110 protein-coding genes and 1 pseudogene (1 of these 111 cut by a window edge) are annotated in these 111,724 nt (G+C 70.4%); 52 read left to right on the top strand and 59 right to left on the bottom strand.

Going from position 1 to position 111,724, the window contains the following annotated elements:
• Together BLV96_RS36125 and BLV96_RS36120 are read left to right on the top strand one after the other, a co-directional pair.
• Positions 1 to 88, top strand: the 3' portion of a protein-coding gene (locus BLV96_RS36125; RefSeq protein ID WP_091390043.1) for an acyl-CoA carboxylase subunit beta. The gene continues 1,550 nt to the left of window position 1, outside the view; 88 of the gene's 1,638 nt are visible here — the last part of the coding sequence; the start codon falls outside the window, past its left edge; the stop codon is at positions 86 to 88.
• On the top strand, positions 85 to 309 hold the full coding sequence (locus BLV96_RS36120; RefSeq protein WP_086673772.1) for an acyl-CoA carboxylase subunit epsilon: 225 nt from the start codon (positions 85 to 87) through the stop codon (positions 307 to 309). The genes BLV96_RS36125 and BLV96_RS36120 overlap by 4 nt, the downstream gene beginning before the upstream one ends.
• Here the strand turns inward: BLV96_RS36120 and BLV96_RS36115 are convergent.
• Positions 306 to 758 carry a MarR family winged helix-turn-helix transcriptional regulator gene (locus BLV96_RS36115; protein WP_086673774.1) on the bottom strand — a complete coding sequence of 151 codons (453 nt, stop codon included), beginning with the start codon at positions 756 to 758 and terminating at the stop codon, positions 306 to 308. The genes BLV96_RS36120 and BLV96_RS36115 overlap by 4 nt on opposite strands.
• A gap of 9 nt (positions 759 to 767) precedes the next feature.
• A complete protein-coding gene (locus BLV96_RS36110) occupies positions 768 to 1,661 on the bottom strand; it encodes an LLM class flavin-dependent oxidoreductase (protein ID WP_086673776.1) in 894 nt (297 codons plus the stop codon).
• Positions 1,662 to 2,075: 414 nt separating this feature from the next.
• Between BLV96_RS36110 and BLV96_RS36105 the strand changes: the two genes are divergently transcribed.
• The 3 genes from BLV96_RS36105 to BLV96_RS36095 all read left to right on the top strand — a co-directional run bounded on the left by BLV96_RS36105 (position 2,076) and on the right by BLV96_RS36095 (position 6,025).
• Positions 2,076 to 3,653 carry a TROVE domain-containing protein gene (locus BLV96_RS36105; protein WP_086673778.1) on the top strand — a complete coding sequence of 526 codons (1,578 nt, stop codon included), beginning with the start codon at positions 2,076 to 2,078 and terminating at the stop codon, positions 3,651 to 3,653.
• Between the two features lie 151 nt (positions 3,654 to 3,804).
• Positions 3,805 to 4,431, top strand: coding sequence for a PadR family transcriptional regulator (locus BLV96_RS36100; protein WP_086673780.1), 627 nt, complete (start codon positions 3,805 to 3,807; stop codon positions 4,429 to 4,431).
• The gene (locus BLV96_RS36095; protein WP_086673782.1) at positions 4,412 to 6,025 is read left to right on the top strand and encodes a DHA2 family efflux MFS transporter permease subunit; all 1,614 of its coding nucleotides are present in this window, start codon (positions 4,412 to 4,414) and stop codon (positions 6,023 to 6,025) included. Before BLV96_RS36100 ends, BLV96_RS36095 begins: the two co-directional genes overlap by 20 nt.
• Positions 6,026 to 6,087: 62 nt before the next feature.
• Here the strand turns inward: BLV96_RS36095 and BLV96_RS51330 are convergent, their stop codons facing one another.
• Positions 6,088 to 6,216, bottom strand: a complete 129-nt coding sequence (locus BLV96_RS51330; RefSeq protein ID WP_279627567.1) for a hypothetical protein — start codon at positions 6,214 to 6,216, stop codon at positions 6,088 to 6,090.
• Positions 6,217 to 6,331: 115 nt separating this feature from the next.
• Between BLV96_RS51330 and BLV96_RS36090 the strand changes: the two genes are divergently transcribed.
• Positions 6,332 to 6,961 (top strand): Maf family protein, encoded by a 630-nt coding sequence (locus BLV96_RS36090; protein WP_086673784.1) that lies wholly within the window; start codon positions 6,332 to 6,334, stop codon positions 6,959 to 6,961.
• Positions 6,962 to 7,060: 99 nt separating this feature from the next.
• A complete protein-coding gene (locus BLV96_RS36085; protein ID WP_167379847.1) occupies positions 7,061 to 8,413 on the top strand; it encodes a dicarboxylate/amino acid:cation symporter in 1,353 nt (450 codons plus the stop codon).
• A 63-nt stretch (positions 8,414 to 8,476) separates the two neighbouring features.
• Here the strand turns inward: BLV96_RS36085 and BLV96_RS36080 are convergent, their stop codons facing one another.
• Positions 8,477 to 9,202: a hypothetical protein gene (locus BLV96_RS36080; protein WP_086673788.1), complete on the bottom strand. Its 726-nt coding sequence runs from the start codon at positions 9,200 to 9,202 to the stop codon at positions 8,477 to 8,479.
• Between the two features lie 130 nt (positions 9,203 to 9,332).
• On the opposite strand from BLV96_RS36080, the gene BLV96_RS36075 reads away from it, so the two are divergent.
• From BLV96_RS36075 to BLV96_RS36045, 7 genes are all read left to right on the top strand, one after another.
• Positions 9,333 to 9,608: an SAV_915 family protein gene (locus tag BLV96_RS36075; RefSeq protein ID WP_086673790.1), complete on the top strand. Its 276-nt coding sequence runs from the start codon at positions 9,333 to 9,335 to the stop codon at positions 9,606 to 9,608.
• Positions 9,609 to 9,714: 106 nt separating this feature from the next.
• On the top strand, positions 9,715 to 11,508 hold the full coding sequence (locus tag BLV96_RS36070; RefSeq protein ID WP_086673792.1) for an acetyl/propionyl/methylcrotonyl-CoA carboxylase subunit alpha: 1,794 nt from the start codon (positions 9,715 to 9,717) through the stop codon (positions 11,506 to 11,508).
• Positions 11,509 to 11,566: 58 nt separating this feature from the next.
• Positions 11,567 to 12,109 carry a DUF1707 SHOCT-like domain-containing protein gene (locus tag BLV96_RS36065; RefSeq protein WP_086673794.1) on the top strand — a complete coding sequence of 181 codons (543 nt, stop codon included), beginning with the start codon at positions 11,567 to 11,569 and terminating at the stop codon, positions 12,107 to 12,109.
• Between the two features lie 6 nt (positions 12,110 to 12,115).
• Positions 12,116 to 12,505: a DUF1707 SHOCT-like domain-containing protein gene (locus BLV96_RS36060; RefSeq protein WP_086673796.1), complete on the top strand. Its 390-nt coding sequence runs from the start codon at positions 12,116 to 12,118 to the stop codon at positions 12,503 to 12,505.
• Between the two features lie 21 nt (positions 12,506 to 12,526).
• Positions 12,527 to 13,681, top strand: coding sequence for a sensor histidine kinase (locus tag BLV96_RS36055; protein ID WP_086673798.1), 1,155 nt, complete (start codon positions 12,527 to 12,529; stop codon positions 13,679 to 13,681).
• Positions 13,682 to 13,754: 73 nt separating this feature from the next.
• Positions 13,755 to 14,765 carry a hypothetical protein gene (locus BLV96_RS36050; RefSeq protein ID WP_086673800.1) on the top strand — a complete coding sequence of 337 codons (1,011 nt, stop codon included), beginning with the start codon at positions 13,755 to 13,757 and terminating at the stop codon, positions 14,763 to 14,765.
• Positions 14,766 to 14,824: 59 nt separating this feature from the next.
• On the top strand, positions 14,825 to 15,355 hold the full coding sequence (locus tag BLV96_RS36045; RefSeq protein ID WP_086673802.1) for a GNAT family N-acetyltransferase: 531 nt from the start codon (positions 14,825 to 14,827) through the stop codon (positions 15,353 to 15,355).
• Positions 15,356 to 15,367: 12 nt separating this feature from the next.
• Here the strand turns inward: BLV96_RS36045 and BLV96_RS36040 are convergent, their stop codons facing one another.
• Positions 15,368 to 17,101 carry a glycerol-3-phosphate dehydrogenase/oxidase gene (locus BLV96_RS36040; RefSeq protein ID WP_086673804.1) on the bottom strand — a complete coding sequence of 578 codons (1,734 nt, stop codon included), beginning with the start codon at positions 17,099 to 17,101 and terminating at the stop codon, positions 15,368 to 15,370.
• 236 nt (positions 17,102 to 17,337) lie between these two features.
• Between BLV96_RS36040 and BLV96_RS36035 the strand changes: the two genes are divergently transcribed.
• Together BLV96_RS36035 and glpK are read left to right on the top strand one after the other, a co-directional pair.
• Positions 17,338 to 18,087 carry an MIP/aquaporin family protein gene (locus tag BLV96_RS36035; protein WP_208608414.1) on the top strand — a complete coding sequence of 250 codons (750 nt, stop codon included), beginning with the start codon at positions 17,338 to 17,340 and terminating at the stop codon, positions 18,085 to 18,087.
• Between the two features lie 30 nt (positions 18,088 to 18,117).
• Positions 18,118 to 19,632 (top strand): glycerol kinase GlpK, encoded by a 1,515-nt coding sequence (glpK, locus tag BLV96_RS36030; RefSeq protein ID WP_086673805.1) that lies wholly within the window; start codon positions 18,118 to 18,120, stop codon positions 19,630 to 19,632.
• A gap of 87 nt (positions 19,633 to 19,719) precedes the next feature.
• Here glpK and BLV96_RS36025 read toward each other — a convergent pair whose 3' ends face one another.
• The 5 genes from BLV96_RS36025 to BLV96_RS36005 form a co-directional block, all read right to left on the bottom strand.
• Entirely contained in the window at positions 19,720 to 20,523 is an 804-nt protein-coding gene (locus tag BLV96_RS36025; protein ID WP_086673807.1) for a VOC family protein, read from the bottom strand.
• 89 nt (positions 20,524 to 20,612) lie between these two features.
• A complete protein-coding gene (locus BLV96_RS36020) occupies positions 20,613 to 21,251 on the bottom strand; it encodes a class F sortase (RefSeq protein WP_086673809.1) in 639 nt (212 codons plus the stop codon).
• Positions 21,252 to 21,336: 85 nt separating this feature from the next.
• Positions 21,337 to 21,915, bottom strand: a complete 579-nt coding sequence (locus BLV96_RS36015; RefSeq protein ID WP_086673811.1) for a hypothetical protein — start codon at positions 21,913 to 21,915, stop codon at positions 21,337 to 21,339.
• A gap of 222 nt (positions 21,916 to 22,137) precedes the next feature.
• On the bottom strand, positions 22,138 to 22,596 hold the full coding sequence (locus BLV96_RS36010; RefSeq protein ID WP_086673884.1) for a hypothetical protein: 459 nt from the start codon (positions 22,594 to 22,596) through the stop codon (positions 22,138 to 22,140).
• A gap of 73 nt (positions 22,597 to 22,669) precedes the next feature.
• Positions 22,670 to 24,070 (bottom strand): NAD(P)H-quinone dehydrogenase, encoded by a 1,401-nt coding sequence (locus BLV96_RS36005; protein WP_086673813.1) that lies wholly within the window; start codon positions 24,068 to 24,070, stop codon positions 22,670 to 22,672.
• A 127-nt stretch (positions 24,071 to 24,197) separates the two neighbouring features.
• Here BLV96_RS36005 and BLV96_RS36000 point away from each other — a divergent pair, with 127 nt between their 5' ends.
• Positions 24,198 to 24,650 carry a gamma-glutamylcyclotransferase gene (locus tag BLV96_RS36000; protein WP_208608413.1) on the top strand — a complete coding sequence of 151 codons (453 nt, stop codon included), beginning with the start codon at positions 24,198 to 24,200 and terminating at the stop codon, positions 24,648 to 24,650.
• A gap of 297 nt (positions 24,651 to 24,947) precedes the next feature.
• Here the strand turns inward: BLV96_RS36000 and BLV96_RS35995 are convergent, their stop codons facing one another.
• The 5 genes from BLV96_RS35995 to BLV96_RS35975 form a co-directional block, all read right to left on the bottom strand.
• Positions 24,948 to 26,249 (bottom strand): amidohydrolase, encoded by a 1,302-nt coding sequence (locus tag BLV96_RS35995; RefSeq protein WP_086673817.1) that lies wholly within the window; start codon positions 26,247 to 26,249, stop codon positions 24,948 to 24,950.
• Between the two features lie 197 nt (positions 26,250 to 26,446).
• Positions 26,447 to 26,749 (bottom strand): hypothetical protein, encoded by a 303-nt coding sequence (locus tag BLV96_RS35990; protein ID WP_086673819.1) that lies wholly within the window; start codon positions 26,747 to 26,749, stop codon positions 26,447 to 26,449.
• A 49-nt stretch (positions 26,750 to 26,798) separates the two neighbouring features.
• Positions 26,799 to 27,794 carry a methylmalonyl Co-A mutase-associated GTPase MeaB gene (gene meaB / locus BLV96_RS35985; RefSeq protein ID WP_086673821.1) on the bottom strand — a complete coding sequence of 332 codons (996 nt, stop codon included), beginning with the start codon at positions 27,792 to 27,794 and terminating at the stop codon, positions 26,799 to 26,801.
• A gap of 3 nt (positions 27,795 to 27,797) precedes the next feature.
• Positions 27,798 to 29,966 (bottom strand): methylmalonyl-CoA mutase, encoded by a 2,169-nt coding sequence (gene scpA / locus BLV96_RS35980; protein WP_086673823.1) that lies wholly within the window; start codon positions 29,964 to 29,966, stop codon positions 27,798 to 27,800.
• Positions 29,963 to 31,798 carry a methylmalonyl-CoA mutase family protein gene (locus BLV96_RS35975; protein ID WP_208608412.1) on the bottom strand — a complete coding sequence of 612 codons (1,836 nt, stop codon included), beginning with the start codon at positions 31,796 to 31,798 and terminating at the stop codon, positions 29,963 to 29,965. The genes scpA and BLV96_RS35975 overlap by 4 nt, the downstream gene beginning before the upstream one ends.
• Positions 31,799 to 31,921: 123 nt before the next feature.
• Here BLV96_RS35975 and BLV96_RS35970 point away from each other — a divergent pair, with 123 nt between their 5' ends.
• Positions 31,922 to 33,643 (top strand): serine/threonine-protein kinase, encoded by a 1,722-nt coding sequence (locus BLV96_RS35970; protein ID WP_086673888.1) that lies wholly within the window; start codon positions 31,922 to 31,924, stop codon positions 33,641 to 33,643.
• On the opposite strand, the gene BLV96_RS35965 is transcribed toward BLV96_RS35970, so the two are convergent.
• Positions 33,640 to 34,272 (bottom strand): MerR family transcriptional regulator, encoded by a 633-nt coding sequence (locus BLV96_RS35965; protein ID WP_086673890.1) that lies wholly within the window; start codon positions 34,270 to 34,272, stop codon positions 33,640 to 33,642. The genes BLV96_RS35970 and BLV96_RS35965 overlap by 4 nt on opposite strands.
• Before the next feature lie 113 nt (positions 34,273 to 34,385).
• Between BLV96_RS35965 and BLV96_RS35960 the strand changes: the two genes are divergently transcribed.
• From BLV96_RS35960 to BLV96_RS35905, 12 genes are all read left to right on the top strand, one after another.
• Positions 34,386 to 35,321, top strand: a complete 936-nt coding sequence (locus BLV96_RS35960) for a hypothetical protein (protein ID WP_086673825.1) — start codon at positions 34,386 to 34,388, stop codon at positions 35,319 to 35,321.
• On the top strand, positions 35,318 to 35,737 hold the full coding sequence (locus BLV96_RS35955; protein ID WP_086673892.1) for an ABA4-like family protein: 420 nt from the start codon (positions 35,318 to 35,320) through the stop codon (positions 35,735 to 35,737). The genes BLV96_RS35960 and BLV96_RS35955 overlap by 4 nt, the downstream gene beginning before the upstream one ends.
• Positions 35,734 to 36,513, top strand: a complete 780-nt coding sequence (locus BLV96_RS35950) for a purine-nucleoside phosphorylase (protein ID WP_086673827.1) — start codon at positions 35,734 to 35,736, stop codon at positions 36,511 to 36,513. Before BLV96_RS35955 ends, BLV96_RS35950 begins: the two co-directional genes overlap by 4 nt.
• 109 nt (positions 36,514 to 36,622) lie before the next feature.
• Positions 36,623 to 38,257 carry a phospho-sugar mutase gene (locus BLV96_RS35945; protein WP_086673829.1) on the top strand — a complete coding sequence of 545 codons (1,635 nt, stop codon included), beginning with the start codon at positions 36,623 to 36,625 and terminating at the stop codon, positions 38,255 to 38,257.
• On the top strand, positions 38,257 to 38,709 hold the full coding sequence (locus BLV96_RS35940) for a flavodoxin family protein (RefSeq protein ID WP_086673831.1): 453 nt from the start codon (positions 38,257 to 38,259) through the stop codon (positions 38,707 to 38,709). The genes BLV96_RS35945 and BLV96_RS35940 overlap by 1 nt, the downstream gene beginning before the upstream one ends.
• 298 nt (positions 38,710 to 39,007) lie before the next feature.
• Positions 39,008 to 39,412, top strand: a complete 405-nt coding sequence (locus BLV96_RS35935) for a helix-turn-helix domain-containing protein (protein ID WP_086673833.1) — start codon at positions 39,008 to 39,010, stop codon at positions 39,410 to 39,412.
• Complete coding sequence (locus BLV96_RS35930) at positions 39,409 to 39,930, top strand: hypothetical protein (protein WP_086673835.1); 522 nt, start codon at positions 39,409 to 39,411, stop codon at positions 39,928 to 39,930. The genes BLV96_RS35935 and BLV96_RS35930 overlap by 4 nt, the downstream gene beginning before the upstream one ends.
• Positions 39,927 to 41,048 carry an MAB_1171c family putative transporter gene (locus BLV96_RS35925; protein WP_086673837.1) on the top strand — a complete coding sequence of 374 codons (1,122 nt, stop codon included), beginning with the start codon at positions 39,927 to 39,929 and terminating at the stop codon, positions 41,046 to 41,048. Before BLV96_RS35930 ends, BLV96_RS35925 begins: the two co-directional genes overlap by 4 nt.
• Position 41,049: 1 nt before the next feature.
• Positions 41,050 to 42,213: an amidohydrolase family protein gene (locus BLV96_RS35920; protein WP_086673839.1), complete on the top strand. Its 1,164-nt coding sequence runs from the start codon at positions 41,050 to 41,052 to the stop codon at positions 42,211 to 42,213.
• Positions 42,214 to 42,300: 87 nt separating this feature from the next.
• Positions 42,301 to 42,684 (top strand): hypothetical protein, encoded by a 384-nt coding sequence (locus BLV96_RS35915; RefSeq protein ID WP_086673841.1) that lies wholly within the window; start codon positions 42,301 to 42,303, stop codon positions 42,682 to 42,684.
• A gap of 21 nt (positions 42,685 to 42,705) precedes the next feature.
• The gene (gene hisS, locus BLV96_RS35910; protein WP_086673843.1) at positions 42,706 to 43,995 is read left to right on the top strand and encodes a histidine--tRNA ligase; all 1,290 of its coding nucleotides are present in this window, start codon (positions 42,706 to 42,708) and stop codon (positions 43,993 to 43,995) included.
• A 33-nt stretch (positions 43,996 to 44,028) separates the two neighbouring features.
• Positions 44,029 to 45,276, top strand: a complete 1,248-nt coding sequence (locus BLV96_RS35905) for a HEAT repeat domain-containing protein (protein WP_244180730.1) — start codon at positions 44,029 to 44,031, stop codon at positions 45,274 to 45,276.
• Here the strand turns inward: BLV96_RS35905 and BLV96_RS35900 are convergent, their stop codons facing one another.
• The 8 genes from BLV96_RS35900 to BLV96_RS35865 all read right to left on the bottom strand — a co-directional run bounded on the left by BLV96_RS35900 (position 45,277) and on the right by BLV96_RS35865 (position 53,830).
• The gene (locus BLV96_RS35900) at positions 45,277 to 46,467 is read right to left on the bottom strand and encodes a sensor histidine kinase (protein ID WP_086673845.1); all 1,191 of its coding nucleotides are present in this window, start codon (positions 46,465 to 46,467) and stop codon (positions 45,277 to 45,279) included. It abuts the gene before it with no gap.
• The gene (locus BLV96_RS35895) at positions 46,464 to 47,111 is read right to left on the bottom strand and encodes a response regulator transcription factor (protein ID WP_086673847.1); all 648 of its coding nucleotides are present in this window, start codon (positions 47,109 to 47,111) and stop codon (positions 46,464 to 46,466) included. Before BLV96_RS35895 ends, BLV96_RS35900 begins: the two co-directional genes overlap by 4 nt.
• A gap of 64 nt (positions 47,112 to 47,175) precedes the next feature.
• A complete protein-coding gene (locus tag BLV96_RS35890; RefSeq protein ID WP_086673849.1) occupies positions 47,176 to 48,456 on the bottom strand; it encodes a cation:proton antiporter in 1,281 nt (426 codons plus the stop codon).
• Positions 48,453 to 49,718 carry a cytochrome P450 family protein gene (locus BLV96_RS35885; RefSeq protein WP_086673851.1) on the bottom strand — a complete coding sequence of 422 codons (1,266 nt, stop codon included), beginning with the start codon at positions 49,716 to 49,718 and terminating at the stop codon, positions 48,453 to 48,455. Before BLV96_RS35885 ends, BLV96_RS35890 begins: the two co-directional genes overlap by 4 nt.
• The gene (locus tag BLV96_RS35880) at positions 49,715 to 50,785 is read right to left on the bottom strand and encodes an alpha-hydroxy acid oxidase (protein WP_086673853.1); all 1,071 of its coding nucleotides are present in this window, start codon (positions 50,783 to 50,785) and stop codon (positions 49,715 to 49,717) included. Before BLV96_RS35880 ends, BLV96_RS35885 begins: the two co-directional genes overlap by 4 nt.
• A complete protein-coding gene (locus BLV96_RS35875) occupies positions 50,785 to 52,323 on the bottom strand; it encodes an NAD(P)-binding domain-containing protein (protein ID WP_086673855.1) in 1,539 nt (512 codons plus the stop codon). Before BLV96_RS35875 ends, BLV96_RS35880 begins: the two co-directional genes overlap by 1 nt.
• Before the next feature lie 131 nt (positions 52,324 to 52,454).
• Complete coding sequence (locus BLV96_RS35870; RefSeq protein WP_208608423.1) at positions 52,455 to 53,378, bottom strand: aldo/keto reductase; 924 nt, start codon at positions 53,376 to 53,378, stop codon at positions 52,455 to 52,457.
• Between the two features lie 50 nt (positions 53,379 to 53,428).
• Positions 53,429 to 53,830: a MerR family transcriptional regulator gene (locus BLV96_RS35865; RefSeq protein WP_086673859.1), complete on the bottom strand. Its 402-nt coding sequence runs from the start codon at positions 53,828 to 53,830 to the stop codon at positions 53,429 to 53,431.
• A gap of 84 nt (positions 53,831 to 53,914) precedes the next feature.
• Here BLV96_RS35865 and BLV96_RS35860 point away from each other — a divergent pair, with 84 nt between their 5' ends.
• A complete protein-coding gene (locus BLV96_RS35860) occupies positions 53,915 to 54,532 on the top strand; it encodes a TetR/AcrR family transcriptional regulator (protein WP_086673861.1) in 618 nt (205 codons plus the stop codon).
• Here the strand turns inward: BLV96_RS35860 and BLV96_RS35855 are convergent.
• Positions 54,505 to 55,761 carry a hypothetical protein gene (locus BLV96_RS35855; protein WP_086673863.1) on the bottom strand — a complete coding sequence of 419 codons (1,257 nt, stop codon included), beginning with the start codon at positions 55,759 to 55,761 and terminating at the stop codon, positions 54,505 to 54,507. The two genes, BLV96_RS35860 and BLV96_RS35855, sit on opposite strands and share 28 nt — an antisense overlap.
• Positions 55,758 to 56,327, bottom strand: coding sequence for an RNA polymerase sigma factor (locus BLV96_RS35850; RefSeq protein WP_086673865.1), 570 nt, complete (start codon positions 56,325 to 56,327; stop codon positions 55,758 to 55,760). The genes BLV96_RS35855 and BLV96_RS35850 overlap by 4 nt, the downstream gene beginning before the upstream one ends.
• A gap of 76 nt (positions 56,328 to 56,403) precedes the next feature.
• On the opposite strand from BLV96_RS35850, the gene BLV96_RS35845 reads away from it, so the two are divergent.
• On the top strand, positions 56,404 to 57,789 hold the full coding sequence (locus tag BLV96_RS35845) for a hypothetical protein (protein WP_244180728.1): 1,386 nt from the start codon (positions 56,404 to 56,406) through the stop codon (positions 57,787 to 57,789).
• On the opposite strand, the gene BLV96_RS35840 is transcribed toward BLV96_RS35845, so the two are convergent.
• Genes BLV96_RS35840 through BLV96_RS35830 form a run of 3 tightly spaced genes read right to left on the bottom strand, consistent with a single transcriptional unit; the run spans position 57,771 to position 59,764 of the window.
• Positions 57,771 to 58,709, bottom strand: a complete 939-nt coding sequence (locus tag BLV96_RS35840) for a pentapeptide repeat-containing protein (protein ID WP_244180727.1) — start codon at positions 58,707 to 58,709, stop codon at positions 57,771 to 57,773. The two genes, BLV96_RS35845 and BLV96_RS35840, sit on opposite strands and share 19 nt — an antisense overlap.
• Positions 58,710 to 58,712: 3 nt before the next feature.
• Positions 58,713 to 59,336 (bottom strand): uracil phosphoribosyltransferase, encoded by a 624-nt coding sequence (gene upp / locus BLV96_RS35835; protein WP_086673869.1) that lies wholly within the window; start codon positions 59,334 to 59,336, stop codon positions 58,713 to 58,715.
• 5 nt (positions 59,337 to 59,341) lie between these two features.
• Positions 59,342 to 59,764: a protein-tyrosine phosphatase family protein gene (locus BLV96_RS35830; protein ID WP_086673871.1), complete on the bottom strand. Its 423-nt coding sequence runs from the start codon at positions 59,762 to 59,764 to the stop codon at positions 59,342 to 59,344.
• An 85-nt stretch (positions 59,765 to 59,849) separates the two neighbouring features.
• Here BLV96_RS35830 and BLV96_RS35825 point away from each other — a divergent pair, with 85 nt between their 5' ends.
• The gene (locus tag BLV96_RS35825; protein ID WP_208608422.1) at positions 59,850 to 60,464 is read left to right on the top strand and encodes a DUF1707 SHOCT-like domain-containing protein; all 615 of its coding nucleotides are present in this window, start codon (positions 59,850 to 59,852) and stop codon (positions 60,462 to 60,464) included.
• Here BLV96_RS35825 and BLV96_RS35820 read toward each other — a convergent pair.
• A complete protein-coding gene (locus BLV96_RS35820) occupies positions 60,461 to 61,012 on the bottom strand; it encodes a Uma2 family endonuclease (RefSeq protein ID WP_086673898.1) in 552 nt (183 codons plus the stop codon). The two genes, BLV96_RS35825 and BLV96_RS35820, sit on opposite strands and share 4 nt — an antisense overlap.
• A gap of 201 nt (positions 61,013 to 61,213) precedes the next feature.
• On the opposite strand from BLV96_RS35820, the gene deoC reads away from it, so the two are divergent.
• Genes deoC through BLV96_RS35805 form a run of 3 tightly spaced genes read left to right on the top strand, consistent with a single transcriptional unit; the run spans position 61,214 to position 64,480 of the window.
• Entirely contained in the window at positions 61,214 to 62,188 is a 975-nt protein-coding gene (deoC, locus tag BLV96_RS35815; protein WP_086673875.1) for a deoxyribose-phosphate aldolase, read from the top strand.
• Positions 62,188 to 63,621, top strand: coding sequence for an aldehyde dehydrogenase family protein (locus BLV96_RS35810; RefSeq protein WP_086673878.1), 1,434 nt, complete (start codon positions 62,188 to 62,190; stop codon positions 63,619 to 63,621). The genes deoC and BLV96_RS35810 overlap by 1 nt, the downstream gene beginning before the upstream one ends.
• Positions 63,614 to 64,480, top strand: a complete 867-nt coding sequence (locus BLV96_RS35805; protein ID WP_086673880.1) for an aldehyde dehydrogenase family protein — start codon at positions 63,614 to 63,616, stop codon at positions 64,478 to 64,480. The genes BLV96_RS35810 and BLV96_RS35805 overlap by 8 nt, the downstream gene beginning before the upstream one ends.
• Positions 64,481 to 64,546: 66 nt before the next feature.
• Here BLV96_RS35805 and BLV96_RS35800 read toward each other — a convergent pair whose 3' ends face one another.
• Positions 64,547 to 65,236 carry a GH12 family glycosyl hydrolase domain-containing protein gene (locus BLV96_RS35800; RefSeq protein ID WP_244180725.1) on the bottom strand — a complete coding sequence of 230 codons (690 nt, stop codon included), beginning with the start codon at positions 65,234 to 65,236 and terminating at the stop codon, positions 64,547 to 64,549.
• A gap of 240 nt (positions 65,237 to 65,476) precedes the next feature.
• Complete coding sequence (locus tag BLV96_RS35795; RefSeq protein ID WP_091390040.1) at positions 65,477 to 66,127, bottom strand: TetR/AcrR family transcriptional regulator; 651 nt, start codon at positions 66,125 to 66,127, stop codon at positions 65,477 to 65,479.
• 178 nt (positions 66,128 to 66,305) lie between these two features.
• Here BLV96_RS35795 and BLV96_RS35790 point away from each other — a divergent pair, with 178 nt between their 5' ends.
• The 3 genes from BLV96_RS35790 to BLV96_RS35780 are packed head-to-tail and all read left to right on the top strand — an operon-like array spanning position 66,306 to position 68,978.
• Complete coding sequence (locus BLV96_RS35790) at positions 66,306 to 67,529, top strand: cytochrome P450 (protein ID WP_091390037.1); 1,224 nt, start codon at positions 66,306 to 66,308, stop codon at positions 67,527 to 67,529.
• Between the two features lie 10 nt (positions 67,530 to 67,539).
• A complete protein-coding gene (locus BLV96_RS35785; protein ID WP_091390034.1) occupies positions 67,540 to 68,739 on the top strand; it encodes a cytochrome P450 in 1,200 nt (399 codons plus the stop codon).
• Positions 68,740 to 68,783: 44 nt separating this feature from the next.
• A complete protein-coding gene (locus tag BLV96_RS35780) occupies positions 68,784 to 68,978 on the top strand; it encodes a ferredoxin (protein WP_091390032.1) in 195 nt (64 codons plus the stop codon).
• Between the two features lie 60 nt (positions 68,979 to 69,038).
• Here the strand turns inward: BLV96_RS35780 and BLV96_RS35775 are convergent, their stop codons facing one another.
• From BLV96_RS35775 to BLV96_RS35755, 5 genes are read right to left on the bottom strand one after another with little or no spacing between them, the layout of a single operon-like run.
• Positions 69,039 to 70,112, bottom strand: coding sequence for an ABC transporter ATP-binding protein (locus BLV96_RS35775; RefSeq protein ID WP_091390029.1), 1,074 nt, complete (start codon positions 70,110 to 70,112; stop codon positions 69,039 to 69,041).
• Between the two features lie 2 nt (positions 70,113 to 70,114).
• Positions 70,115 to 70,951, bottom strand: coding sequence for a carbohydrate ABC transporter permease (locus BLV96_RS35770; protein ID WP_091390026.1), 837 nt, complete (start codon positions 70,949 to 70,951; stop codon positions 70,115 to 70,117).
• Positions 70,948 to 71,880: a carbohydrate ABC transporter permease gene (locus BLV96_RS35765; protein WP_091390024.1), complete on the bottom strand. Its 933-nt coding sequence runs from the start codon at positions 71,878 to 71,880 to the stop codon at positions 70,948 to 70,950. Before BLV96_RS35765 ends, BLV96_RS35770 begins: the two co-directional genes overlap by 4 nt.
• On the bottom strand, positions 71,880 to 73,214 hold the full coding sequence (locus tag BLV96_RS35760; RefSeq protein WP_091390021.1) for an ABC transporter substrate-binding protein: 1,335 nt from the start codon (positions 73,212 to 73,214) through the stop codon (positions 71,880 to 71,882). Before BLV96_RS35760 ends, BLV96_RS35765 begins: the two co-directional genes overlap by 1 nt.
• The gene (locus tag BLV96_RS35755) at positions 73,207 to 74,211 is read right to left on the bottom strand and encodes a zinc-dependent alcohol dehydrogenase family protein (protein WP_091390020.1); all 1,005 of its coding nucleotides are present in this window, start codon (positions 74,209 to 74,211) and stop codon (positions 73,207 to 73,209) included. The genes BLV96_RS35760 and BLV96_RS35755 overlap by 8 nt, the downstream gene beginning before the upstream one ends.
• 128 nt (positions 74,212 to 74,339) lie before the next feature.
• Between BLV96_RS35755 and BLV96_RS35750 the strand changes: the two genes are divergently transcribed.
• Together BLV96_RS35750 and BLV96_RS35745 are read left to right on the top strand one after the other, a co-directional pair.
• On the top strand, positions 74,340 to 75,329 hold the full coding sequence (locus BLV96_RS35750; RefSeq protein WP_091390017.1) for a sugar-binding transcriptional regulator: 990 nt from the start codon (positions 74,340 to 74,342) through the stop codon (positions 75,327 to 75,329).
• A 260-nt stretch (positions 75,330 to 75,589) separates the two neighbouring features.
• Positions 75,590 to 76,240 (top strand): hypothetical protein, encoded by a 651-nt coding sequence (locus BLV96_RS35745; protein WP_244180723.1) that lies wholly within the window; start codon positions 75,590 to 75,592, stop codon positions 76,238 to 76,240.
• A gap of 141 nt (positions 76,241 to 76,381) precedes the next feature.
• Here BLV96_RS35745 and BLV96_RS50045 read toward each other — a convergent pair whose 3' ends face one another.
• Genes BLV96_RS50045 through BLV96_RS35730 form a run of 3 tightly spaced genes read right to left on the bottom strand, consistent with a single transcriptional unit; the run spans position 76,382 to position 80,202 of the window.
• Positions 76,382 to 76,537: a hypothetical protein gene (locus BLV96_RS50045; protein ID WP_167379845.1), complete on the bottom strand. Its 156-nt coding sequence runs from the start codon at positions 76,535 to 76,537 to the stop codon at positions 76,382 to 76,384.
• A gap of 51 nt (positions 76,538 to 76,588) precedes the next feature.
• On the bottom strand, positions 76,589 to 77,659 hold the full coding sequence (locus BLV96_RS35735; protein WP_091390014.1) for a C45 family autoproteolytic acyltransferase/hydrolase: 1,071 nt from the start codon (positions 77,657 to 77,659) through the stop codon (positions 76,589 to 76,591).
• 38 nt (positions 77,660 to 77,697) lie between these two features.
• Complete coding sequence (locus BLV96_RS35730; RefSeq protein WP_091390013.1) at positions 77,698 to 80,202, bottom strand: DEAD/DEAH box helicase; 2,505 nt, start codon at positions 80,200 to 80,202, stop codon at positions 77,698 to 77,700.
• A 147-nt stretch (positions 80,203 to 80,349) separates the two neighbouring features.
• Here BLV96_RS35730 and BLV96_RS35725 point away from each other — a divergent pair, with 147 nt between their 5' ends.
• Positions 80,350 to 81,609, top strand: coding sequence for a primosomal protein (locus BLV96_RS35725; protein WP_091390010.1), 1,260 nt, complete (start codon positions 80,350 to 80,352; stop codon positions 81,607 to 81,609).
• 329 nt (positions 81,610 to 81,938) lie between these two features.
• Here the strand turns inward: BLV96_RS35725 and BLV96_RS35720 are convergent, their stop codons facing one another.
• Both BLV96_RS35720 and BLV96_RS35715 read right to left on the bottom strand, forming a co-directional pair.
• Positions 81,939 to 83,150 (bottom strand): MFS transporter, encoded by a 1,212-nt coding sequence (locus BLV96_RS35720; RefSeq protein ID WP_091390008.1) that lies wholly within the window; start codon positions 83,148 to 83,150, stop codon positions 81,939 to 81,941.
• 90 nt (positions 83,151 to 83,240) lie between these two features.
• Positions 83,241 to 84,335 carry an adenosine deaminase gene (locus tag BLV96_RS35715; protein ID WP_086682530.1) on the bottom strand — a complete coding sequence of 365 codons (1,095 nt, stop codon included), beginning with the start codon at positions 84,333 to 84,335 and terminating at the stop codon, positions 83,241 to 83,243.
• Between the two features lie 213 nt (positions 84,336 to 84,548).
• On the opposite strand from BLV96_RS35715, the gene BLV96_RS35710 reads away from it, so the two are divergent.
• The gene (locus BLV96_RS35710; RefSeq protein ID WP_091390006.1) at positions 84,549 to 85,640 is read left to right on the top strand and encodes a PA containing protein; all 1,092 of its coding nucleotides are present in this window, start codon (positions 84,549 to 84,551) and stop codon (positions 85,638 to 85,640) included.
• 168 nt (positions 85,641 to 85,808) lie between these two features.
• Here BLV96_RS35710 and BLV96_RS35705 read toward each other — a convergent pair whose 3' ends face one another.
• From BLV96_RS35705 to BLV96_RS35675, 7 genes are all read right to left on the bottom strand, one after another.
• Positions 85,809 to 87,092, bottom strand: coding sequence for a thymidine phosphorylase (locus tag BLV96_RS35705; protein ID WP_086679669.1), 1,284 nt, complete (start codon positions 87,090 to 87,092; stop codon positions 85,809 to 85,811).
• On the bottom strand, positions 87,089 to 87,478 hold the full coding sequence (locus tag BLV96_RS35700; RefSeq protein WP_086679666.1) for a cytidine deaminase: 390 nt from the start codon (positions 87,476 to 87,478) through the stop codon (positions 87,089 to 87,091). Before BLV96_RS35700 ends, BLV96_RS35705 begins: the two co-directional genes overlap by 4 nt.
• Entirely contained in the window at positions 87,479 to 88,711 is a 1,233-nt protein-coding gene (locus BLV96_RS35695) for an ABC transporter permease (protein ID WP_086679675.1), read from the bottom strand. It lies immediately after the preceding gene.
• Between the two features lie 32 nt (positions 88,712 to 88,743).
• A complete protein-coding gene (locus BLV96_RS35690) occupies positions 88,744 to 89,835 on the bottom strand; it encodes an ABC transporter permease (protein ID WP_086679662.1) in 1,092 nt (363 codons plus the stop codon).
• Positions 89,832 to 91,403, bottom strand: coding sequence for an ABC transporter ATP-binding protein (locus BLV96_RS35685; protein ID WP_086679657.1), 1,572 nt, complete (start codon positions 91,401 to 91,403; stop codon positions 89,832 to 89,834). The genes BLV96_RS35690 and BLV96_RS35685 overlap by 4 nt, the downstream gene beginning before the upstream one ends.
• Before the next feature lie 78 nt (positions 91,404 to 91,481).
• Positions 91,482 to 92,627 (bottom strand): BMP family lipoprotein, encoded by a 1,146-nt coding sequence (locus tag BLV96_RS35680; protein ID WP_086679654.1) that lies wholly within the window; start codon positions 92,625 to 92,627, stop codon positions 91,482 to 91,484.
• Between the two features lie 319 nt (positions 92,628 to 92,946).
• On the bottom strand, positions 92,947 to 94,938 hold the full coding sequence (locus tag BLV96_RS35675) for an NPCBM/NEW2 domain-containing protein (RefSeq protein WP_086679651.1): 1,992 nt from the start codon (positions 94,936 to 94,938) through the stop codon (positions 92,947 to 92,949).
• Between the two features lie 393 nt (positions 94,939 to 95,331).
• On the opposite strand from BLV96_RS35675, the gene sdhC reads away from it, so the two are divergent.
• Genes sdhC through BLV96_RS35655 form a run of 4 tightly spaced genes read left to right on the top strand, consistent with a single transcriptional unit; the run spans position 95,332 to position 98,741 of the window.
• Complete coding sequence (gene sdhC, locus BLV96_RS35670) at positions 95,332 to 95,775, top strand: succinate dehydrogenase, cytochrome b556 subunit (protein ID WP_086679648.1); 444 nt, start codon at positions 95,332 to 95,334, stop codon at positions 95,773 to 95,775.
• Position 95,776: 1 nt separating this feature from the next.
• A complete protein-coding gene (locus tag BLV96_RS35665) occupies positions 95,777 to 96,190 on the top strand; it encodes a succinate dehydrogenase hydrophobic membrane anchor subunit (protein WP_086679645.1) in 414 nt (137 codons plus the stop codon).
• A gap of 20 nt (positions 96,191 to 96,210) precedes the next feature.
• On the top strand, positions 96,211 to 97,965 hold the full coding sequence (gene sdhA / locus BLV96_RS35660) for a succinate dehydrogenase flavoprotein subunit (protein WP_086679642.1): 1,755 nt from the start codon (positions 96,211 to 96,213) through the stop codon (positions 97,963 to 97,965).
• A complete protein-coding gene (locus BLV96_RS35655) occupies positions 97,965 to 98,741 on the top strand; it encodes a succinate dehydrogenase iron-sulfur subunit (RefSeq protein ID WP_086679639.1) in 777 nt (258 codons plus the stop codon). Before sdhA ends, BLV96_RS35655 begins: the two co-directional genes overlap by 1 nt.
• A gap of 424 nt (positions 98,742 to 99,165) precedes the next feature.
• On the opposite strand, the gene BLV96_RS35650 is transcribed toward BLV96_RS35655, so the two are convergent.
• Positions 99,166 to 100,563, bottom strand: coding sequence for a S8 family peptidase (locus tag BLV96_RS35650; RefSeq protein ID WP_167379844.1), 1,398 nt, complete (start codon positions 100,561 to 100,563; stop codon positions 99,166 to 99,168).
• A 63-nt stretch (positions 100,564 to 100,626) separates the two neighbouring features.
• A complete protein-coding gene (locus tag BLV96_RS35645) occupies positions 100,627 to 100,854 on the bottom strand; it encodes an SCO4848 family membrane protein (protein ID WP_086682774.1) in 228 nt (75 codons plus the stop codon).
• A 43-nt stretch (positions 100,855 to 100,897) separates the two neighbouring features.
• On the opposite strand from BLV96_RS35645, the gene BLV96_RS35640 reads away from it, so the two are divergent.
• The gene (locus tag BLV96_RS35640) at positions 100,898 to 102,142 is read left to right on the top strand and encodes a D-alanyl-D-alanine carboxypeptidase family protein (RefSeq protein WP_086682776.1); all 1,245 of its coding nucleotides are present in this window, start codon (positions 100,898 to 100,900) and stop codon (positions 102,140 to 102,142) included.
• Here BLV96_RS35640 and BLV96_RS35635 read toward each other — a convergent pair.
• From BLV96_RS35635 to yhjD, 3 genes are read right to left on the bottom strand one after another with little or no spacing between them, the layout of a single operon-like run.
• Positions 102,139 to 102,576, bottom strand: a complete 438-nt coding sequence (locus BLV96_RS35635) for a winged helix-turn-helix transcriptional regulator (RefSeq protein ID WP_086682779.1) — start codon at positions 102,574 to 102,576, stop codon at positions 102,139 to 102,141. The genes BLV96_RS35640 and BLV96_RS35635 overlap by 4 nt on opposite strands.
• Positions 102,573 to 103,679: an acyl-CoA dehydrogenase family protein gene (locus tag BLV96_RS35630; RefSeq protein WP_086682783.1), complete on the bottom strand. Its 1,107-nt coding sequence runs from the start codon at positions 103,677 to 103,679 to the stop codon at positions 102,573 to 102,575. The genes BLV96_RS35635 and BLV96_RS35630 overlap by 4 nt, the downstream gene beginning before the upstream one ends.
• Positions 103,680 to 103,735: 56 nt before the next feature.
• Positions 103,736 to 104,749 (bottom strand): inner membrane protein YhjD, encoded by a 1,014-nt coding sequence (gene yhjD / locus BLV96_RS35625; protein WP_086682786.1) that lies wholly within the window; start codon positions 104,747 to 104,749, stop codon positions 103,736 to 103,738.
• 345 nt (positions 104,750 to 105,094) lie between these two features.
• Between yhjD and BLV96_RS49380 the strand changes: the two are divergent.
• Positions 105,095 to 105,514: pseudogene (locus BLV96_RS49380) on the top strand (IS30 family transposase); the annotation flags it as partial.
• A 53-nt stretch (positions 105,515 to 105,567) separates the two neighbouring features.
• Here BLV96_RS49380 and BLV96_RS35615 read toward each other — a convergent pair.
• From BLV96_RS35615 to BLV96_RS35605, 3 genes are all read right to left on the bottom strand, one after another.
• Positions 105,568 to 106,071 carry an ATP-binding protein gene (locus tag BLV96_RS35615; protein WP_086682789.1) on the bottom strand — a complete coding sequence of 168 codons (504 nt, stop codon included), beginning with the start codon at positions 106,069 to 106,071 and terminating at the stop codon, positions 105,568 to 105,570.
• Positions 106,068 to 107,102: a tryptophan--tRNA ligase gene (trpS, locus tag BLV96_RS35610; RefSeq protein ID WP_086682792.1), complete on the bottom strand. Its 1,035-nt coding sequence runs from the start codon at positions 107,100 to 107,102 to the stop codon at positions 106,068 to 106,070. The genes BLV96_RS35615 and trpS overlap by 4 nt, the downstream gene beginning before the upstream one ends.
• A gap of 335 nt (positions 107,103 to 107,437) precedes the next feature.
• On the bottom strand, positions 107,438 to 107,788 hold the full coding sequence (locus BLV96_RS35605; protein ID WP_208608411.1) for a hypothetical protein: 351 nt from the start codon (positions 107,786 to 107,788) through the stop codon (positions 107,438 to 107,440).
• A 455-nt stretch (positions 107,789 to 108,243) separates the two neighbouring features.
• Here BLV96_RS35605 and BLV96_RS35600 point away from each other — a divergent pair, with 455 nt between their 5' ends.
• Positions 108,244 to 108,972 (top strand): chitinase, encoded by a 729-nt coding sequence (locus tag BLV96_RS35600; RefSeq protein WP_091390001.1) that lies wholly within the window; start codon positions 108,244 to 108,246, stop codon positions 108,970 to 108,972.
• Positions 108,973 to 109,027: 55 nt separating this feature from the next.
• Here the strand turns inward: BLV96_RS35600 and BLV96_RS35595 are convergent, their stop codons facing one another.
• Entirely contained in the window at positions 109,028 to 109,528 is a 501-nt protein-coding gene (locus BLV96_RS35595; RefSeq protein ID WP_091390096.1) for a MarR family winged helix-turn-helix transcriptional regulator, read from the bottom strand.
• 82 nt (positions 109,529 to 109,610) lie between these two features.
• Between BLV96_RS35595 and BLV96_RS35590 the strand changes: the two genes are divergently transcribed.
• Entirely contained in the window at positions 109,611 to 110,084 is a 474-nt protein-coding gene (locus BLV96_RS35590) for a cupin domain-containing protein (RefSeq protein WP_091389998.1), read from the top strand.
• On the opposite strand, the gene BLV96_RS35585 is transcribed toward BLV96_RS35590, so the two are convergent.
• Complete coding sequence (locus BLV96_RS35585; RefSeq protein ID WP_091389994.1) at positions 110,081 to 110,887, bottom strand: exodeoxyribonuclease III; 807 nt, start codon at positions 110,885 to 110,887, stop codon at positions 110,081 to 110,083. The two genes, BLV96_RS35590 and BLV96_RS35585, sit on opposite strands and share 4 nt — an antisense overlap.
• 31 nt (positions 110,888 to 110,918) lie before the next feature.
• Between BLV96_RS35585 and BLV96_RS35580 the strand changes: the two genes are divergently transcribed.
• Positions 110,919 to 111,641 carry an MBL fold metallo-hydrolase gene (locus BLV96_RS35580; RefSeq protein WP_091390093.1) on the top strand — a complete coding sequence of 241 codons (723 nt, stop codon included), beginning with the start codon at positions 110,919 to 110,921 and terminating at the stop codon, positions 111,639 to 111,641.
• Positions 111,642 to 111,724 lie beyond the last annotated feature (83 nt).

Below are 111,724 nucleotides of genomic sequence, written 5' to 3'. Positions count from 1 at the left end.
GCGCGGCCACGTCGCGCGCGCGTTGTCGTTGCTGCGCAACAAGCGCGAGTCGCTGCCGCCCAAGAAGCACGGGAACATCCCGCTGTGAGCGGCGAAGAAGAACGTCCCCTGCTGCGGGTGGTCCGAGGAAACCCGAGCGACGCCGAGCTGGCGGCGCTGACGGCGGTCGTCGCCGCGGCGTCGGCGGCTTCGCCCGCGGAGAAGCCGAAGCCGCGTACGTCGTGGTGGGGCGATCACGCTGCTTCGCTGCGTAAACCGCTCCACCCCGGCGAAGGTGCTTGGCGCGCTTCGGGTCTGCCCGGTTTCTAGACGACGTCCAGGAACACCGTCGGGACTTCGTTGTCCCGCACGACCCGGCCGAGCAGTGCCGCGAGGCGGTCGCGGTCCGTCGCGGGCAGGCCCGCGGCCAGGTCGTCGACCCGCCGGCACGTCGCCGCGTAGAAGTCCTCCGCCAGGTCACGGCCTTCGTCGGTGAGCACGACGTGCACCGCGCGGCGGTCGTCCGGGTCGGGCTCGCGGCGGACGAGCCCGCGCCGGACCGCGCGGTCGACCAGCCCCGTCAAGCTGGACTTCTCGAGGCCGAGCGTCGCGCCGAGGTCGCCCATGCCGTACGGCCGGCCCATCAGCACGCACAACAGCTGCCCCTGCTGCACGGTCAGCCCGTACTCGCGGGCCGACTCGGCGTAGACGGCGTTCACCAGGAACGACGCCCGCACGAGCCCGGCCACCACGCCGAGGTCCTCCCCGTGTTTCCCCATCGCGCCAGCCTACTTCGCGACGGCTTCCCGCACGGCGGGCACGATCTCCTCCGCCCAGCGCGCGGCGGACACCGCGTCGGGGGTGGTGCCGCCGGGGCCGAAGAGGACGAACCCGGCGGCGTCGTGCTCCAGCACCGCGCCGGTCAGCTCCTCGACCCACTGGCCGGCCGAGCCGCCGACCCAGCGGCCGTCATCGGTGCGGGTCTTCGCCAGCGACTCGGCGGTGATGCGGCCGGGGAAGTTGTAGACGGTGGCGACGTCCGCGGGGTCGCGCCCGGCGTCGACGGCGGCCTTGTCGATCAGCGGACGCGAGGTGCGGAAGCGCTCACTGAGCCAGTCGGCGGCGTGGCCGGGCATCCACCCGTCGGCGACCCGCCCGGTGACGGCGAGGGACTTCGGCCCGACCGAACCGGTCCACACGGGAGGCATGGTCTCGGCGGCCGGTTCCAGGTCCGTGACCTGGTAGAACTCGCCGTCGAAGGTGACGGGTGCGCCGCCCCCGCCGAGCATCTTGACGAGCCGGATGCCCTCTTCGAAGGCCCGGACGGCCTGCCCGGGAGTCAGCTTGGTGAATCCGAGCCGCGCGATGTCGTCCCAGAGGCCGCCGACCCCCATCCCGAGCACGATCCGGCCCCCGGTGAGGGCACTCAGGCTCGTGACAGTGCGCGCAAGCATCGAGGCGGGCCGCGTCGGCAGGTTGGTGACGCTGACCAGGCCGGAGATCCGTTCGGTGCGCCCGAGCAGGACCCCGATTTCGGCGTACGCGTCGAGCCGGTCGGCGTGGTAGGGGTGATCGGAGACGGTGAGCAGGTCCAGCCCGGCGCGATCGACCTGGACGGCGAGTTCGAGGGTGCTCGGGACGGCGGAGACCGCGGTGGAGACGCCGATGCCGAAGTGCGTCATGATTCCTCCCAGTGTTAGTTCGTGCTACGAACTGACTATACATAGTTCTTAGCACGAACTAACCCCTGGCGGCCAGGCGCGACCCCGACGGCCCGGCCGGATATTCGGTTTCGCCCGGACTCCGCGGCGGCTAACGTTGCTCTCGCCCGGTGCGGCGGTGAGGGTTACTTCTCTGGTATCCCATGGGTTCGACTCCCGAAAGCCTTCACCACTTCGATCTCGGGCGGCGTCACGGCTTCACCGATGCCCGGTGCGCAGGCGAGGGTTACTTCCTTGTAATGGGCAGGTCGGGGGTTCGAATCCCTCCCGGGCCACACGGTCCGGTAGCTCAGCCCGGCAGAGCAGCAACGTACCTTCACCGACTTCGATCTCGGGCATCGCTGAAGCCGTGACCACGAAAACCCAGGGGGAGAAATGAGCAAGTTCAACACCGCACGCGCGCCGGCCGCGACCTCGCCGGTCCGTGGCGACGCCACACCTTCCGGTGTCACCTACGAGGGTGGCCCCGGCTACGCGCGCGACGTCCGGTCCGAACTCTTCCTGCTCGCTGTCACCAACATGGTCGGCGAGCACACCTTCTACGAGTCCGCGAACGCGCGCGACACGCGGTACACCGCGCTCGTCCGCGCCGCAACGCTCGAGGATCCACAGTGGACCGCGCGGTTCCTGCGCTGGCTGCGCTCCGAGGCGCACCTGCGCACCGCGTCGCTCGTCGGCGCCGCCGAGTTCGCCAAGGCTCGGCGCGACGCCGGGCTCGACGGGCTCGGCCGGCAGGTCGTCGCCGACGTCCTGCAGCGGGCCGACGAGCCCGGGGAGCTGCTCGCCTACTGGACTTCCGTGCACGGCAGAAACATCCCGAAGCCGGTCAAGCGCGGCGTCGCCGACGCGGCGCGGAAGCTCTACGACGAGCGCGCTTGCGTCAAGTGGGACTCGGCGGCGCGGGCGTTCCGCTTCGCCGACGTCCTCGAGCTGACCCACCCGGCGAACGGCGACACTCCGCTGTTCAAGCACATCCTCGACGAACGGCACAGCCGCGGGAACCCGCTGCCGGCCGAGCTGACCGTGCTGCGAGCCCGTGCCGAGCTGATGGCGTGGGACGCGCCGCGCCGGCGTGCGCTGTTCACGCGGCCGGACGCGGCGGACGTCCTGCGCGCGGCGGGCATGACGTGGGAGTCGGTCGCCGGCTGGCTGCAGGGCCCCTTGGACGCGCGCGTCTGGGAGGCGCTGATCCCGTCCATGGGCTACATGGCGCTCGCCAGGAACCTCAGGAACTTCGACGAGACGGGCGTCTCGGACGACGTCGCGCGGCGCGTTGCCGCGAAGCTCGCCGATCCGGCGCAGGTCGCGAAGTCGCGGCAGCTGCCGATGCGGTTCCTGTCGGCCTACCGGGCCGCGCCGTCGTTGCGGTGGGCGTGGGCGCTGGAGCAGGCGATCGCGCACTCGCTGGCGAACGTTCCGGAACTGCCGGGCCGGACGCTCGTGCTCGTCGACACCTCCACGTCGATGAAGATGGGCTTCAGCCGTGACGGCACCCTGATGCGCTGGGACGCCGCCGCGGTCTTCGGCCTCGCGCTGGGCCGCCGGTGCGCGGACGCCGACGTCGTGTCGTTCTCGGACGGCTTCCTCCTGGGCGGCCCGCACACGAAGGTGTTCAAGCTGCGTCCGGGCGGGTCGCTGCTGAGTGACGTCGAGCGCTGGAAGTCCCGCGGGTACTTCCTCGGCGGCGGCACGAACACGGCAGGTGCGTTGAAGCGGCACTTCGCGCAGCACGACCGCGTCGTCATCCTCACCGACGAGCAGGCCGGCCACGGCGACGTCGGCCACGCGCTGCCCGCGCACGTGCCGCTGTACACGTGGAACCTGGCCGGCTACCAGTACGGTCACGCGCCGTCGGGTGCCGCACACCGGCATACGTTCGGCGGGCTGACCGACCAGGCGTTCCGGATGATTCCCCTGCTCGAAGCCGGGAAGAACGCCGACTGGCCGTTCTGAGAGAAGCCGCGGAGGCCCCCATGACGGGATCATGGGGGCCTCCACGCTGTGTACGGACCGTCACAGGATTGGCCATGGACCGCGCACTATTCTGCGCCGTATAGTCCACGTGGAATAAACGACCTGGAGTCATCCGAAGGGACCAACGATCATGGCCTCGGCCAAGCTGACCCCGCTCGGTCTCGCCGTGCTGGAACTGCTCCACGAGAAGCCCATGCACCCGTACGAGATGGCGTCACTGATGCGGGAGCGGTACGTCAGCACCCGCGTCAACGTGAAGGCCGGGTCGCTCTACCACACCGTGGAACGCTTGCAGCGCAGCGGTTTCATCGAGGTCGTCGACACCCAGCGCGACGGCAGGCGGCCCGAACGGACCGTCTACGGCATGACCCAGGCCGGCCTGGACGAGTTCAACCAGCGCGGCCGCGAGCTGCTCGGCGACCTCGTCGAAGAGTTCCCCGCGTACCTGTCCGGGCTCGCCGTGATCGACGAGCTCGGCAAGGAGACGTCGCTGATCGAGCTCGAACACCGGATCACGCGCCTGCGCGCGGCCGTCGCGGCCGACCAGGCCGTGCTCGAGCGCCTCGCCGAGGACCACACGCCGCCGATCTACTGGCTCGACTGGAAGTACAAGTGCGACCAGCGGAAGTTCGAGCTCGAGTGGACCGAGCGCCTGCACGAAGACCTCGAGTCCGGGCGGATCCCGTTCCAGGACTGCGAACAACCGAAGCTCACGCTCATCACCCAGGAAGACGACGATGAACGCAAGACAAGCTAACCCGTGGGCGGCGCTCGGCGCGCTGTGCCTCGGCTTCTTCATGATCCTGCTCGACACGACGATCGTGTCGATCGCGATCCCGACCATGTTGCGCGAACTGAACGCCGGGCTGAACTCGGTCGTCTGGGTGATCAGCGTCTACCTGCTCACCTACGCCGTGCCGATGCTGTTCACCAGCCGGCTCGGCGACCGCTTCGGCCCGAAGCGGGTGTTCCTCGCCGGGCTGGTCGTGTTCACCGGCGCGTCGCTGTGGTGCGGCCTGTCCGGCAACGTCGAGATGCTGATCGCGGCGCGCGCGGTGCAGGGGCTCGGCGCCGCGCTGATGACGCCGCAGACGCTGGCGTTCATCACGCACCTGTTCCCGCCGGCCAAGCGCGGCCCGGCGATGGGCATGTGGGGCGGCGTCGCCGGCCTGGCCACGATCGCCGGCCCGCTGCTGGGCGGCGTGCTCGTCGACCACTTCGGCTGGGAGTGGATCTTCTACGTCAACGTGCCGATCGGCGTGATCGCCATCGGGATGACGCTCGCCCTGGTGCCGGACTGGCAGCCGAAGCACTCGCACTCGTTCGACCTGCTGGGCATCTTCCTCTCCAGCGCGGCCCTGCTCTGCATCGTGTTCGGCGTCCAGAACGGCCAGCAGTACGACTGGGGCACCGTCTGGGGCGGGATCACGGTGTTCGAGATCATCGGCGCCGGCGTGCTGCTGCTGATCGCGTTCCTGGTGTGGCAGCGGTACAACAAGCGCGAACCGCTGCTGCCGCTGCAGGTCTTCTCGAACCGCAACTTCTCGGCCGGGACGCTCACGGCGACGACGGTCGGCTTCGCGATGACCGGCATGTTCCTGCCGCTGGTGATCTACATCCAGTCGGTGCTCGGGCTCACCCCGACGATGGCGGGGCTGCTGACCGCGCCGATGTCGCTGCTGTCGGGGATCGTCGCGCCGTTCGTCGGGAACCTGTCGGACAAGGTGAACGGCAAGTACCTGGTGATGTTCGGGCTGGCGGCGCTGGCGGCCGGGCTGGGGATCATCGCGCTGCAGGCGTCGCCGGACAGCAGCCCGTGGAGCTTCGTCCCGGCGCTGCTGGTGTGCGGCCTGGGGATCGGCTGCATCTTCTCGCCGATGAGCAACATGACGATGGGGTCGGTGGAACCCCGGCTGGCCGGGACGGCGTCCGGGATCTTCAACACCTCGCGCCAGGTCGGCGGCGTGCTCGGCTCCGCGGCGATCGGCGTGCTGCTGCAGGCGCGGGTGAGCTCCTCGATCGCGGACGAGGCGGCGAAGGCGGCGACGCAGCTGCCGGAGCAGTACCGGGCGCCGTTCGCCGAGGGGATCGCGAAGGCGGCGGCGAGCACCGGTGAGTTCGGGTCGGCCGGCGGGCCGTCGCCGATGCCGGGGCTGCCGGCCGAGGTCGCCGCGCAGGCGGGCCGGCTCGCATCCGACGCGGTCCACAGTGGACTGACGGACGCGGCCCGCGTGACGATGCTGCTGCCGATGGTCGTGCTGCTGCTGGGCGTGCTTTCGGCGGCGATGCTGCGGAAGGTGAAGCCGCGCTGGGCAGCCCCGGCGCCGGCTCCCGAAACCGCCGCGGCGTGAAAACCGGGCGAGCCTCCGGTGGTCGGGTACCGGAGGCTCGCACGGACCGCGGGAGCGGTGGTCTAGCGGGCGGCTTTCGGCGCCGACGCCGAGTCCGCGCGGATGGTCTCGCGGCCCTTCGGGGTCCGCAGCCTGGCCCACCACAGCGGCTGCGACCTGGTGGCTGACGTGGCCGTCACCCGTACGGTCATCGGTCACCTCCGAGCATCCCGGTGCCATATGTTGCGAGCCACAACAAACTAACTCCGTTGCGAAGTGGCGCCGGTCACAATTCGGTCACGACGGGCCGCCGGGTACGTTCGTCCCGTGCAGTTCGTCCTCGCCTCCCAGTCCCCCGCCCGCCTCGCCCTCCTGCGCTCCGCGGGCCTCGATCCGGCCGTGTTCGTCTCCGGCGTCGACGAAGACGCCGTCGCCGCGTCGCTGACCGACCCGGCGCCGTCGGAACTGGTCGCGGCCCTCGCCGCGGCCAAGGCCGAAGCCGTCATCGACAAGGTCGCCGCGGTCCACCCCGACGCCGTCGTCGTCGCCTGCGACTCGATGCTGCACATCGGCGGGCAGATGGTCGGCAAACCGGCCGATCCGGACACCGCGCGGCAGCGGTGGGCCGCGATGGCGGGGGCAACCGGTGAACTGCTCACCGGGCACGCGGTCGTCCGGCTCGACGGCGGGACGCGCGCGAAGGAGACCAGCGGCTGGGAATCGACCACCGTGCGGTTCGGCACGCCCAGCCCCGCGGAGATCGACGCCTACGTCGGCACCGGCGAGCCGCTGCACGTCGCCGGCGGGTTCACGATCGACGGCCTGGGCGGCTGGTTCGTCGACGGGCTCGACGGCGGCCACACGAGCGTCATCGGCATCAGCCTCCCGCTGACGCGCCGGCTGCTCGCCGAGGTCGGCGTGAGTGTCGTGGATCTCTGGCGGACTCCCGCATCCTGAGAAGGACGCCACACGAACGGCTGATCCGGAAGAGTCCCGCCTTGCTTAACGTTCTTCTGACGAGGCAAGACAGGAAATTTCGAGCACCGGAGTAGCCCCGTGTCTTTCGTACGGACATACACCAAGCCGCGGGTGTTCGCGGCCGCGGTTCTCGGCTCCCTCGTCGTCGGCGCCGCGCTCGGCGTCGTCGCGCGGCAGACCGAGGCCGGCTGGCTGACCGATCTCCTCGACCAGATCGGCACCATCTTCACCACGCTGCTGCAGATCGCGGTGATCCCGCTGGTCTTCACGGCGATCGTGGTCGGCATCAACAGCCTGCGGAAGCTCGGCGGTGGCCGCACCGCCGCCCGCCTCGGCGGCAAGACCGTGATGTGGTTCGCGATCACGTCGTTCATCGCGTCGCTGATCGGCATCGCGGTCGGCAAGATCTTCAACCCCGGCTCCGGCGGGCTCGGCGGCGTCACGGCGACCGCCAAGAACGCGGACAAGGCCGCCGCCAGCGTCGACCACTGGGGCTCCTGGGACGCCTTCGTCAACGGGCTGCTGCCCGAGAACTTCCTGAAAGCGTTCACCGACGGTGAGACGCTGCAGGTGCTGTTCCTCGCGCTGGTGATCGGCGCGGCCGCGTACAGCCTGGGTGACAAGGCGAAGCCGTTCGTGGACTTCACGACGAGCGTCTTCGAGATCATCCAGCGCTACCTCGGCTGGATCGTCCGGCTGGCCCCGATCGGCATCATCGGCCTGATCGGCGCGGCCGTCTCCAACTACGGCGACGCGTTGTTCCGCCCGCTGTTCTCGACCACGCTCGCGGTCTACGTCGGCTGCCTGCTCGTGCTGTTCGTCGTCTACCCGATCCTGCTGCGGTTCGTGGCGAAGGTCAGCCCGCTGACGTTCTTCTCCAAGGCCGGCACGGCGATCCAGTTCGCGTTCGCTTCGCAGTCTTCGGCCGCGACGCTGCCGCTGACCCGCCAGTCCGCGGTGAACCTCGGCGTCCAGCCGGCGTACGCGGCCTTCGCGACCCCGCTCGGCAGCGCGACGAAGATGGACGGCTGCGCGGCGGTGTTCCCGGCGATCGCGGCGATCTTCGTCGCCAACCTGGCCGGGGTGTCGCTGAACTTCTGGCAGTACGTGGGCATCGTGGTGGTCGCCGTGGTCGGCGCGCTGGCGACGGCCGGGACCACCGGCTGGCTGACGGCGTTCACGCTGACGACGTCGTTCATCGGCCTCGACGCCAAGCAGGTGGCCCTCGGCCTGGCGCTGATCTACTCGGTCAACCCGATCATGGACATGATGCGCACGGCGACGAACGTGGCCGGCCAGATCGTGGTCCCGACGATCGTGGCGCGCACCGAGGGCCTCCTCGACGACGAGGTCTTGAACGCCCCGACCGACCGCCCCCAGACGACGGACGAAGGCACCGAAGCCCGCCACACGGAACCCGCCCCCGCCTGACCCGAAGTCCGTGAATGGCACATTGAGGGACACTTGGTCCCTCAATGTGCCATTCACGGCGGTTCAGGAGCTGGGGCAGGTGCGGAGGTCGGCGCGCGTGAGGCGGATGTCCGGCCAGCCGCGCAGGTCCGAGGGTGACGTGTACCGCCGCGTGCAGCCGACCGGCTTGCCCGACACGTCGTACACCTGGCCGAGCACCGGGGCCGCGTCGCACTTGGCCGTGCCCGGGTCCGCGCCGCGGCAGTCGTGGCGGACCACGATCACGTCGGGGCGGCCGTCGGCCGTGACGTCGTAGAGCGACAACGTCCCCGCGTCCGCGAAGTACGGCTTGCCCGGCGCGCGCCACACTCCCCCGCTCGCCACGAGCAGCTCGCCGTACGCCGCCTTGCCCTCTTGGCCGACGTCGCCGCGGACCAGGCACGTCGGTGCCGTGCCGTCGATGCAGCGCAGCGAGTTCTGGTCCAGGCGCGCGCCCAGCTTGGCGATCGACAGCTCGAACACCGTCCCCGGCTCGGCCCCGACGCGCACCCGCGCCGATCCGCCCGCCGCGTCGGAGAGCAGCACGACCGGCGTCCCGCCGACCGTCACCGCCGCGAGCTCGCGGCACGGGCCGCCGCCGCACGTCACCGCCGCGGTCACCGGGGCCGCCGCCGGCTCGGCCGCGCCGGCCGGCGCCTCCGGGCGCGGGCGCAGCAGGAAAACCGCGCCGATCGCGCCGAGCGTCACCACCGCCGCCAGCACGGCGGTGAGCAGCGCCGACCGAGGCGTCCGCGCTGCCGAAGTCCGCATGAGACAGAGCGTAAGCCGCTTCGCGACTGTGTGTGGGCGGCGCCCCGGCGGGGTGTGGCCGAAATCCCCCGGCCGTGCACCCCACCAGGTCAACCCGGCTTGACGGAGCGTATCCGTCTATGTTGTCCGGGTGACCAACCCGAACCTGCCTCCCGCCCTGTACCTGCCGACCGGCCCGGCGAGCGCCGAGACCGAAGGCGCGTCGATCGAGCTGCGCCGCACGCCCGACGGCCGCACCGCCCTGGTCGCGTTCACCGCGCTGGACCGGCTGATCGACTGCTGCGGCGAGCACCAGCCGTGGGTCCTGGTGAACACCGAGCACCTGCCGAAGGTGCACGCGGCGAACCCGTACGACGTCATCGTGCTCGACTCGCCGCTGCCGCAGGAGCTGCGCCACCACGTCTGAGCGTGGTTCAGCTCTCACTCAAGAGACTCCCGACGCCAGGTCCGTAGACTCCCCGGTACCGCGAAGGCGGTCAGCAATGCAGCTGTCGGGACGCAGGAGGTGCGGGGTGGCCGAGCAGGTCGGCGAATCCACCGGTGGTCCGGTGACCAAGATCCTGGTCGCCAACCGGGGCGAGATCGCGGTACGCGTGATCAGAGCCGCCAAGGACGCTGGGCTGACCAGCGTGGCGGTGTACGCCGATCCGGACCGCGACGCACCGCACGTGCGCCTGGCGGACGAGGCGTTCGCGCTCGGCGGCACGACGGCCGCCGAGAGCTACCTGAACTTCGACAAGCTCCTCGACGCCGCCAAGCGCGCGGGCGCCGACTCGGTGCACCCGGGCTACGGCTTCCTCTCCGAGAACGCGGACTTCGCCCAGGCCGTCCTCGACGCCGGGCTGACCTGGATCGGGCCGAGCCCGCAGGCCATCCGCGACCTCGGCGACAAGGTCACCGCCCGCCACATCGCGATGCGCGCGGGCGCGCCGCTGGTGCCGGGCACGAAGGAGCCGGCCAAGGACGCCGACGAGATCGTCGCGTTCGCCGACGAGCACGGCCTGCCGGTGGCCATCAAGGCCGCGTTCGGCGGCGGTGGCCGCGGCCTGAAGGTCGCGCGCACCCGCGAAGAGATCCCGGAGCTGTTCGAGTCGGCCACGCGTGAGGCCGTCGCCGCCTTCGGCCGCGGCGAGTGCTTCGTCGAGCGCTACCTGGACAAGCCGCGCCACGTCGAGGCGCAGGTCCTGGCCGACATGCACGGCACCGCGATCGTCGTCGGCACCCGCGACTGCTCGCTGCAGCGCCGCCACCAGAAGCTCGTCGAGGAGGCGCCCGCGCCGTTCCTGAGCGACGAGCAGCGCAAGCGCATCCACGAGTCCGCGAAGGCGATCTGCAAGGAAGCCGGGTACTACGGCGCCGGCACGGTCGAGTACCTCGTCGCCACCGACGGCACCATCTCCTTCCTCGAGGTCAACACGCGGCTGCAGGTCGAGCACCCGGTTTCGGAAGAAACCACCGGGCTCGACCTCGTGCGCGAGATGTTCCGCATCGCGCGCGGCGAGAAGCTGCGGATCACCGAGGACCCCGAGCCGCGCGGTCACTCGATCGAGTTCCGCATCAACGGCGAGGACGCCGGCCGCGGCTTCCTGCCCGCCCCGGGCACGGTGACGAAGTTCGTCGCGCCGAGCGGGCCGGGCGTGCGCGTCGACTCCGGTGTCGAGTCCGGCAGCGTGATCGGCGGCCAGTTCGACTCGATGCTGGCGAAGCTGATCGTCACCGGGTCGGACCGGAACAACGCCCTGGAACGCAGCCGGCGGGCCCTGGCCGAGATGGTCGTCGAGGGCATGGCGACGGTGCTGCCGTTCGACCGCGTGATCGTCGACGACCCCGCGTTCATCGGCGACGAGAACGGCTTCAGCGTGCACACGCGCTGGATCGAGACGGAGTTCGACAACAAGATCGAGCCGTTCGTCGCGCCGGACGTCGAGGCCGCCGAGGAAGAGCCGCGCCAGAACGTCGTCGTCGAGGTCGGCGGGCGCCGGCTCGAGGTGTCGCTGCCGGGCGGGTTCGCGCTCGAAGGCGGCGGCGGGGGCGGCACCGCCGTCAAGGCGAAGCCGCGCAAGCGCGCCGGCGGCGGCAAGGCCGCGGTGAGCGGCGACGCCGTCACCGCGCCGATGCAGGGCACCATCGTCAAGGTCGCGGTCGAAGAGGGCCAGAGCGTCGAAGCCGGTGAGCTGATCGTCGTCCTCGAGGCGATGAAGATGGAGAACCCGGTCACCGCGCACAAAGCGGGCACGATCACCGGCCTTTCGGTCGAGGTCGGCGCCGCCGTGACGCAGGGCACGCAGCTTCTCGAGATCAAGTAGCGCAGTTCGTTACAGATGTCGTGGTGGGCCGCCCCCGGGGCGGCCTACCATCGACTACGTGACCGAAGTCCCGTCTCCGCAGCTGCGGATCAGCGACCAGAACCGCGAGTCCGCGCTGTCCGCGCTCGGTGAGCACATGAGCGCGGGGCGGATCGACATCGAGGAGTACGGCGAGCGCTCGGCGCGGATCACCGCGGCCAAGACGCGCGGCGAGCTCGTCGAACTCTTCGCGGACCTCCCCGCGCCGCACCCCCAGTACGAGGAAGTCCGGCAAGCCGTCGCGGCTCCCGAGCCGGCCGCCGCGCCCGTGCCGGCGGCCCCGCGCACGCCCGACCAGTGGTCGCCGCCGCAGCGGTTCCTCGCCGCGATCGTGCCGCTGGCGTTCATCGCCGCGATCGCGCTGATCGCCACGGGCACGCTGGCCTGGCCGATCATCTTCGTCCCGATCGGGCTGACCGTGTTCGGCAAGTCGATGTGGGGCCACGACTGGAACCACGACCAGCACCACCGCGACCGCCGTGACCGGCACCTGCGCGACCGGGACCGGCGGCGCGAGCTGCGCGACTCGTTCCGCGACCACCGGCGCGGCCTGGACCGCTGATCCACCGTGGGTGACATGCGGTTGAGCGACGACGAACGCCAGGACGCCCTGGACGTCCTCGAAGAGCACGTCCGCAGCGGACGGCTCGACATCGACGAGTACGGGACCCGCTCCGCGAAGGTCACCGCGGCCAAGCGGGTCAGCGAGCTCGTCCCGCTCTTCGACGACCTGCCTTCGCCGCGCCCGAGCGCCCTGCTCAACGGGGCCACCGCGCCCCAGGTGCCGGTGATGTCCGGCGACAGCGCGCTGGTCACCTTCCTGCAGCGCGGCGCGGTCCCGATCGCGATCGTCCTGGCGATCGTGGTGCTCATCCTGTCCCGCGGCCGGCTGCTGATCGTCTCGGTCGCGCTGCCGCTGGTGATCGCGATGCTCGCCGGGGCCCGCCGGCGGCGCTGAGCCTGCGAGAATCGGCCGGTGATGGGCGTGGTTCCGGGCGTGCTGGACGCCCGAGGCGAACGGCTGGCGGGCCCGATCTTCACCGGGGTCGGCCTGGCCGCGCTCGCCGCGTGCGTGCTCTGGGGGCCGGGTGTCCACGGCGCCACGCTGGTCGTCGTCGTGGTGACGGCGGTGTTCGTCCCCCTGCTGATCCCGGTGTTCCGGTACCGGCGGACGCACCCGTGGCTCGCCGCGGCCTACTACGCGGGGGTGCTCGCGGCGGCGACGCTGCTGGTCACGCGCGACGACACGTTCATGGGCTTCGCGTCCTTCGGCTACCCGCTCGCCTTCGTGCTCTTCCCGGCCCGGTGGGGGTTCTTCGCGGTGGCCGCGACGGCGACGTTGCCGCTGCTGGCCGCGAACTCCGACTCGCCCAGCCCGACGTGGGTGCTCGTGCTGTCGATGGCCGGGCCGCTGCTGTACGCGGCGTGGTTCGTCGGGGTGGAGAGCGAGCAGCGGCGGAAGGCGAACGTCCGGCTGGAAGCCGCGCTGGACGAGAACGCGAGCCTGCACGCGCAGCTGGTGGCGCGGGCGCGGGAAGCCGGCGTGCTCGACGAGCGGCAGCGGCTGGCCCGCGAAATCCACGACACGCTCGCCCAGGGCCTGACCGGGATCGTCACGCAGCTCGAAGCCGCCGACGGTCCCGAGCGCGAGCGACGGCTGGCGCGGGTGCGCGAGCTGGCCCGCGACAGCCTCGGCGAAGCGCGGCGCGCGGTCCAGGCACTGCGGCCGGAACCCCTGGACGCGGCCCAGCTGCCGGAAGCGCTTTCCGAGCTGGCCCGCCGCGTCGCCGAGACGTCCGGAGCCGCGGTGGAAGTCGAGACGACCGGCGAGATCCGGCCCCTCCTGCCCGAGCTGGAGGTGACGCTCTACCGCGTCGCCCAGGAGGCGCTGGCGAACGCGGAGAAGCACGCGAAGGCGTCTCGGATCGGGCTGACACTGTCCTATGCGGACGATCTGGTCCTGCTCGACGTCGTCGACGACGGCGTGGGCTTCCGGCCGGGCGACCGCGGCGACGGCACGGGCTTCGGCCTGGAGGCCATGCGCCGGCGCGTCCAGCGGGTCGCGGGCACGCTGACCGTGGAGAGCACCCCGGGCGACGGCACGGCCGTGAGCGCCCAGGTGCCGGCGCTCTGAGATTGCTCCGTTCGCCGGGCAACCGGTTCCCCTGCCCGGACGTGGAGAGCACGCAGGTCGGGGGAAAGGGGACATGATGAAGAGGACATGGCTGCGGGCGGGGGCGATCGCCACCGTGGCGATCGCCGTCACCGCACTGGGCATTCCCGCGGACGCCGCGGCGATCCGGCTCGCCTGGCGCCCGACGGTCCTGCCGTTGCCGCCCGGCGCGGGCGCGGGCAACATCACCGGGTCGGACGGGAAGGGCGAGTACACCGGCACGTTCCGGGTCAACGACGTCACGCAGGTCGTGAGCTGGCGCAACGGGCAGCCGATCCTGCGCGGCGTGCCGAGCGGGTTCGAGCGGGTGGACGCCAACGACGAGAACGGCTCGGGCGTCGTGGTGGGCACGATCCACGACTACGAGACCATGGTCAGCCGGACGTACACCCTGGACGCGTCGGGCTACCACATCAAGGACAACCCGGCGGGCTACCAGGAAGTGACCGGCGTCGCGATCAACACGCGCGGCGACGTGCTGGGCGAGGCCTACCAGCCCGGGACGGGCAGCGCCGTCGTCCTGTGGCGGGCCGACGGCAGCGCGCCGGTGGTCATCCCGGAGACGGGGGACATCTCGAACCCGCGCGACCTGGACGACGACGGCACGATCCTGATGAGCACCGGCAACAGCTCGGCGTTGTGGAAGGACGGCGTCCTGCGGAAGCTCACGCCGAGCCCGTCCGGGCAGGCCGAGGGGACCGCGATCCGCAACGGGGTCGTCGTCGGGTGGCGCCTGTGGGGTGGCAACCAGGCAGCCCGGTGGTCCACGCCGGACGGGACGACCGGTCTGGAGGGCGGTGGCATCGCCGTGAGCATCAACAAGGCCGGGTTGACCGTGGGCTGGGTCTCCACGCCGTCGGGGCCGCAGATCTACGGCAACGCGGCGGTGTGGCGCGGCACGGTCCCGGGCGTGGTCCAGGGGCCGAGCGGCTATTCGACGTTCCGGGCCGAGGTCGCGGCCGACGACGGCACGCTCGCGGGCTACGCGTCGAACGACGCGACCCCCAGCCAGGGGGTGCCGGTGATCTGGCGCCTGACGCCGTGATCCGGCCTTGATCGCCGGGCCGGGAGCGACGTGCTCCCGGCCTGGCTAGGCTGGGTGGAGTGGAACCGGTGGAGATCAACGCGGGCACGTACTACCTGCGCCAGCTGCGCGCCGACCGGCACATCGACGACCGCCCGTTGCTGATGGAGGCGTTCGCGGACCCGACGCACCGCAAGTACGTGCTGAACTACCGCTTGCGCACGCCCGACGAGGCCACGGAGTACGTGGCGCTGCGGGCGGCCCAGTGGGCGGGCGACGAGCGCTGCTCGTGGGCGATCGCGGAGCCGACGTCCGGCCGGCTGCTCGGCGAGGTGGGCCTGCGCGAGCTGAACCTGGACGCGGCGTACGCCGAGGCGACGATCTGGGTCCACCCGGCCGAGCGCGGCAAGGGCATCGCGACCACGGCGTTGAGCGCGGCGCTGCGCTTCGGCTTCGGCGGGCTGGGGCTCACCGAGGTGACGTACCGCTACGAGGAGAGCAACGCGGCCTCGGCGATCGTGGCGGAGCGCTGCGGGTTCACGCTCGTGGGCCCGGAGGCCGAGCGGGCGCCGACCGGTGAGCGGCTGATCCGCTGGCACCGGACGAGCTGAACCGGCCGCCGCTCAGCTCACCGGCTCCACGATGCCCGCGCGCGCTTCCGGGGCCGCCGACCGCAGGGCGTCCGCCGCCTCGTCGCTCGGCTGGGACTGCGACTCCCGCTCCGCCTCGACCCGCGCGTTGTAGACCTCGATTTCGCGCTTCACCGTTTCGGGTGACCAGCCCAGGACTTCGCCGACCAGCGCCGCCACCTGCTCGGCGCAGTCCACGCCGCGGTGGGCGTACTCGATCGAGATGCGCGTCCGGCGGGCCAGGACGTCCTCCAGGTGCAGCGCGCCCTCGTGCGAAGCCGCGTACACCACCTCGACGCCCAGGTAGTCCGGCGCGTGCTCGATCGGCTTCAGCAGCTCCGGGCGGCCGCTCGCCGTCGCCAGGACCTCGTTGACCAGCGAGCCGTAGCGGTCCAGCAGGTGCCGGACCCGGTACGGGTGCAGGCCGTGCTCGGCGGCCAGGTGGTCGGCCTGGTTGACCAGCGCGTGGTAGCCGTCCGCGCCCAGCAGGGGGACCTTGTCCGTGATCGACGGCTGCGAGCGGCCCGGCAGGTCGATCGCCGCCGCGTCGACGGCGTCCGCCGCCATCACCCGGTACGTCGTGTACTTGCCGCCGGCGATCGCGACCAGGCCCGGCGCCACCCGCGCCACCGCGTGCTCGCGCGAGAGCTTCGACGTCTCTTCGCTCTCCCCCGCCAGCAACGGGCGAAGGCCCGCGTACACGCCTTCGATGTCGTCGTGCGTCAGCGGCGTCGCCAGGACGCTGTTGACGTGCTCCAGCAGGTAGTCGATGTCGTGCTTCGTCGCCGCCGGGTGCGCCAGGTCGAGGTTCCAGTCCGTGTCCGTGGTCCCGACGATCCAGTGGTTGCGCCACGGGATCACGAACAGCACCGACTTCTCGGTGCGCAGGATCATCCCCGACTCCGACACGATCCGGTCGCGCGGCACGACGATGTGCACGCCCTTGCTGGCGCGCACGCGGAACCGCCCGCGCCCGCCCGACAGGCGCTGCAGCTCGTCGGTCCAGACGCCGGTGCAGTTGATCACCGCCGCCGCCGAGATCTCCGTCTCGCGGCCGTCCTCGACGTCGCGCACGCGCACGCCGGACACCCGGTCGGCTTCGCGCAGGAAGCCGACGACCTGGGTGGACGTCCGCACGACCGCGCCGTAGTGCGCCGCCGTCCGCGCCACGGTCATGGTGTGGCGGGCGTCGTCGGACTGGGCGTCGTAGTAGCGGATCCCGCCGATCAGGGCCGATCGCTTGAGCGCCGGCACCATCCGCAGCGCGCCCGCGCGGGTCAGGTGCTTCTGGCCCGGGACGCTGCGGGCGCCGCCCATCGTGTCGTACATCAGCAGGCCGGCGGCGGTGTACGGCCGCTCCCACACGCGGCGCGTCAGCGGGTAGAGGAAGCTGACCGGCTTGACGAGGTGCGGCGCGATCGTCGTCAGCATCAGCTCGCGCTCGCGAAGCGCTTCCCGGACCAGGCCGAACTCGAGCTGCTCCAGGTAGCGCAGGCCGCCGTGGAACAGCTTGCTCGACCGGCTCGAGGTGCCCGAAGCGAGGTCACGGGCTTCGACGAGGGCGACGCGCAACCCGCGTGTCGCGGCGTCGAGCGCTGTGCCCGCGCCGACCACGCCGCCGCCGATGACGACGAGGTCGAACGTCTCGTTGCCGAGCCGCTGCCAGGTCTCTTCCCGCTTGACCGGGCCCAGTCGAGCCGGGTTCGTCTCCGCTGCGTGCTGCGCCACGTGACATTCCTCCTCGTACCGGCGAAGGCTTCCAGCATCGCACGACCCGGTGATCCTCCGCCCGTTCGCGGATGACACGTGTGGCGTAACCATCATCGATCTTGAAAAGATTCGGCTACCCGGTGCCTGGAATGATCTTCGGCACACCGGTAACGTCCCCCCGACGTGGGTCGGCAACGGTGCCGTGGCACGCCGTGATCGACCCTGCGCAGAGTGTCCAGTGTGGAGGTGCAGCGGTGAGTGCTGGGGCAATAATCGTCTGGGAAATACTGGGAACGGCCGCGCTGATCGTGCTCGGCACAGGTGTGGTCGCGAACCACGTGCTCCGCAAGACCAACGGCAACAACGGCGGAATCCTCTTCATCAACTTCGGCTGGGCGTTCGCGGTCTTCACCGGCGCCAGCATCGCCGCGCCGACCGGCGCGCACCTCAACCCCGCGGTCACCCTCGGCCTGGCGATTTCGGGCAAGACGCCGTGGTCCGACGTCCCGTTCTACTTCATCGGTGAGATGGTCGGCGCAATCCTCGGCGCCGTCCTCTGCTGGGCGGCCTACAAGCTGCAGTTCGACGACCACCCCGAACCCGAGAACACGCTCGGCATCTTCTCCACCGCACCGCAGATCCCGAACACCGTCTGGAACCTCGTCACCGAGATCATCGGCACCTTCGTGCTGGTGGCCTGGATCCTGCTCAGCCCGGTGGCCGCGGCCGGCGGCGACGGGGTGCCGACCTTCGGCAACTCCGCGCTCGGTTACGCGGGTGTCTCGTTCGTGGTGCTCGTGATCGGCACCTCGCTCGGCGGGCCGACGGGCTACGCCATCAACCCGGCGCGCGACCTCGGCCCGCGCATCGCGTACGCGTTCCTGCTGCCGATCAAGAACAAGGGCAACGCCAACTGGGGCTACTCCTGGATCCCGGTCGTCGGCCCGCTCGTCGGCGGCGCGCTGGCCGCGTTGCTCTACCTCGGCGTGCACAACCTGACCTGATCGCCTCCCCAACGGATTCCTGGAGCACACATGACTTCGTACGTAGCCGCGATCGACCAGGGCACCACCTCGACCCGGTGCATGATCTTCAACCACGAAGGCCGCGTCGTCTCGGTCGACCAGCGCGAGCACGAGCAGATCTTCCCGAAGGCGGGCTGGGTCGAGCACAACGCCGAGGAGATCTGGGAGAACACGCGCCAGGTCGCCGCGGGCGCGCTCGCCAAGGCCGACATCCACGCCAGCGACATCGCCGCGGTCGGCATCACCAACCAGCGTGAAACCGCGCTCGTCTGGGACAAGACGACGGGCAAGCCGGTGTACAACGCGATCGTCTGGCAGGACACCCGCACCGACCGGATCGTCACCGAGCTCGGCAACCTCGGCGGCGGCCAGGAGCGCTACCGCGACAAGGTCGGGCTCCCGCTCGCGACGTACTTCTCGGGGCCGAAGATCAAGTGGATCCTCGACAACGTCGAAGGCGCGCGTGAGAAGGCCGAAGCCGGTGACCTGATCTTCGGCAACATGGACACGTGGGTGCTGTGGAACATGACGGGCGGCGCCGACGGCGGCGTGCACGTCACCGACCCGACCAACGCGTCGCGCACGATGCTGATGGACCTCGACACTCTGCAGTGGGACGAGGGGATCGCCGGCGAGATGGGCATCCCGCTGTCGATGCTGCCGGAGATCCGGTCGTCGTCGGAGGAGTACGGCAAGGTCCGCGAGAAGGGCGCGCTGGCGGGCGTGCCGATCGCGGGCATCCTCGGTGACCAGCAAGCGGCGACGTTCGGCCAGGCCTGCCTTTCGCCCGGGGAAGCCAAGAACACCTACGGCACCGGCAACTTCATGCTGCTCAACACCGGCACCGAGAAGGTGATGTCGCAGAACGGGCTGCTCACGACGGTCTGCTACAAGATCGGCTCGAACGACACGGTGTACGCGCTGGAGGGATCCATCGCGGTGACGGGGTCGCTGGTGCAGTGGCTGCGCGACAACCTGGGCATGATCACGACGGCGGCCGAGATCGAGGAGCACGCGCGCGGCGTCGAGGACAACGGCGGCGCGTACTTCGTCCCGGCGTTCTCGGGTCTGTTCGCTCCTTACTGGCGATCCGACGCCCGCGGCGCGATCGTCGGGCTCACCCGGTTCGTCAACAAGGGACACCTCGCGCGGGCGGTCCTGGAGGCGACGGCGTTCCAGTCCCGCGAGGTGATCGACGCGATGAACGCCGACTCGGGTGTCCCGCTGAAGTCGCTCAAGGTGGACGGCGGCATGGTGGTCAACGAGCTGCTGATGCAGTTCCAGGCGGACATCCTCGGCGTGCCGGTGATCCGCCCGGTGGTGAACGAGACAACGGCCCTGGGCGCGGCGTACGCGGCCGGGCTGGCGGTCGGGTTCTGGGAGTCCGAGGACGACATCCGCAACAACTGGGCCCAGGACAAGCAGTGGGACCCGGCGATGGACGACTCCCGCCGCGAGCGGGAGTACCGGAACTGGAAGAAGGCCGTGACGAAGACGTTCGACTGGGTGGAGGACGAGGACTGACGGCGACGGGTCGGGGGCGCCGGTCAGGTGCCTCCGGCCCGACAGCCGCGCGACCGGCCGGCCCGCCCCGACCGGCCCGCCGACCTCTCAGTCCTCCCAGCCCTCCGGCTTCCCGGACTGCTCGTTCGGCGAGATGACCAAGAACGGCACCCCCTGGTCGTCCAGCACCCGAACCTGCCGCCCATAAGGCGAATCGAACGGCTGGTCCAGCACGCGCCCACCCAATTCGGTCACCCGGGCCGCGCTCGCGTCCGCGTCCGCCACCGAGAAGTACGTCGACCAGTTCGACGGCACCTCCGCCGGCACCGACTCCGGCAGCCCACCCAAGCCCCCGACCGGGCGGCCGTCGATCAGCAGCACCGCGTACGTGAAGCCGTCGTTCGACAGGTCCTGGAAGCCGAACCCGAACACCCGCTCGTAGAACGCCTTCGCCGCCGGGTAGTCGCGGCTCATGCACTCGTTCCACGCCAGGGTTCCCGGGGCCGCCGTCACCTGCGTGCCCAGGTGGTGGCCCGGCTCCCACAGCCCGAACACCGCGCCCGCCGGGTCGGCCGCCACCGCCATCCGGCCTTCCTTCAGCACTTCCATCACCGGCATCACGAGCTGGCCGCCGGCCTCGGTGATCGCCGCCGCGGTCTTGTCCACGTCGGACACCGAGAGGTACGTCGTCCACACCGGCGGCATCTCCTGCCCCGGCGGGATCTGGCCGATGCCGGCGACCGGCCGGCCGCTCAGCTCCGCCATGCCGTAGAAGCCGGTCTCCTCCCCGCCCGTCTGCACGTCCCAGCCGAACAGGCCGCTGTAGAACGCCACCGCTTTCGCCTGATCGGGCACCATCAGGTCCACCCAGCTGGGCGTGCCGTCAGGCCACCGCTCGTCCCGGAACAACATGTCGACTCCCAACCCTCGTCCGCGCCGCCTCGGGTGACGGCCGACACAGTCTGGCACCCACCACCGACAAAACCAGGGCCGAAGGACTCTCAACCCCCGATGAGGCGGGCGTACACGACGATGTTGTCGACGTAGTTGTGCGCGCTCCGGTCGAACACGCCGCCGCAGGTGATCAGCCGCAGTTCGGGACCGGGGGTGTCGTCGTAGACACCCTCCTTTTCGAACTCCTGCTTCGGCACCTGGTGCACCTTCGTCACCTCGAACAGCGCCGTCGTGCCGTCCTTCCGCGCGATCGAGACGCGGTCGCCGGCGGCCAGTTCCTTGAGCCGGAAGAAAATGCCCTTCTGGTGGTTGCCGTCGACGTGCCCGAGGACGACGGCCGGGCCGATCTCGCCCGGTGTCGGCGCGTACGTGTACCAGCCCGCCTGCAGCGGCGTCGTCACCGGCGGCACCTGGATCGTGTCGTCCGCGTTGACGCCCAGCGGCACCAGCGTCGAGTGCGCGCCGATCTTCGGGATGTCGATCGAAACCGGGTCCGACTTCGGCAACGCGGCGACCGCACCGGAAGCGGGTTCCGGGTCGACCACGACCGGCTGCGCGGGCGGCGGTTGCGCGGTCGACGGCGCGGGGTCGCCGCCGAGCGTCAGCGCCAGCACCACCAACGCGGCCAGCAGCGCCACGATCAGCGCGATCCAGTACCCCCGGCGGCCGGTGGTCCTCGTCGTCATGTGCTCCCCCTTCTCACGGGTTACACGTCTGGGCGGCCCGATCCGCCGGGCCGCCCAGACGCTACCCCCGCTCCCCCTCGGGAGGTCAGCGGCGGCGGACCCGCCGGGCCAGCACCAGACCGCCGCCGCCGGCCGCGAGCACGCCCATGGCGGCCGCGGCCGCGAGCGGTGTGCCGGAGTCGTAGACCGGGCCGTCCGTGCCGCCGGTCTGCGGCGCACCCGCCGGCACCTTGGTCACCTGCTTGGCGCCCGGCGCCTTGGCGGCCACGCGGTCCACGACGAACGCCACGTCGACGAAGGTGTCGGGGCGGCCGTCCCGCGGGTGGCAGCGCAGGTTGACGGGGTACTCGCCGGCGCGGACATCGCGCACGGTCCCGACGTAGGCCCGGACCGAGCCGTTCGGGCCGGTCCCGGTGGCGAAGGCGTCGACCGCTCTGGAGGTGACATACGCCTCGCCGTCGCACTCGGCGGTGATCCGGAGCTCCGTGCCGGGCACGCCGTGGCGCGGGGTGATGGTGAGCTTGGGAGCGGCCGGCTTGGCGGTGGTGCCCGGCTCGGGGGTCGCGCTCGTGCTCGTGCTCGGCGCGGTGCTCGCGAGCGCCGCACCGGGCGCGAGGACGAGGAAGGCCACGGCGATGCCCGCGACGACAGCGGTGTTCTTCATTCTTTTCTCCCCTGGCAAATGAATGGACAAAGCAATTCCGCGGACTCCGCCACAGTCGCCCCCGCTTCGGCTTCGTCCGCTTGCTTATGTACTCCAAGACGTCCCCACCTGCGGGAGGTTGCGCGCGAAGGTCACGAAACAGTCGCGAAACCGTCCGGCGGGAACAGAAGAAAAAACCGCCCCGGAGCCGAGCTCCGGGGCGGCTTTCGCGCAATAGAAGAATCAGCCGGCCATGCTGCCGTCGCCGGCTTTCGCGGCACCGGACGGCACTTTCGATACCTGCGGCGCGGGCACCGTGAACTGCGTGCGGTACGTCTGGTCGCCGCAGGTGACGGTCAGCGGGTACGTCCCGGCCGCGGTGCCCGGGTTGAGCGCGGCGTCGGCGCTGATGTTCGCGTCGGTGCCCATGAACGGCCCCGGCGTGTAGTTGGAGAACGTCAGCGCCGGCGAGGAGAACGCGGGCGAAGCGCCTTCGCACTTCGCGAGCGCGACGTTCGGTGCGTCGCGGACGTACTTGTCCACGAGCGTCCGGTTGATCGCGGTGTTGACGTTGAGCTGGACGCTGCCCTTGGCCGGCGCGCCGCTCGGAGCCGGGACCGTGCTCTGCTGCGCCTGCGCCGGACCCGCCAGCGTCGTCGCCCCGATCACCGCTGCCACAACGAAAACCACCGTCTTGCGCACCTTCGCACCCTTCGCGTCCTTCAGCCGTACACCCGACAAGACGCGACGGGGCGCGACGGGTTGCCTACCGATCTCAGTCGAGATCGTCGTGGCGCATGAGCTGGCGCCCGGCCTCGGTGATCGAGCCCGACAGCGACGGGTACACCGAAAATGTCAGTGCCAGGTGGTCCACTGTGAGCTGGTTCTGGACGGCGAGCGCGATGGGGAGGATGAGCTCGCTCGCCTGCGGCGCCACGACGACTCCACCGACGACCACGCCGGTGGCGGGGCGGCAGAACAGCTTCACGAAGCCTCGGCGGAGGCCCTCCATCTTCGCGCGCGCGTTGGTGGCCAGGGGCAGCATGATGGTGCGCGCGGGCACCTCGCCGGAGTCGATCGCCTGCTGGCTGATGCCGACGGTGGCGATCTCCGGGTGGGTGAACACGTTGGCGGCGACGGTCTTGAGCTTGATCGGCGCGACGCCCTCGCCCAGCGCGTGCCACATCGCGATGCGGCCCTGCATGCTCGCCACCGAGGCCAGCATGAGCACGCCGGTGCAGTCGCCGGCGGCGTAGATCCCGGGAACGGAGGTGCGCGAGACGCGGTCGACGGTGATGAACCCGCCGGGGCCGGGTGAGATGCCGACCTTGTCGAGGCCGATGTCCTTGGTGTTCGGGACCGACCCGACGGTCATCAGCGCGTGGCTGGCTTCGATCACGCGGCCGTCGGCGAGGAAGATCTCGACGCCCTTTTCGGTGCGCTCGACGCGGTCGGCGCGCGCCTGCTTCGCGACGGTCGTGCCGCGCTGGGAGAAGACCTCCTCGAGCACGGCGGCGGCGTCGGCGTCCTCGTGCGGGAGAACGCGGTCGCGGCTGGACACGACGGTGACCTTGACGCCCATTTCGGTGTAGGCGGACGCGAACTCGGCGCCGGTGACGCCCGAGCCGATCACGGCGAGGTGCTCGGGCAGCTCCTGCAGCTCGTAGAGCTGGCGCCAGTCGAGGATGCGCTCGCCGTCGGGCACCGCGCCGGGCAGGACGCGCGGGGTGGCCCCGGTGGCGATGAGGACGACGTCGGCGGGCAGCTTCTCGGTGCCCTCGGCCGTCGTGACGGCGACCTTGTGGGTCGCGAGGCCGGGCTCTTCGTCGCAGAAGCGCGCTTCGCCGGCGATGACGCGGACGCCTTCGCGCTGGACGCGGGCGCGGATGTCGGCGGACTGGGCGAGCGCGAGGCCCTTCACGCGGCCGTGCACGGTCGGGAGGTCGACGCTGGTGTCGGCCAGGTCGGTGTTGATGCCGAGCTCGCCGAGGTCGTGCATCTTCGCGAGGGCCCCGGAGGAGGCGATGAACGTCTTCGAGGGAACGCAGTCGTAGAGGACGCACGCGCCACCCAGGCCGTCCTTCTCGACGATCGTGACGTCGGCTCCGTGCTGGGCCGCGACCAGCGCGGCTTCGTAGCCGGCCGGGCCCCCGCCCATGATCACGATCCTGGTCACCTGGGTCCTCCTCAAGGCTGTCCGTGCGGTGCTCTCACCGTACGCGGCGAAGGTGACCGGACACTGAAGTGGGCGAACACGGCGAGTGCGTCCACTCGGGTCAGCGATGGGTCGCTACGCTGTCGGCGTGCCGTTGTATGCCGCGTACGGATCGAACATGGAGCCCGCCCAGATGCTGGAGCGCGCGCCGCACTCTCCGATGGCCGGCACCGGCTGGCTGGAGGGGTGGCGCCTGACCTTCGGCGGCGAGGACCTCGGCTGGGAAGGTGCCCTGGCGACGATCGTCGAGGACCCGGGTTCCCGGGTCTTCGTCGTGTTGTACGACGTGACGTCGCTGGACGAGACCGGGCTGGACCGCTGGGAAGGCGGCGAGCTCGGGATCCACTCGAAGATCCGGCTGCGGGTGCAGACGATGGACGGCTCGGCGCTGGCCTGGCTGTACGTCCTGGACGCCTACGAGGGCGGTCTGCCGTCGGCCCGGTACCTGGGCGTGCTGGCCGACGCCGCGGAGGCCGCCGGAGCGCCCGCGGACTACGTCGACGACCTGCGCACCCGCCCTTGTTCGGGCATCACCGGCTGACTCCACACCCTGTGGACAACTCGGCGGCCTGAGCGCTACCACGGCGCCCCGCCGAGCCCCACCGGCACCCCTGCGATCCCGCACACCCGGGCCCTCGCGCGCGCTTCGACGTGCTCTCACGCGAACGTGATTCACGTTGCCGCACAAGGAAAGGCGCAGGTGGACCGGGCTCCCGGAGCCAGGCCGCCGTCCAGTCTGCCGCCATGATCACGGACGCGCAAAACGGCCCTCCCCCGATCAGGGGAAGGGCCGTTTCACGGCCTGTGGACAAGTGCGAAAAGCTGTGGACAACCCCGCTCAGGCGAGGGTGGTCAAAGCGGTGTGGACCAGGGTCCGGACCCCGCACAGCAGGGCTCGCTCGTCGAGCACGAAGGTCGGGCGGTGGATGTCGGACTGCGGGTCCGGCTCGCCGGGCCAGACACCCAATCGGGCGAAAGCGCCCTGGACGTGTTCCAGGTACCAGCCGAAGTCTTCACCGCCGGAAGACTGCTCGGTGCCGGCCACCGCGCCCTCACCGAGAGCCGCCTCCACGCCCGCGCGCATCAGCGCCGTCGAGTCCGCGTCGGACACGACCGGCGGGACCCCGCGGCGGTAGTCCAGCGAGAAGCCGACACCCGTGGGCGCCAGCAGGGACTCCACCGACGACGCCACCAGCGGCTCCAGGGCCGTCCAGACCTCGTGGTCCGCGGTCCGCAGGGTGCCGCGCAGGACGCCGTCCTGCGGGACGGCGTTGGCCGCCTGGCCCGCGTGCACCGCGCCCCACACCAGGACCGTGCCCGAGCGCGGGTCGACCCGCCGCGAGAGCAGCGCGGGCAGCCCGGTGATCACCGTGCCCAGCGCGTGCACCAGGTCGGCCGTCAGGTGCGGCCGGGACGTGTGGCCGCCCGGCGAGGTCAGGCGCAACTCGATCAGGTCCGCCGCCGAGGTCAGCGCGCCGACGCGCATGCCGACCTTGCCCACCTCGAGCCGCGGGTCGACGTGCAGGCCGTAGATCCGCTCGACGCCGTCCAGGGCGCCCGCCGCGATCATGTCCAGCGCGCCGCCGGGCATGACCTCCTCGGCGTGCTGGAAGACCAGCCGGACGCGGCCGGGCAGCTCCGGCGCGCCGGCCAGCGCGCGGGCCGCACCCAGCAGGATCGCCGTGTGGGCGTCGTGGCCGCACATGTGGGCCGCGCCCTCGACGGTCGAGGCGTAGGGCAGCCCGGTCGCCTCGGTGAGCGGCAGCGCATCCATGTCCGCGCGCAGCGCCACGCACCGCTCGCCGCTGCCGATGTCGCAGACGACACCGGTGCCGCCGGGCAGCACCCACGGCTTGAGCCCGACCGAGCGCAGCAGCGTGACGATCAGTTCGGTGGTCGCGAACTCGTGGCGCGAGAGCTCCGGGTGCGCGTGGATGTGCCGGCGCCAGGCGAGCACGTCGGTCGCGTTGGCGCGCAGCCAGTCGTCGAGCCAGAACGGGCCGCGGCCCGCACCAAGGTCCTCCACGGGAGCCATGCTTACGCCCGCTTCGGAAATGAGCGCCTCGGACCCCTCCATGGGGTTGATGATGCGCCCATGGGGGTCGCCTGGAACGTCCGGTCGTGAGTCCAACACCGTCACGCCGCACCTCCTCCCGCAACACGGGTAACCCGGGCAGCGGCTGGGGTCACGCAACGTGCCGATCGATCTGTCGTACGCATTTGCAGACGATCGTGCACCATGCAGGCGGCAACGCGCGCCTCGAAAACGGCCGTCCTAGATGGCCGGTACCGGATCTGCGTTGAACGGCGTGCAGTACTTCGGCACACCCGAACGCATCAGGAGCTCTTCGCCTTCTTCGAACGGATCCGCCGTCCCCAGATGACGATGCCGAGCAAAGCGACGGCGACGACGCCCGCGATCAGCTTGTTCTTCGTCTTCTCGGTGTTCGCCTTGTCGGTCTGGGCCGGGTCGAGGACCGGGCCCGGCGGCTGGGTCTGCACCGGGACGAGCGCGGCGGACGCGTGCGCCACCGTGACCGCCACGGACGCTTGACGCACCGGTTCGGCGGACGCCGGCGACGCGGTGAACAGCACCGCGCCGAGCACGCCCACCAGGACCAGACCCCGCAGTTTCGCCATGTCATCCCTTCGCCGCCACCAGGCATTCTGCCCGCGGACCGCGCCGGCGTCAGCCACCAGCGGGTGGATTGAACGCGTCGAGGATCCGCTGAGCACCGAGGGTAGCCGTCAGTTCACCGTCCCGCACCGCCCGTTCGACGTCCGGAACGACCGTTCGCACGTCCGGATGCGCCGCCAGGCGACTCAGCAGCTGTTCGCGAACCATCGCCCACGTCCAGTCGACCTGCTGCTGCCGGCGTCGCGATTCCAGCTCGCCGGACGCCGTGAGCGTCTCGCGGTGCTGCTCGATCGCGCCCCAGACCTCGTCGAGGCGCAGGTTGTGCAGGCCACTGCAGGTCAGCACCGGCGGAGTCCAGGCCGCCTCGGGCCCGTAGATCATCCGCAGGGCGCCCGAAAGCTCGCGCGCCGCGCGCTTGGCGTCCCGTTCGTGGTCGCCGTCGGCCTTGTTGACCGCGATGACGTCGGCCAGCTCCAGCACGCCCTTCTTGATGCCCTGGAGCTGGTCGCCCGTCCGCGCGAGCGTCAGGAACAGGAAGCAGTCGACCATGTTCGCGACGGTCACTTCGGACTGTCCAACCCCGACGGTCTCGACCAGGACGGTGTCGTAGCCGGCCGCTTCCATCAGCACGATCGTCTCGCGGGTCGCCCGCGCGACGCCGCCGAGCGTCCCCGACGTCGGCGACGGGCGGATGAACGCCCGTTCGTCGACCGCCAGGCGTGCCATCCGCGTCTTGTCGCCGAGGATCGACCCGCCGGTGCGCGTCGACGACGGGTCGACCGCGAGCACCGCCACGCGGTGGCCGGCCGAGGTCAGGTCCGTGCCCAGCTGGTCGATGAATGTCGACTTGCCGACACCGGGCACGCCGGTGATCCCGATCCGCCGCGCGCCGCCGGACGACGGCAGCAGCTCGACCAGGAGCTCCTGCGCCAGCGCCCGGTGGTCCTCCCGCTGCGACTCGACCAGCGTGATCGCCTTGGACAGCGTTCCGCGGTCGCCCGCCAGCACGCCCTTGGCGTAGGCGGTGACGTCGATCTTGCGCGGCAAGGGTCAGGACTCCTGCGCCGTCAGCTGGCCGAGCAGGTCGATGGCGGCGTCCGCGAGGACCGTGCCGGGCCCGAAGATCGCGGCCGCGCCGGCCTCGCGCAGCGCCGGGTAGTCCTGCGGCGGGATGACCCCGCCGACCACGACCATGATGTCCTCGCGGCCCAGCTCGGCGAGCTCGTGGCGCAGCGCGGGCACCAGCGAGAGATGCCCGGCGGCCAGCGACGAGACGCCGACGACGTGCACGTCCGCCTCGATCGCCTGCCGCGCGACCTCGGCCGGGGTGGAGAACAGCGGGCCGACGTCGACGTCGAAGCCGATGTCGGCGAAGCCGGTGGCGATCACCTTCTGGCCGCGGTCGTGGCCGTCCTGGCCCATCTTCGCGACCAGGATCCGCGGGCGGCGGCCCTCCTCCGCGGCGAACTCCTCGACCAGCGCGCGGGCCTTCTCGACGTTCTGCGACTTACCCACCTCTTCGCGGTAGACGCCGGAAATCGTCCGGATCTGCCCGGAGTGGCGGCCCCAGATCTTCTCCAGCGCGTCGGAGATCTCGCCGACCGTGGCCTTCGCGCGGGCCGCGTCGATCGCCAGTTCCAGGAGGTTGCCGCCGTTGCCGGCGCCTTCGGTGAGCCGCCGCAGGGCGTCTTCGGTCCCCTGGGGATCGCGCTCTTCGCGCAGCCGCCGCAGCTTCTCCAGCTGCTGGGTGCGGACGCCGGCGTTGTCGACCTTGAGGACTTCGATGTCCTCGTCTCCGGTGACCTGGTACTTGTTCACGCCGATGACGGGCTGGCGGCCGGAGTCGATGCGCGCCTGGGTGCGCGCGGCGGCCTCTTCGATGCGCAGCTTCGGGATGCCCGCGTCGATCGCCTTGGCCATGCCGCCGGCCTGCTCGACCTCGCTGATGTGGCCCCACGCCTTGCGCGCGAGGTCGTAGGTCAGCTTCTCGACGAACGCGCTGCCGCCCCACGGGTCGATCACGCGCGTGGTGCCGGATTCCTGCTGCAGCAGCAGCTGCGTGTTGCGGGCGATCCGGGCCGAGAAGTCGGTCGGGAGGGCCAGGGCCTCGTCGAGGGCGTTGGTGTGCAGCGACTGCGTGTGGCCCTGGGTCGCGGCCATCGCCTCGACGCAGGTGCGGACGACGTTGTTGTAGACGTCCTGCGCGGTCAGCGACCAGCCCGACGTCTGGGAGTGCGTCCGCAGCGACAGCGACTTCTGCGACTTCGGGTCGAAGCCCTTCACGAGCTTCGCCCACAGCAGGCGCGCCGCGCGCAGCTTCGCGACCTCCATGAAGAAGTTCATGCCGATCGCCCAGAAGAAGGACAGCCGGGGCGCGAACTTGTCGACGCTCAGCCCGGCGTCGACGCCCGAACGGATGTACTCGACGCCGTCGGCGAGCGTGTAGGCCAGCTCCAGGTCGGCGGTCGCCCCGGCTTCCTGCATGTGGTAGCCGGAGATGGAGATCGAGTTGTACTTGGGCATGTGCTGCGAGGTGAAGGAGAAGATGTCGGAGATGATCCGCATCGACGGCTGCGGCGGGTAGATGTAGGTGTTGCGGACCATGAACTCCTTGAGGATGTCGTTCTGGATGGTCCCCGCGAGCTGCTCCGGCTTCACCCCCTGCTCCTCGGCCGCGACGACGTAGAGCGCGAGCACCGGCAGCACCGCGCCGTTCATCGTCATCGACACCGACATCTTGTCGAGGGGGATGCCGTCGAAGAGCTGGCGCATGTCGTAGATGGAGTCGATCGCGACGCCCGCCATGCCGACGTCGCCGGAGACGCGCGGGTGGTCGGAGTCGTAGCCGCGGTGGGTGGCCAGGTCGAAGGCGACCGAAAGCCCTTTCTGGCCGGCGGCGAGGTTGCGCCGGTAGAAGGCGTTGGACTCCTCGGCGGTGGAGAACCCGGCGTACTGGCGGATGGTCCAGGGCTGGTTGACGTACATCGTCGGGTACGGGCCGCGCAGGAACGGCGCGACGCCGGGGTACGTGTCCAGGAAGTCCACATCGGACAGATCGGCGGCGGTGTAGACCGGCTTGACGCCGATGCCTTCGGGGGTCTCCCAGGCCAGGGCGTCGGGGCCCTTGCCGGTGGCTTCCTGGACGGCCTTGGCCCAGGCGTCGCGGTCGCCCGGCGACGGCGTGCCGAGGTCCAGACCGGCGAAGTTCGGGATGCTCATCGGGTGACTCCCAGCTTGGCGTGCAGGCTGTTCAGGACGTCGAGGGCGTCGCAGCCGGCGAAGACGTTGGCGTCCACGCCTTCGTGAGTGCCCTTGCCCGCCAGTAGTACGTATTCGGCGCCGAGCGACTTGGCGACCTCGGCCGCTTGGGCCGCGTAGGCGTCGTCGGTGCCGCAGAGGCAGGCGACCTTCGCGCCGGACGACCGGAACGCGCCGGGCAGGTCGTCGGTCGCGCCCGGGTTGACGACCTCGAGCCCGCCCGCCTGGAAGAGGTTGGCGGCGAACCCGGCCCGCGTGGTGTGCGCGGCGACCGGGCCCAGCGTGGCGAGGAAGATCTTCGGCCGTTCGCCGTGCTCGGCGAGGTACGCGTCCGAAGCGTCCCGGAGGGCTTCGAAGCCTTCGGCGTACCGGTGCCGGGGCAGCCCACCGTCCACAGGGGACTCCAGCGGCTCGCGCGTCACGGGTTTCTCGGTCAGGTTCGGGAATTCGCTGACGCCGGTGAGCGGGTCGCGGCGGGTGGCGATCCGCTGGGACCGCTTCTCCCACGTCTCGGCGAGCCGCCCGGCGAGGGCGCCCGAAGCGAGTTCGCCGACCAGGCCGCCCGCGCCCTCGATGGCGGTGAACTCGGCCCAGGCCGCGTGCGCGAGGTCGTCGGTGAGCTTCTCGACGTACCAGGAGCCGCCCGCCGGGTCGACCACGCCGGCCAGCTTGGACTCCTCCAGCAGCACCGCGTGGGTGTTGCGGGCGATCCTCGCGGAGAACGCGTCGGGCTTGCCGATCGCGGCGTCGAACGGCAGCACGGTGACCGCGTCCGCGCCGCCCACACCGGCGCCGAAGCAGGCGACGGTCGTGCGCAGCATGTTCACCCAGGGGTCGCGCCGGGTCAGCATCGCCGGCGACGTCACGGCGTGCTGGCGCATCGGCGAGGAGAAGCCGCACACCTCGGCGACCCGTGCCCACAGGCGGCGGGCCGCGCGCAGCTTGGCGATGGTGGAGAACTGGTCGGCGGTCGCGGCGATCCGGAACTCGAGCTGCCCGGCCGCGGCCTCGACGTCGAGACCGGCGTCCGTCAGCGCACGCAGGTAGGCGACGCCGGCGGCGACCAGCGCGCCCAGCTCCTGCGCGTCCGACCCGCCGGCCTCGTGGAACGGCAGGCCGTCGGCGACGACCGTGCGCACCTTCGGGTACTTCCCGGCGACACGCGCGGCGAGCGCGGCGGCCGGTCCGAGGTCGGCGGCCGAGCCGGTGCGCGCCGCGAGCCCGATCGGGTCGGCGCCCAGCACCGCGGTGGCCTCGCTCGCCGGGATCTCGCGCTCGGCGAACAGCTCGAACAGCGCGTCGGCGGCGGCTTCGAACCCGGCGCCCGCGTCCAGGACGACCGGCGCCAGGTCGAGGTAGACCTCGTTGAGCGCGTCGGCGAGCGACGCGGGCGGCACCGAGAGCCAGATCGACGTCACGCCGCCTTCGAGGTCGGCGAGGATCGCCCGGTTGACCGCGCGGGCGTCGTCGCCGGCGAACCGGGCCCGGACGTCCCAGCCGGTGCTGACCTGGCCGTCCGGCCGCGCGCCGCGCACGTAGGGCGGCAGCCCGGGGAAGCCGGCGTCACCCGGCACGTCCTCGGCCGTGTACAGCGGCTGGATCTCGATCCCGTCGTAGGTCCGCGTGACGAGCTTGCTCTCCGGGGCGCCCTGGAAGTCCTCCGGCAGCCTGCCGCTCTTGCGCAGGACGCCGGCGACGAGCTCCTGCCACTGCTCGCGCGTCGCCCGCGGGAACTCGGCCGCGAGGTCGAGCTCGGAGATCGGCGCTGACTCCGGACCGGCCACTTCAGTCATACCCAGTGATGGTAGAGGCACGGGCCGGGTCCGACCTGTGACTCTAGTCGCGCCCCTAGGCAGTCAGGGGGGATTCGGGTACGACACAATCAGGGGGTGCCCCCCTCCAGTGAAGAGACACGACTGGTCGCCGGTCGCTACCGGCTGCGCTCGGTGCTGGGCTCGGGGTCGATGGGCACGGTCTGGTCGGCCTACGACGAGTTCCTGCACCGCCAGGTGGCCGTCAAGGAGATGAAGGTGCCGCCGGGCATCCCGTCTTCGCAGGCCGACGAGCTGCGGGAACGCACGCTGCGCGAGGCCCGCGCGATCGCCGTCCTCTCCCACCCGAACGTGATCATCCTGCACGACGTCGCCCGCGAGGACGACCAGCCGTTCGTGGTCATGGAGCTGCTGCCGTCGCGCAGCCTCGCGCACATCCTGCGCGACCACGGGCCGCTGACCGTCGAGCAGGCCGCCGCGGTCGGCATCGCCGTGGCGTCCGCGCTGGAGGCCGCGCACGCCGCCGGGATCACCCACCGCGACGTCAAGCCGGGCAACGTCCTGGTCGCCAGCGACGGCCGGATCAAGCTGACCGACTTCGGCATCGCCCGCAACGTCTCCGAGGCGACCATGACCCGCACCGGGATCATGCTCGGCTCCCCCGCCTACATCGCGCCCGAGGTCGCCTCCGGCGGCGCGGTCGTCCCGGCCGCCGACCTGTGGGGCCTCGGGGCGACGCTGTTCGCCGCGGTCGAGGGCGCACCGCCGTACGACGCCGACGGCGACCCCCTGGAGACGGTCGGCAAGGTCGTCAACGGCAAGGTGCCCAAGCCGAAGGCCGGCCCCCTCTCCGACGTCATCACGGCGTTGATGAAGAAGGAGCCCGGCGACCGGATCACCCTGCGCGAAGTCCGGCACCGGCTCTACCCGCTGCAGACGAAGACGCCGCTCGACCTGTTCGGGCCGGAGCTGTTCCGCACCCCGGACGGGAAGAAGACGTCCGCGCAGCCGGACGCGACCGACACGCAGGTGATCAAGACCGTCCTGCCCGAGAAGAAGTCCGAGGAGTCGAGCAGCGAGCTCGCCACGGACCCGGGTCCGCTGCCGTTCCTGCGGCCGCCTACGCCGTCTCCTTCGCCGTCACCTTCGCCTGCCCCCGAACCGGCGACGTTGTTCGTCGCGCCGCCGCGGGCCGGGCGGCGCACCGCACGGGCGACGGCGGTGCTCGTCGCGGTGGCGATCCTGCTCTTCCTGGTGGCCGCGGGCGGCGGGTTCGCGCTGGCCAGGACGGTCGGCGGGCAGTCCCTGCTGCCGCCTGCCGCCGAGCCGGCGGCCACCTCGAACGGGCCGACGCAGGTGCCGCCGCCGACCCTGGTCCACCAGACCGGCAACGGCAGCTACCTCGTCAACGACGGCGGCCAGTACGGCCTCGACGTGCCGGAGGGCTGGCAGAAGTTCGTCGCCCCGCACACCACGAAGTTCGGCACGAGCCTGGTCGTCCAGTACGTCTCCCCGGACGGCCGCCGATCGCTGCGCCTGGAGCGGCTGGCGAAGTACTTCGACCAGTCCGAGGGGTACGACGACTACGTCGCCTGGCTGCGGCAGTCCTACCCGGACGACTCGTTCCAGCTGTACGGCCCCTTCCCCCAGCAGGACAAGACGGTGACGCTGACGTACCGCCTGGCTGAGGGCGGAGCACAGCCCCAGAGCGACGGCGGTGGGGGCACGCTCGTGACGTTCGTGAAGATGGTCCAGGCCGGGACGAGCCTGTGGATCCTCTCGGTGACGGTCCCGGCGGTCCAGGAGAGCGCGGGCCAGCAGGACGTCTTCGAGCGCGTCCAGAAGACGCTGCAGGTTTCCGACTAGGGCGCCCGGTTCAGCACCTCACGGGACACGAACTCCTGCGCGAGGTGCCGCAACCCCGTGAAGATCCGGTCGCCGAGCACCGTCGCCACCAAGCCAGCTTCGATGATCTTGTCGAACGACGTCAGCCCCGTCACCACCTCGACGTCCAGCTCCGCCACGCGCATCGCCAGCGCGAAGTACTCGTCCAGGCGCTCGGCCAGCTTCTCGTGCCCCAGCTCCTTCGCCGTCGCCAGCGCGGCCACCAGGTTGCCGACCGTGTAGTCCTCCATCCCGTGCCACTTCCAGCCGTGGCGCAGCGCCAGCTCGTGGAGCAGCCCGGCTGCCCATTCCGCAGCCTCGCCGGACACCTTCGGCGGCGGCCCGGCCAGCTCCTGCTGGACGACGCCCATCGTCTCGTGCGGGGTCGCGTCGCCGTCGATCGCGGCCAGGACCGCTCCCACCGACGCCAGCGGCAGCCCGCCCACCTCGGTGAGCGCCTTGACCAGCCGGAGGCGCTGGACGTGCGCCGCGGAGTAGCGGGCCTGGTTGGGGCTCGTGCGCTCGCCCGGGAAGAGCAGGCCTTCGCGCAGGTAGTACTTGACGGTCGCGACCGGCACCCCCGACTCGGCGCTCAGTTCGGCCATCCGCATGCGCATCCGCTCCGATCCCGGGGTTCGTCTCCGGGGCAACCCTGAAGACTTCTCAGCATGGATAGTTTAGCTTCCCATAACGGAGAGCTTGACTATCCATTCTGGGAGGAACCATGACCATCCTTGCCGACGTCCGGAGCAGAACGCGCGGGTGGCACCGCCCGTCCGCGATCGCGGCCGCCACCCTGGGGGTGGTGGCGGTGCTGTGCGTCGCCGCGCTGCTCGTCGACCAGCGGACCCTCGCCGGCGCGCCGATCTGGGCGAAGCCGTTCAAGTTCGCGATCTCGGGCGCCCTCTACTTCGCCACCTGGAGCTGGCTCGTCTCGCTGCTGCCGCGGTTCCGGCGCACGGCGTCCTGGCTGACGAACTTCCTCGTGGCGATCTTCGCCGCCGAGTACGTCCTGCTCGTCTTCCAGGCGGCCCGCGGCCGGGCGAGCCACTTCAACAACGCGACCCCGCAGGACGCCCTGATCTACAACGTCATGGGCAAGATGATCATGGGTCTCTGGGTCGCCACGCTCGTGCTGACCGTCCTCGTCATGTTCACCAAGCTAGAAGACCGGGCGAGCTACTGGGCCGTGCGCGCCGGCGCCGTGCTGTCCCTGGTCGGGATCTCGCTGGGCATCCTGATGACGAACCCGACCGCGCAGCAGCTCGCGCAGTGGCAGACGGGCGGCACGCCGGACATGGTCGGCGCGCACACCGTCGGGCTCGCCGACGGCGGTCCCGGCCTGCCGATCCTCGGCTGGAGCACGGTGGCGGGCGACCTGCGGATCCCGCACTTCGTCGGGATGCACGCGCTGCAGGTGCTGCCGCTGCTCGCCATCGCGCTCGCGGCGCTGGCCCCGCGGTTCGCCCGGCTGCGCGACGACGCCGTCCGCGCGCGGCTCGTCCTCGTCGGCGCGGCCGGGTACGCGGGGCTGACGGCGCTGGTGACGTGGCAGGCGCTGCGGGCGCAGTCGATCGTGCACCCGGACGCGGCGACGCTGGGGGCCGCCGCGGCGCTGGTCGCGGCCGTCGGGCTCGGCTCGTGGGCCGTGACGCGGTGATCCTCTTCGACCTGGCGTTCCCACTGGCCGTGCCGTTCTGGGCCTTGATGGTCCTGGCGCCGAACTGGCGGTGGACGCCGCGGGTCATGGCGTCGCCGTGGGTGCCGCTGCTGCCGCTGGCCTGCTACTTCGCGCTGGTGCTGCCGCACTTCGGCGAGTGGGGGCGGGCGATGCTCTCGCCGGACCTCGGCGTGCTGCAGACGCTGCTGGCCACGCCGTGGGGCGCCGGGCTCGTCTGGGCGCACCTCATCGCGTTCGACCTGTTCATCGCGCGGTGGATGTACTTCGAGGGCCGGCGCGTGGGGCTTTCGCCGTGGCTGGTCAGCCCGATCCTGGTGCTGACGATCTTCCTGTCGCCGTTCGGGCTGGTGGTGTTCCTGGTGGCGCGAAGTGCCCGGTTACGCTCCCGGGCATGAGTGAACACGAGGCCGCGGCCGCCATCGCCAAGCGCACCGGCGTGGACGCGCACGACATCGCGGTGGTCCTGGGATCGGGCTGGCGCCCGGCGGCGGACGTCATCGGGGAGTGCGAGACGGAGATCCCGTTCGCCGAGCTCCCCGGCTTCACCACGCCCGGCGCGGTGGGCCACGGCGGCACCATCCGCTCGCTGAAGATCGGCGACAAGAACGTCCTGGTCATGCTCGGCCGCACGCACTTCTACGAGGGCAAGGGCATCGACCCGGTGGTGCACAACGTGCGCACCGCGGCGGCGGCCGGCGTCCGGTCGGTGCTGCTGACGAACGCGGCCGGCGGGTTGCGCGAGGGGTTCCGCGTGGGTCAGCCGGTGCTGATCTCCGACCACCTGAACCTGACGGCGCGCTCGCCGATCGTCGGCGCGAACTTCGTCGACCTGACGGACCTGTATTCGGCGCGGCTGCGCGGGATCGCGAAGGAGATCGACCCGTCGCTGGAGGAGGGCGTCTACGCGGGCCTGACCGGGCCGCACTTCGAGACGCCGGCCGAAATCCACATGCTGCGCACGCTGGGCGCGGACCTGGTCGGCATGTCGACGGTCCTGGAGGCGATCGCGGCCCGCGCGGCCGGCGTCGAGGTCTTCGGCCTGTCCTTGGTCACGAACCTGGCGGCCGGCATGACGGGCGAGCCGCTCAACCACCAGGAAGTCCTGGAGGCGGGCCGCGCGGCGGCGACCCAGATGGGCTCCCTGCTGCGCGAGCTGGTCACCCGCGCCTGACCCAAGACCGTGAATGGCACATTGAGGGACTTAGCGTCCGTCAATGTGCCATTCACGGCTTTCCGGCGACGGCTCCTGCACCCCCGGCCCCAGCCCGTAGGCTGACGCGGTGACGATCGATTCGACCTTGCGTGACGCCGCCTTCCGCTGGATCGCCGACGACCCGGACGACGACGCGCGCGCCGAGCTGCAGGACGTTCTCGCCAAGGCGATGGGCGGCGACGCCGGTGCCGCCGGCGAGCTGGCCGACCGGATGGCCGGGCCCCTCGAGTTCGGCACGGCGGGGCTGCGCGGGCCGGTGCGCGCCGGGCCGAACGGGATGAACGTCGCCGTCGTCACGCGCACGACTGCCGGTGTCGCGGCGTGGCTCACAGCCCACGGGCACGCCGGCGCGCTGGTCGTCGTCGGCCGGGACGCGAGGCACGGCTCGGAAGCCTTCGCGACCGCGGCCGCCGAAGTCCTCACCGCCGCGGGCTTCGACGTCAAGGTGTTCCCGAAACCGCTGCCGACCCCGGTGCTCGCGTTCGCCGTCGGGCGGCTCGGCGCGGTGGCCGGGATCCAGATCACCGCGTCGCACAACCCGCCCGCCGACAACGGGTACAAGCTCTACGACGCGACCGGCGGCCAGATCGTCCCGCCGTCCGACGGCGAGATCGAACGCGCCATCCAGGCCGCGCCCGCCGCGGTGAGCGTGCCCCGCGCGCCCGGCGCCGAGGTCGTCGACCTGCTCGACTCCTACCTCGACGAGGTCGCGACGCTGCCGATGGGCGCCGAGCGCGCGGTGCGTGTGGCCGCGACCGCGTTGCACGGCGTCGGCGCCGACACGCTGCACGCGGCGTTCGAGCGGGCCGGGTTCACCGACCTGCACCTGGTGGGCGACCAGGCCGCGCCCGACCCGGACTTCCCGACCGTGTCGTTCCCGAACCCGGAGGAACCCGGCGCGACCGACCTCCTGCTGGCGCTGGCGTCCGAAGTGGACGCCGACCTGGCGATCGCGCTCGACCCGGACGCCGACCGCTGCGCGCTGGGCGTCCGCGAGCGGGATGGCCGGTGGCGGATGCTGCGCGGCGACGAGACCGGCGTCCTGCTCGGCTCGTACGTCCTGTCCACAGTGGACCGGACGCTTCTGCCGGACCCGCTGGTCGCGACGACCATCGTGTCGTCGTCGATGCTCGGCGAGGTCGCGAAGGCCGAAGGCGCCCGCTACGCCGAGACGCTCACCGGGTTCAAGTGGCTGGTCCGCGCCGGCGAAGGGCTCGTCTTCGCGTACGAAGAAGCGCTCGGCCTGTGCGTGAACCCGGGTTTCGTGCGCGACAAGGACGGCATCGCCGCCGCGACACTGGCCGCCGGCTACACCGCGCGGCTCAAGGCCGAGGGCCGCACGCCGCTGGACGTCCTGGACGAGCTGGCCCAGCGCCACGGCGTCCACCTCACCGACCAGGTTTCCCTGCGGGTGACCGATCTCGCCGTCCGCGGGCAGCTGATGGCTAAGGTGCGGGAGACGCCGCCGGCCGAGCTGGGCGGGGTCGCCGTCGCGCTCGACGACCTGCTGCCGGACGCGGATGTGCTGCGCCTGACCGGCGAAGGCGTGCGCGTGGTCGTCCGCCCGTCCGGGACCGAGCCGAAGCTGAAGGCGTACCTGCAGGTCGTGGCCCCGGTGACGGGTTCGCTCGCGGAGGCCCGCGATGCCGCGAGCGCGCGGCTGGGCGCGTTGCGGACGGCGGTCGAGGAGCTGCTCGCCTGATGCCCAGGCTGCTGATCGTGCACCACACGCCGTCGCCGTCGACGCAGGCGCTGTTCGAGGCGGTGCTGGCCGGCGCGACGCACCCGGACATCGAGGGCGTGGAGGTGGTCCGCCGCGCGGCACTGGCGGCGACCGTCCCCGACGTCCTCGAGGCGGACGGCTACCTGCTGGGCACACCGGCGAACCTGGGCAGCATGAGCGGCGCGTTGAAGCACTTCTTCGACACCGTCTACTACCCGTGCCTGGACGCGACGCGGGGGCGGCCGTTCGGCTACTGGATCCACGGGAACAGCGACACGTCGGGGACCGAACGCCAGCTGCTGTCCATCACCACGGGCTTGGCGTGGGAAAAGGTGGCGGAGCCGGTCATCAGCACGAGCGAACCGGACAAACGGATCCTGGAAGCGTGCACCGAGCTGGGCGGCACCGTGGCCGCCACTTTGATGTCCTGAAAAAGTAAGGGGCCTGTCACCGGAAGCCCTGGGGGTCGACCTCCGGCAACAGGCCGTGGCCAAGGGATCGCCGCGAGGGCGTTCGACCTTGACAAGCTGAAGCGTACTACACCCAGGCGATCATGACGAGTCGAGAAGACGCGACAGCCTCTCGTCTTGCGGTTCCGTACACCCCCAGGGTACGGAGAGCAAGACGAGAGGCGTGCCAACTGTAAACCACTGCATACGATAGCTGTCAACATGTGCGTACAGTGGTTTCCCGGCTAGAATTTTCACGGCGGAAACTCAGGGGGCGGGTATGGCACGGGAACGCACTTTCGCGGAACGGCTGAGCGCCCTGATCGAGGCGGCTCGGCTCGACGGGCGCGCGCCGCACAGCTACCGGGAGATCTCGGCGGCGGTGGAACGGGCGGGTGGGCCGGCGATGTCGCCCGCCTACCTGCAGCAGCTGGCCACGGGCAAGCGCGTCAACCCGAAGATCCACTACGTTGAGGCCCTGGCGAAGCTGTTCGGCGTGCCCGTCACGTACTTCTTCGACGAAGAGGCAGCCGCGCCCCCGGCCGGGGAAGCGCAGCTGATGGCGATGCGGGCGCAGGAGCTCTCCCCGCAGGGGCGCCGGCAGGTGATGGACCTGCTGGAGCTGGTGGAGCGCTACGAACGGGCCGAACGCGAGGGCCGCAACCCGGAGGACACCGCGCGATGAAGGAACGAGAGCTGCGCCGCCGCTGCCGCACGCTGCTGAAGCAGCTCGACATCGGCCCGCCGCTCGACGTCGAAGTGCTCTGCGCGCGGCTGGGCGAGCAACGCGGCAAGCCGATCCGGCTGATGGCCTACCCGCTGGAGGTGCCCGGCCCGTTCGGGTGCTGGATCGCCACTTCTTCGGCGGATTACATCTTTTACCAGGCCGAAACCACGAAATCCCACCAGGACCACATCATCCTGCACGAGCTCGGCCACATGCTCGCCGACCACCACCCGCACGGCGACGCCCAGCCGGCCGACTTCCTGCGCGGCCCGGTTCCGGATCTTGACCCGGATGCAGTACACCGCGCACTGCGCCGGTCGTCCTACGATGACGCCCACGAGTGGGAAGCCGAGACCGTCGCGACCATCATCCTCGAGTGGGCGTCGGTCCTGAACTACACGATCCCGCGGCGTGCTGCGGACCGGGATCTCCGCCGGATCCAGGGGACGCTCGGCGATCACCAAGGGTGGTTGTGAGCACACTTTTCAGCCCCGTGAACGTACTCGCGATGGTGCTGTTCGCCGCGGCGTTGGCGTGGCGGATCTACCAGGTGCAACGCGCGCCGACGGTGCCCAACTGGGCCGTCACCGCGTGCGTCGCCGGGTTCGCCCTCGCGTTCCTCCTCCAGCAGCAGGTGATCTCCGACGACATCGACGCGGTGTTCGGCCTGGGTGCCGCGCGGGTGCTGAACAACGCGCTGCTGGCGTGCGCGGTGTGCGCGCTGGTCGTCTTCTTCCTCGGCTCGGCGCTGGGGCCGCGGCGCTACCGGCGGGTGGCGGTCGAGCTGGTGCCGCTGGCGGCCGCGATCGCGTTGATGGTCGTCGCGATGGCCCTGACCCCGCCGGAGCTGCGCGGGCTGGCGCTCGGGCCGTCGACGATCCACGACAGCGGGGTCGCGGTGTTCTACCTCGGCGCCGGGCTGTACCTGATCTACGGCCTGATCGCGTGCGCGGCGTGGATCGTCCGCTACCTGCGGGTGGCCGACCGCGACCTGCGGATCGGCCTGCGGATGAGCGCGGTCGGCCTGGCCTGCGCGGCGGCCGGCAGCATCTTCCGCGCGCTGTACATCGTGGTGGCGTGGGCGTTCGGCCCGGTCGTCAAGGTCCTGCTGCTGCTCGGGGTGCCGTTCGTGATCATCGGCGGGATGCTCTTCCTGCTGGGCGTCACCTACCCCGGCGTGCGGGCGCGGTTCTCGGCGTTGCGGCGCCGGCGTCAGCACCGCCGCGAACACCAGGCGTTGGGTCCGTTGTGGACGGTGCTGGTCCAGGCCTTCCCCAGCATCGTGCTGCGGACACCGCCGCGCCGGCGGGCCGAACGCCTGTCGCCGCGCAGTGTGCACCGCGTGTACTACCGCCGGGTGATCGAAATCCGGGACGGCCTGGTGCAGCTGTCGCCGTACCTGGACGCGGGTTTCGGCGACGTCGTCGCGACCGATCCCGGCGCCGCGGCGGACGCGTTGAAGGCGGCGCTGGCCCGGCACGCGGCCGGCGAGAAGAGCGACGGCCACGCGAAGCAGGTCCTGCCCGCGCCGGCGGACGACATCGAATCGGACGTCCGGCCGCTGCTGGCGCTTTCGGCCGCGATGGAGTCGTGACGTGGACACGGTGATCACCGCGGGCCGCGTGCTGCCGCGGCCCTCGGCGCCGGTGGTGGACGGCGCGGTGCTGGTCCGCGACGGCGTGATCGTGGCGGCCGGGCCGCGGGCGGACGTGCTGGCGCGGGCCGCGCCGGACGCCGCCCGGCACGACTTCCCCACCGGCACGGCGTTGGCGGGGTTGTTCAACGTCCACGTGCACCTGGCTTTCGACGCGTCGCGGGAGATGCTGGCCCATTTCCAGGCCGGCACTTCGGTGGCGGACGCGCGTTCTCGGCTGTCGTCGATGCTGCGCAGCGGCGTGACGACGGTGCGCGACCTCGGCGACCGCGGGCACCTGGGCGCGGCGGTCCGCGAGTCCTTCGCGGGCGAGGTGGCGCCGCGGCTGCTGGTGTCGGGCCCGCCGATCACGGTGCCGGCCGGGCACTGCCACTTCTTCGGCGGCGAGGTCGCTTCCGACGCCGCGATCCGCTCGCTGATCGACGAAAACGCGGCAGCGGGCGCGGACGTGATCAAGGTGATGGCCAGCGGCGGCCAGATCACCGAGGGCGGCGCGGACATGTGGGAGTCCCAGTTCGACGCCCGGCAGCTCTCGGTGGTGGTTTCGCACGCGGCGTCGCACGGGTTGCCGGTGGCGGCCCACGCCCACGGCGCGGACGCCATCGAGGCGGGGGTGTCGGCCGGGGTGTCGACGGTGGAGCACTGCAGTTTCCTGACCGGACCGCGGTCGTTCGACCGGCGGGACGCGGTGGCGTCGAAGATGGCCGCCGACGGGATTTCGGCGTGTTCGACGAGCAGCCGGAACTGGCGGATGATCGTCGAGAAGCTCGGCGACGAGACGGCCCAGGCGATGTACGGGCGGCTGCCGTGGCTGGAGGAGCACGGCGTCCGCCTGCTCGCCGGAACCGACGCGGGCTTGCCGGGGTCGGTGTTCGACGATCCCGTGGGGGCGTTGGAGTTGTACGAGTGGCTCGGGTTTTCGCGGCGGCGGATCTTGGAGATCGCCACCTGCGACTCGGCGGCGGGATTGGGGCTGACTGAGGTGACCGGCCGGCTCGAGGCCGGCTTGGCGGCCGATGTGCTCGTCGTCGAGGGTGACCCGCTGGCTTCGCTCGCCGCGTTGCGGAACCCGCTGCTGGTGCTGGCCGGGGGCCGCGCCGCCTAAGTCCACGATCGGGGAACGCCCAGTTTGGTGACACCGTTTTAAAACAGTGTTACCGTAGCTTCCACCACCCCGAGAACGAGTCCCCCGATGCACGGACCCACCCAGCTCTTCACCGTGATCGCCCTGGTCTCGCTGCCCACCGTCATGTACGGCGGCTACGCCCTCATGGGCGTCATGCGAGATCGCAAGCTCACCGAACACCAGCGCGCGATGTTCCGCGCCGGTCACGCGCACGCCGGCGTGCTGCTCGTCCTCGCCCTCGTCGTCCTCCAGATCCTCAGCCGCACGGACCTCTCCGACACCACCCTCTGGATCACCTGCTTCCTGCTGCTCTTCGGGATCCTCGCCCAGTCCGGCGGCTTCTTCCTGCACCTGCTCCCGAACCGGGGCAAGCTCGGCGGGCGCGTCACCAGCGCCGGCGCCGTGCTCCTGGCCGCCGCCGTGCTCGTCACCGCCTACGGGGTCGCCTGAACCGGTCGTTAAGCTGGTGACGTGCCTGAATACCTGCCGACCGCGCCCTACAAGGGGACCCGGGACTTCCTGCCCGCCGAAATGTCCGTGCGCACGCAGGTGTTCGGTCATCTCTACGACGTCCTCGAGCGCCGCGGCTTCCTCCGCTACGACGGCCCGATCCTCGAATCCGCCGAGATCTACGAGCGGAAGTCGGGCCAGGAACTCGCGGACAAGCAGCTCTACACCCTCACCGACAAGGGTGGGCGGCGGCTCGCGCTGCGGCCGGAGATGACGCCGTCGGTCGCGCGGATGATCGCCGGGAGCGCGAAGTCGCTGTCGTTCCCGGTGCGGTGGTACAGCCACCCGAACTGCCACCGGTACGAGGCGCCGCAGCGCGGCCGCGTCCGGGAGCACTGGCAGATCAACGCCGACATCTTCGGCTCGGACAGCGCCAACTGCGAGATCGAGATCTTCGAGCTGGTGCACGACATGATGGCCGCGCTCGGCGCGACGCCGGACATGTTCGTGCTGCGCGTCAACGACCGGAACCTGCTGACGTCGGCGCTCACCGACGTCGCCGGCGTCTCCGAAGACCACCTGGCCCAGGTGTTCGCGCTCGTCGACCGGTGGGAGAAGTACCCGCGCGAGAAGCTGGCCGAGAGCGCCGGCGAGATCGGCTTGTCGGACAAGCAGTTCGAGAAGCTGGCCGAGACGCTCGGCATGGGCGAGGCCCTGCTCGACGAGCTGCCCGCCGAAGTGCGCGAGCAGTCGAACCTCGTGAAGGTGCTCGACAGCGGCGCCAAGGACCTGGTCAAGTACGAGCCGATGATCGTGCGCGGGCTGGCTTACTACACGTCGACCGTGTTCGAGGTCTTCGACACCTCACCGGAGAACCGCCGGGCGCTGTTCGGCGGCGGCCGCTACAGCGACCTCGCGTCGATGTTCACGCCGCAGCAGATCCCGGGCATCGGGTTCGGCATGGGTGACGTCACGCTGATCGACTTCCTCGACACGCACGGCCTGACCCCGGCCCCGCGCAGCGAGGTCGACGTCATGGTGATCCCGGTGACCGAGGACCTCTCGGACGCGGCCCGCTCGGTGGCGGCGTCCCTGCGCGGCGCCGGCCTGCGGACGTCGACGCCGATCGAGCACCGCAAGCTGGGCAAGGAGCTGACCCGCGCGGACAAGGCGGGCGCGGTCGCGGTGGTGATCGTCGGCCAGGAGGACTGGGCGGCCGGGAACGTGACGGTCCGCAGCCTCGCGACCCGCGAGCAGAATTCGGTCGCGATCGCCGACGCCCCCGCGGCGGTCCAGACCCTGCTGAGCTGAAAACCCACTCGACGCCCCTGGCACGCTGAAGGGGTGTTGGACCTTGACCTGCTCATCGCCGGCGACGTGCGGCGGTGGGCGGATTTCGACGTGGAACTCCGGCGGACGTACTGGCCCGCCGGCACCCGCTGCACCCCGCGGGAAGCGCTGGTCGTCGCCGCCTGCTCCGGCGACGGCTACCTGCGGGAGGCCGCGGTCCACCGGCTCGCGGTCAGCTCCGACCCCGAGGCGTTGCCGCTGCTGCTGATCCGCTGCGTCGACTGGGTGGCGCCGGTCCGCGCGGCGGCACGCCGGGCCGCGGTGTCCAAATTGGACGATTCGTCGCTGCGCGCGATGCTTCCGCTCCTCGGCGTCCTGCGGCGTCGGCAGGTCGACGACTGGATGATCGCGCTGCTGCGCGAAAACCTGCCCGGGCTGCTCGACGTCGCGCTGGCGCTCGAAGACCGGGAAACCCGCCGCTGGGCTCACCGCGAAGCGCTCGGTCTCCTGTCGCGCGAACGGCTGCTGGACATCGCGACGCGCGACGAGGACTTCGTCGTGCGCGCGATCGCCGGCACCGCGCTGCTCGACCGCGGCGAGTGCGTCGACGAGGCGCTGGCGGCCGGGGCACCGAAGGTCCGGATGCGCGCCCTCACCATGGCCGGCGGGGCCGAGGAGTACCTGGCCGACCCGACGTCCGCGGTGCGGTCGATGGCGCAGGCGCTGGTGCTCAAGGCGGGCGGCGACCCGGCCGCCCACTACCGCACGCTGCCGGACTCGTTCGGCGTGCTCGCCGGGCTCGGCGAAACCGGGACCGCCGGCGATGCCGAGCGGCTGGAGCGCGCCCTGAGCCACGACCACCCCCGGATCCGGCGGGCGGCCGTCCGCGGACTGCGTCGGATCGCGCCCGAATCGACCGCGGTGCTGCCGCTGCTGACCGACCCCTCCCCCGCGGTCACCCGCCAGGTGGTGGAGTTCCTGCGCGGCAAGTTCGTCGAGGTCGCCACGCTCCGGGAGCTGCTGGCGGCGGACCGCCCGGTCCACACGCGACGGGCGGCCGCGGCGCTGCTGCGCGACCGCGACACCTGGGTGCGCCTGCACACCGACCTCACGCTGCTGGCCGACGCGGACCTCGGCGCCGACGCCGAGCAGGACCTCCACGCCTGCCGGCAGCACCTGATCGGCGTGTACACGAAACCCACAGCCCGGCTGCGAGCGGAACTCGAGGCCGCCTGCGACGACCTCGACCCCGCGATGGCCCGCTGGATCCGCTTCCTCTTGAGTTCCGCGCAGTACCGATGATCAGGCGGAGCCGGCGCGGCGCAGCCGGAGCGTGAACGTCGCGCCCGCGCCGGGACGGCCCGCCGCCGCGATCGTGCCGCCGTGGCCCGTCACCACTTCGCGGACCAGCGCCAGACCCAGCCCGAACCGGCGGCCGTCGCCGTCCGAGCCGCGGGCGAAGCGCTCGAAGATGCGGTCCGCGTCGGCCGCCGGGAAGCCGACTCCGGTGTCGCGGACCCGCAGCTCCACGTGTCCTTCGTCCGGCACGCCCAGCCACACCTCGATCGACCCGCCCGGCGGGGTGTGGCCCAACGCGTTGTCCAGCAAGGCGGACAGCACGCGCCGCAACGCCGTCGGGACGCCCTGGACCACGTACGGCCGCCGCTCGCGCGTCACCGCCAAGCGGACCCGGCCCTCGCCCGCGCGGACCGCTTCCGCCTCGACCGCTTCCTCCGCGAGCGACCCCAGTTCCACCAGCTCCAGCGATTGCCGGTCGCACGCCCGCGCCGACAGCAGCAGGTCCTCGACGACTTCGCCGAGCTCCCGCGTGCCGCGCACCAGCTGGTCGAGGTCGTCCGCGTCGCGGCCGGACGCGCGCCGGGCCAGCAGCTGTGCCCGCGTGTGCAGGCGGGTGAGCGGGGCGCGCAGCTCGTGGGACGCGTCCGCGACGAACGTGCGCTGCCGGCGCAGCGCGTCGGCGAGCGGCCGGATCGCCCGGCACGCCAGCACCCGCCCGCAGAGCACAGCGGCCAGCAGGGCGAGCACCTCGGCGACCACCAGCCCGGACACGAGCGACGAGCGGTCCTGGATCTGGTACAGCTCCTCGAAAAATGCCTGCGAGACGACGCCGCCGCGGTTCTCGACGCGGATCGTGTACGTCATGTCGCCGATCGAACGCCGTTCCGTGTGGACGTCCCCGGCCGCCGGCACCGTCGCGTTCAGCGCCGCGATCGGCATCCCGGCCGGTGGCCGGCCCGCGGGTGCGTGCAGGGCCGGGGTGAACAGCCAGACGCAGCCGGGCGGGGTCTCGGCCGGGCCCAGCTCGACCGTCCTGGCCAGCGTGCGGTCGGCTTCGGCGTGCTGGCGGGACAGCAGGATCGCGTAGGCGATCCCGCCCGCGACGGCCACCAGCAACGACACGACCACGGCGATCTGCGCGGTGATCGCCCACCGCGCCCGCCGCAGGGCCCGCTCCTCGGGGTCGGGTTTCATACCGCGCCGATCTGGTAGCCGAGGCCGTGCACGGTCCGGACGACGCCGCGGCCGAGCTTGCGCCGCAGGTAGTAGACGTACGTGTCCACAATGGACTCCCCGGTCGAGTCGGCGAAGACGTTGGTCCGCAGCGCCGCCCGCGGGTGGATCGCCTTCGGCCGCTGCGCCAGCGTCCGCAGCAGCTCGAACTCCCGCCCGGACAGCGTGATCCGCTCCCCGCGCGGCAGCACGACCTCGTGCCGCAGCAGGTCGAGCGCCGCCGCACCGAGCGGGAGCGACTCCGCTCCTTCGAGGTCGCGGCGACCGAGCGCGCGCAGGCGAGCGAGCAGCTCGTCGGCCTCGAACGGCTTGACTAGGTAGTCGTCGGCGCCGGCGTCGAGCCCGCCCACGCGGTCGGCGAGCTCGCCCAGCGCCGAGAGCACCAGCACGCGCGTGGTCACGGCGTGGGCCCGCAGCTGCCGCAGCAGCTCCAGGCCGTCCAGCACCGGGAGCCGGCGGTCGATGATGAGCACGTCGTACTGCCCGGTGAGCCCGAGGTGCAGCCCCCGTTGACCGTCGTACGCCGCTTCGGTTTCGTAGCCTTCGTCCGCGAGCAGCTCGGTGAGCATGCCCGCCAGTTCCCGGTCGTCCTCGACCAGGAGCACCCGCGGTTTCGCAGCCCCATCGTGCACGCATCCATACTGGCAGTTATTTTCCGAAATTGAACTATCAACTTTTCCCGGTGGCCGGGACCGGCTCGGCCGTCAGGACCAGGTCGCTGCTCCCCTTGCGGGCATCGCGCCGGTCGAGCCAGGCGAGCACCGGCGCGGTCATGATCGTGGTGACCAGCGCGACGAGCACCAGCACCGTGAACAACGCCGGCGAGACGATCCCCGCCGCGAGCCCGACATTGAGCGCGATCAGCTGCATCAGCCCCCGGGCGTTGACGAGCACGCCGACGCGAGTGGCGATCGCCTGCGGCTCCCCCGCCAGCCGGGCCGCGCCCCAGGACGCACCGAGCTTGCCGACGATCGAGACCGCCACCGTCAGCAGCGCGAAGGCGAGCAGCTTCGGGTCGGCGAGCAGCGCGAACCGGGTGTTCAGGCCGGAATAGGTGAAGAAGAGCGGAACGAACACGATCGACCCGATCGGCATGATCTTCGCGAGCACGGCGTCGGCGGCCGCGCCGCGCGGGAACGCCACCCCGACGGTGAACGCGCCGAACACCGCGTACAGGCCGATCGTGTCGGTGAACCAGGCGGCCGCGAACAGCGTCATCGCGGTGATGAGCACCCGCTGGTCGACGCTCACCCGGTCGCTGCCCATCACCCGGGTCAGCAGGCGCCGCCCGACGATGAACACCAGCAGCGCGAACAGCAGCCCGCCGCCGAGGGCGAGCGCGATCGGCCCCAGCGATCCGGCGTGCATCCCCAGCACGACCGCCAGCAGCAACCACGCGAGGACGTCGTCGAGCGCGCCGCAGGCCAGCGCCAGCGACCCGAACTTCGTCGAGCCGATCCCGCGTTCGGTGATGATCCGGACCATCATCGGGAACGCCGTGATCGAAACCGCCACCCCGACGAACGCGGCCGACGTCACGAGCGAGACGCCGTCCTTTCCGATGCCGACCCACGACGTGCCCAGCACGGCGACGCCGACCCCGAGCGCCAGCGGCACCAGCGTCCCGGCCGACGAGATCGCCGCGACCGACTTCCGCGACTGCTTGATGCTGTTCAGGTTGAACTCGTAGCCGGCGCCGAACATGTAGATGACCAGGCCGATCTGGCCGCCGACGTAGAGCAGCGGCCGGATCGCGTCCGGGAACAGCGCCGCCTGGACGTCCGGCAGCAGCAGCCCGAACAGCGAGGGACCGAGCAGCACCCCGGCGACCATCTCGCCGACCACCGGCGGCTGGCCGAGCTTGACCGCGACCAGGCAGACCAGCCGGACCACCACGAGGATCGCCACGACCGCGAGGAAGAACGTGGGTGCCGCCTCGGACGGGCTCATCGGTTACCTCCGGCGAAGTAGGTGGTGCACAAGGCTTGGCGACGGGCGTCGAGGACCATGTACGTGCCGAACACGAGCTGGGCGAAGCTGCGCCAGACGTCTTCCCAGCGGTCGCGGACCGCGAGCCACACCAGCGGCGCTCGCCGGGTGCGGGCCCCGCGCGGGGTGAGCAGCGCCGGGCCGCGGTTGGGGATCGAGCGCGTGTGCCCGGCCGTCGTGGCCAGGCTGAACCGGCGCAGCACCTCCCGCGTCACGACGCGCATGGTCGGCGGGGCCAGCCCGCGGGCCGGGCAGGCGCGGTTCTGCGCGACGCCGAACGGGACGAAATCGTCCTTTCCGGACTGTGCCGCGTAACCCGGGTAGCTGAAGCACAGCACCGTCCCCGCCGGGATCGTGAGGTGCTCGAGCTCGATGTCCGCGGTGGAGATCCGGTGCGCGATGCCGAACAGCGGGAACTCGCGCAGGCCGTCGTCGATGACGCGGTCGAGGTAGGCGTCGTCGTCCGGGTGCTCGGCCAGCCGTCGTTGGACTTCGGGCCGTTGGGCGATGATCATCAGCAGGTGTGCCATCGCCTCGGACATCTGCACGACGGCGGTGTTGAAGAACGTCCCCTGCAGGTAGTAGGCCTGCTCCTCCGGGGTCAGGGACTCCGGCAACGGGTGCGGGATGTCGGCGAGGCGCCGCCGCAGGTACTTCGTCAGCTTCGCGCGACGGCGCATGTTGCGCGGCCGCACGCACTTCAGCGCCGAGACGACGTCGTCGGCGTGCCCGACGATGAGGTCCCGCGCCTCGGGCGGGCACGGCTCCTCGAACACCAGCTCGTAGTACAGCTCGGCCCAGACCGGCATCATCGCGTCGCGGAACCGGACGAGCCCGGGGCCGACGTCGTCGAGGACGTGCGCGGCCACCCGCCGGGCCAGCTCCTCGGAGTCCTTTTTGGACCGGACGAGGATGTGCCGGGTGCACTTGGCGACCTCGTCGTAGCGCGGGCCGGCTTCGAGATGCTCCTGGTGCACCTGGGGGCCGGGCGCGAGCCAGTACCAGAACAGGTCGGACAGGGCGGCACCGCGGCTGCGGCCGTTCGCCGCCGGGTCGGCGTAGACGCGCTTGAAGTCCGCGGCGCCGACCTGCTCCCCCGGGATCGTCACCGTGTCCTGGCCGTTGACCAGCGCGAAGATCTTCATCCGCAGGGCGACGACCCGGGCGGGCAGCCAGGCGGGCGCGGTCAGCGCGGCGGCCGTCGCGAGCGCTTTCCCGATCATCGGCGCACCTGGTCCGGGGTGAGGTCGGCCGGGTGCCGGCCGCCGCACATGGCGAGGGCCTGGTCGAAGTCGTCGCGCAGCAGGTCCAGGACCTGCGTGACGCCTTCGCGCCCGCCCGCGGCCAGCCCCCACACGACCGGACGGCCGACGCCGACCGCGTCCGCGCCGAGGGCGAGGGCCTTGACGACGTCGGTGCCGCGCCGGATCCCGCCGTCGAGCAGTACCGGTATCGCGCCGCCGACGGCCGCGGCGATCTCGGGGAGGACGTCGATCGTCGCCGGCACGGTGTCGAGCTGGCGGCCGCCGTGGTTGGAGACGACGATCCCGGCGACGCCGTGGTGCACCGCCAGCCGCGCGTCCTCGGCGTGCAGGACGCCCTTGATCAGCACCGGCAGCTTGGTCTTCGACCGCAGCCACGCGATGTGGTCCCAGTTCAGCCCGGCCGACATGACGATCTCGCGGACATGGCTGGTGTTGCCGCCACTGCGGTTCTCGCCGATGTTGCGGAGGTTCTCCACGACCAGCCCCGACGGCAGGTCGTGGAAGTCGTTGCGGTCGTCGCGTTCCCGGCGGCCGAGCACCGGCGAGTCCACGGTCACGACGAACGCCTTGACGCCGGCGTGCTCGGCGCGGCGCACGATCGCCTCGGTGAACTCCAGGTCCGGCTGCAGGTAGAGCTGGAACCACAGACCCGGGTCCGGCGCGACCTCGCGGGCCGCCGCGGCGATGTCCTCGATCGCCGTGGTGGCGGCCATGCTGACGATCATGATCGTCCCCGCGCGGGCGGCCGCCCGCGCCGTGGCGAGTTCGCCGTCGGCGTGCGCGAGCCGGTGGAACGCCGTGGGCGCGACGAGGATCGGCATCGACGACGGCGTCCCGAGCAGTTCGATGCTCAGGTCGCGCTTGTCGCTGCCGCGCAGGACGCGTGGGAGCAGCCGCAGCTTCCGGAACGCGGATTCGTTCTCCGCCACGGTGATCTCCTCCTGCGCGCCGCCCGCGAAGTAGTCGTAGTGCACCGGGTCGAGGCGCTGCCGGGCCGCCGCCTCGAACTCCGCGATCGTGCGCATCACAGCTCCCGCGTGAAGAACGCGGTCAGCGGCTCGACGTGCACCTCTTTGTCCCACTCGTTCTCGAGGTTTTCGGTGACGTGGTGGGTCGCGACGAGCTCGCCGCGGCAGTAGTGCCGGACGATCGGGTGCAGGTAGTGGCCCTCGCCGCTGTCGTTGGCCTTGTCCTGGGCGGCGCGCGCGACGAAGTCGAACGGGTCGATCTTGTCGTGGTCCGGGCCGTAGTCGAGGGTGACGACGTAGGCGTCCTCCGGCGGGTCTTGGAGGACCCGGTCGACCGGCACCTCTTCGAGGTAGCGGGCGGTGTCGCCGTCGATGATCAGCGCGTCACCGAGGAAGCCGAACTGCTGGTACAGCGCGGAAGTCCGGTTGATCCGGGTGATCACGGCGTCGGTCAGCGCGTCCGGTTTGGCGGGTAGTTCGGTGTTCGGCCACGGCGTTTCGTGGTGGCGCTCGTTGAGGACCCTGGCCAGCGCGCGGACGCCGTAGCGGAAGCCGTGGATGAAGGCGCTGGTGGCCTTCTTGAAGTCGCGGACCTGCGTGATCGTGCCGGCGAAGTAGAGGCCGGGCACGTTGACCGACTCCCAGTCCGGCGTCTGCGCGGGGAAGCGGTCGTTGATGGTGAGCTGCGGACGGCAGTCCTCGTCGAACAGCGACGCGTCGAAGCGGAAGCCGGTGCAGCCGATCACGCGGTCGTAGCGGATCTCCTTGATCACCTCGTCGGCGCGGGCGAAGGCGAACTTGACGTGGTAGCCGTCGGCGTCCTTGCGGACCTCGCGGACTTCGCCGTCGAGGATCGCGTGCTGGAGTTTCAGCTGGTACATGTCGAGGATGCCGGCGTTGTAGGCGCGCAGGTGGCCGACGAAGTGGGTGCGCCAGGCGAGCTTCACCGGCCGCGGGCCGCCGACGTGCACGACCGCCGCGGTCTCGATGAGGTTGTCCGCGGTCTCGAACGCGGAGTTCCCCTTGCCCAGCACGAGAACGCGCTGGTCGGTGAAGCTCTTCGGGTCGACGTCGACGTCCACGTACTGGTCGATCAGCTCGACGCCGGGGAACTGCGGGATGTACGGCTTGGTGACGCCGGAGGCCATGACCAGCCGGCGCGCCCGGAACTCTTCGTCACCGGCGGTGAGAACGAAGAGAGCGCTTTCCGGGTCGCGGCGGATGCGCGTCACCCGGGTGTCGTAGCGGACGTCGACTTTGTGCTTCTCCGCGTAATCGGCGAGGTAGCGGAGGAAGTCCGGGGCGTCCGGGAAGAGCTTCTCGCTGTAGTCGGTGAAGACGAGTTCGTCGCCGAGATCGGCGAGGATCGAGTTCCAGTCCATCCGCATGCGCAGCTCCGGGTCGGCGTACCCGGTGTGCTTCTTGTTGATGGAGATGAGGGTCCGGTGCCGGGGGAAGGTCTCGAAGAAGTGACCGGGCGCGGACCCGGCCTCCAGCACGAGGTACCGGTGCCCGGCGTGACCGAGGTGCTGCCCCAGTTGCAACCCCGCGGGTCCCGCCCCGACAACCAGATAATCGAGCACTTCCTCCACCACGACCTCCTGAGGCTCGGCACCGACCTTGATCGGCGCCGAGCCTGCTCCGGAGATCTCAGAAAAGGCTCAGAGCGCAGCTTTCACGTGAAAGCTACGCCCCCAGGTGGGAGCTTTCACGTGAAAGCTACGGCTTACTTGCCGGCCGCGCGGGCCAGGCGTTCCGGGTAACGCTCCCCCGCGATCGCCTCCGCCGGGGCCGCCGCCTCGATGGCCGCGAGGTCATCCGGCGTGAGCTCGAGGGAAGCCGCCGCCACGTTCTCCTCGAGGTACTTGCGGCGCTTGGTCCCCGGGATCGGCACGACGTCCTCGCCGTGGGACTGCACCCACGCGAGCGCCAGCTGACCCGCCGTCACGCCCTTCTCCTCCGCCAGCTTGCGCAGCGCGTCGACGATCGCCATGTTGCGGGCGAAGTTCTCCTCGGCGAACCGGGGCAGGCCGCGGCGCATGTCGTCCTCGGGCAGGTCCGCGACCGACTTCACCGCGCCCGTCAGGAACCCGCGGCCCAGCGGCGAGAACGGCACCACGCCGATGCCCAGTTCGCGGCACGTGTCCAGGATTTCGCCTTCGATGCCCCGGGTCCACAGCGACCACTCGCTCTGCAGCGCCGTCACCGGGTGGACCGCGTGCGCGGCGCGGATCGTCGCCGCGCTCGCCTCGGAAATCCCGGCGTACCGGATCTTCCCGGCTTCCACGAGCTCGCCGAGAGCGCCCCACGTCTCCTCGATCGGCGTGTCCGGGTCGACGCGGTGCTGGTAGTACAGGTCGATGTGGTCGGCGCCGAGCCGGCGCAGCGACTCGTCACAGCTCTGCTTGACGTACTCCGCGTCCCCGCGGGCGCCCATCGCGCCGTCGGTCCACACGATGCCGAACTTCGTCGCGAGCACGACCTCGTCGCGGCGGCCGGCGATCGCCCGGCCTACCAGCTCCTCGTTGGCACCGGCACCGTAGACGTTCGCGGTGTCGAGCAGCGTGACGCCGAGGTCGAGAGCCCGGTGGACCGTCGCGATCGACTCGTCGTCGTTGTCGCGGACGCCGTAGGCCTGGCTCATCCCCATGCAGCCGAGGCCCTGGGCGCCGACCTCCAGACCGCCGAGCTTCCTGGTCTTCACGCGGAAATCTCCTCCCTGCCCGGTTCCACGCCGAGCACGTTGCGCTCGACCTGGGCGTAGTTGTCGATCTTGTAGTCGAGGATGTCGAGGCACCCCTGCAGTTCGGCGATCCGCTCGGCGACCGACCGGCGCTGCTCCACCAGCAGGGCCTTGCGGCGGCCCGCGCTGGCCACGCCGTGGCGGCGCAGCGACGCGTACTCGCGCATGCTCTTGATGGGCATCCCGGTCGTGCGCAGCTTGGTCAGGAACCCCAGCCAGTTGAGGTCGTCGTCGGAGTACGCCCGGCGGCCCGCGGTGTCCCGCGCGGGCGGGTCGAGCAGTTTGATGCGCTCGTAGTACCGGAGGGTGTCGATCGACAGTCCGCTACGTCGCGCGGCTTCCGCTATCGAGTAGCTCATGAGCTCGACACTACGACCTGGAGTGCACTCCAGGTCAACTCTTCACCCTGGTCTTCCATAACAGCGTTCCGATACGCTCTGTGGATGGCACGGCCACGCACGCATGACGAAGCCCTCCGGCTGAAGCTGCTCGACCGCGCCGGTGAGCTCATCGCCGCCGACGGGCCGAAGGCGCTTTCCCTGCGGAAGCTGGCCGCCGACGCCGGGACGTCGACCACCGCCGTGTACTCCCTCTTCGGCAGCAAACCCGATCTGGTGAACGCGCTCTACACCGAGGGCTTCCGCCGCTTCGGCGCCCGCATGGCCGGCACCACGCTGACCGGCGACCCCGTCGAGGACCTCGTCGCGCTCGGCAGCGCCTACCGCGCCAGCGCCCTGGCCGACCCGAACCTCTACGGGATCATGTTCACCAGGTCGATCCCCGGGTTCGAACCCAACGAAGACGCCGAAAAACTCGCCCGCAAGACCCTCGAACCCCTCGAAGCGATCATCCGCCGCGCCATCGCCGACGGCGTGTTCCTCGACGTCCCGCCGGAGACGGTCGCGGTCGGCTGCTGGGCCGTGGTGCACGGGCTCGTCTCCCTGGAACTGACCGGCAACCTGCCGGAGGAGTTCGACGTCACGGGCTCATACGAGACGGCCCTGCGCGCGAACGCCTCCGGCTGGCTGCGGCCTCACCTCAGCCGCAGCGAACCGTCGTAGACGGTCCGGTTGAGCGAGTCACGCGCGCGCACGTGGACCGTCGCGTCCGGCAGCAGGTCGATGTTCCCGGGGACCCACGCGGCGACCATCCCGTCGACGACGTCGGCCTCGACGCTCGTCCCGATGCCGAAGTCGATCGTCGCCTTCGCCGCCGTCAGCGGCAGCGCCGCGGCGAACGGGTGCCGCGACTGGCCCCGCGGGGCGCCCGACTCGGCCGCGCCCAGCGTGTCCACGGTCAACGTGCGGGCCGCCTGGGTCTGCGGTCCGATGAAGCCGGGGAACGCGCGGGACTTCGTCCGCCCCGGCCGCTGGTAGTCGGGCTGGGTCTCGCAGACCACGACCCGGTCGCCCCGGCGGCCCATGACCACGCGGAAGTCCCCGGTGTCGAGCAGTGGGCCCGGCGCGTACGCGGCCGCGTCCGGGGTCACCTCTTCGGCGGTGTTCAAGCACTCGTCCAGTGCCCGGCCCGCGGGTGACGTCCGCTCGGCGGTCACCGGCCGGTCGACCGACATGACCAGCCACGGCGGCGACTGGGGCAGCACGGCCGCGCGCGGCGCCCCCGGGGTTTCGACGGTGAGCGTCGTCGTCCACAGGGCGGTCCGGGTCATCGCGACGAACTGGCCGCTGACCGGGGACGTGCGGATCGACTGCGACATGTTTTCCCCGCCCTCGGTCCGCGACCCGAGGAACCCGGGCGCGGTCCCGGGGTCCACGATCCCGGCGACGGTCCCGGTCGCGCTGTGCAGCAGCACCCCGACGTGCGTGCCCGGCGCGTACGCGGGCGCGGCCGCCGGGTCCGACACCGTCACGGTCGTTTCGGTGGTCTCGCAGAACATCGGCTTGCCGGCCGCGGTCGCCGCGACCACCGCGTCCGCCTGCAGGACTTCGGTGAACAGCGGGACCCACTCCGCCCGCGGCGGCACCCGGTCCGTCTTGCCCGCCGCCTGAACGGCCGCCCAGCAGCGGTCCAGCGCGGCCGTCGCCACCTTCGGGTCGAGGGTGAGGTGGTTGCCCGGGTCCGGCGGCGGCCCGGCGACGGGCTGCTCCCGGAACGTCTTCGTCGCGACGACCGCCCCCGCGGCCAGGACGAGCACCGCGGCCGCGGCGGCGTACCAGACGCGGTGGGTCCGCCGCGGTGCCCCGATCCCGGCGCGGACTTCGGCGCGCAGCCGGTCGCGGACGTCGTCCGGCAGCGCGCGCCGCGGCGGGAGACCGAGGTCGTCGCTCATTTCTCCTCCAGCAGCGTGCGCAGCCGGGCGCGGGCCCGGGACAGGTGGGCGCGGACGGTGACCTCGGCGACGGCCAGCGCCGCGGCCGCGTCGGCGACGCTCAGGTCGCCGAGCAGACACAGCTCGACGACCGCGCGCTGTGCCTTCGGCAGGGCTCGCACGGCGTCGACGATCTCGCGCAGCCGTTCCTCGCCGTCGAGCCGCTCGGCCACCGCGTCGGCGTGGTCGGACACGACCGGCGGGTCCGGGATCTTCCGGAGCAGCCGCAGCCGCCGTCTCGCGCCGCGGTGCTCGTCGCGGGCGGCGTTGCCGGCCACCGTGTAGAGCCACGGCAGGGCGCTGTCCCGCACCAGCGTCACGTCGGCGCGGCGGCGCCAGGCGGTCAGGAACGTGTTCGAGGTGAGGTCCTCGGCGGCGCTCCACGACCCGGTCAGCCGGTAGGCGTGGTTCCAGACTGCTTCGGCGTGCCGCTCGAAGAGCTCGCCGAAGGCCGCCTCATCGCCCCCGGCGGCCCGATCCCACAGGACCCGATCGTCCACCGGCGCCCCCGTCGCATGGCTGGTCACACCCCTCAGTGGCCGGCACCTGCCCGGATGTTGCGCGCAACTTCCGGCGCACCGGCGGCCACTTCCGGTCGTGATCATGGAGCAGGTCCGGACGACGGACAACCTTCGCCTGCGGCTGCCCGCGGCGGTCGCGTGCGTGTCGGCGCTGGTGTTCGCGCTGGCCCGCCCGCACCTCATCGACGACACGTTCATCACGCTGGCCTACGCGCGCAACCTCGCGTTCCACGGCCACTGGGGACTGCTGGCCGACGCGACGTCGAACTCGGCGACGTCACCGGCGAACGTCCTCGCCTTGGCCGCGTTGACGTTCGTGGTGCGGGACGCCGTCTTCGCGGCCGGCGTGCTGTACGTGCTGAGCCAGGTCGCGCTCGTCCTGGCCCTGCGGCGGCTCGGCACGGCGTTGCCGCGCTGGTTCCCCGCGCTCACGTTCGCAGCGCTGACCGTGAACCCGCTGCTGCTCTCCTCGATCGGGCTGGAAGTCGCGCTGGGCTCGGCGGTGCTCGGGTGGGTGACGGTGTTCGCGGTCGAACGACGTCCCCTGGCTTTCGGGCTCACCGCGGGCGCGCTCGCGCTCGTCCGGCTCGACCTGCTGATCTTCGCCGTCGTCTTGGGTTTCTCGGTGCGTTCCGGACGGGCGGTGCTCGGCCTCGCGCTGGTGGCGCTGCCGTGGTTCGCGTTCAGCTGGGTCGTGCTCGGCGCGGCGGTGCCCGACACGGTCGTGATCAAGACGCTGCAGGGCGCGCAACGAGCTTGGGGCGACTGGAACTTCGGCAACGGCCCGCTCTTCTACGCCCGGACTTCGCCGTGGACAGCGCTGTTGTCCTTCCTGCCGCTCGCGGCGTTGCCGTTCGCGTTCCGGCGCGGGCTTCGGCCGTTCACCCTCCTGGCTCTCGGCGGTGTGCTCTACCACCTGACGTACGTGCTGCTGAACGTTCCGCCGTACCACTGGTACTACGGCCCGGGGATCACCGCGGCGACGATCTTCCTGTGCGCGTGGGCGTCTTCGCGGCGGGTCGCGACCGGTTTCGTCCTCGGGCTCGTGGCCGCTTCCGTGCTCGCGTACGCGGGCTCGTCACGGGAGTTCGCGCCGCTGACGTCCAACTACGCGTCGACCGCCCGGTACGAGGAGATCGGCCGCGACCTGCGTGCACTGGCCGGCGGCCGGGTGATCGGCAGCGCGGGCGAAATCGGCGTGTTGGCTTACACGTGCGACTGCGCGATCGTCGACGTCTTCGCCGACCGCGGCCTGCTTCCCGCGGCGATCGAGGCCCGCGGTGCTTCGAGCCGGTGGGTCCGCGCGGCGCTGCGCGTCGACTACGCGTTCTTCGACTTCGACGTCCGGCCGCGGCGTCCCGACCTGGTCCTGCGGCGTCTGCCGAGCCCACCACCGGACGCGCTCGCGCACTGGACGCTCGACGCGCCGACGCTCGGGAAGCAGGAGCTCTACCTGGTACCGAACTGAGCGTCCGCCAGGTCGAGTTCCGCGTGTTCGCCGCCCTCGAAGTCGGCGCCCTCTTCGAAGACCGTGCGCGAAAACTCGAACCGGCCCCCGGAGCGGATCCGCGTGAAGCGGACATTGCTGGTGAAGTGCGCCCGGGAAAAGAAAGCGCCTTCCTCGAAGACCGACCGGTCGAAGTTGACGATGTCGCGGAACTCCGTGCCGTAGAACCCCACGCGGCGGGCGAAGTGCGTGCCGCGGATGTGGAGCTGACCGACGAACCGCGCGCGGCTGAAGTCGGCGGCGACCAGGGTGCACCCGCTCAGCCGGAAGTCGACGAGGGTGGCTCGCTGGAGGTCGATCGACATCCCCGGCCAGTAGCCCGCCGCGTCGTGGCTCAGGTGCGTCTTGAGCAGCTCCTGCACGGCCAGCCGGACGAGCAGCTCGCCTTCTTCGGGGTCGTCGGCCAGGTCGCGCGCCGCGGTGCCCTTGAGCCCGACGACCGGGGCCTTGAACGGCATCCGCAGGTACGCGCACAGCACGTTCACGATCGTCTGGCGCTGCTTCGGGTTGTCCTGTCCCAGCCGTTCCAGCGCGTAGAGCCCGCCGAGCCGCACGGGTGCCTTGTCGCTGCCGAGCTGCTCGACGGCCTTCGTGTACAGCTCGGTGACCCGCCGCTCCTCGAGGTCGCGTTCGGTCACGCCCGCCACGCGGGTCGTCTCGGCGAGCTGCAGCTCCATCGTGCGCTGGCGGCGCGTCGCCAGCCACAGGGCGAAGACGCCGCCCGCGCCGGCGCCGATGCCGAAGGCCGTCTTGACGGCGTCGATGCGCACCGGCGCGTCCGGCGTCCCGGACCAGCCGAGCAGCAGCCAGAGCAGCCCGGCCGTGACGAGCGCGACGGCGCCGCCGGCCACGGCCACCCAGCGCCACTTGAGGACGGGCAAGGCTCAGCGGGCGCCGTACTGGCGGTCACCGGCGTCGCCGAGGCCCGGGACGATGAAGCCCGAGTCGTTGAGGCGCTCGTCGATGCTCGCGGTGACCACGCGGACCGGCAGGCCGGTCTTCTCCAGGTGCGCCAGGCCTTCCGGCGCGGCGAGCGCGCAGATGGCCGTGACGTCGTCGGCGCCGCGGTCGGTGAGCAGCCGGATCGTGTACTCCATCGAGCCGCCGGTGGCGAGCATCGGGTCGAGCACCAGGACCGGCCGGTCGGCGAGCGACTCCGGCAGCGACTCGAGGTACGGCGTCGGCTTCAGCGTCTCCTCGTCGCGCGCGAGGCCGACGAAACCCATCCGCGCGTCCGGGATCAGCTTGTGCGCTTGGTCGGCCATGCCGAGGCCGGCCCGCAGCACCGGGACGAGCAGCGGCGGCTCGGCCAGCGTGTAGCCCTCGGTGCGCGCGACCGGCGTGTGGATCCGCTCGGTCTTGACCGGCACGTCGCGCGTGGCTTCGTAGACCAGCATGACGGTCAGCTCGTGCAGCGCGGCCCGGAACGCGGCGTTGTCGGTGCGCGCGTCGCGCATCGTGGAGAGCCGGGCCTTCGCGAGGGGGTGATCGACGACGTGCACATCCATGCGGGTCAATCTAGCCGTTTCGCGAAGCTCTTCACCCAGCCGCGCTGCCAGGGCGTTTCGACGGCGCGTTCGTGGTAGTGCTCGCGGGTCCAGGCGACGGCTTGGTCCGCGGGCACGCCGGACAGGATCGCCAGGCAGGCCATCACCGTGCCGGTTCGCCCGGCACCGCCGTAGCAGGCGACTTCGACGGTTTCGGTCTTGGCGCGTTCGTGGAGGGCCTTGATCTTCTTCCGGGCGTCCTCGGGATGGGCCGGCAGCAGGAAGTCCGGCCAGGTGACCCATTCGTGCGGCCAGGCGATGCCGCCGCCGTGCTTGCGCCGCAGCCGGCTCGTCCCCAGGTAGAGCCCGAAGTCCGGCTCGGGCCCGTCGGGGCGCGGGCGGCCCAGCCCCCTGCCTTGTACGTGAGTGCCGTCGGGAAACTCGACCATCGGCCCAGTGTCCTCTGAAAGGTGGACACGCAGGGTGGTTATCGCCGCTAAGCTCCGCCGGGTGAGCGAACTGACGCCCGATCAGATGAGGGCTTCCGACGCGGACCGCGAGCGCGTCGCCCAGGTGCTGCACAACGCCCTCTCGGAAGGGCGGATCACCGTCAACGAGCTGGAGGAGCGGCTTTCGACGGTCTACGCGGCGAAGACGATCGGCGAGCTCAAACCGGTGACGGCGGACCTGCCGACGTCGTCCGCGGCTCTCGAACCGGCACCGACCCGGGCGCTCGGCTTCCCGGACCAGCGCATCGGCGGCCACCCGGGCAGCCCGGTGTCGATCGGTGTGATGTCGGGCGCGGTCCGCAAGGGCAGTTGGGTCCTCCCCCCGCAGCACACGAGCTTCGCGTTCTGGGGCGGCGCGGAGATCGACCTGCGCCAGGCCCGTTTCGCCGACCGCCAGTGCACGATCACGGCGGTGGCGATCATGGGCGGCATCACGATCACGGTCCCGGACGACATCAACGTCGACGTGACGGGCATCGGGTTCATGGGCGGGTTCGTGCTGGAGGACAAGTCGGGAGCACCCCCGGCACCCCCGACGGCGCCGACCGTGAAGATCAACGGGTTGGGGTTCTGGGGCGGGGTGGTCGTGTACCGGAGGCCGGCTCAGCGGGCGGAACCACCGCAGATCGAAGGGGCTTAGAGCAGCCCGGCGAGGTCGACGTTCACCGTGAAGGGGTCGGTCACGGTGAACGGCCCGTCGTGGACGGCGGCCGGGGCGTAGGTCTTGGTCGTGGGGTCCAGCTGGTAGCGGAACACTCGGAGCTTTTCGGGGTCGTCGGTGTTCTCGACGCGCCAGAAGTGCTGGATGCCACCGGCTGCGTACTCGCCCGGCTTGTCGATCTGGTCGGCGGTGACCGAACCCGGTGACATGACCTCGACGACGAGCACGCAGTACTCCGGCCGCAGGACCAGCTCATCGGGCAAGGACGAGTCGTACACGACGATGTCCGGCCGTCGGTTGAGCAAGGGAACGTCACGGAGCCGCAGGTCGACGTCGGTCGAGACCTCGAACTCCGGCCCGCAAGCGTCCTCGAACACCTGCGCCAACCGCCGGGCGAAATTCTGGTGCGAGCGGCGCGGGGACGGGTTCACAAGGATGGCTCCATCGACAATCTCGATACGCCGGCAGATCTCTTCCGGCAACGCATCGTAATCGTCCGCACTCAACCCTGCGGACGGCAGATCCATCCAGTCCGGCAGAGCGGTCATCGTCACGCTCCCTCGCTGGCCTGGCACTGCGCGCCAAAGTGCACAGTAATAACGCCAACAGTAGCGGATGAGGTGCAATCTTTATACCGCAGCCGTGACACAGCCTGCCGATAACGTCACACCGGGTGACCCGCCTCCGGACCCCGCGCACTGTCGGACCCGCCGCCTAGACTCAGGCGCATGACAGCCACGACCAGCACGTCAGCGGCGCCGGCCACCCCGGCACCGCTGGTGGACGCGACTCGCGATGACGCGAGCCTGCGCCGCTTCCTGCTCGGGCTGCCCGGTGTCGACCAGGTCGGCGTCGAGCAGCGCGCGGCGGGCCTCGGCACGCGCAGCATCAAGAAGGACGCCAAGCGGTGGGCCATCGACACCGCCATCTCCATGGTCGACCTGACCACCCTGGAGGGCGCCGACACCCGGGGCAAGGTCCGGGCGCTCGCCGCGAAGGCCGTCCGCCCCGATCCCGAGCGGCAGGACACCCCGCGCGTGGCCGCCGTCTGCGTGTACCCGGACATGGTCGCCACCGCCGTCGAAGCGCTGGGCAGCAGCGGCGTGCACGTCGCGTCCGTCGCCACCGGCTTCCCCGCGGGCCGCACCAGCCGCGAGATCAAGCTGGCCGACACCAAGATCGCGGTCGACGCGGGCGCGCACGAAGTCGACATGGTGATCGACCGCGGTGCGTTCCTCGAAGGCCGCTACATGGACGTCTTCGAGGAGATCCAGGCCATCAAAGCCGCGTGCGGCGACGCCCACCTGAAGGTCATCCTCGAGACCGGCGAGCTGGCGACCTACGACAACGTGCGGCGCGCGTCGTGGCTGGCGCTGCTGGCCGGCGGGGACTTCATCAAGACCTCCACCGGCAAGGTCTCCCCCGCCGCGACGCTGCCGGTCACGCACATCATGCTGCAGGCCGTCCGCGACTGGCACGTCCGCACCGGCGAGCTGCGCGGCGTCAAGCCGGCCGGCGGCATCCGCACCACGAAGGACGCGATCAAGTACCTGGTCGCCGTGCACGAGGTCGCCGGCGAAGAGTGGCTGACCCCGGACCTGTTCCGCTTCGGCGCGTCCAGCCTGCTCAACGACCTGCTGCTGCAGCGCCGCACCCAGGTGGACGGCCACTACAGCGGCCCCGACTACGTGACGGTGGACTGATGCCTGTTTTCGAGTACGCACCGGCGCCCGAGTCGCGCGCCATCGCGAACCTCAAGGACCACTACAAGCCGTTCGTCAACGGCGAATTCGTCGACGGCTCGGGTGAGCCGCTCAAGACGATCAACCCGGCCACCGAAGAGGTCCTGGCCGAGGTCGGCACCGTGTCGAAGTCCGATGTGGACACCGCGGTCAAGGCCGCCCGCAAGGCGTACGACTCCGTGTGGTCGAAGCTGCCGGGCGCCGAGCGCGCGAAGTACCTCTTCCGCATCGCGCGGCTGATCCAGGAGCGCTCGCGCGAGCTGGCCGTGCTGGAGAGCCTCGACAACGGCAAGCCGATCAAGGAGTCGCGCGACTCCGACGTCCCGACGGCGGCGGCGCACTTCTTCTACCACGCCGGCTGGGCCGACAAGCTGGAGTACGCGGGCTATGGCGCCAATCCGCGGCCGCTGGGTGTCGCGGGGCAGATCATCCCGTGGAACTTCCCGCTGCTGATGCTGGCCTGGAAGATCGCCCCCGCGCTGGCCACCGGCAACACGGTCGTGCTGAAGCCGGCCGAGACGACGCCGTTGACCGCGCTGGTCTTCGCGGAGATCTGCCAGCAGGCCGAGCTGCCGCCGGGCGTCGTCAACATCCTGCCGGGCGCGGGCGACATCGGCGCGTCCATTGTGGAGCACGCCGGCATCGACAAGATCGCCTTCACCGGCTCGACCGACGTCGGCAAGGCGATCCAGCGCCAGGTCGCGGGCACGCCGAAGAAGCTGACGCTGGAGCTGGGCGGCAAGGCCGCAAACATCGTGTTCGAGGACGCGCCGCTCGACCAGGCCGTCGAAGGCATCGTCAACGGCATCTTCTTCAACCAGGGCCACGTCTGCTGCGCGGGCTCGCGCCTGCTGGTCCAGGAGTCCGTCGCCGAAGAGGTCCTCGACAAGCTGCGCCACCGCGTCTCGACGCTGCGCATCGGCGACCCGCTGGACAAGAACACCGACATCGGCGCGATCAACTCGGCCGAGCAGCTGGCGAAGATCCGCGGGCTCGTCGAGTCGGGTGACGCCGAAGGCGCGGAGCGCTGGACCAGCCCGTGCCCGGTGCCGGACCGCGGGTTCTTCTTCGCCCCGACGGTGTTCGCGAACGTCCACCAGTCGATGCGGATCGCGCGCGAGGAGATCTTCGGCCCGGTGCTGTCGGTGCTGACGTTCCGCACGCCGGACGAAGCCGTCGCGAAGGCGAACAACACGCCGTACGGGCTGTCGGCGGGCATCTGGACCGAAAAGGGCTCCCGGATCCTGTGGATGGCGAACCAGCTGCGCGCCGGCGTGGTCTGGGCCAACACCTTCAACCGCTTCGACCCCGCCGCCCCGTTCGGCGGCTACCAGGAATCCGGCTTCGGGCGCGAAGGCGGCCGCACCGGGCTGGAGGCGTACCTGAATGTCTGACCGGATTTCCGTCGCGAAGACGTACAAGCTCTACATCGGCGGCAAGTTCCCGCGTTCGGAGTCCGGCCGGGTGTACCCGGTGACGGACACGAAGGGCAAGTTCCTGGCGAACGCGGCGCACGCGTCCCGCAAGGACGTCCGCGACGCGGTGGTGGCGGCCCGCAAGGCATTCCCCGGCTGGTCAGCGGCGACGGCGTACAACCGCGGCCAGGTGCTCTACCGGGTGGCCGAGGTCCTCGAAGGCCGGCGCGACCAGTTCGTCGCGGAAGTGTCCGCTTCGGAGGGTCTGGCCGCGAAGAAGGCCGAGTCCATTGTGGACGCGGCGATCGACCGCTGGGTCTGGTACGCGGGCTGGACGGACAAGATCGCCACGGTCCTCGGCGCGGCGAACCCGGTGGCGGGCCCGTACTTCTCGTTCACGGTCCCGGAACCGACAGGCGTGGTGGGTGTCTTGGCGCCCCAGCAGTCGTCCTTGCTGGGCTTGGTCGAGGTCCTGGCCCCGGTCCTGGCGACGGGCTCGACGGCGGTGGTGGTGTCGAGCGCGGAGAGGCCGTTGCCGGCAATCACGCTGTCGGAGGTCCTGGCGACCTCGGACGTCCCGGGCGGAGTGGCGAACATCCTGACGGGGCGGGCGGCGGAGCTGGGCCCGTGGCTGGCTTCGCACGGTGACGTGAACGCGCTGGATCCGACGGGAGCGTCCCCGGAGGACCGCACGGGGCTGGCACGCGAAGCGGCGAACACGGTGAAGAGGGTGCTGACGGTCCCGGCGGCAGAGCCGGACTGGACGACGGCCCCGGACATCACCCGCCTGCGCCGCTACCTGGAGGCGAAGACGGTCTGGCACCCCCTGGGCGTCTGAGCTGCTCGAACGGAGGCCACCACCCGGGCCGGGTGGTGGCCTCCGTCGCGTCCGGGCAGCCGGCTTCTAGCTCATCGTCACCGAGAAGTCCGTCAGCGTGAACCGCGCCTTGCCCCCGCCCGTTGAGCAGAACTCGATCCCGTACCCGATCTGGTTCACCGTCGGGTTCGGCGGGATCAGTCCCTTCCCGATCGACCACGCGATCATCGCCTTCAGGTCGATGCTGCCCGAGTACTGCGTCGCCCGGGAAACGAACGCCACGTACCCGTCGTCGTCCGCCCAGACGTCGTACGTCGAGCCGCCCGCTGTGTACGTCGTCAGCTTGTCGCCCGACGGCTGCTGCTTCAGGTTCTCCGTCCACACCATCAGCTCGCTGACGCCCTTGCCGTCGCCCACGCCGTTCAGCCACAGGTCGTACGCCACGTCGTAGACGCCCACGCCCGGGCCGCGGCCGGCGAACGTCGAGTGGATCACCGAATAGTCGTTGAACGGCTTCCCATTCTGGTTGTTGATGTCCTTGTGGACGTTCGGATAGGTTTTCACCGACGTCGAGTCGGGTTGGCTGGATTCGACGTACCAGTTGTCGTACGCGCACGCGCGCAGCGTTTCCGGGCCTGCCTCGTCCGTGTTCCACATGTTGTTGTGGACGTAGTAGCCGCCGTCCGACCAGCCGCCGTCGGGCTCGGACGTCGAGAACTCCGGGCTGCGGCAGCCGCGCACCGGCGTTGTCGACGGCGGGGTCGGAGTCGGTACCACCGAACGAGAAGACGGCGTGACCGACGTCGGCGGCGCGACGGACGAGGTACTCGAAGAAGCCGAAGGGGACGCCGGCGTCGAAACGGGCGCGGCCGCTCCGGCGACCGGACCGGAACCGCAGCCCGCCACCACCAGAAAGGGAATCGCCAACAACCAGACCGGTATTCTTCGTCGCATTTTTTCCGCCCGCGGCCACAATTCGGCAGAACGAGGCGGAACCCTAACACGAAAAACCGGGAATCAGGCGTGGTCTTCCGCGGGGTCCAGATCGTGCGACGTGATCGGGCGGCCCGGCAGCTCGGTGCCCGGCCGGGCACTGAGGCCGTCGATCATGATCCCGACGCAGCGGCGCGCCGCCATCTCGGCCACGTCCGGCGCCTTCGCCCGCACCTGCCGCAGCAGCGTCGCGAAGAGGATGGCGATGTCCCCGGCACCGACGTCCGGGCGCAGCTTGCCCTCGGCCTGGGCGCCGCGGACGAAGTCGTCCACCACCTCCAGGATCTCGTCCCGCAGGCGCCGGACCTCCGGGTCGCCCTTGAGGATCACCAGCGCCCGGTGCGACACCATCGCCAGCTGGATGCTCAGCTGCAGCTCCACCGACTGCCGCAGCAGCCGCTCGAGCGCGCGCCACGGCGACGTCTCCTCCGCGGCGATCGCCCGGGCGTCGACCAGCACGCGCTCGAAGTTGTCCATCGCGACCGCGCGGACCAGCGCGTCCCGGTCCGGGAACCGGCGGTAAAGCGTCCCGACGCCGACGCCGGCCGCGCGGGCGATCTCCTCCATCGGCACCTCGGGCCCGGAGACGGCGAAGATGCTCTTCGCGGCGGCCAGGATCTGGTCGCGGTTGCGGCGCGCGTCCGCCCGCAGGGTGGTCTCGGGGTCTGCCGTCATGCCGTTCGCCTTCCGCTGAATCGCGCGGGCTGATTCTCGCATGGTCAAGCGGCCACACACCGGATCCACATCGAGTCACCCGTTAGCTAGTGGACGACTTCCTTCCGCTTCGGTACCTTGGCCGTAGAACCGGAATGTAATCCTCCGCATACTTTACGTCCGCTTTAGGGGGCCCGAAATGACCGAAGTCGCCGAACCCACCACTCAGGGCGACGTCTTCCCGCTGGAACGCACGTGCCCGTTCGCGCCGCCCGCGGCGTACGAGCGGCTGCGCGAAGCGGGGCCGGTCCAGCGCGTCGAGCTGCAGTCCGGCCAGGAGGCCTGGGCGATCACCCGGCTCGAAGACGTCCGGCAAATGCTCACCGACCCGCGGTTCAGCTCCGACCGGTTCAACCCCGGCTTCCCGTTCCTGACCAAGCAGGGCCGGCCGATCCGGCGGACCAACTTCACCGCGTCGCTGATCAACATGGACCCGCCGCAGCACGGTGCCGCCCGCCGCGAGGTCGTGGGCGAATTCACGGTCAAGCGGATGAAGGCGCTGCAGCCGCGGATCCAGCAGATCGTCGACGAGCACATCGACGCGATCCTGGCCGGTCCGAAGCCCGCCGACCTCGTCACGGCGCTGTCGCTGCCGGTGCCGTCGCTGGTCATCTGCGAGCTGCTGGGCGTGCCCTACGGCGACCACGAGTTCTTCCAGGTCCGCAGCTCGACGCTGCTCAACCGCGACGTCGACCAGGAGGTCCGCGTCCAGGCCGTCGACGAGCTGCAGGAGTACCTCGACCAGCTCGTCGCCAAGAAGGAAGCCGAGCCGACCGACGACCTGCTCGGCCGCCAGATCCTCAAGCAGCGCGAGGAGCACGGCGACGTCGACCACGACTCGCTCGTGTCGCTGGCCTTCCTGCTGCTCATCGCCGGGCACGAGACGACGGCGAACATGATCTCGCTCGGCACCGTCGCGCTGCTGGAGAACCCGGACCAGCTCGAAATCATCAAGAACGACCCGGGCAAGACGCTCGACGCCGTCGAGGAGCTGCTGCGGTACTTCACGATCGCGGAGTTCGCGACCTCGCGCGTCGCCACCGAAGACGTCGAGATCGGCGGGCAGCTGATCCGCGAAGGCGAGGGTGTCCTGGGCCTGAGCTACTCGGGCAACCGCGACGCGGCCGCGTTCGAGAACCCGGACGAGCTCGACCTCGAGCGCGGCGCCCGCCACCACGTCGCGTTCGGCTTCGGACCGCACCAGTGCCTCGGCCAGAACCTGGCCCGGATGGAGCTGCAGATCGTGTTCGACACGCTCTTCCGCCGCCTCCCGGAGCTGAAGCTGGCCGCGCCCGTGGACCAGCTGCCGTTCAAGCACGACTCGTCGATCTTCGGTCTGTACTGCCTGCCCGTGACCTGGTGAAGGGGACGCCATGACCACCGTCGAAAAGCACGAGTTCCCGATGACCCGCACCTGCCCGTTCGCGCCGCCACCGGCGTACGAGGAGATCCGCGAGGGTGACTCCGTCGAGCGGGTCCGGCTGCCCGAGGGCGGCCACGCCTGGGTGGTCACCCGGCTCGAAGACGTCCGGACCGTGCTGAACGACCGGCGCTTCAGCGCCGACCGCCAGCACCCGGACTTCCCGCAGCTGGTCAAGGGCGGGTTCCGGCGCAAGGGCGACGAGCGCACCATGATCACCATGGACGCGCCCGAGCACGGGCCGGCGCGCAAGGCCGTGCTCGGCGAGTTCACCGTGCGCCGGATGGAGGCGCTGCGGCCGCGGATCCAGGAGATCGTCGACGGCCAGATCGACGCGCTGCTGGCCGGGCCTCGCCCCGGCGACCTCGTCGAAACGTTGTCGCTGCCGGTGCCGTCGCTGGTGATCTGCGAAATGCTCGGGGTGCCCTACGCCGACCACGGCTTCTTCCAGGAGCACACGGCGAAGCTGATCAAGCGCGCGACGCCGCCCGAAGAGCGGCGAGCGGCGTTCGACACCATCCGCGGGTACATGGCCGACCTCATCGCGACGAAGGAGGCGAACCCGCCGGACGACCTGCTCGGCCGGCAGATCGTCAAGCTCCGCGAGGACGGCACCTACCGGCGTGAATCGCTGGCCGCGACCGGGTTCCTGCTGCTGGTGGCCGGGCACGAGACGACGGCGAACATGATTTCGCTGTCCACCGTGGCGTTCCTGCAGAACCCGGAGCAGCTCGCGGCGATCAAGGCCGACCCGGGCAAGACGCTCGACGCCGTCGAGGAGATGCTGCGCTACTGGACGATCGTCGACGCGGCCACCGCGCGCCTGTGCGTCGAAGACATCGAGGTCGGCGGGCAGCTGATCAAGGCTGGTGAAGGCGTGCTGGCGCTGGGCTACGCGGCGAACCGCGACCCGCGCGCGTTCGAGAACGCCGACGAGCTGGACATCGAGCGCGGCGCGCGCCACCACGTCGCGTTCGGCTTCGGCCCGCACCAGTGCCTGGGGCAGAACCTGGCCCGGATGGAGCTGCAGATCGTGTTCGACACGCTGTTCCGCCGCATTCCGACGCTGGCGCTGGGTTCGGACGTCGACGACCTGCCGTTCAAGGACGACGCGAACATCTACGGCCTGTACCGGCTGCCGGTGACCTGGTAGAGATCGAAGAGCTGCGTTTCCCACCACAGGCAGGAAGAAGAACCATGAAGATCATCGCGGACACCGGCAAGTGCGTCGGCGCGGGTCAGTGCGTGCTCACCGAGCCGGCGCTGTTCGACCAGAGCGAGGACGACGGCACGGTCATCGTCCTGAACGAGCAGCCGGAGGGTGAGCTGGTCGAGAAGGCCCGAGAAGCGGTGCACGTGTGCCCCAGCCAGGCCCTCTCACTCCAGGAGTGACGTGGGAACGGCCACCTCGCGGGTAAGGGGTTCCCGCGAGGTGGCCGTGGCTCGATCGTTTCAGGAGAGGCGCAGCGTGGTCTCCGGGTGGAAGGCGTGGGTCTCGCCTTCGCCGCGCAGGCCGACCCGGACGTTGTCGCCCATTCGGGGTGGCGTGCGGCCGTCGACCCGGACGACGAACCGGTCGTCGCCCACCTTGCCGTGCAGGTACGCGTCCGCGCCGAGTTCCTCCACCAGCTCCACCACCAGCTCGAACCCGCCTTCGGACACCAGCTCCAGCGACTCCGGCCGGACACCGAAGACCACTTCACGGAGGTCGCCGGCCGCCGATAGAACCGACCGCGGCAGCGGCAACACGACGTCGCCCAGCTTGACGCCGCCTTCGGTCAGCGGCAACGTCGCCAGGTTCATGGCCGGTGAGCCGATGAACCCCGCCACGAAACTGTTGCGCGGGTTCTCGTACAGCTCCCGCGGGGACGCGCACTGCTGCAGCACGCCGTCGCGGAGCACCGCCACCCGGTCGCCCATCGTCATCGCCTCGACCTGGTCGTGCGTGACGTAGATCGTCGTCGTCCCGAGACGCTGTTGCAGCTGGGCGATGTTCGCGCGCGTCTCCACCCGGAGCTTCGCGTCCAGGTTGGACAGTGGCTCGTCCATCAGGAACACGCTCGGCTCGCGCACGATCGCCCGGCCCATCGCGACGCGCTGCCGCTGCCCACCGGACAACGCCTTCGGCTTCCGATCCAAGAAGCGGGAGAGATCCAGCAGCGCGGCCGCCTCGGCCACCTTGGCATCTATGTCCGATTTGGACAGTCCACGCAGCTTCAGCGCGAAGCCCATGTTCTCGGCCACCGTCATGTGCGGGTACAGCGCGTAGGACTGGAACACCATCGCGATGTCCCGGTCCTTCGGCGGCAGGTGCGTGACGTCGCGGTCGCCGATGTGGACGGCACCCTCGTCGATGTCCTCCAGCCCCGCGAGCATCCGCAGCGCCGTCGACTTCCCGGACCCTGACGGCCCGACCAGCACCAGGAACTCCCCGTCCGGCACCGCGAGGTCGAACTTGTCGACGGCGCGAACCGCCTGGGCGCCCGGGTAGATCCGCGACGCAGCTTCGTAAACGACTCCGGCCATGGCTACTTCACCGCTCCCATCGACAGCCCGCGGACGAGGTGGTTCTGCGCGATCCAGCCGACGATCATCACCGGCAGCGAGGCCAGCAGCGCGGCGGCGGAAAGCTGGGCCCAGTACAGGCCCTCACTGGTGATGAACCCGACGAGGAACACCGGCACGGTGCCGGCGCGCGCCGCCGTCAGGTTGACCGCGTAGAAGAACTCGGTCCAGGAGAAGATGACGCAGATCAGCGCCGTCGCCGCGATCCCGGGCGCGACCACCGGCATGATGATCTTGCGCAGCAGCGTCGGCAGGTTCGCGCCGTCGATCCGGCCCGCCTCGATCATCTCGTGCGGCACCTCGAGGAAGAACGACCGCATCATCCAGATGGCCAGCGGCAGGTTCATCGACGTGTAGAGAATGACCAGCGCCCACACCGTGTCCAGCAGCTCGGTGTTCTGGGAGATGATGTACAGCGGGATGATCGCCGCCACGATCGGCAGCATCTTGGTCGAGAGGAAGAAACCCAGCGCGTTCGACGTGCCCTTCACCGGCGCCAGCGACAGCGCGTACGCCGCCGGGACGCCGAAGAGCAGCACCAGGATCGTCGAGAGGATCGTGACGAACGCCGAGTTCGACACGTACGGCAGGAACCCTCCATTGAGGACGTTCGCGATCTGGTCGAACGTCGGCGTGAAGAACAGCTTCGGCGGGTCGGTGTAGGCGTCCGCCTCCTGCTTGAACGCCGTGAGGATCATCCACAGCAGCGGGAAGACGAACAGGATGGCCAGGACCCAGGTCACCAGGGTCAGCGATCCCTTGCCGTAGGCGCGTTTGCGGGGAGCGACGGCCGTGGTCATTTGATCCCTCCGCTCACGGAGAACGTGCGGAACATCAAGCGCAGCGCGAAGGTCGCGACGATCATCGTCAGGATCACGACGATCACGCCCATCGCCGACGACTGTCCGACGTCGAAGCCTTCGAACGCGCGCTGGTAGATGTAGTACGGCAGGTTGGTGCTGGCCGTGCCCGGTCCACCCTGCGTCATCAGGAAGATGGCGTCGAAGCTGTTCACGATGTAGATCGCGCCCAGCAGCGTCGCCAGCTGCAGGAATCGGGACAGGTGCGGCAGCGTGATGGAGACGAACGTCCGCCACCGGCTCGCACCGTCCACAGAGGCTGCTTCGAGGACCTCTTTGGACTGGCTCTGCAGGCCGGCGAGGATGAGCAGCATCATGAACGGCGTCCACTGCCACACGATCTGCGCCATCACCGCGGCCAGCGGGAACTCCGAAAGCCAGTCGACGTCGGTGCCGAAGACGAAGTGCAGCAACCCGTACGTCGGGTCGAACACCGTGGTCTTCCACAGCAGCGCGCCCGCCGCCGGGAGGATGAGGAACGGCGTGATCAGCAGCGTCCGGACGACGCCGCGGCCGAAGAACTTCCGGTCGAGCAGGATCGCCAGGCCGAGGCCCAGCAGCAGCGCGACCAGCACGCACACCACCGTCAGCAGCACGGTGTTGAGCAGCGCGACCAGGAACGTCGTGTCGCTGAATACGTCGATGTAGTTGTCGAGGCCGACGAAGTGCCGTGAGCCCGGCCGGACCAGGTTCCACGACTGGAACGAGTAGAACACGGTGAGCAGGAACGGCAGCTGCGTCACCGCGACGACGAAGATCAGCGCGGGCAGCAGCGGCAGCCGCCGCTTGGCCGCGGTGCTCAGGCCTTTCTTCTCCTCGACCTTCGCGTGCGTCTGGGAGGTGGGGGTTTCTACGGAGAGCGTGGACATCACTGCACCGCCTTGTAGGAGTCGCCCACCGTCTGGGCGTAGTCCTGGGACTGCTTCAGGGCGTCTTCGACGGACTCGCGGCCGGCGATCGCCGCCGACAGCTGCTGGCTCACCCGGGTGCCCAGGTCCTGGAACTCGGGGATGCCGACGAACTGGATGCCGGGGTAGGGCACCGGGTTCGCCATGGCCTTCTGCTGGTTCGCGTCCGCGATACCGTCCAAAGTGGGCTTCGCGTAGGCCGCCGCGGCCTTGGCGTAGTCGGGAATCGCGTACGTCGACTGGCGCACGCCCGGCGGGACGCGGTTCCAGCCGTAGGTCGTCCCGACCTTCTGCACGTACGCCTTGTCGGTCATCCAGGCCATGAACTTCCAGGCCGCGTCCTTGTCCTTGGCGACCTTCGGGATGCCGAGCGCCCAGGTGTAGAGCCAGCCGCTGGCCTGGGTCTTGACGACCGGCGCGGGCGCGTACCCGGACTTGCCGACGATCTTGCTGCTCGACGGGTCCTCGTTGGTTCCCGCCATGACCGTGGCGTCGTACCACATCGCGGCCTGGCCCTGGGTGTAGCGCGTGCCGCACTCGGAGAACCCGGCGCTGGAGGCGCCGACTTCACCGTGTTCGCGGATCAGGTTGACGTAGAAGTTCGCGGCTGCGGTGAACTCGGGTGACGTCAGCTTGGCGTTCCAGTCCTTGTCGAACCATTGCGCACCAAAAGTGTTGGCCACGGTCGTGAACGGCGCGAGGCTTTCACCCCAGCCCGGCTTGCCGCGCAGGCAGATGCCGCTGACGCCGGCGGCCTTGTCGTCGAGCTTCGCGGCGAAGTCGGCGATCTGCTGCCACGTCGGCTTGGCCGGCATGGTGATCCCGGCCTTGTCGAAGAGGTCCTTGCGGTAGGCCAGGAACGACGACTCGCCGTAGAACGGCACCGCGTACATCTGGTTCTGGTACGACAGCGACTGCTTGATGCTGGGGATGAAGTCGCCTTCGTCGTAGCCCTGGGTCGAGGCCATGTGCGGCTCGAGGTTCTCGAGCCAGCCGTTGGCCGCCCACTGCGGAGCCTCGTAGTTGCTGATCATGACGACGTCGAACTCGCCGCCCTCGGTGGCGGTCGACGCGGTGATCTTCGCGCGCGCCTGGTTTTCCGGCAGGGAAACGAACTTCAGGTTGATGCCGGTGGCCTTCTCGAACTCCGGCGCGAGCGAGATCGCGTCCTTCATCTGCGGGTTGGACACGATCGCGATGACGAGCGTGCTGGTGCCCTGGCCGATCGAGCCCGCGCCCGCGCAGCCCGTGGCCAGCAACGACGTCGCGGCGAAGAGGGTGAGGAGCTTACGCACGGCCGCCTCCCGGGAGTACCTGCACCTTGAGGCCCGAGCCGCTGCGCATCTTGGCCAGCGCCTCGGGGTACTGCTCCAGCGGCAACCTGTCCGTGAGCAGCGAATCGGTGTCGATCGCACCATTCGCGACGAGGTCGAGCGCCGTGCCGAAGCTGTGCAGCACGGCCATCGAGCCGACGATGGTGATCTCGTCGTTGTAGATGCGGAACGGCGAAAGCGCGACGCGCGCTTCGGCCGGGGCGACGCCGAAGACGAGCAGCCGCCCGCCGCGGCGGATCGAGTCGAACGCGGCTTCGATGGCGGGTGCGGCGCCGGTGGCGTCCACGGCGACGTCGAACTTCTCGCCGTTCAGGTCGCTGACGTCCTTCGCGGTGGCGACGGCGCCGAGGCTTTTCGCTCGTGGCAACCGGGTTTCGTTGCGGTCGACGACCGTGACCTGCGCGCCGGAGCGCTGCAGCAGCTGCTGCATGATCAGGCCCATGGTCCCGGCGCCGACGACGAGAAAGCGCTCTCCGGCTTCGACGCCGACGCGCCGGACGCCGTGCACCGCGCAGGAGACGGGCTCGACCAGCGCGCCTTGTTCCCACGTCATCGAGTCGGGCATCCGGTAGCAGGTGGACGACGGGACGGCGACGTACTCGGCGAAGGCGCCGTTGACGGTGTCGCCGGTGGCGCCCCAGTTCGCGCAGAGGTTGCCGTGGCCGGCGCGGCACGGGCCGCAGTAGCCGCAGAACAGCGACGGGTCGACGGCGACGCGGTCGCCGACCTTCCACTCGCCCGGCACGTCCGCGCCGAGCTCGACGATTTCCCCGGCGAACTCGTGCCCGGGGACGATGGGGTACGGGGTGGGCGGGAAGTGCCCGTCCGCGATGTGCAGGTCGGTCCCGCAGATCCCGCACGCTCCGACCTTGACGACGACCTGGCGTTCCCCGGGTTTCGGATCGGGCACCTCGCCGACCCTGATCTCACCGGGCCGGTCGACGATGGCGGCACGCATGCCTAGCCCCTTCCTCGCGCTCATATGAGCAGCGTTGACCTATGGCGTCGAGAACATGTGAAGGCATTACAGGACTGACCTCGGTGTTACGTCAACCTTTCGGGCGGATTTCGCGCTATAGTGCTCAGATGAGCGCTTCTCGCAAGGGCGCGTCGCTCTCGGAAGCGATGCTGCTCGCCACCATCGCCCGGCGCTTCTACGTGCAGGGACGCTCCAAGCTGGAGATCGCCGACGAATTCGGCGTCAGCCGGTTCAAGGTGGCCCGGATGCTCGACACGGCCATGGAGTCCGGCCTGGTCAGGGTGGAGTTCTCGCTGCCGGCGCCGGTGGACCTGGCGCTGTCGGACGAGGTGCGCTCGGCGTACGGCCTGAAGCAGGCGCTGGTGCTCGAACGCTCAACCGAGCGCGAGCCGCGCGAGGTCGTCCGCGCCAAGATCGGGACGCTGGCGGCCCGGCTGCTGGAGGAGATCGCGACGCCGTCGGACGTGATTGGCTTGTCGTGGGCGCGGTCGGTTAACGCGATGACCGAGGCGATCCGGTCGTTGCCGCGGTGCCCGATCGTCCAGCTGTGCGGGGTTCAGGCGGGGATGGACATGCGCGGCCGTTCGGTGGAGACGGTCAGCCGCGTGACATCGGTGTCCGGCGGCGACGCGTACCCGATCTTCGGCCCGCTGGTCCTCCCGGACCGCCGCACGACGGAGACGTTGCGCCGGCAGCCGGGGATCGCGGAGACGTTCGGGCAGTTCCGCCACCTGACGAAGGCGGTGGTCAGCATCGGCGCGTGGCAGCCGGGCGAGTCGACGGTGTACGACGCCCTGGACGAGGCCGAGCGAGCGGCGATCGCCGCTCGTGGGGCGACGGCGGAAGTGGCGGCGCGGTTGTTCGACGCTTCGGGGAACGCTTTGTCGACGGGGTTGGCTCATCACGTGCTGGCGATCAGTCATGAGGAACTGACGGCGGTGCCGGAGGTGATCGCGCTGGGGTACAGCCGCCCGAAGGCCGCGGCGGTGGACGCGGTGCTGCGGTCGGGGATGGTGTCGACGCTGATCACCGACGCGGCGGCGGCGGTGCCGTTGCTGGCGTTGGCAGCGAAGAACCCACCGGCCCCGCGCGGCTGAGAACGCTTCCTCGTCCGGCGGTGCGCAGCGGCACGCCACCCACACCGCCGCCCTCACCGCCGAGTGGGCGGCTCGGCGGCCGAGCGGCGCGGCCAACCCGCCATGCCGGCGAGCCGATCTCGCGGCTGGCCTACTCCCGCGGGAGTACCTCCTCCCCGGCCGCGTACTTCCCCTGGCGCACTCCACTCCTCCCCGCCTCCGGGGCGAAACCCGGGTCGCGCCCGATGTGCCCGTGCGCGTGCTTCGCGAGCCTGGGAGGTGTGAAAACTTCCCCTCGCTGGCGCCAGGCCGTCGTCTGGCTGCACGTCGTCTCGTCCGTCGCGTGGATGAGCCAGGCCCTCGCCCTCGTCGTGCTCATGTCGTCGGGCGCGCCGGTACCGGCCGACCGGCTCGACTCCGTCCTGCTCGCCCCGATGGCGAACGTCTCCGCGTTCACCGGCCTCCTCCTCGCCGGCGCGACCGCGTGGGGCTACTTCCGGCACTGGTGGGTGCTGGTCAAGTTCGCCCTGACGCTGATCCAGCTCTACGCCGGGATCTTCCTGCTCTCCCCCGCCCTGCGCGAGTCCGCCGACACCGGCGAAGTCGCCTGGGCGCAGATCGCCGGGGCATCGCTGATGGCGAGCGCTTTGGCGTTCCAGGCCTGGCTTTCGGTCGCGAAGCCGGGCCGCAAGACACCGTGGTCCCCGGCCGCGAAGCCGCCGACCGCGCCGACGTGGGTGTTCGTGGCGGGCCTCATCGCACCGGCGTCCGACGTCACCGCCGGGCTCCTGCTCGGCTACCCGCTCCCGGCGTTGTCGCTGGTCACGCTGATCGTGCTCGGGTTCGAGCGGCGACGACGGCGTCGCCGTGCGCAGCGGCCCACCGTCCGAATCCCTCGATCGGCGCCAGGAAGCTTGAACCCAGCGCCGTGAGCGCGTAAGTGCCTTGGCGACGCTCGACGAGACCGCAACGCCCAGAGCACAGCCGGTCCTCAAGCGACCGCGGCGTTCGTCATCGGGTTGTGGTTCGCGGGCGGAGACGCCCAGGCGATCTTGACTCCCGCCGGGTGAGTGTCAGAGGCCGTACTCGATGGCGGTGGCGTCGGTTCCGTACTCGACGGCGGTGGGCACGAGCGCGTACTCCACCATCGAAGCGGCCGACGCGACCGGCGCCAACCCCAACGCCAGCACACCGGCGACGAACATCCCGGCCAGCAATCGCTTCACCATGGTCCCCTCCCAGGTTTCCGGAGCGTCCACGCTAACCCCGGGAGGCCATGGTCAGGAGAGGATTGCGCCGTTGAGCGCACCGACTGCGGCCAGGTTGCCGGAAGCCAGATCCGCCGCACGGGCCCGCAACGGACCACCCCCGCGCGGCACCACCGTCACCTCACCCGACGCCAAATCCGTCACCACCGTGCTCAAGGTCATCATCAGCGGATCGCCGTCGACGGCGTTCCGGTGCACAGGACCAGTCAACGCCGAAACCAGCCACTTCACGTCCGGCTCCACCGGAGCCAGGTGCGCGCACACCTCGGCGCGCGCCAAGCTCTCCTCCGACGCCGAATCCAACGACGGTGACAACCGCCGGAAGTGGTTGGTGTGCCAGGCAAGTCCACTATCCACAGTGGTCACCGCGGTCTCGTGTCCCGCCTTCTCGACCACCGTCACCACAGGCGAACCGACCTGCCCCATCGTGTAAGCGAACCCACCCGCCGAAGGGCGCGACCGCAACACCGACACCGCCTCGGCCAACCCCGACGCACGCTGGGCCGTTCGCGCCACGAAGTGCCGGCCAGCACACGGCGACGGCGTCACCACGCTCACGCTGTCGATCCCCCACACCAGCCCGTGCGTGGTCAGCGTGAACGTGTTCGACGGGAGGAACCCCGGGTACCACCACACGCACACCCCCGGCTCGCCGTCGATCAGCAGCGTCAGCAGGCGGCCGATCCCGTCGAACACCGGGGCGCCGTCTTCGTTGTGGCCCAGCAGCGACGACGACCCAGCCCACGCCAGGTCCGTGCAGCCCGTCCCGTCCCCCGCGCCCAGGTCGCCGCGCAGGTTGGCCAGCAGCAGGTCGTCGAACGGCACTCCCGCGCCCGCCGCCAGCGCCGTCAGCTCGGCGTACGCGTCCGGGTGCTCGACCTGGGACGCCGATTCGATCGCCCGGAACAGCACCGGCGACCGCCGGGCCCGCGACGCGACCGGCCACGACGGCAGTCCGTCCAAAACGGTCCGGATGTCGGCCGCGGCGTGCGCGCCCAGCGCGTGGAAAGCGGCTTCCCGGGGACCTCGGACGATCGTCCAGCGCACGTCGCCGATCCGGTGCTCCCGCACTGTCGCCACCATGGGATCACGATGACTGACCAGTCAGGAATCCGCAACGGTCAGTGCGCGCCCACGTCGGTCACCCGGATCACCGCAGCGCCGGCTTCGTCAGACGCCGCCAGGTCGACCTCCGCGCTGATGCCCCAGTCGTGGTCGCCCGCCGGGTCGTCGAAGATCTGGCGGACCTTCCAGACGTCCGGCTGCTGCTCGATCATCAGCAGCTTCGGGCCGCGCGCGTCCGGGCCGGTGCCGAGGGAGTCGTACTCCTCGAAGTAGTCCTCGATCGCTTCCTGCCACGAGTCGGCGTCCCACCCCGAAGCGGCGTCCAGCTCGCCGAGCGGGAACCACGCCCGCCGCGCGAACAGCTCGACCCGGCGGAACAGCTCGTTGCGCACCAGCACCCGGAAGGCGCGCTCGTTGCGGGTGACGCCCGGCGGTTCCGGAGGCGGGCGGTGCGACACCGGCCCTTCTTCGGACGGGTGGCGCAGCGCCTCCCACTCGTCCAGGAGACTGGAGTCGACCTGCCGGACGAGCTCGCCGAGCCACTCGATGAGGTCCTGCAGCGGCTCGGTCTTGGCCTCGTCGGGCACCGTGTGGCGCAGCGCGTCGTAGACGTCGGCGAGGTAGCGCAACACCAGGCCTTCCGACCGCGCCAGCTGGTAGAACCCGATGTACTCGACGAAGTTCATCGCGCGCTCGTACATGTCGCGCACGACGGACTTGGGCGACAGCTCGTAGTCGTCGACCCACGGGTGGCCCTGGCGGTAGCTGTGGAACGCGCCCTGCAGCAGCTCTTCCAGGGGCTTCGGGTACGTGATGTTCTCGAGCAGCTCCATCCGCTCGTCGTACTCGATGCCCTCGGCCTTCATCGCGTTGACGGCCTCGCCGCGCGCCTTGAACTGCTGCTGCGACAGCACCGGCCGCGGATTGTCCACCGTGGACTCCACAGTGGACACGACGTCGAGCGGGTAGCTCGGCGACTCCAGGTCGAACAGCTCGATCGCGGCCAGCGCGAACGGCGAAAGCGGCTGGTTGAGCGCGAAGTCGAACTGCAGGTCGACGGTGAGCCGGATGATCCGGCCCTGCTCGTCCGGTTCGGACAGTCGTTCGACGACGCCGGCGGCGAGCAGCGCGCGGTAGATCGCGATCGCGCGCAGGATCAGCTTGCGCTGCGACGCGCGGTCCTCGTGGTTGTCCTCCAGGAGGTGACGCATGGAGTCGAACGCGTTGCCCGGCCGCGAAATCACGTTGAGCAGCATCGAGTGCGTGACCTTGAAGCTCGACGTCAGCGGCTCGGGCTCGGCCGCGATGAGCCGGTCGAACGTGCTCTCGGTCCAGTTGACAAACCCTTCCGGGGCCTTCTTCCGGACGATCTTCTTTTTCTTCTTCGGGTCGTCGCCCGCCTTCTCCAGCGCCTTCGCGTTCTCGACGACGTGGTCGGGCGCCTGCACGACGACGTAGCCGTCGGTGTCGTAGCCCGCGCGCCCGGCGCGGCCGGCGATCTGGTGGAACTCGCGGGCCTTGAGGTGGCGCTGGCGCACGCCGTCGTACTTGGTGAGCGCGGAGAAGACCACCGTCCGGATCGGTACGTTGATCCCGACCCCGAGCGTGTCGGTCCCGCAGATCACCTTGAGCAGCCCGGACTGGGCCAAGGTCTCGACCAATCGGCGGTACTTGGGCAGCATGCCGGCGTGGTGGACGCCGATGCCGTGGCGGACCAGCCGCGAGAGCGTCTTGCCGAAGCCGGCGGCGAAGCGGAAGTCGCCGATCAGCTCGGCGATGGCCTCCTTTTCGGCCTTCGTCGTGACGTTGATGCTCATCAGCGTCTGCGCGCGTTCGATGGCCGCGGCCTGCGAGAAGTGCACGACGTAGACGGGCGCCTGACCGCCGTTGAGCAGCTCGGACATCGTTTCGTGCAACGGCGTGAGCGCGTACCGGAAGGTCAGCGGCACCGGGCGCTGCGCCGAGGTGACCACCGCGGTCGGCTTGCCGGTGCGGCGCGTGAGATCCTTTTCGAAGAAGGACACGTCGCCCAAGGTCGCCGACATCAGGACGAACTGCGCGTTCGGCAGTTCGAGCAGCGGCACCTGCCACGCCCAGCCGCGGTCGGGCTCGGAGTAGAAGTGGAACTCGTCGGCGACGACCTGCCCGACCGGCGCCTCGGCACCGAACCGCAACGCGATGTTCGCCAGGATTTCGGCCGTGCAGCAGATGATCGGGGCGTCCGGGTTGACGCTGGAGTCACCCGTCATCATCCCGACGTTGTCGGCCCCGAAGATCTCGATGAGCTGGAAGAACTTCTCCGAGACGAGGGCTTTGATGGGCGCGGTGTAGTAGCTGCGGCGGCCCTGGGCGAGCGCGGTGAAGTGCGCGCCGACGGCGACGAGGCTCTTCCCGGAGCCGGTCGGCGTCGAGAGGATGACGTTCGATCCGGAGACGACCTCCATCACCGCCTCCTCCTGCGCCGGGTACAGCTCGATGCCCCGATCGGCCGTCCAGGTCGTGAAGGCTTCGAAGAGGGCGTCGGGGTCGGATTCCGCAGGCAGGAGGTCGGTGAGAGTCATCAGACGTCCATCGTGCCATCCGCTCGTCGCAAAGTCGGCAGGGGCGATCGCATCACGAGTGGTAAACCCGTAGGCTTCGCGTTACCGCGCTTCGACCGGGAGATACGGTGTCGCGCGCACACGGGCGGTACACCGGAGGGCTTAGGAATGGCACAGGACATCATCCCGATCGAACTCGGGCTGCCGCAGGGCGACGTCGTCACCCTGTGGGCCCCGCGCTGGCGGGAAGACGGCGAGGAGTGGGAAGCGTTCCTCGGCGATGAGGACGACCTGTACGCCTTCCCGGACGCCGCGCACCTGGCCGCCTTCGTCCGCACGTCGGAGCGGCACGACCTGATCGACCACCCGGCGTGGGACGCCGTGCCGTCGCTGAACGTGCCGGAGCTGATCCCGGACGAGGACCACACGTACGACCTCGTCGGCGTGCCCGAGCTCGTCGCCGAGGAGCCGGACGTCTGGCACATCGCCGAGCTGGCGGAGATCGTCGGCATCGTGCGGTCGCTCGCGGACGTCTGCGACCTCGAAGAGGTGCACGAGATCCTCGACTCGACCGAGGGCTTCTCGCTGCTGGACCAGGGCACGCTCCCGTTCACCGGGAGCGTCGGCGTCCAGGTGTGGAACGACCTGTCCGAGACGGTGTCGCAGAAGTGGGACACCGTGCTGGACGCGATCGACGGCCTGGTGACCACGCCGGACGTCGACGAGAAGGTGCTCGAGCAGACCGCCGAGGAGCTGGCGGCGTTCCACGAGGAGTCCGCCGAGGCCGAGGCCGGCGCCGAGGGTGAAGAGGACCTCGAGGCGATCTCCTCGGAAGACGACGAGGACGACGACGAGGTCGAAGAGGGCCCGGTCGGCTTCTGGGCCGAGGTGGGCATCGACCCGATCAAGATCATCACGTCCGGCGCGGAGTACTACACGCTGCGCTGCTACCTCGACGACACCCCGGTGTTCCTGGGCAGCGAGGGCGAGATCGACGTGTTCACGTCGGAGAAGGCCCTGGCCCGCGCGCTGGCCGACGGCAAGGACCTGGCCGACACGGACCTCGCGGACGTGTCCACGTGGGACGAGGTCCTGGCCAAGGCGACGGCCGGCGAGCTGGAGATCGAGGTCGACCCGGAGAACACGTACGTCCTGACGGGCCTGGACGCGGACATCGCGGAGGGCCCGGAGTCGATCGACCCGACGCAGCTGGAGCTGGCGGTCGAGCTGATCACGGACGCGGCGGACTGGGCGGGCGACGACTCGGCCGAGACGGCGCTGGCGGGCAACGAGAGCCTGGGCTGGCTGGTGTCGTTCGTGCTGCGCCCGGACCCGACGCGCCTGGAGCCGTCGGCCCCGTTCGACGCGGAGCAGAGCGCCTGGCGGAAGCTCGTGGAGGGCTTCGAGAACCGGCTCACGGTGGCTTGATCTTTCGGCTCACGAAGGCCGCCTCCCGAGGTTGGGGAGGCGGCCTTCGTCGTGTCCGGGGTCCGCCGGATGGCATGAAAGGGTCGTTCATGTCGTCCGGCGACCTGAACGGGTCGTTCATGCCATCTGGGGGCCGAGTCCGGTCGTTCCACAGCCCGGGCGAGATGTGGACAACTCGGCCGTCGGCCGCTTCGGCGACCGGTTTCCGTCGGCGGCGGCCGATACGCTGGAGACGGGGGGCGCCCCCGCGGGCGGGCGGCGTGGCGGCCTCAGCCGCGACCCCGGGCAGCCGGCCAACCGCGGCCGGCCCCCACCGGCCCGGAGCAGCTTCAGTCCTCCGAAGCGTGTTCCGCGCGGACCGGGACCACCAGCACCGCCAGCGCTGGGAACACCGCCGCCACGCAGAACGCCAGTGCGTACCGGCTGTCGCCGATCACCAGCCCCAGCAGTGGCGGGGTCAGCGAGGCCGCGATGTTCTGCCCCGTGTTCTGCGTCCCCATCGCGCGGCCTGACCACGCCAACCCCGCCAGTTCCGCCGAGGCCGTGAAGCCCAGCCCGTTGTCGGCCACCGTGATGATCCCCGCCAGCGCCAGTGCCAGCAGCACCAGCCAGAGCCACGAGACGTCGCCCAGCGCCACCAGCAGCATCACCACGCAGCTCAACACCGCCAGCTGACGCATCGGCCGCAACCGGCTGCCCACCCGGTCCGACCACCACCCCGACCCGAGCCGCCCGGCCGCGCCCAGCACCTGGACCACCGCCAGGTACCAGCCCGCCGACAACGGGCTCCAGTGCTGCACCGCCACCAGGTACACCGGCGCGAACGCCGACACCGCGAACTGCGGCACCACCAGCAACGCGCTCGCGCCGTGCACCCGCCACAGCGCCGCGTGCCGGTACGGCGACGGCGGCTTCTCCCCGGACGCCGGCCGGGGCGGGCGCGGTGGGTCCGTCACCAGCCACGCCACCAGCAGCGCGACGACGATCGCCAGCCCGGCCGGCAGCAGGACGGCCGCGCGGTACCCGAAGTGCGCGGCCAGCGGCGGCAGCCCGAGCGCCGCGACGCCGACGCCGAGCGGCTGGGCCGTCTGGCGGATGCCCATCGCCACCCCGCGCTCGGACTTCGCGAACCAGCCCATCACGACGCGGCCGCTCGCCGCGTTCACCGAAGCCGTACACGCGCCGGCCGCCAAGAACACCCCAAAGAGCAGCCCGACCGGGTGAGTTCCGACCCCGGCGTACACCAGGAGTAACCCCGAGGCACCCAGCCCGAGGGCCATGATCAGGCGCTCTCCGTAACGGTCCGCAGCCGCGCCCCACACGATCAGGGTGAACAGGAGGCCGATGCTCGGCGCCGCGACGACCGTGCCGGCCTCGGCCAGCGTCAGGCCTTCCGCCGCGCGCATGGCCGGGACCAGGAACGGGATGCCGTAGAGGAACGAGCAGCTCGCGGTCTGCGCGGCGAGGCCGAGCGCGAGGATGAGCCACCGCCGCGAACTCGCGTGCACCTGCTCACCCGCACCGCCGGCGACCTGCGTCATCGTCCTCACCGTCTCAAAATATGGGACTCACTTCCTATATAGTGAACGATAGTTGGCATGGCTAAGGACCGCAAGGACCCGAAGCGGACGTCAGGCCAGCGCGGCGTACCCGGGCTTGATGACGTCGTCGATCAGCGCGAGCCGTGCGTCGAAATCGATGAACGCGGATTTCATCGCGTTGATCGTGAACCACCGGAAGTCGTCGAGGCCGTACCCGAAGGTCTCGTGCAGAGTGGTGAATTCGCTGGTCATCGTGCATCCGCTCATCAGCCGGTTGTCCGTGTTCACGGTCACCCGGAAGCGCAGCCGCTTGAGCAGGGCGAGCGGGTGCTCGGCGATCGAGCGGACCGTACCTGTTTGGACGTTCGACGTCGGGCAGATCTCCAGGGGGATGCGGCGGTCGCGGACGTACGCGGCCAACCGTCCAAGGTGGACCGTGCCGTCCGCGTCGGTCTTGACGTCCTCGACGATCCGCACGCCGTGCCCGAGCCGCTCGGCGCCGCAATGCTGAATCGCCTCCCAAATGGACGGCAGGCCGAACGCTTCTCCGGCGTGAATGGTGAAATGCGCATTGTTCTGCCGCAAATACTCGAAAGCGTCGAGATTGCGGGTCGGCGGGAATCCGTCTTCGGGGCCGGCGATGTCGAACCCCACGACGCCGGCGTCGCGGTACCGGACCGCCAGGCTCGCGATCTCGAGGGCGCGGGCGTGCTGGCGCATCGCGCAGAGCAACGTCCCGACGCGGATGCCGCCGCCGTTCGCGGCGACCCGGCGTGTGCCCTCCGTGAACCCCGCTTGGACAGCCTCGACTACCGCATCGAGTGACAGACCGCGTTCGACGAACAACTCCGGTGCGTAGCGCACCTCGGCGTAGACGACGCCGTCGGCGGCCAGGTCCTCGACCGCCTCCGCGGCGACCCTGACCAGGGATTCCTCCGTTTGCATCACTCCGCACGTGTGCGCGAAGGTCTCGAGGTAGGAAACGAGTGAGCCGGAGTCGGCCGCCCGGCGGAACCAGCTGCCCAGCTCGGCCGGGTCGGTGGTGGGCAGACCGGCATAACCGGTGGCGTCGGCGAGCTCGGCGACGGTGGCCGGGCGGAGGCCGCCGTCCAGGTGGTCGTGCAGGAGGACCTTGGGCGCGCGGCGGAGTGTCTCGCTGGTCAGAACAGGGCTTTCGTCAGGCATCCCCCAACGGTAACCTCGTTGTCATTCCCCTACATGGCCGTAAGTCTCAGGCTGGGGCTAACCCTCAGCGTCGACGATCATGTGACGAATCGGCCATCCGGGGGCAGCCTCCGCAATAGGCTCTTCACGGGGGCCATACAGACAGCAATTTTTGCAATCGATAAGCTTCGTGGCACGTCCCTCCATTTCCCCGCCGACGAAGGACACACAGCAGTGACCACTGACAACCACATTGCCGCCCCGTCCTTCGACCGGATGCGCAACATGCTGGTGCGCGCGGCCGAAGTGCGTGAGAGCGAGCAGCAGCAGATCTTCGACGCGCTCGACGACATCTACGCCCGCCTCGCGCCGGTGGACTCGCTGGGCGCGGTCCGCAAGCGGCTGTCCGAGATGCCCGACCGCACCGAGGTCGGCGTCCTGGCCGAACGCCTCGACGAGGCGATGTCCCGCCTCGAGGCGCAGGACAACGCCATCGCGGCGCTGACCCGCGCGATCGAGAGCCTGCCGGACAAGCTCGCCAAGCCCTTCGCGCAGCTCGACGGCCGCCTCGACGGCGTCGCCGCGCGCTTCGAAGGTGTCGCCGGGCGGATGGACGGGCTCGAGGACAAGCTCCAGAACATCCACCGCCGGCTCGACGAGCTGGGCGGGCACCTCGACAAGCAGGACGCGAAGCTCGACTCGATCCCGCAGTCGGTGCACGGCCCGGTCCGCGAGCGGATCGAGCAGGCCGAGTCGACGCTGCGCGAGCGCGTCGACACCGCCGACCACGAGCTGCGCGCGAAGGTCGACGAGCTGGACCGCGCCACCAAGGAGCGGATCGGCGCGAACACCGAGGCGCTCAAGACGGCGCTGACCGAGACCGGCGAGATGATCGACGCCTCGGACCGCCTGGAGAAGCTGGGCAACCGCCTCGAGACGGTCACCACCCGCCTCGACGAGCTGGCCGGCCGCCTCGACAAGGTGGAGGACGGCTTCCTCTCCGGCATCGGCGACCTCGACGGCGCGCTCAAGAGCGGCCTGTCGAAGGTCGAGGACACGCTGGCCAAGCAGCCGGACTCCGACTCGGTGGACTCGCTGGTCCGCAAGAGCAACGACGAGAGCGTCCGCCGCATCGGCGGCCAGCTCGACGAGGCGATGGCGACGTTCGCGGAGCTCATGCTCGGCGGCGGCCCGGCCGTCCAGCAGATCGCCCCGCCCCCGCCGGCCCCGCGCCAGCCGCGTCGCAGCTCCCGCAACGGCCGCGCCCCGAAGGCCGCGGACGTGAAGGCCAAGACGGGCGAAGGCTCGGAAGAAGCCACGGAGTAAGACCACACGAAGAAGGCCCCCGCCGGACGAACCGGCGGGGGCCTTTCTCATGTTCCGGAGTGACCACTCCAGGTCGCTTTCACGTGAAAGCTGCGACCTGGGGGCGGAGCTTTCACGTGAAAGCTCCGTGGGGGTCACTCGGTCGGGTGATCATCTTCGCGATGATCATCACAGCTGGCCGCGGATCGTCTCCCGGACGATCGGTTCCGGAGCCGACGCTGCCGCAGCGACCGTGAAGCCGCCTTCGAGTGCCTCCAGGGCCGCGGGGACCGCGTCGGGTGTGTCCGTGTGCAGCTCCAGCAGCGGCTCGCCCTCGGAGACGGTGTCGCCGGGCTTGGCCAGGCACAGCACGCCCGCCGCGGCCTGGACCGGGTCCTCCTTGCGGGCCCGGCCCGCGCCCAGCCGCCACGCCGCGACGCCCACCGCGTAGGCGTCCAGCGAGGCCAGCACGCCCGAAGCCGGAGCGACGACCGTGTGGACGTGGGACGGCGTCGGCAGCGGCGCCGACGGGTCGCCGCCCTGGGCGGCGATCATCCGGCACCACGTCTCGTACGCCTCACCCGAAGCCAGCACCGCCGCCGGGTCCGTCGAAATCCCGGCCAGGGCCAGCATCTCCCGAGCCAGGGCGAGCGTCAGCTCGACGACGTCCGCCGGCCCGCCGCCCTTGAGCACGTCGACGGACTCCGCGACCTCCACCGCGTTGCCGACCGCGCGCCCCAGCGGGACGTTCATGTCGGTCAGCAACGCCGTCGTCGGGACGCCGTGGTCGCGGCCGATCGACGTCAGCGTCGAGGCCAGTTCCCGGGCCTGGGAAAGCGTCTTCATGAACGCGCCCGACCCGAACTTCACGTCCAGGACCAGCCCGGACGCCCCTTCGGCGATCTTCTTGCTCATGATCGAGCTGGCGATCAGCGGGATCGACTCCACTGTGGACGTCACGTCCCGCAGCGCGTACAGCTTCTTGTCCGCCGGCGCGAGCCCGGACGTCGCCGCGCAGACCACCGCGCCGACGTCGTTCAGCTGCGCCTGAATCTCCGAAGTGGACAGTGACGCACGCCAGCCGGGGATGGACTCCAGCTTGTCGAGCGTGCCGCCGGTGTGGCCGAGCCCGCGCCCGGACAGCTGCGGCACCGCCGCGCCGCACGCGGCCACGAGCGGCGCCAGCGGCAGCGTGATCTTGTCGCCGACCCCGCCGGTCGAATGCTTGTCGACAGTCGGCCGGGAAACGTCCAAAGACAGCCGCTCCCCCGACGCGATCATCGCGTGCGTCCAGCGCGAGATCTCCGCCGAGGTCATCCCCCGCAGGAAGATCGCCATCGCTAGCGCCGACATCTGCTCTTCGGCGACGACACCGTGGGTGTAGGCGTCGACGACCCAGTCGATCTGCTCGTCGGAGAGCGTGCCGCCGTCCCGCTTGGCGCGGATGACGTCGACCGCAGCGAACCCGCTCACGGCAGGTCGTCCGGGCCGAAGGCGTCCGGCAGGACGTCGGACATCGGCAGGATCCCGCTGGGCGTGTCCACCAGACACGAAGAACCGCCCAGCTCGAACAGGATCTGTCGGCACCGTCCACACGGCATCAGCAGGTCACCCGCGCCGCTGCGGCACGCCACGGCCACCAATCGACCGCCGCCGGACAGCCGCAGCTGCCCGGCCATCGTGCACTCCGCGCACAGCCCGAGCCCGTAGGACGCGTTCTCGACGTTGCACCCGGTCACGACCCGGCCGTCGTCGACGATTCCGGCGACCCCGACGTGCAGGCCCGAATAAGGCGCGTACGCATGGGAAGCGGCCTCGATGGCCCGCGCGCGCAGCGCATCCCAGTCCACAGTAGACACTCAGTCCTCACCCCGCCGGTACGGCTGCCCGTCGGCCTTCGGCGGCCGCAGCCGCTGCGAAGCCACCGCCAGCACGATCAGCGTCACGAAGTGCGCGGTGTACGGGATCAGGTCGGACGGCAGCGTGTCGTTCGACCAGTAGATCGCGTACAGCACGCCCGCGCCGACGACGCCGAGCCCGGCGGCGATCCACTGCTTGCGGAACAGCTGCACGACGACGATCACGCCGACCAGGATCACCGCGCCGTACAGCAGCGCGAGCACCGCTTCGCCGCCGCCGGCCAACTGCAGGCCGTCCGCGTAGCCGAACAGCGCCGCGCCGCCGAGCAGGCCGCCCGGGCGCCAGTTGCCGAAGATCATCGCCGCGAGACCGATGTACCCGCGGCCGTTCGTCTGGTTCTCCAGGTAGTCCGCGCCGCCGCGCAGCAGCACCAGGGACGCCCCGCCCATGCCGGCGAACGCGCCCGAGATGATGACGGCGACGTACTTGTGCAGGTACACGTTGACGCCCAGGGACTCCGCGGCGACCGGGTTCTCGCCGCACGAGCGCAGCCGCAGGCCGAACCGGGTCCGCCAGAGCACCCAGAAGCTCACCGGGATGAGGATGATCGCGATCATCGTCAGCGGCGCCACCTCGGTGACCAGCCCGCGCAGGATGCCGGCGACGTCGGAGATCCCGACGCGCTGCTCCTTCTCGAGGTCGCCCAGCCAGTCCGAGAGGAACGACGCCGAGTAGGTGTCGAACTTCGGCACCACCGGCGACTGCCGCGGGTTTCCGGAGATCGGCGCGAAGATCAGGTTCGCCAGGTACTTCGTGACACCCAGGCCGAGCAGGTTGATCGCGACACCGGAGACGATGTGGTTGACGTTGAACGTCACCGTCGCCACCGCGTGCAGCAGCCCGCCCAGCGCGCCGAACACGATCGCGGAGATCAGGCCGGCCCAGACACCGCCGTTGTACGAACCCCAGGCGGCGCCCCAGGTCCCGAGGATCATCATGCCCTCGAGGCCGATGTTGACCACGCCCGCGCGTTCGGCCCAGAGGCCGCCCAGCGCGCACAGCAGGATCGGCAGCGCCAGGCGCAACGCCGTCGACGCGGTGTTGGACGACGTCAGCGCGGCGACGCCGGTGGAGTACGAAGCCGTCGAGATGACGGCGATCGCGATGACGGCCCAGATCACGCCGCGCAGCCAGCCGGGGACCCGGCCCCGCTTGCGCTGCTGCACCGGCATGGTGGAACCGGATTCGGGAGCGACGTCGGTGATCACACCGCACCCCCTTCGGTGACCGAGGAACCCTTGCGGCCGGCGAGCGCGCGGCCCACCCTCCGTTGTTCGGCCGCGAGGTCGGCCCGGCGCACGACTTCGTACGCCACGACGACCGACAGCACGATGATGCCCTGCATGATCGTCGCGATCTCCTTGGACACGTTGATCTGCTCCAGCGACACCGCGGAGGTGTCGAGGAACGCCCACAGCAGCGCGCCGAGCGCGATGCCGCCGGGGTGGTTGCGGCCCAGCAGCGCGACCGCGATGCCGGTGAAGCCGTACATCTGGGTCGCGGTGATGCCGTAGCTGTAGTCGCGGCCGAGCAGCTCCGGCATGGCGACCAGGCCGGCCACGCCACCGGAGAGCAGCATCGCGATGAGCGTCATCTTCTTGGCGTTGACGCCGCCGGCGGCCGCGGCCGTGGTGGACTCGCCGGACGCCTTCAGCTCGAAGCCGAACCGCGTGCGGTTGAGCATGAACCAGTAGGCCGCGCCGACGATCGCGGCGATGACCACGAACCCGAAGAGCGTGCCGGAGCCGAGCGGGATGCCGGGGATCCGGCCCGAGGGCTCGATCACGCGGGTGCCGATGTTGTTGCCGCGCTGCACGCCGAACTGGTCGGCGTTGATGAGGAACGCGATGATCCCGGCGACGATCGCGTTGAGCATGATCGTCGAGATGACCTCGCTGACCCCGCGGGTCACCTTGAGGATCGCCGGGACGGCCGCGTAGGCCATGCCCGCCACGACCGCGACCACCAGGATCGCGAGCACGTGGATGACCGGCGGCAGCTTCATCGCGCCGCCCGCGATGGCGGCGATGACGGCGGCGAAGCGGTACTGGCCCTCGACGCCGATGTTGAAGAGGTTCATCTGGAAGCCGATGGCGACCGCGAGCCCGGACAGGTAGTACACGGTCGCGAGGTTCACGGTGTCGACCGCGGTCGAGCCCTTGAACATCTGGCCGATCATCGTGCCGTACGCCTGCAGCGGGTCGGCGCCGGAGATGATCAGCGCGATCGCCGACAGCAGCACGGCGAAGACGATCGCCAGCAGCGGTGGCAGCAGTTTCGTGCGCCAGGAAGTCATTCTTCGTCACCCTCTCCGGCGCCGGTCATCGCCGAACCCAGTTCCTGCGGCGTCACGGTGGCGGGGTCGGCCTCGGTGACGAGCCGCCCGCGCAGCATGACGCGGATCGTGTCCGACAGGCCGATCAGCTCGTCGAGGTCGGCGGAAATGAGCAGCACCGCGAGGCCGTCGGCCCGGGCCTGGCGGATGTTCTCCCAGATCAGCGCCTGCGCGCCGACGTCGACCCCGCGCGTGGGGTGCGAGGCGATGAGCAGCACCGGGTTGCCCGACAGCTCGCGCCCGACGATCAGCTTCTGCTGGTTGCCGCCCGAAAGCGCCGCGGCCGGGACGTCGATGCCGGGCGTGCGGACGTCGTAGTCGCGCACGATCCGCTCGGTGTCCGCGCGGGCGCCCGCGATGTCGAGCAACTGTCCTTTGGAGACCGGTTCGCGGGTCTGGTAACCGAGGATCCGGTTGACCCACAACGGCTGCGTGAGCAGCAGGCTGTGCCGCGTGCGGTCTTCGGCGATGTAGCCGATGCCGGCCTCGCGCCGCGCCAGCGTGCCCGCCTTCGTCAGGTCGCGCGCCTTGCCTTCGGCGTCAACCAGCTCGATGGTGCCGCCGGACGGCTTGCGCATGCCCATGATCGTCTCGACGAGCTCGGTCTGGCCGTTGCCTTCGACGCCGGCGACGCCGAGCACCTCCCCCGCGTGCACGGTGAAGGTGACGTCGTCGAGCGCGTTGCGGTCCGAGCCTTCGGCGCCGAGTGTCAGCCCGGTCAGCCGCAGCACGTCCCGGTCGGTGACCGTGGACTCGCGGGTCTCCGGGCTGGGCAGCTCCGAGCCGACCATCATCTCCGCGAGCTGGCGCGAGGTGATGGTCTTCGGGTCGGCGGTGCCGACGGTGGTGCCGCGGCGGATCACCGTGACGGTGTCGGCGATCGCGCGCACCTCGTCGAGCTTGTGCGAGATGAAGAGGAACGTGTAGCCGTCGGCCTTCATCTCCCGGACGGTCGCGAAGAGCGCGTCGACCTCCTGCGGCACCAGCACCGCGGTCGGCTCGTCCAGGATGATGATCTTCGCCCCGCGGTAGAGCACCTTGACGATCTCGACGCGCTGGCGGTCGGCGACGCCGAGCTCCTCCAGCAGCGTCTCGGGCTTGGCGTGCAGCCCGGTCCGCTCGGCGAGCTCGGCCAGCCGCGCGCGGGCGGCGCGGCCGATGCCGTGCAGGCCCTCGGCGCCGAGGAAGACGTTCTCGCCGACCGTGAGGTTGTCGGCCAGCATGAAGTGCTGGTGCACCATGCCGATCCCGGCGCGGATGGCGTCCTGCGGGTTGCGCAGCTTCACCTCTTCGCCGTTGATCGCGATGGTGCCCTCGTCCGGCGGCTGCATGCCGTAGAGGATCTTCATCAGGGTGGACTTGCCGGCGCCGTTCTCGCCACAGATGGCGTGCACCTCGCCCGCGGCGACGGTGAGGTTGACGTCGGAGTTGGCCACCACACCCGGGAACCGTTTGGTGATCCCGGTCAGCTGGACGGCGGGGACGCCCCGGTCGGGGACGGCCTCGGCCGGGGCCTCGGCAGTGCTCATGGGCGGGAGGATTCCATATCTCTGGAACGCGTGAGGGGCCCGGAGGGAAATTCCCTCCGAGCCCCGGCACGCGTTGAACTACTTCTGCGGCTTGTCCGAAACGGTGATCGCGCCCGAGATGATCTGGGCCTTGTACCCGTCGAGGACGTCCTTGATGTCGTCGACCTTGCCGCCGGAGGTGGCGTAGCCGACGCCGTCGACCTTGAGGTCGAACCGCTTCGGCAGGCCGGTCAGGTCACCCTTGGCGACGGCCTGGATGTAGTCGAACACCGCGACGTCGACGCGCTTGAGCATGGACGTGATGATGACGTCCTTGTCGGCCGCGACGGTCTTCTGGTTGTACTGGTCGGAGTCGACGCCGATGGCCAGCGCGTTGCCCGCCTTGGCGGCGTCGAACACGCCCTTACCCGAGGCGCCGGCGGCGTGGTAGATGACGTCCGCGCCCTTGGCGATCTCGGCCGCGGCCTTCGCGTTGCCCTTCGGCGGGTCCTGGAACCCGGAGAAGTCACCGGCCGGGGTCAGGTACTCGTCCTCGATCTTGATCTTGGACGAAACCGTCTTCGCGCCCTGCAGGAAGCCGGCCTCGAACTTCTGGATCAGCGGGGTGTTGACGCCGCCGACGAAGCCGATGTGGCAGCTCTTGCTCTTGTACGCGGCGGCGACGCCGGCCAGGAACGAGCCCTGCTCCTCGGCGAAGACCAGCGGCGTGACGTTCGGCAGCGTGATCGAGTCGTCGTCGACGATCGCGAACTTGGTGTTCGGGTACTTGGCGGCGACGGCCTTGACCGAGTCGGCGTAGGCGAACCCGACCGCGACGATCGGGTTGAGGCCCGAGGAGGCCATCTGGTCGAGGCGCTGCTGCTTGGCCGACTCGGCTTCGCTGGCGCTGGCGGTGCTCTCGTTGACCGTCGTGACGCCGAGCTCGCTCTTCGCCTTGTCGGTACCCGCGGCGGCGGCGTCGTTGAACGACGCGTCACCCCGGCCGCCGACGTCGAAGGCCAGGCCGATCTTCAGCTTGCTGCCGTCGACCTTGCCACCGGCGGCGGCCGTGCTGCTCGACGCGGCGGGGGCCGCGGGCGGCTTCTGCGCGGTGACGCAGTCCGAGCCGCCACCCGACGAGGCCGCGGTGTTGTTCGAGCTGTTCCCACCGCCGGAGTCCTTGGCGCACCCGGCCAGGGCGAGCACCCCGGCCATGGCCGCGGCGGCCAGCGCGGTTCCACGCATGCGACGCAACGTGTTTCTCCCTCCCCGCTGATCCAGCGGATGTCCAGGGCACGACCGGGCCCACTGCCGGGTCGACTGGTGGACCGTACCCGCCGGACAGGAATGCGCCATAGGAAAGGCACGCTACGTAACACAAACGTTTACTCAGCAGTCTTGCGCGCGACGAACTGGACACCGAACGTGATCATCGTCCCCGTTCGGCGCTACTTTCGGCGGTTGGCCGCGCTCTGGGACGGCTTAAATGCCGTTTTGTGTCACTCAGTGTGCCGGGCTGACCGAAGGTTGGGCCAGCCCGGTCACCCTGTGAGATGACGCCCGTTCAGCCGCAGGTGAGCCGCGCGGCGGCCCAGTCGGCGCGGTCGTAGGAGTTGCCGTCGCCGCCGTCGGTGACCACGAGCCTCAGGTACTGGGCCCCCTGCAAGTCGGCGTTCAGGGGCAACGCCGGGTCCTGCCAGGTCCGGAGTCCCGTCGCCGCCACGCGGGAGCCGTCCGCGTAGACCTCGAACGTCGTCGAGCCCTGCTTGTTCGTCGCCTCGCGTTCGTCGTCGACGCCGACGTCCGCCGTGAACGCCGTGCAGCGGCCGCCCACGTAGAAGACGACTTCGCTGGGTGCGTGGGCGCCCAACCCCTTCGAGTAGCCCACGCCGTTGATCGTCAGCGGCTTGCCGTCGCCCGCCGGGATGCTGCCGTTGGACATGTCGCGCTCGACCGGGCCGTAGCCGTTCTTCTCCGCCGCCCAGCGCAGGTCGCTCGCCCACGCCGGGGCCGCGGGCGGGGCCGTCGGGACCGTCAGCTGCTGGGAACCGGCCCAGCTCCGCTGCCCGAAGCCGAGCGCCCGGTACGTGACGCCGCCGCGCAGGACCGCCGTCGTGCCTTCGGTGCCGGACGGCGGGGTCACGCGCCAGCGCCCCGCCGCCGTGTCGCCGGTGCCCAGCACGAACTCCCGGGGCCGCGCGAGCTGCTCGACCCGCCAGCCGGCGGGCGCGGTGAGCGTGACGCGCGGGTCGAACACCGGGACGCGGGCCTCGTCGGTCGCGGACACCGTCACCTCGAAGGGTTTCCCGGCCGGCGTGATCTCCCCCGGGACGCCCGGCACCGGCGCGGCCAGCTCGAGGCCGGTGCTGACCAGGGGTTCGGCCCGCAGCCAGGCGCCGCCCGCGTGCACCCGGTAGACCACCGTCGCGTGCGGCGGGACGACCGCGGAGAGCCGGCCGGCGGTCTGGAGGTCGCGGTGGCCCCAGAGGTCCCGCGCGGTGTAGCCGGCGGCCTTCGGCAGGCCCGCGGCGGCCGCGGTGGTGCCGATCGCCGCGCTCGACGTCGTCTCGTTGAAGAGCGCGACCGCGACGTCGCCGTTCGCGAGGGGCTTGGCGAAGACCCAGTGACCGTCCTGGTTGGACAGCACGCGGGCCTGGACCCCGCGGCGGTCCTGGTCGAGCGCGATGACCTCGGTGTTGCGCAGCACGTCGAAGTCCGCCGGCGGCACCTTCCGCAGATCGGCGCCGATGAGCAGCGGCGCGGCCATCATCGCCCACAGCGAGAAGTGCGACCGGTACTCCTCGGTCGTCATGCCGCCGTTGCCGACCTCGAGCATGTCGGGATCGTTCCAGTGCCCCGGCCCGGCGTACGGCGCGAGCGGCGCGTTCGCCTTGAGGATCTGGACGACCTTCGCCCAGTTGTCCTTGATGTCGCCGGTGGTGCGCCACAGGTGGCCGACGTCCGCGCCCCACTCCCACGGCTTGTTCTCGCCCCACTCGCACAGCGAGTACACGATCGGGCGACCGGTCTTCTTCAGCGCGTCGCGCATCTTCGTGTAGCGCTCGAGCGCGGGCCGGCCCTGGTTGTTGCAGTTGTCGTACTTGAGGTAGTCGACGCCCCAGTCCGCGAACGTCTGCGCGTCGACGTCTTCGTGGTCCAGCGCGCCGGGCTGGGTCTTCGCGCAGGTCAGCGTGCCCGCGCTGGTGTAGATGCCGAACTTGAGGCCCTTCGCGTGGACGTAGTCGGCGAGTGCCTTGATCCCGCTGGGGAAGCGCGCCTTGTTCGCCTGCATCCGGCCGTCGGCATCACGCGCCGGCTCGGCCCAGCAGTCGTCGACGTTCACGTACTGGTAGCCGGCGGCCTTGAGTCCTTTGTCGACGAAGAGGTCGGCGGTGTCGCGGATGAGCTGCTCGTCGACGGCGCAGCCCGTCGTGTTCCAGTTGTTGAAGCCCATCGGCGGAGTCGGCGCCAGTCCGTCCGGCAGTGCCTGCGCGGGAGTGACCGCCACCACGGGCAGCAGCGCCGCGACGGCGATCACCAGGCCGAGTCGTCTCACCAGAACGTCACCCCATCGTGAAAGGTCCGATGTCTATGCGAGCGACAGTAGGAACAGCGTGAAGTCCGGTCAACAATCCACGAACTCAGCCAGCCTATTGGCGTAGTGCATCAGATATGAGATTTCTCAGAGGTCCGACCTACCGCGTTTCCGCTGATCGGGACCGTCGCGCCGCCGAGTGCGCTGCGCCACACCACCGGGTGGCGGTGCCCCGGTACCGGTGTCTGGTCCATCACAGACAGGAACCCGGAGGTGAGCCGGGTGCCGGGTGCGGGTCTAGCATCCGATTCATCCAGGCTCGATGACGTTGATCTCGGCACTGCCGCCGTTTCACGGCGACTGCGGACCTCACGGCCACCGGGCACATAGTCAGACGTTGGAGGCCGTTCACCGATGTCCACCACGGCGAGCACTGCCGCTTCGGCAGGCGCGAGCGATCGGGCGGGTGCCTCACGCCGGCAAGGGACCTTCTACCGGGGTGACCCCGGCATGTGGTCCTGGGTGCTGCACCGCATCACCGGCGTGCTCACATTCTTCTTCCTGTTCGTCCACGTGCTCGACACCGCGCTGGTGCGCGTGTCGCCGAACACCTACGACCAGGTCATCGAGACCTACAAGACGCCGATCGTGAACCTCCTGGAGGTCGGCCTCGTCGGCGCGGTGCTCTTCCACGCGCTCAACGGCATCCGCGTCATGCTGGTCGACTTCTGGTCGAAGGGCCCGAAGCTGCAGAAGGCGATGCTGTGGGTCATCGGCGTGGTCTGGGTCGTCGTGATGGTCCCCGGTGCGTTCTTCATGCTGAAGCGCACCGTCGAAACGCTCTTCGGGGGTAACTGACATGGCCGACCTCGCGATCGCCAACCCCCGCGCGCCGAAGCGTCCCGCCGCCCGCCGCAGCAACTTCGAGCTCTACAGCTGGCTGTTCATGCGGATCTCCGGACTGGCCCTGATCATCCTGGTGCTCGGCCACCTGCTGATCATGAACATCCTCGACGGCGGCGTGCACCGGATCAACTGGGGCTTCGTGGCCGGCCGCTGGGCCTCGCCGTTCTGGCAGTTCTGGGACCTGGCCATGCTCTGGCTCGCCGAGATCCACGGCGGCAACGGCCTGCGCACCATCATCGACGACTACGCGCGCAAGGACAGCACGCGGTTCTGGCTGAAGATCCTGCTCTACGTCTCGATGGTGCTGATCCTGGCCGTCGGCACGATGGTGATCTTCACCTTCGACCCGAACATGCCCGCGAACTGAAGCCCCGGAGACCTCCCACCATGCAGTTCCACAAGTACGACGTGGTGATCGTCGGCGCCGGCGGCGCCGGCATGCGCGCGGCCATCGAGTCCGGCCAGCGCGCCCGCACCGCGGTCCTCACCAAGCTCTACCCGACCCGGTCCCACACCGGCGCGGCCCAGGGCGGCATGTGCGCCGCGCTGGCGAACGTCGAAGAGGACAACTGGGAGTGGCACACTTTCGACACGATCAAGGGCGGCGACTACCTGGTCGACCAGGACGCCGCCGAGATCATGGCGAAGGAGGCCATCGACGCGGTCCTCGACCTCGAGAAGATGGGCCTGCCGTTCAACCGCACGCCCGAGGGCAAGATCGACCAGCGCCGCTTCGGCGGCCACACGCGTGACCACGGCAAGGCCGCGGTGCGCCGCGCCTGCTACGCCGCGGACCGCACCGGCCACATGATCCTGCAGACGCTCTACCAGAACTGCGTCAAGTACGGCACGGAGTTCTTCAACGAGTTCTACGTGCTCGACCTCGTCACCACCCCGGACGAGAACGGCAACCCGGTCGCCTCCGGCGTCGTCGCCTACGAGCTGGCCACCGGCGAGCTGCACGTCTTCCAGGCGAAGTCGATCGTGATGGCCACCGGCGGCGCGGGCAAGATCTTCAAGACGACGTCGAACGCGCACACCCTCACCGGTGACGGCCTCGGCATCATCTTCCGCAAGGGCCTCCCGCTGGAGGACATGGAGTTCTTCCAGTTCCACCCGACAGGTCTGGCCGGGCTCGGCATCCTGATCTCCGAAGCCGTCCGCGGCGAGGGCGGGATCCTGCGCAACGCGTCCGGCGAGCGGTTCATGGAGCGCTACGCCCCGACGATCAAGGACCTCGCGCCGCGCGACATCGTGGCGCGCTCGATGGTGCAGGAAGTGCTGCAGGGCCGCGGGTGCGGGCCGAACAAGGACTACGTCGTCCTGGACGTCACGCACATCCCCGAGGAGACGCTGAACGCGAAGCTCCCGGACATCATGGAGTTCTCCCGGACCTACCTGGGCGTCGACCCGGTCAAGGAGCCGGTGCCGGTGTTCCCGACCTGCCACTACGTGATGGGCGGCATCCCGACCAACATCCACGGCGAAGCGCTGCGGGACAACGAGAACGTCATCCCGGGTCTCTACGCGGCGGGCGAGGTCGCGTGCGTGTCCGTGCACGGCTCCAACCGCCTGGGCACGAACTCGCTGCTGGACATCAACGTGTTCGGCCGCCGCGCCGGCATCGCCGCGGCGGAGTACGCGCTGGCCCACGAGCACGTCGAGCTGCCTTCGGATCCCACGAAGCTGGTCGAGGAGCAGCTGGCGGGCCTGCTGTCGGAGCACGGTGACGAGCGCGTCGCCGACATCCGCAAGGAAATGCAGCAGACGATGGACTCGCACGCGTCGGTGTACCGGACCGAGGACACGCTGAAGCAGGCGCTGACCGACATCCAGGCGCTGAAGGCGCGTTACCAGCGGATCACGGTGTCGGACAAGGGCAAGCGCTACAACACGGACCTCCTGGAGGCCGTCGAGCTGGGCTTCCTGCTGGAGCTGGCCGAGGTGCTCGTGGTCGGAGCGATCGCCCGCAAGGAGTCCCGCGGCGGCCACGCCCGCGAGGACTACCCGACCCGCGACGACACGAACTTCATGCGCCACACCATGGCCTACAAGCAGGGCGCCGAGCTGACGTCCGACATCCGGCTCGACTACAAGCCGGTCACCTTCACCCGCTACGAGCCGATGGAGCGGAAGTACTGATGACTAGTGTTGCCGAAGCTCCTGCTTCTTCCTCTTCTTCCGACTCGGACCACACGCCGATCACGGTCACGCTGAAGATCCTCCGGTTCAACCCGGAGGTGGACACCGAGCCGCACTGGGAGTCCTACGAGGTCCCGGCGCAGCGCACGGACCGCCTGCTGAACCTGCTGTTCTACGTGAAGGACTACATCGACGGAACGTTCTCGTTCCGCCGCTCGTGCGCGCACGGCGTGTGCGGGTCCGACGCGATGCAGATCAACGGCATCAACCGCCTGGCGTGCAAGGTCCTGATGAAGGACCTGCTGTCGCCGAACGGCAAGCCGACAACGATCACGATCGCCCCGATCAAGGGCCTGACGACGTTGAAGGACCTGTACGTCGACATGGACCCGTTCTTCGAGGCGTACCGCGCGATCAAGCCGTACCTGATCACGTATGGGAACGAGCCGACGCGCGAGCGGATCCAGTCCCAGGCGGACCGCGACCGGTTCGACGACACGACGAAGTGCATCCTTTGCGCTTGCTGCACGTCGTCGTGCCCGGTGTACTGGAACGACGGGTCTTACTTCGGGCCCGCGGCGATCGTCAATGCGCACCGGTTCATCTTCGACTCCCGTGACGAGGGTGCGGAGGAGCGGCTGGACATCCTGAACGATGGTGAGGGTGTGTGGCGCTGCCGCACGACGTTCAACTGCACGGACGCTTGTCCCCGTGGAATCCAGGTGACGAAGGCGATCCAGGAAGTGAAGCGAGCGCTGCTGTTCAAGCGCGTCTGACGTTTATACGAAGAAGGGCCCCCGCTCGGGTGAGTGGGGGCCCTTTCTTTTGTCCCGCGCGGGCGGGCAACCGCCGGCCGGCAACGCAGGACGACCATGAGGTCACCAGACCCGCCAAAGCCGCGGAAGAAGTCTTTTTCTGCTGCGGGAGCGGCTCTGTCTTCTCCCACGGCGAAAAGCAAAAGCATGTCCTCGCCGGACGGGCAGGCTCCGGGATGACCCCTAGTCCCGCTGCCACCTCTCGTTTGGGAGGTGGGCCGCTGGGTTGGTCATCCCGTCGCCTGAACGAGGCCTATCACTTTGAGCCGGGCCCGCAAGCTTGCGCTGTCCCCCTCACCTTTGCGAGTGGGTTGCGGGCCCGGCTCAAAGTGATTTGACGGCCTCAGGCGACGGGATGACCACCCAGCTCCTTATTGGGGTTGGGTCAGCGCACCGCGTCCAGTGCGTTCACCAGACCGTGGCCGTAGTACGAGTTGTTCCTCGCCGGCCCTGTGCACTCCGTCTCCGTCGATGCGCACTTCACCGGGTCCGCTTCGCCCACCAAGATGCGCGACAGCGCCCACGGGGAGATCCCGCGGAACCGCGAAGCCAGCAAAGCCGCCACCCCAGCCGCGTGCGGCGATGCCATCGATGTTCCGCACTTCGACCCGTACGGCCCGCCGAACACCGTCGTCGACAGTGGGCACGATGGGCCCTCGCCGGAAGGCGGCGTTTGCGAGAAGTCGCCACCCGGGGCCGTCACGTCGACCGATCCGTAGTTGCTGAACGACGACTTCGTCCCCGCGTACCCCACCGACGACACCGTCACGACCCCGTCGATCGCCTTCGGCAGGATTCCGCACGACGCGTCCACCGGGTGCGGCCGGTTCGGGTCCGTTGTCTGCGACGTCGTGTCGAAGCCCGAATTGCCCGCCGCCGACACGTTCAGCACCCCGTGGCGCGTTGAGAACTCGATCGCGCGACGCACCGCTTCATACGCCGCCGCGTCGCCCGGCTCCTTCGAGCAGAAGAACATCCCCGGGTCGATGTAGTAGCTGTTGTTCGTCACCTGGAAGCCGTGCTTGGCCGCCCACACGAAGCCGCACACCGCCGCCTCCGGGAAGATGTAGCCGTCGTCGTTGACGACCTTCACCGCCGCCAGCCGCACGCCCGGGGCGACGCCCGTGAAGCCCGCCGCCGGGTCCTTGCCCGCGATCGTGCCCGCTACGTGCGTTCCGTGGTCGGACGTCGTCGGGGCCCAGGACGCCGGCGAAGGGTCGGCAGCTCCCGTTACACAGCCGGCCGACGCGGACGGCGAGACCGCCGCCTTCAAAGCCGGGTGCGTCGCGTCGATGCCCGAGTCCAGCACGCCGACCGTCACCGAACTGCTGCCCTGGTACTTCTTGTTCGCCTCGGGCGCGTGGATCGCCTTCATGTCCCACTGCTGCGCCGACAGGTCACCCGCGGCCACGACCGAACGCGTGTCCTCCAGCGTCTTCACCGCACCGAGTGAACGTGCCGTGGCACCGGACGTGGAGGCCACGTCGCGACCGCCCGAGTACGCCCGGTACACGCCGATCTTCTGCTGGAAGTCCGCGTTGCGCGAGCTGGCGATCGCGACGCCGATCTCGCCGTAGTACGCCACCTTCGTGCCGCACTTCGCCGCCAGCTCGCGATCGACGGACGACGCGCGCGTGCCCGGCTGGTACGTCACCACGTACGTGTACGGCGTGCTCGTCGTGTCGCACGCGACCGGCGCGGCCTCGGCGGCGGGGACAGCGGCGAACAGGCCGCCCCCGACGGCCAGCGCGAGCGGGGCCGCCATTCGGCGTAAACGGGACATTCCACCTCCAAATTCGGTGGCGTCAACCTAAACCGGGCCCGGAGACCGCGCCACCGACCAAAGTCAGGAAGAGGTGCGCACCCCGCGCCAGCCCAGCACGCCGATGATCGTGCCCAGCACGAACGACACGACCGTCAGCACCGCGTGCACGATGAAGTACGCGGTGGGCGAGCCGTCGGCGGCCCAGGCCCGGTCGCTCTCCCAGAGGTTCTTGGCGAACGTGATCCAGATGATCCACGACCACACGCCGAAGGCCAGCAGGAACAGCGAGGTCCGTCGGGAAATGCGCATGCCCCTGAGTATGCGACGCGCGCCTCGGCGCTAGATTGCGTGGGTGCACTCCGCTGTCTCCCGGTCGCTCAAGGTCTTCACGACGACGCTCGCCGCCGCCCTCCTGGCCCTGAGCACCCCGGCCCTCGCGGCCGCGGCGCCGCAGCAGGGTCAGTGCGCGAACCACCAGGCCCCGCCGGCTCCCGTCGACACGTCGGAGAAGCCCGCGCCCGGCAAGCTGGTCCCGCCGCCGCTGGCCGTCCCCGCCGACCCGGTCGGCGGCCCGCGGATGGCCGAGTGCGGCCTGATCACCCCGGACGGCGCGCTGAACCCGCCGGAGGGCAACACCGCGGCGTCGTGGGTGGTGCAGGACCTCGACACCGGCGCGGTGGTCGCGGCGAAGGACCCGCACTCCCGCCAGCGGCCCGCTTCGCTGATCAAGACGCTGCTGGCGCTCGTTGTCGTCACCCAGCTGAACCCGCAGCAGGTGATCGTCGCGACGAAGGAGGACGCCGAGCAGGAGTGCACCTGCGCCGGGCTCGTCGCCGGCGGCCAGTACACGGTCGACCAGCTGCTGCACGGCCTGCTGATGCACTCGGGCAACGACGTCGCGCACGCGTTCGCCACGTCGCTCGGCGGGGTCGACGCCGCGGTGGCCAAGATGAACGCGCTGGCGGCCCGCATCGGCGCGGCCGACACGCGCGCCGCGACGCCGTCGGGGCTCGACGGGCCGGGCATGTCGACGTCGGCCTACGACCTCAGCGTGATCTTCCACTACGCGATGAAGCAGCCGGAGTTCGCGCGGGTCGTCTCGACGAAGAACTTCGAGATCCCGGCGACCGGCGGCAAGCCGGCCATCCCGATCTACAACGACAACAAGCTGCTCGGCGTCTACCCGGGCTTCCTCGGCGGCAAGACCGGCTTCACCGACGACGCCCGCCACACCTACGTCGGCGCGGCGCAGCAGAAGGGCAAGCGGCTCGCGGTCGTGATGCTGCGCGCCGAGCAGAAGCCGACGAAGGTCGTCGACCAGGCGGCGAAGCTGCTCGACTACGGCTTCGCGCTGGAAGCCGACCGCGCCGCGCCGGTCGGTCAGATCAACTACCAGGCGCCGGCGGCCACGCCGTCGGGCACCGACCCGTCCGTGCTCGCGGACGGCGGCACCGGCAACAGCGGGACGTCGTCGGCCGCGGCCGCCGCCAAGGACGACCCGTTCGGCGTCACCGGCTGGATCATCACGCTGGTCGTGTTCCTGATCATCGTCGGCGGGTTCGTCGTGGGGCACCAGCGCAAGAAGGCCGCGAGCTAGCGGAACCCGGGGCCGGGCTCCGGAGTGACGTTGCCGGTGGCGATCGCGCCACCGCAGTGTCCACAAGCGACATACGTGCCGGCGATCTCGCCGCAGTCTTTGTGCCGCAACCGGATCGGCGGGCCGGCCGGCCCTGCGAGGTGCTCGTCGCCCCACTGCATGAGCGTGACGACGGCGCCGAAGAGGTCCCGGCCGGCCCGGGTCAGCACGTACTCGGGCACGGGGTCGACGCGGTCGAGCACGCCCGCGTCGACGAGGGTCTTGAGCCGCGCGGACAACGTCGGGCGCGGGATCGAGAGGTTGCGCGCGAACTCGCCGTAGCGGCGCACGCCGAAGAAGGCCTCACGCAGGATCAGCAGGCTCCACCGCTCCCCGACCAGGTCGAGCGCGCGCCCGACCGAGTCGTGCGTGAACCGGTGCGACAGGTCGGTCACAGCTGCTCCGTGCGGGCCGGGACGCCCAGCAGGAGCTTCCCGGGCAGCTCGAAGCTCGCCGGGTTGACCTGGAAGTGGGCGGTCGCGGTGTGGGCGTCGCGGAACCGGCGCTGCAGCGGCGAAGTCTCGTAGATCGCCGCGCCGCCGCCCAGGTCGTACATGCTTTCGGCGACCTTCGCGGCGGTGCGCGTGACGTGCGTGGCGGCCAGGCGCAGACCCACCTTGAGCGCGTCCGGCACCGGCTCGGTGCCCTGCGCGGCCTGCCAGGCGTCGTCGATGCTCGTGTAGTAGAGCAGCCGCGCCGCACGCAAGGCGGCTTCGGCTTCCGCGACGGCGGCTTGGGTCGCCGAGCGCTCGGCCAGCGACCGGCTGGAGCCGAGCGGTGTGCGCGTCGAGGCGAGTTCGACGAGGTCGTCGATCGTTCCCCGCGCGTTGCCCAGCGCCGCGGCCGCGACGGACAGCGCGAAGTAGCCGAAGAGCGGGAAGCGGTGCAGCGCGACGGCGTCGGCCGGCGGGCCGCCCATGACCGAGAAGACGCGGTGCTCGGGGACGAACACTTCGTCGGCCACGCAGTCGTGGCTGCCGGTGCCGCGCAGGCCGTTGGTGTGCCAGGTGTCGAGCACCTCGATCTCGGCCTTGGGGAACGCGCCGACGTAGAGCGCGCTTTCGTGCACGAACCCGGCGAAGAGCCAGTCGCAGTGCGGGATGCCGCTGCAGAACCCCCAGCGGCCGGACACGACGTAACCGCCGTCGACCTTCCGCCCGGTGCCGCGCGGTGCCCAGACCCCGGCCGCGACGGTCTTGGGGTCGCCGAAGACCTCCTCGGCGCACTTCCGCGGGGCGTAGGCCGAGAGCAGGCTGCTCGTCACGGCGATCGAGACGCACCAGCCGGCCGAGGCGTCGCCGCGCGCGACCGTCTCGGCGGTTTCGAGGCTGAGGGCGGGCGGCGCTTCGGGGCCGCCGAGGTGGCCGGGGACGCCGCTGCGCAGGAGCTGGGCGCCGGTCAGCTTCTCGACCAGCTCGGCCGGCAGCGCACGCCGTCGTTCGGTGACGGGCGCGAGGGTCTTGGCGAGGTGGGCGCACTCGCGGGCGGCGTCCAGCATGAAACCTCCGGTTCAGATTTCTTACCGGTTCAGTTTCTTTACTGGGCGGATCGGTGTCAAGGCTTGCGACGGCCCCCGAGCCACGCGAGCAGCGCCCCGGCGCTGAAGGCCCCGGCGACGGCGCCGAGCCCGGGCCCGCGTTGCACGGTGACGCTCTGCTCGAGCCGCACCGGCGGCGGAGGCGCGACGACTTTGTGCTGGTTCTCCTCGGCCGTCGCGGTCCACGCCGTGATGAGCAGCAGGAAGCGCGAGACGAGGTTCGCGAAGACGAGCAGACCGATGACCGGCCCGAACAGCGCGGCCGACGGCGACTTCGTGACGCTGGCGAGGTAGATCGAGCCGACCTGCTGCAGGACGACGAACCCGACAGCGGCGACGATCGACCCCTTGACGGCACTGCGCAGCGCGACCTGCTCCCGCGGCAGCCGCGCGATCACCCAGAGGAAGACGAGGGTGTTGGCGAGCAGGCCGAGCACGATCGTGGCGGCGCGCAGCAGGTAGATCGCCCAGGTCTGGTCGGCGAGCCCGACCTGTTCGAGCAGGAACTGCCCGACACCGCCGCCGACCGCGGTCAGCGCGAAGGAGACGATGAGCGCGACACCGAGGCCGATGAGCGCGACGAAGTCCTTGAGCGTCTGCTTGACGATCGGCTGCGACTGCTTTTCCTGGCCCCACTGCGCGGTGAGCGCGTCGCGGAGGTTCGACATCCAGCCGATGCCGGAGTAGAGGGCGATGAGCAGGCCGAAGATGCCGATGCCGCTGCCGGAGTCGAGCGCCCCGTTGACGATGCCGGAGACGAGCGACTGGAGGCCTTCGGGCACGGAGTCGTTGATGCCCTTGGTGATCTTGCCGATGATCGTCTTGTCGTGGTTGACGACCAGCCCGACCACGGCGAAGGCGACCATGAACAGCGGAAAGACGGACAGCACGCTGAAGTAGGTGATGGCGGCGGCGTAGTGGTTGCCGTACCGCTCGCCGAAGGCCTCGTTCGCCCGGATCAGGTGATCGAGCCACGGGTACTTCCGCCGCAGCCGCGGCAGGAGCTTTTCCTTCTCTTCTTCTTTCGCCACCGTGAAACGCTAACCACGCCGAGTGACTCCCGCAACGCGAGCGGCTCAGGTGAGGGAGCCTGGCAGGGCTTGGTTCGCGGCTTTCGCCCCCGGCATCGACAACCAGCGGCCCTCGGCTCCGGGCCTGCCGGTTGTCCACAGCGGTCGGCAGTTGTGGACAACCGGCTCACTCAGCGCCGCGAAACCCCGAACCGTCGGTGGGCGCCGATAGACTGGAGCCGGGGACGCCCCCCAAGGGAGGTGGTTTCTAGGGGTGGTTGCAGCACCTGAGTGTTCAGGAGTTGCTCATGCCTAGACGGGATCGAGACCGTGCCTGGGGTGACCCGGGCCGGCGGGCGCAGCAACACCCGGTATGTGATGCTTCTGCACCTGCCCGAGGGCTACATGCCGAGTCTGGTCCGCGACGCCCTCATAACCAAGATCCAGACTCTGCCCGAGCAGCTGCGGCGGTCGCTGACCTGGGACCAAGGCAGTGAGATGCACCTGCACGCCCAGTTCACCGCGGCCGCGACCATGCCGATCTGCTTCTGCGACCCACACGCCCCCTGGCAACGCGGCTCCAACGAGAACACCAACGGCCTGCTGCGTCAGTACTTCCCCAAAGGCACCGACCTCACGGTGCACACCGCCGAGCACCTGGACATGGTTGCCGTCGAGCTCAACGACCGCCCGAGAATGACCCTTGGCTGGGACAGCCCAGCCGAACGCATGACACAGTTACTCAACACCAACCACAGCCAGCAGCAGTGTTGCAATGACCGTTAGAAACCGCCGGAAGGGCGGGGGCCGCTCTCGGTCGGCTGGTGGTCGCACTCGGCTCAGGTCAGGGCAGCGAGGAAGTCCTGGTACGTGGTCTCCCCGCCAAGGATCGCCGCCCGGGGCCGCGTTGCCGCGTACTCGGCGACGCGGTCGTACATCGTGGCCAGGTCTTCCTCGGTGAGCGGTCGCGCCGTCTCGACTTCCGATTCTCCGCGTCCGGCCAAGCGCCGGCGGGTCTCCTCGAACCCCGGCAGCAGCACGATCTCGTGGAAGCTCGCGCCCGTCTCGCCAGCCAGGGCTTCCAGCCGCTCGGCGAAGCCCGGCCGGCCGAGGAGCTGCGGCACCACGACGTCGTGCCCCGCCGAGAGGTGCGTGCGCGCCGCCGCCAGCGCGATCTCCCGGGCCAGCAACCCCGCTTCACCCGGTGACGCCCGCCAACCGCCGATCATCGCCCGGACGCGGTCGACGTCCAGGGCTAGCGCCGGTGGGTGGGCGTCGGCGTAGCGGCGGGCGAGCGTCGACTTGCCGCTGCCCGGCGGGCCGTTCAGCAGGACCAGCTTCACCGCACCGGCGGCAGGAAACCGATCCGCTGGTACGTCTTGGCCAGCGTCTTCGACGCCACCTCGCGGGCGCGTTCGGCACCGGCGGCGAGGATCTTGTCCAGCTCGGCGACGTCGTCCAAATAGGACTTGGCGCGGTCCTGGATCGGCGTGACCCACTCGACGAACACCTCGCCGAGGTCCTTCTTGAGGTCGCCGTAGCCCTTGCCCTCGTACGCCGCTTCGAGGTCCGGGATCGTGCGCTCGGTGAGGGCCGAGTAGATGGTCAGCAGGTTCGAGACGCCGGCCTTGTTCTCCGCGTCGAACTTGACCTCGCGGCCGGTGTCGGTGACGGCCGAGCGGATCTTCTTCGCCGAGCGCTTCGGGTCTTCGAGCAGCTCGACGATGCCGTTGGCGCTGGAGGCCGACTTGCTCATCTTGGCCGTCGGTTCCTGCAGGTCGTAGATCTTCGCCGTGTCCTTGATGATGTACGGCTCGGGCACGACGAACGTCTTGCCCAGCCGGTTGTTGAAGCGCTGCGCGAGGTCGCGCGTGAGCTCCAGGTGCTGGCGCTGGTCCTCGCCGACCGGGACGGCGTCCGCGCGGTAGAGCAGGATGTCCGCGGCCTGCAGGATCGGGTAGGTGAAGAGGCCGACGCTGGAGCGGTCGGAGCCCTGTTTGGCCGACTTGTCCTTGAACTGCGTCATCCGGCCGGCCTCGCCGAAGCCGGTCTGGCATTCGAGGACCCAGCTCAGCTGGGCGTGCTCGGGGACGTGGCTCTGCACGAAGAGGGCGCTGCGCTCGGGATCGATGCCGATGGCGAGCAGCTGAGCGGCCGAGACGCGGGTGCGCTGGCGAAGCACCTTCGGGTCCTGCTCGACGGTGATGGCGTGCAGGTCGACGACGCAGTAGAAGGGCTCGTGGGTGTCCTGCAGCCGCACCCACTGGCGCAGCGCACCGAGGTAGTTGCCGAGGTGGAACGAGTCGGCGGTGGGCTGGATCCCGGAAAGGACCCGCGGACGACGTTCAGCGGCGACGGTCTGCTCTTCGGACACGGCACGATTCTTCCAGGCCGGGCCGGGTGGCGGGCGTGGAGGGGGTTGGAGCTGGGGATTCTTCCAGGCCGAGGGAGGGTGAAGTGGCCGAGCCGAGCGCGCGGGGCTCGCTGGAACGCGGCACACGGCCCCGGCGGAGGCGCCGAAACCGGGCCGGATCGCCGCGAGCGGCCCAGCGCGCGGTTGGCCGCGGTTCAGGTGGCGGGTAGTGCGGAGTGAAGGGCAGGTCTGCGGGGCACTGGGTCATGACCAGCGCGGGCGGGCTTCACCTGCGGCGCATCGGAGGTGAGTCGGCGAGTCGCGGCGGCAACAACCGCCACCGGCGGCGGATCAGCTCAGGCGTGCGGGTTCTGCGTCAGGAACGGGCGGGTCGGCGTGGCGTCCGGCTCGCCGAGCACCGCTTCGGCCATCGCCGTGACCGGGCCGGGCGTCTCGGGGACCGCCGGTGCCGCCTCGGCCACGCGGGCCTTGCGGCGCTGGCGCAGCACCCCCAGCGTCATCCCGACGATGCCGAGCGCCACCGCGACCAGGCCGACCGGGCCCAGCACGCCGAAGCTCTCCGCGTTCGTGTCGGCCTGCGCGGTCGTCACGTCGGCGACCGCGCTGCCGCCGCCGGCCAGCACCAACGCCGCCGGGACGAGCGCGACCACCGCGGCCGCGCGGAAGCCGCGCAGCGTGGATCGCATCAGGCTTTGACCTGGGTTGCGCACCGGAGTGCCTCCCGCGAGTGACGAGCGAACGCTCTCACCCATCCGAGTGAGATGCTGCGTGCTACTGGTCAAAAAACTACCGAGCGTGTCAAGACCTGCCGTCCTGATCGACTCGGGGGCCGAGACTAGCCCCCAACCGAGAACACGGTCCGGCCACCCCCACGGTTCACTCCAACCGCCCAAGCGGGTGTTGCGGAAGACGGAACGCTCATACCCAAAGTAGAGAGTGACCTATCCGTGTCCGGTCGTTTGTCACCCGTTCATCGCAAATTCGGCTCACGCTCTGCCATTCGTCGCAGCCAGGACTGGTCCGATCGCGGCGACTTATTCGGAAAACTTTTCACTCGATAGTGATTGGTCTATACCTCTTGGAGTAGCCCATTCGGCTCGGTCGGACCGCGCACGACCGGCGTGATCAAGAGGAGTCCCGAATGTCGATTGCCCGGTTCCTGAAGCGCGCCGGAGTGGCGGTGAGCGCGCTCGCCGCGGCGAGCGCCGCCGTCGTGCTGCCGGCCACCACCGCGTCCGCGGCGGTGGACGCCTCGTTCGTCGTGAGCGAGGCCCAGTTCAACCAGATCTTCCCCAACCGCAACAGCTTCTACACCTACAGCGGCCTGACCGACGCGTTGTCGGCGTACCCCGGCTTCGCGAACACCGGCGACGACACCGTCAAGAAGCAGGAAGCCGCCGCGTTCCTCGCGAACGTCAACCACGAGACCGGCGGCCTCGTCTACGTCGTCGAGCAGAACACCGCGAACTACCCGCACTACTGCGACGCGAGCCAGCCCTACGGCTGCCCGGCCGGCCAGGCCGCCTACTACGGCCGCGGCCCGATCCAGCTGAGCTGGAACTTCAACTACAAGGCCGCCGGCGACGCCCTCGGCATCGACCTGCTCGGCAACCCCTACCAGGTCGAGCAGAACGCGGCCGTCGCGTGGAAGACCGGGCTCTGGTACTGGAACACCCAGACCGGCCCGGGCACGATGACGCCGCACGACGCGATGGTCAACCAGCGCGGCTTCGGCGAGACCATCCGGAGCATCAACGGCTCGATCGAGTGCAACGGCGGCAACCCCGCCCAGGTCCAGAGCCGGATCGACAAGTACACGCAGATCACCGGGATCCTCGGGGTCCCGACGGGAGGCAACCTCTCCTGCTGAGCCGGGCGCGGCGAGAAGGGCCTCCCCGGCCACTCGGGGAGGCCCTTCTTCGTGGTCAGGCTTGGGGATCGAGGTAGCCGAGCAGCTTGCGCAGGACGTCGTCGAGCAGGCCCAGTTCCTTTTCGGACAGTCCGGACAGCAGCTCGGAGACGTTCGCGGTGTGCTCGGTCATCGCGGCGTCGACGGCGTCGAAACCACTGGCCGTCAAGCGGATGCGGAAGCTGCGGCGGTCGTTCGGGTCCAGCGCGCGCTCGACGAACCCGGCCTTCTCCAGCCGGTCGAGGCGGCTCGTCATGCCGGCGCGGGACATCATCAGCGTCGCCGACAGCTCCGACGGGATCAGCGTGTACGGCCGCCCCGAGCGGCGGAGCGCGGCCAGGACGTCGAACTCCCCGCGCTGCAGGCCGAACTTGCCGAACACCCGCTCCTGCGCCGGGCCCAGCACGAGCGCGAGCCGCCCCATCCGGCCGGCGACGCCGATGGCGGCCAGGTCGAGGTCGGGGCGTTCGCGGTGCCACGCCGACACGACGGCGTCGACGGCGTCTTCGTCAGTCACGCCGCCCACTCTATTCGACGCCAGCACTATTCGTCGCCAGATAGTTTGACAACGAACTATCAGGCGTGGAACCATCATTGGCATGACGACACTGCTGGTACGCCACGACGAAGCCGAGCAGCTCGGCTCGACCCCTGACACGATGACCCTGCTCGCCGACGTCGACCAGACCGGCGGGCACCTGAGCACGAACCGCGCGTCCCTGGGCCGCGGTCGCGACGGCGCGACGCCGCACTTCCACACCTCGTCGGCCGAGATGTTCTTCATGCTGGACGGCGAACTCGAAGTCCTGAACGGCGACGAGGTCGTGACGGTCCGGACGGGTGACATGCTGTTCGTGCCGCCGCACACGAATCACGCGTTCGGGGCGACGATGCGGTCGGGCGCGGACGTGCTGATCGTGTTCACGCCCGGCGTCGAGCGCTTCGAGTACTTCCGGATGATCGACCGGATCCGGCGGGGCGAGGCGTCGCCGGCGGAGATCCTGGCGTCGCAGGACCGGTTCGACAACCACTTCGTGGACAGCGCGACCTGGCGCGCGGCCCGCGCGGCCTAGATGTCGTAGGTGGCGGTGACCGGCGCGTGGTCGGACCAGCGCTGGTCGTAGGACGCGGCGCGCTCGACGACGACGTCCACGACCTTCTCGGCGAGGCCCGGGGTCGCGAGCTGGCAGTCGATGCGCCAGCCGGAGTCGTTGTCGAAGGCCTGGCCGCGGTAGGACCACCAGGTGTAGGGGCCGGGGCCTTCGGGGTCGAGGCGGCGCTGGACGTCGGTGTAGCCGGCTTCGGTGTAGACGCGGCCGAGCCAGGCGCGTTCTTCGGGGAGGAAGCCCGAGTTCTTGCGGTTGCCGCGCCAGTTCTTGAGGTCGACGGTGTCGTAGGCGATGTTCCAGTCCCCCATGACGACGACCTCGCGCCCGGCCGCGGCGGCCTTCGCGCGGAGCTCGACGAGGTAGGGCAGGAACGCGGCCATGAAGCGTTCCTTTTCGTCCTGGCGTTCGGTGCCGACGTCGCCGCTGGGGAGGTAGAGGCTGGCGACGACGACCTTCGCGAAGTGGACTTCGAGGTAGCGGCCGCTGTCTTCGAACTCGGGTTCGCCGAAGCCGATCCGGACTTCCGCGGGCTCTTCTCGGCTGTAGACGGCGACGCCGTTGCGCCCCTTGACGGCCGAGGGGGCGTGCACCGAGAACCAGCCTTCGGGCTCGACGACGCTCGCGGGGAGCTGGCTCGCCTCGGCGCGCACCTCCTGGCAGGCGACGACGTCGGCCTTCGTGGTGGCGAGCCACTCGACGAAGCCCTTCTTGGCGGCGGCACGGAGTCCGTTGACGTTCACGGTGGAGACGGTCAGCACGTCCCGCACGCTACCGGTCGGCTCTGCCAGACTGCCGGGCATGGGTGAGCTGACGGTGCTCGGCAGCTGCGGCGCGTTCCCCGAAGCCGGGCGGGCGTGCGCGGGGTTCCTGTTGTCGCACAACGGATTCCGCGTCGTGTTGGACCTCGGGTACGGCGCGGCCTCGCGCCTGTTCGGCCACGGGTTGCCGGACGCGGTGGTGGTGACGCACGAGCACCCGGACCACTGCGCGGACGTGAGCGCGCTCGGGCGGGCCTCGTTTTACGGCGACGGTCCGCGGTTGCCGCTGTTCTGCACGCCCGGCACGGTCGGCAGGCTCGCGGCGATGGAGCCGCGCCCGCACCCGACGGAGGTGTTCGACGTGCGCGACTTGGCGTCGGCTGCTTCGGTCGGGCCGTTCCGGTTGACGACGTTCGCGTTGCCGCACCACGTGCCGAACTTCGGCGTGCGGCTGGCCGCGCCCGGGTTGACCGTGGCGTACACGGGTGACACGGGACCTTCGCCGGTGTTGGCCGAGCTGGGGCGCGACGCGGACCTGCTCATTTGCGACGCGACTTACCGGACGCCGCCTTCCGGGGACGAGCCGCGGTACTTGATGACGGCCGCGGAGGCGGGCGAGTGGGCGGCCGCGGCCGGAGCGCGCAGGTTGATGCTGACGCACTTCTGGGCGGGCACCGACCGGGCAGCCGCGGCGGCGGAGGCGCGCGCGGAGTTCGGCGGCGAGGTGCTGGTGGCAGAGGAAGGGTTGACGGTCGAGCTGTGACGCTCGGCTCGGCTCGGCTCGGCTCGGCTCGGCTCGGCTCGGCTCGGCTCGGCTCGGCTCGGCTCGGCTCGGCTCGGCTCGGC

The sequence above is a fragment of the Amycolatopsis pretoriensis genome (assembly GCF_900107925.1).
In the GTDB taxonomy this organism is placed as follows: domain Bacteria; phylum Actinomycetota; class Actinomycetes; order Mycobacteriales; family Pseudonocardiaceae; genus Amycolatopsis; species Amycolatopsis pretoriensis.
The sequence above is the reverse complement of the archived record's forward strand: the minus strand, read 5'-3'. Positions and strand labels throughout refer to the sequence as shown.

What these genes read in the sequence shown, in the direction of transcription:
- BLV96_RS36115 (WP_086673774.1), bottom strand. Translation starts at nt 758, where the DNA reads ATGGGGAAACACGGGGAGGACCTCGGCGTGGTGGCCGGGCTCGTGCGG.
- BLV96_RS36110 (WP_086673776.1), bottom strand. Translation starts at nt 1,661, where the DNA reads ATGACGCACTTCGGCATCGGCGTCTCCACCGCGGTCTCCGCCGTCCCG.
- BLV96_RS36105 (WP_086673778.1), top strand. Translation starts at nt 2,076, where the DNA reads ATGAGCAAGTTCAACACCGCACGCGCGCCGGCCGCGACCTCGCCGGTC.
- BLV96_RS36100 (WP_086673780.1), top strand. Translation starts at nt 3,805, where the DNA reads ATGGCCTCGGCCAAGCTGACCCCGCTCGGTCTCGCCGTGCTGGAACTG.
- BLV96_RS36095 (WP_086673782.1), top strand. Translation starts at nt 4,412, where the DNA reads ATGAACGCAAGACAAGCTAACCCGTGGGCGGCGCTCGGCGCGCTGTGC.
- BLV96_RS51330 (WP_279627567.1), bottom strand. Translation starts at nt 6,216, where the DNA reads ATGACCGTACGGGTGACGGCCACGTCAGCCACCAGGTCGCAGCCGCTG.
- BLV96_RS36080 (WP_086673788.1), bottom strand. Translation starts at nt 9,202, where the DNA reads ATGCGGACTTCGGCAGCGCGGACGCCTCGGTCGGCGCTGCTCACCGCC.
- BLV96_RS36055 (WP_086673798.1), top strand. Translation starts at nt 12,527, where the DNA reads ATGGGCGTGGTTCCGGGCGTGCTGGACGCCCGAGGCGAACGGCTGGCG.
- BLV96_RS36050 (WP_086673800.1), top strand. Translation starts at nt 13,755, where the DNA reads ATGATGAAGAGGACATGGCTGCGGGCGGGGGCGATCGCCACCGTGGCG.
- glpK (WP_086673805.1), top strand. Translation starts at nt 18,118, where the DNA reads ATGACTTCGTACGTAGCCGCGATCGACCAGGGCACCACCTCGACCCGG.
- BLV96_RS36025 (WP_086673807.1), bottom strand. Translation starts at nt 20,523, where the DNA reads ATGTTGTTCCGGGACGAGCGGTGGCCTGACGGCACGCCCAGCTGGGTG.
- BLV96_RS36020 (WP_086673809.1), bottom strand. Translation starts at nt 21,251, where the DNA reads ATGACGACGAGGACCACCGGCCGCCGGGGGTACTGGATCGCGCTGATC.
- BLV96_RS36015 (WP_086673811.1), bottom strand. Translation starts at nt 21,915, where the DNA reads ATGAAGAACACCGCTGTCGTCGCGGGCATCGCCGTGGCCTTCCTCGTC.
- BLV96_RS35990 (WP_086673819.1), bottom strand. Translation starts at nt 26,749, where the DNA reads ATGGCGAAACTGCGGGGTCTGGTCCTGGTGGGCGTGCTCGGCGCGGTG.
- scpA (WP_086673823.1), bottom strand. Translation starts at nt 29,966, where the DNA reads ATGAGCATCCCGAACTTCGCCGGTCTGGACCTCGGCACGCCGTCGCCG.
- BLV96_RS35975 (WP_208608412.1), bottom strand. Translation starts at nt 31,798, where the DNA reads ATGACTGAAGTGGCCGGTCCGGAGTCAGCGCCGATCTCCGAGCTCGAC.
- BLV96_RS35965 (WP_086673890.1), bottom strand. Translation starts at nt 34,272, where the DNA reads ATGCGGATGGCCGAACTGAGCGCCGAGTCGGGGGTGCCGGTCGCGACC.
- BLV96_RS35960 (WP_086673825.1), top strand. Translation starts at nt 34,386, where the DNA reads ATGACCATCCTTGCCGACGTCCGGAGCAGAACGCGCGGGTGGCACCGC.
- BLV96_RS35950 (WP_086673827.1), top strand. Translation starts at nt 35,734, where the DNA reads ATGAGTGAACACGAGGCCGCGGCCGCCATCGCCAAGCGCACCGGCGTG.
- BLV96_RS35940 (WP_086673831.1), top strand. Translation starts at nt 38,257, where the DNA reads ATGCCCAGGCTGCTGATCGTGCACCACACGCCGTCGCCGTCGACGCAG.
- BLV96_RS35935 (WP_086673833.1), top strand. Translation starts at nt 39,008, where the DNA reads ATGGCACGGGAACGCACTTTCGCGGAACGGCTGAGCGCCCTGATCGAG.
- BLV96_RS35930 (WP_086673835.1), top strand. Translation starts at nt 39,409, where the DNA reads ATGAAGGAACGAGAGCTGCGCCGCCGCTGCCGCACGCTGCTGAAGCAG.
- BLV96_RS35915 (WP_086673841.1), top strand. Translation starts at nt 42,301, where the DNA reads ATGCACGGACCCACCCAGCTCTTCACCGTGATCGCCCTGGTCTCGCTG.
- BLV96_RS35900 (WP_086673845.1), bottom strand. Translation starts at nt 46,467, where the DNA reads ATGAAACCCGACCCCGAGGAGCGGGCCCTGCGGCGGGCGCGGTGGGCG.
- BLV96_RS35890 (WP_086673849.1), bottom strand. Translation starts at nt 48,456, where the DNA reads ATGAGCCCGTCCGAGGCGGCACCCACGTTCTTCCTCGCGGTCGTGGCG.
- BLV96_RS35885 (WP_086673851.1), bottom strand. Translation starts at nt 49,718, where the DNA reads ATGATCGGGAAAGCGCTCGCGACGGCCGCCGCGCTGACCGCGCCCGCC.
- BLV96_RS35880 (WP_086673853.1), bottom strand. Translation starts at nt 50,785, where the DNA reads ATGCGCACGATCGCGGAGTTCGAGGCGGCGGCCCGGCAGCGCCTCGAC.
- BLV96_RS35870 (WP_208608423.1), bottom strand. Translation starts at nt 53,378, where the DNA reads ATGGGGATGAGCCAGGCCTACGGCGTCCGCGACAACGACGACGAGTCG.
- BLV96_RS35865 (WP_086673859.1), bottom strand. Translation starts at nt 53,830, where the DNA reads ATGAGCTACTCGATAGCGGAAGCCGCGCGACGTAGCGGACTGTCGATC.
- BLV96_RS35860 (WP_086673861.1), top strand. Translation starts at nt 53,915, where the DNA reads ATGGCACGGCCACGCACGCATGACGAAGCCCTCCGGCTGAAGCTGCTC.
- BLV96_RS35855 (WP_086673863.1), bottom strand. Translation starts at nt 55,761, where the DNA reads ATGAGCGACGACCTCGGTCTCCCGCCGCGGCGCGCGCTGCCGGACGAC.
- BLV96_RS35845 (WP_244180728.1), top strand. Translation starts at nt 56,404, where the DNA reads ATGGAGCAGGTCCGGACGACGGACAACCTTCGCCTGCGGCTGCCCGCG.
- upp (WP_086673869.1), bottom strand. Translation starts at nt 59,336, where the DNA reads ATGGATGTGCACGTCGTCGATCACCCCCTCGCGAAGGCCCGGCTCTCC.
- BLV96_RS35830 (WP_086673871.1), bottom strand. Translation starts at nt 59,764, where the DNA reads ATGGTCGAGTTTCCCGACGGCACTCACGTACAAGGCAGGGGGCTGGGC.
- BLV96_RS35825 (WP_208608422.1), top strand. Translation starts at nt 59,850, where the DNA reads ATGAGGGCTTCCGACGCGGACCGCGAGCGCGTCGCCCAGGTGCTGCAC.
- BLV96_RS35820 (WP_086673898.1), bottom strand. Translation starts at nt 61,012, where the DNA reads ATGGATCTGCCGTCCGCAGGGTTGAGTGCGGACGATTACGATGCGTTG.
- deoC (WP_086673875.1), top strand. Translation starts at nt 61,214, where the DNA reads ATGACAGCCACGACCAGCACGTCAGCGGCGCCGGCCACCCCGGCACCG.
- BLV96_RS35810 (WP_086673878.1), top strand. Translation starts at nt 62,188, where the DNA reads ATGCCTGTTTTCGAGTACGCACCGGCGCCCGAGTCGCGCGCCATCGCG.
- BLV96_RS35805 (WP_086673880.1), top strand. Translation starts at nt 63,614, where the DNA reads ATGTCTGACCGGATTTCCGTCGCGAAGACGTACAAGCTCTACATCGGC.
- BLV96_RS35795 (WP_091390040.1), bottom strand. Translation starts at nt 66,127, where the DNA reads ATGACGGCAGACCCCGAGACCACCCTGCGGGCGGACGCGCGCCGCAAC.
- BLV96_RS35790 (WP_091390037.1), top strand. Translation starts at nt 66,306, where the DNA reads ATGACCGAAGTCGCCGAACCCACCACTCAGGGCGACGTCTTCCCGCTG.
- BLV96_RS35785 (WP_091390034.1), top strand. Translation starts at nt 67,540, where the DNA reads ATGACCACCGTCGAAAAGCACGAGTTCCCGATGACCCGCACCTGCCCG.
- BLV96_RS35780 (WP_091390032.1), top strand. Translation starts at nt 68,784, where the DNA reads ATGAAGATCATCGCGGACACCGGCAAGTGCGTCGGCGCGGGTCAGTGC.
- BLV96_RS35775 (WP_091390029.1), bottom strand. Translation starts at nt 70,112, where the DNA reads ATGGCCGGAGTCGTTTACGAAGCTGCGTCGCGGATCTACCCGGGCGCC.
- BLV96_RS35770 (WP_091390026.1), bottom strand. Translation starts at nt 70,951, where the DNA reads ATGACCACGGCCGTCGCTCCCCGCAAACGCGCCTACGGCAAGGGATCG.
- BLV96_RS35765 (WP_091390024.1), bottom strand. Translation starts at nt 71,880, where the DNA reads ATGTCCACGCTCTCCGTAGAAACCCCCACCTCCCAGACGCACGCGAAG.
- BLV96_RS35755 (WP_091390020.1), bottom strand. Translation starts at nt 74,211, where the DNA reads ATGCGTGCCGCCATCGTCGACCGGCCCGGTGAGATCAGGGTCGGCGAG.
- BLV96_RS35750 (WP_091390017.1), top strand. Translation starts at nt 74,340, where the DNA reads ATGAGCGCTTCTCGCAAGGGCGCGTCGCTCTCGGAAGCGATGCTGCTC.
- BLV96_RS50045 (WP_167379845.1), bottom strand. Translation starts at nt 76,537, where the DNA reads ATGGTGAAGCGATTGCTGGCCGGGATGTTCGTCGCCGGTGTGCTGGCG.
- BLV96_RS35735 (WP_091390014.1), bottom strand. Translation starts at nt 77,659, where the DNA reads ATGGTGGCGACAGTGCGGGAGCACCGGATCGGCGACGTGCGCTGGACG.
- BLV96_RS35730 (WP_091390013.1), bottom strand. Translation starts at nt 80,202, where the DNA reads ATGACTCTCACCGACCTCCTGCCTGCGGAATCCGACCCCGACGCCCTC.
- BLV96_RS35725 (WP_091390010.1), top strand. Translation starts at nt 80,350, where the DNA reads ATGGCACAGGACATCATCCCGATCGAACTCGGGCTGCCGCAGGGCGAC.
- BLV96_RS35720 (WP_091390008.1), bottom strand. Translation starts at nt 83,150, where the DNA reads ATGACGCAGGTCGCCGGCGGTGCGGGTGAGCAGGTGCACGCGAGTTCG.
- BLV96_RS35715 (WP_086682530.1), bottom strand. Translation starts at nt 84,335, where the DNA reads ATGCCTGACGAAAGCCCTGTTCTGACCAGCGAGACACTCCGCCGCGCG.
- BLV96_RS35695 (WP_086679675.1), bottom strand. Translation starts at nt 88,711, where the DNA reads ATGCCGGTGCAGCAGCGCAAGCGGGGCCGGGTCCCCGGCTGGCTGCGC.
- BLV96_RS35690 (WP_086679662.1), bottom strand. Translation starts at nt 89,835, where the DNA reads ATGACTTCCTGGCGCACGAAACTGCTGCCACCGCTGCTGGCGATCGTC.
- BLV96_RS35685 (WP_086679657.1), bottom strand. Translation starts at nt 91,403, where the DNA reads ATGAGCACTGCCGAGGCCCCGGCCGAGGCCGTCCCCGACCGGGGCGTC.
- BLV96_RS35680 (WP_086679654.1), bottom strand. Translation starts at nt 92,627, where the DNA reads ATGCGTGGAACCGCGCTGGCCGCCGCGGCCATGGCCGGGGTGCTCGCC.
- sdhC (WP_086679648.1), top strand. Translation starts at nt 95,332, where the DNA reads ATGTCCACCACGGCGAGCACTGCCGCTTCGGCAGGCGCGAGCGATCGG.
- BLV96_RS35665 (WP_086679645.1), top strand. Translation starts at nt 95,777, where the DNA reads ATGGCCGACCTCGCGATCGCCAACCCCCGCGCGCCGAAGCGTCCCGCC.
- sdhA (WP_086679642.1), top strand. Translation starts at nt 96,211, where the DNA reads ATGCAGTTCCACAAGTACGACGTGGTGATCGTCGGCGCCGGCGGCGCC.
- BLV96_RS35655 (WP_086679639.1), top strand. Translation starts at nt 97,965, where the DNA reads ATGACTAGTGTTGCCGAAGCTCCTGCTTCTTCCTCTTCTTCCGACTCG.
- BLV96_RS35650 (WP_167379844.1), bottom strand. Translation starts at nt 100,563, where the DNA reads ATGTCCCGTTTACGCCGAATGGCGGCCCCGCTCGCGCTGGCCGTCGGG.
- BLV96_RS35645 (WP_086682774.1), bottom strand. Translation starts at nt 100,854, where the DNA reads ATGCGCATTTCCCGACGGACCTCGCTGTTCCTGCTGGCCTTCGGCGTG.
- BLV96_RS35630 (WP_086682783.1), bottom strand. Translation starts at nt 103,679, where the DNA reads ATGCTGGACGCCGCCCGCGAGTGCGCCCACCTCGCCAAGACCCTCGCG.
- BLV96_RS35605 (WP_208608411.1), bottom strand. Translation starts at nt 107,788, where the DNA reads ATGCGATCCACGCTGCGCGGCTTCCGCGCGGCCGCGGTGGTCGCGCTC.
- BLV96_RS35600 (WP_091390001.1), top strand. Translation starts at nt 108,244, where the DNA reads ATGTCGATTGCCCGGTTCCTGAAGCGCGCCGGAGTGGCGGTGAGCGCG.
- BLV96_RS35590 (WP_091389998.1), top strand. Translation starts at nt 109,611, where the DNA reads ATGACGACACTGCTGGTACGCCACGACGAAGCCGAGCAGCTCGGCTCG.
- BLV96_RS35580 (WP_091390093.1), top strand. Translation starts at nt 110,919, where the DNA reads ATGGGTGAGCTGACGGTGCTCGGCAGCTGCGGCGCGTTCCCCGAAGCC.